This window comes from Streptomyces sp. 130 (assembly GCF_007096885.1).
Classification (GTDB): domain Bacteria; phylum Actinomycetota; class Actinomycetes; order Streptomycetales; family Streptomycetaceae; genus Streptomyces.
The window spans coordinates 1-87,357 of the sequence record NZ_VJNO01000030.1; the positions used below are offsets into that span (position 1 = coordinate 1).

Here is an 87,357-nt window from a genome sequence, read left to right on the forward strand (position 1 = left end):
CCTTCGGTCTTGCGTTTCCGACTCTATCAGACTCTTTCGTGTCCGATTCCCGGTCGAAGCGGGTCAAGCAGTTTTCGCTTTCCAGTTCTTCGCTTTCGCGTTTCCCTTTCCGGCGAGTCCGACACTATCAAACCTTTCCGGTCCCCCTGACCGGCCCCCCGCAGGCATGCGGGTGCCCGATTTCGGGTTAGGGTTTGGGCTCAATAGCCGCCGCCGACCCCCGACTCAAAGTCGCGTTGGGGCCAGGCAGGAGTACGACAGTACAGGCTGCCGGGAGTCGAGGCAAATCGTTTCCGGTGCCCCCCTAGGTCCTTGAACCACCAGGACTCGGGCGGAACCGGGACTTCTTATGACTTACTCTGCTGAGCAGTACGCCGTCCTCCTATCAAGCCGTGGCGGCACCTTCGAAGCTCCACTGGGAGGCCCCCCATGACCACCGTGACGTCCCCTCTTGCCGGACGTGCCATTGGGCTCGCTGCCGTACCCGACCCCGTCTTCTCCGGCGCGATGGTCGGTCCGGGCACCGCTATCGACCCTGTGCGCGAGCCCGCCGAGGCGGTCTCGCCCGTCGACGGCATCGTCGTCTCCCTCCACCCGCACGCCTTCGTAGTGGTCGACAGCGAGGGGCACGGGGTGCTCACGCACCTGGGCATCGACACGGTCCAGCTCAATGGAGAAGGCTTCGAGCTGCTCGTGAGCAAGGGCGACACCGTCACCCGCGGCCAGGGCATCGTCCGGTGGAACCCCGCCGAGGTGGAGAAGGCCGGCAAGTCGCCGGTCTGCCCGGTCGTGGCTCTGGAGGCGACCGCCGAATCCCTCTCCGACGTGGCCGAGACCGGCGACGTGCGAGTCGGCGACTCCCTGTTCGGCTGGCAGTAACGCGATCGGCGCAGTGACAGCCGACTGGATATCCACCATCGCGGAGGCAACGGCCGCCGCACGACCGGAGACGGGTGAAATGGAGACAACGCTGCGAGGCGTAGGCGTGAGCCACGGTGTGGCGATCGGCGAGGTACGGCACATGGGCACCGCGGTGCTCGAACCGCCGGCCAAGCAGATCCCGGCCGAGGAGGCGGAGCGCGAGCAGGGGCGGGCCCGGCAGGCCGTGGAGGCCGTGGCCGCCGACCTCATCGCGCGCGGCAACCTGGCCGGTGGTGAGGCCCAGCACGTGCTGGAGGCCCAGGCCATGATGGCCCAGGACCCCGAGCTCATGGCCGATGTCGAACGCCGCATCGCCGTCGGAAGCACCGCCGAGCGCGGCGTGTACGACGCGTTCGCCTCGTACCGGGCGCTCCTCGCGGGTGCCGGCGAGTACCTGGCGGGCCGGGTCGCCGACCTCGACGACGTCCGCAACCGCATCGTGGCGCGGCTGCTCGGTGTGCCGATGCCCGGCGTGCCGGACAGCGACGAGCCGTACGTCCTGATCGCCCGGGACCTCGCCCCCGCCGACACGGCGCTGCTGGACCCCGCGCTGGTCCTCGGCTTCGTCACCGAGGAGGGCGGGCCGACCAGCCACAGCGCCATCCTGGCCCGGGCGCTCGGTGTCCCCGCCGTGGTGGCCCTGCCCGGGGCCGGCGAGCTGGCCGAAGGCACGCTCATCGCCGTGGACGGCAGCACCGGCGAGATCTTCGTCGACCCGAGCGACGCGAAGCGGGCGGAGCTGGAGAGCGCCGCCGCCGCGCGCAAGGCCGCGCTCACCGCCGCGACCGGTCCCGGCGCCACGTCGGACGGTCACAAGGTGCCGCTGCTCGCCAACGTCGGCGGTCCCGGTGACGTGCCGGCGGCCGTGGAGGCGGGTGCGGAGGGCGTCGGCCTGTTCCGGACGGAGTTCCTCTTCCTGGACGACAGCAAGCAGGCGCCGTCCGAGGAGAAGCAGGTCGCCGCGTACCGTGCGGTTCTCGAGGCGTTCCCCGAGGGCCGCGTCGTGGTGCGCGTGCTGGACGCGGGCGCGGACAAGCCGCTCGACTTCCTGACCCCGGCGGACGAACCGAACCCGGCGCTGGGCGTGCGCGGGCTGCGAAGCCTGCTGGACCACCCGGACGTGCTGCGTACCCAGCTGACCGCCCTGTCGAAGGCCGCGGAGGGGCTGCCCGTCTACCTCGAGGTCATGGCGCCCATGGTGGCCGACCGCGCGGACGCCAAGGCGTTCGCCGACGCCTGCCGGGAGGCCGGGCTGAACGCGAAGTTCGGTGCGATGGTCGAGATCCCGTCCGCCGCGCTGCGGGCGCGCTCGGTGCTGCAGGAGGTGGAGTTCCTGTCGCTGGGCACCAACGACCTGGCGCAGTACACCTTCGCCGCCGACCGTCAGGTCGGTGCCGTCTCCCGGCTCCAGGACCCGTGGCAGCCGGCCCTGCTCGATCTGGTCGCGCTGTCCGCCGAGGCGGCGAAGGCCGAGGGCAAGAGCTGTGGTGTCTGCGGTGAGGCGGCCTCCGATCCGCTGCTCGCCTGTGTGCTGACGGGTCTGGGTGTGACGTCCCTGTCGATGGGTGCGGCCTCCATCCCCTATGTCCGCGCCACACTGGCCAAGTACACGCTCGCGCAGTGCGAGCGGGCGGCGTCGGCCGCGCGCGCGGCGGACTCCGCCGAGGACGCGCGCCGGGCGGCGCAGGCGGTGCTGTCGGGCGAGTAGTCCGGGACCGGACGACGCGACGATCAGTGAAGGGGCTTCCCGCCGGGGACCGGCGGGAAGCCCCTTCGTCATGTCAGCGGTGCTCCTCCGGTTCGTCGGCGCCGATGTCGAAGCCCGCGCAGTACTCCACGCCGGACTCGGGGGCTACCGGCTCACCCGTGTCGGCGTCGGTGCAGTAGGCGCTGAAGACCTCGCCGGCGGTGAGCGGGTCGAGATTGCCCCGGCTCAGCCGCCAGCCGTGCACGCGGTCCGGGGCACCGGGTGTGCTCGTACGCAGGACGACGCCGCCGTGGCTCTCCAGGGCAATGGCGACGGCGAGGACGCTCACGAACTCGGCGCCCTCGGAGGTGTCGAGCAGGACGGAGCCCGAGGCGGGCAGCTCGGTGTGCAGGGCGGCGAGCAGCTGGTCGTTCTCCGTGGGGGTGCTGCACACGAGGTGATGGGTGCCGGGTCCGGCCGCTTCCAGGATGCGCTCCAAGAGGTGGGAGGCGCGGTCGAAAGCGGCGCCTCCGATGTCCCGGCCGCAGTCCGCGCACTCCCCGAGGCCGGCCAGGAGCAGGGTGGCGTACTCCCAGGTGGCCCGGCGGACCGCGCGGCCGACGAGCACCTGGATCAGGGCCTCCAGGGGCTGCCCTTCGTAGGTGACGGTGGCTCCGCAGGCGGCGATCTCCGCGGTGAAGCGGCTGCGGCCTGCCGGGGTGTCGGGGGCGATGCCGGCCTCCGCGCAGTAGCGCACGTACTCCAGCGGGTCGAAGAGGGCGACCGTGGTGTGCACGCCCTGCGCGGTGAGGGCCTTGAGCAGGGCCTCCACCTGTTCCAGGTAGACGCCGTGGTCCTTGAAGGTGAAGGTGCGGAAGCGGCGCATCGCCGCGAAGTCCTCCTCATCGGCCAGCAGGCCGATGGTGGTGGGTGCTTCGCGGCGCAGCGTGCGTCGCATGGTGGTGGTCACGGCCCGTCCGTGGACGGTGGTCCGCTTCTTCCTTGTCTGCGCCATGATGTCCCCCAGTGCGCTGTCGATCATTGCTCACTCAGCGTAACCACGGGCACTGACAATGGTGCGGTCACCGGCGTTCGCGGGCCAGCTTCTCGTAGAAGTGGAGGAGTTCCAGGTTGTCGATCGAGCCCGGGTTGACGGCCTTCTCCAGGGCCGTTCCCTGGAGCAGGCGCTTGACCGGAACCTCGATGCGTTTGCCGGTGAGGGTGTGCGGGATGCCGGGGACCTCGATGACCTCGTCGGGGACGTGGCGGGGCGAGAGGTTTTCGCGGATGGTCCGCTTGATGCTGTCGCGGAGGGCGTCGTCCAGGGTGGCGCCTTCGGCGAGGTGGACGAAGAGCGGCATCCAGTAGCCGCCGTCCGGTTCCTCCAGGCCGATGACGAGGGATTCGCGGATCTCGGGCAGCCGTTCGACGGCCTCGTAGATGTCGGCGGACCCCATGCGGACGCCCTGCCGGTTGAGGGTGGAGTCGGAGCGGCCGTGGATGACGACGGAGCCGCGGTCGGTGAGGGTGATCCAGTCGCCGTGGCGCCAGACGCCGGGGTACACGTCGAAGTAGCTGTCGTGGTAGCGGCTGCCGTCGGGGTCGTTCCAGAAGCGGACCGGCATGGAGGGCATCGGCTTGGTGACGACGAGCTCGCCGACCTCGCCGGTCAGCGGCTGCCCCGCGGGGTCCCAGGACTGGAGGTCCGTGCCGAGGGACGGGGCCTGGAGTTCGCCGATGTGGACGGGCAGGGTGGGCACCGCGCCGGCGAAGCAGCTGCACACGTCGGTGCCGCCGCTGACGGAGGCGATCCACAGGTCGTCGGCGACCTCGTCGTGGAGCCAGCGGAAGCCGTCCGGGGGGAGCGGGGAGCCGGTGGTGGCGACGCACTGGACGCGGGAGAGGTCGAAGTCGCGTCCCGGGTGGATGCCGGCCTTGCGGCAGGCCATGACGTAGGCGGCGGAGGTGCCGAAGAGGGTGGCGCCGGTCTGTTCGGCGACGCGCCACTGGGCGCTGACGTCCGGGTAGCCCGGGCTTCCGTCGTACAGCACGAGGGTGGTGCCGGTGAGGAGACCGGAGACGAGGAAGTTCCACATCATCCAGCCGGTGGAGGTGTACCAGAAGAAGCGGTCCTCGGGGCCGAGGTCGCAGTGGAGGCCGAGTTGCTTGAGGTGTTCGACCAGGATGCCGCCCTGGGACTGGACGATGGCCTTGGGCAGTCCTGTGGTGCCCGAGGAGTAGAGCACCCAGAGCGGGTGGCCGAAGGGGACCTGCTCGAAGACCGGTTCCGTGTCGGCGGCCGTGAGGGAGGCCCAGTCGAGGGCGCCCTCGGGGGCGTCGGTGCCGAGCAGCGGGATGTGCACGACGGCGCGCAGGGTGGGGAGTTCGCGGCGGAGCTCGGCGACGGTGTCGGCGCGGTGGTGTTCCTTGCCGCCGTAGCGGTAGCCGTCGACGGTGAACAGGACGACGGGTTCGACCTGCTGGAAGCGGTCGAGGACGCTGCGGGCGCCGAAGTCGGGGGCGCAGGAGGTCCAGATCCCGCCGACGGCCGCGGTGGCGAGGAAGGCGACGACGGCCTGCGGGATGTTGGGGAGGTAGCCGCTGACGCGGTCGCCGGGGGTGACGCCGAGGGCGCGGAGCTCGGCGGCGAGCGAGCCGACCTGGCGGCGGAGCTCGGACCAGGACGTCGGGACCTGCGTGTGGCTCTCGTCCACGTGGAGCAGGGCGGGCACATCGGCGCGCAGGGGGTCCTCGGCCGCGCGCAGGGCGTGCTCGGCGTAGTTGAGCGTGGCGCCGGGGAACCAGGTGGCGCCGGGCATCGAACGGTCGCCGACGACCTGCTCGTACGGGGTGGAGAAGCGCACGTCGAACCATTCGGCGACGGCCTTCCAGAAGGTGTCGAGCTCGTCGACGGACCAGCGGTGCAGACTGGCGTAGCCGCCCTCGGCGGGGGCTTTGTGGTGTTCGGCCGCCCAGCTCTGGAATCGGGTGACTGCGGCGGCCGCGACGCGGTCGGGGCCGGGCTGCCACAGGGGGGCTTCGTCGGCTGCTGAGGTCATGGGGGCGGCTCCCTGGCTGTAGCGGGTACGCGGAGTGTGCGCAGGTCGCGCGCACGTGCGGGGGTGTGCGCGTGAGGCGACGTCACGGACGATGCCATGTGATCGTCTTTCGCACCAGGGTTGTCCGGACATGGTTCCCTGTCCGGTTATGTGCTCCCGCCGCGTCCGGTGCCGGGTGAACGGAAGTTGAACGGCCCTTGCTCGCGGCCGGGCGGGTGGCAGGCTGAGCTGCATGAACGGTCGTGACCTGGTGGGCTCGGTGAAGCTGGTGGGTTCGAGGCGGGGGCTTCGCGCGGTGGGCTCGGCCTGGCGCCGGGCACGCGAGGACGCGCGGGCGCTGCCGGGGCGCGGGCCGGAGCGGGCGCGGGTGCCGGGTCCGGTGACGGGGGCGGAGCCGGGGCCCGGGGGCGGGGTGGTGCGGTTCGCCCGTTCGGAGCTGCGGATTCGGGTGGCGGTCGGCGGGGCGGTGTTCTGGGGGTGGGACGGGGCGGAGCCGGGGCATTCGTCCGCGCTGGAAGGGGAGGCGCCCGCCGCGGATTCGCGGGTGGTGCTGGAGCCGGGTACGGATGGGGGCTGGCAGGTGGTGGCGGAGCGGCTGACCGTCACGGTGTCGCGCCACGGGGCGGTGGAGCTGCGGACGCCGGGCGGGGTGGTGCTGCGCCGGGAGCTGCCGCCGCGCTGGTGGGAGCCGGTGGCGGGCGGGGACGCGCGGTGGGTGCAGCGTTCGGAGGTTCCGGCGGACGCGCGGTTCTTCGGGCTGGGCGGTCCGGCGGCGGGGCCTCGGCTGCGGGACGGGGTGTACGCGCTGGGGAACACGGTCCCGGGCGGGCGCTCCGGACCGGTGGACGGTCCGCCGTATCCGACGATGCCGGTGCAGCTGGTGGTGGCGGACGCGGGGACGCACCTGGTCTTCTACGACAACTGCCGGCCGGGCCGGGTCTCGTTGCGGGAGGGGCAGGAGGGCGCGGGGTCCGGGCACGACCGGCGGGGCGCTTCGGAGGTGCGGGTGGACGGCGGGCCGCTGCGCTGCTGGGCGGTGGCCGGTACGCCGGCCCGGGTGCTGGCCGGGTGGTCGTCGCTGACGGGGGCGGCCCCTGCGCCGGCCTGGGCCCGGGGTGTCCGGGGCGGGAGGGGCCCGGCGGCGACGGGCTGGCCGGGGCTGCGGGCGTCGTTGGCGCGGGTACTGGGGCTCGGGCTGTGCGGGGTGCCGTACTCGGGGTCCGACGTGGGCGGGTTCGACGGGTCGCCGTCGCCCGAGCTGTATCTGCGGTGGTTGCAGCTGGGGGCGTATCTGCCGCTGTTCCGTACGCACGCGGCGATCGACGCCGGGCGCCGTGAGCCGTGGGAGTCCGGGGCCGAGGTGCTGGCGGCCGCGCGTGAGGTGTTGCTGGAGCGGGAGCGGTTGCGGCCGTACTGGGTGACCCTGGAGCGGCTGGCGGCTCTGACCGGCGCGCCGTGCGTACGGCCCCTGTGGTGGGCCTGGCCCGGGGACCGGGCGCTGCGGGACTGCGAGGACGCCTTCCTGCTCGGTGACGCCTTGCTGGTGGCGCCCGTGCTGGAGCCTGGGGTGGTGCGGCGGGCGGTGCGGCTGCCGCCGGGGCGCTGGTACGACACGGTGAGCGGGGCGGTGTACCAGGGACCGGGGCGGGTGGTGGTGGAGGCGCCGCTGTCCCGGGTGCCGGTGCTGGCCCGGGCGGGGGCGGTGATTCCGGTGCGGGGTGCGGGCGGCGGCCCGGAGCTGGAGGTGTGGGCGCCGGTGGCGGGGCGCCCGGGTGGCGGGACGGTGGTCCGGGAGGCGGGGGACGGCCGGGCGCCGGTGGAGGTCGAGCGGTACACGTCCCGGCTGGAGGACGGGCGCGTCGTGGTGGAGCGGGACGGCGGGGCGGTGAACTGCCCGGTCCGGGTACGGGGTGCGCACGATCAGCGATAGCGGCCGGCGAACCAGCGGTGAACGGCCTCGGTGCGGAGGGGGAAGGCGAGCGTGGCCGGGGCCGTGAGCAGGGTGTGGCCGGACGTCACACCGGTGAGGGCCGACAGCGAGGCCGTGAACAGCCCGGTCCGGGTACGGGGCGCGCACGATCAGCGATAGCGGCCGACGAACCAGCGGTGAACGGCCTCGGTGCGGAGGGGGAAGGCGAGCGTGACCGGAGCCGTGAGCAAGGTGTGGCCGGACGTCACACCGGTGAGGGCCGACAGCGAGGCCGTGGACGGCCCGGTCCGGGTGCGGGGTGCGCACGATCAGCAGTAGCGGCCGGCGAACCAGCGGTGAACGGCCTCGGTATGACCGGACGTCTCGTCGGTGGGAGCCGACAGCGGGGCGGCGAACTGCCCGGCCCTGGTATGGGGTACGCAGGATCAGCGGTAGCGGCCGGCGAACCAGCGGTGGACGGCCTCGGTGTGGAGGGGGAAGGCGAGCGTGGCGGGGGACGTGAGCAGGGTGTGGCCGGACGTCTCGGCGGTGGGGGCGGACGGGGGGAGCGCGGCGGCCGGGCGGGCGGGGAGCAGTCCGAAGAGGAGCAGGTGTCCGGCGGGTGAGCTGAGGGCGTCGGCGAGGCGGACGTCCTCGGGGCGTGCCTCGATGCGGGTCTCCTCGCGCAGTTCGCGTACGACGGCGTGCCGCCAGTCCTCGGCGTGGTCGATGAAGCCGCCGGGGAGGGCGAGGCCGCCGCGTGCGGGTTCGATGGTGCGGGTGGTGACGACGAGGCCGGTGGGGCCGTCGTCGGTGACGGGGAGCAGGGCGACGGCGACCGGGAGCGGATTGCGGTAGGCGGTCTCGCCGCAGGCGGCGCAGGTGCGGGGCCAGGTGTCGGGGGCCGGGAGGCCGGTGTAGGCGGCTCCGCAGGCGGGGCAGTGGGAGAACGTCACGGGCTGCTCCGTTTCTCGCGGGGCCGGGCCGGCGCTCGTGGTGACCGGGCGTGGAACCGGTGGCGGACCCGCGCGGACTGTACCGGATCGCCTTCGCGGCGGGCACGGACCATGGAGGATGTGCTCATGACAGCCCTCGCGACCGCTTTCCGTGCCCTGGCGTCCACCGCCGCCGCCCTGCTCGCCGTGACCCTGACCGCCCCGGTGGCGCGGGCGGAGTCCGAGCCCAAGGCGCCCCGGGAGTTCGTCTCGCTGCGTTCGGTTGATCCCACGATCATCCAGGAGATGCGCTACGCCACCGCCCACGACTTCATGGGTGAGCCCGTGGACGGCTACCGGCAGCCCCTGTGCATCCTGACCCGGCTGGCCGCCGAGGCCCTGCACCGCGCGCAGCTCCGGCTGCTGCGGCTGGGTTACTCGCTGAAGGTGTACGACTGCTACCGCCCGCAGCGGGCCGTCGACCACTTCGTGCGGTGGGCGAAGGATCCGGACGACGAGGCGATGAAGGGCGAGTTCTATCCCCGGGTCGACAAGTCCCGCCTCTTCGCCGACGGTTACATCGCGGAGAAGTCCGGGCACAGCCGGGGAAGCACCGTGGACCTGACGCTCGTGCGGCTGCCTGCCCTGCCGGCCAGGCCGTACCGCCCGGGCGAGGAACTGGTGCCGTGCTACGCGCCGCAGGGCGACCGTTTCCCCGACAACTCGGTGGACATGGGCACGGGTTTCGACTGCTTCGACACGCTCTCGCACACCGATGACCCCCGTATCCAGGGGGTGCAGCGCGCCAACCGGCAGTTCCTGAAGAAGACGCTCACCGAGGCCGGTTTCGTGAACCTGGCCGAGGAATGGTGGCACTACACCTTCCGGCCCGAGGCGTTCCCGGACACCTACTTCGACTTCCCGGTGGCCCGCAGGTCGGTCGCCGGGCACTGAGCCGGCCGGCGCGGCGTAACGGGCGACCGGGAGCACCCCCGTGGCTCCCGGCCGCCCGTCCTCCTCTACGGACGCGGCGCAGCCGTTCCCGGTTGCGGGATCAGCCGTTACGGTGCCCGTATGCCACAGCAGACGTTCGATTCGTATGAAGAGTTCTGGCCGTACTACGTCGCGATGCACTCCCGGGCGGCGACCCGCTGGGTGCATCTCACCGGCACCCTGACGGGCCTCGCCATCAGCGCGTACGGACTGGCGCGCGGCCGGAAGCGGTATCTGGCGGCCCTGCCGCTCATCGGCTACGGCACGGCCTGGCCCGCGCACTTCCTGATCGAGAAGAACAACCCGGCCACCTTCGGCCACCCGGCCTGGTCGCTGCGCGGTGACGCGCAGATGATCCGCATGATGCTGGCCGGGCGCGACCACGAGCTGGCGCGGACCGCCGAGAAGTGGCTGGCGGAGAACGGCCGGCACATCTAGCTAGGTCGACACCGGCTCGCGCGGGCGGTCCGTGTGGGCCAGGGCGTGTTCGACCACGGCCACCAGCACATCACGTGCCGAGGCCCGGTCCCGCGCGTCGCACATCAGGAGCGGCACCCGCGGGTCCAGGTCGAGCGCCGCGCGTACCGTCGCCTCCGGGAAGACTTCCGCGCCCTCGAAGCAGTTGACGGCGACGGCGAACGGGATCTCGCGGCGCTCGAAGTAGTCGACGGCCGCGAAGCAGTCGGCCAGGCGGCGGGTGTCCGCGAGCACGACCGCGCCCAGGGCGCCCTGTGCCAGCTCGTCCCAGAGGAACCAGAACCGGTCCTGCCCCGGTGTGCCGAAGAGGTACAGCACCAGGTCCTCGCGGAGCGTGATCCGCCCGAAGTCCATGGCCACGGTCGTCGTCGTCTTCGCCTCGACGCCCTCCAGATCGTCCACCGGGCGGCCGGCCTCGGTCAGCCGTTCCTCCGTGCGCAGCGGCCGGATCTCGCTGACCGCGCCCACGAGCGTCGTCTTGCCCACTCCGAAGCCGCCCGCCACCAGGATCTTGAGGGTGACGGGCTCCACGGGCCGCCTGCTGCGGCTAGAGCGCCCGAAGGCCATTGATCACCTCACGGAGAATGTTCACGTCCGGCAGCTCGGCCGGCGGAACGGGTCGGGTCACGTGTACCAGCTCGTCGTCCACGAGGTCGCCCACCAGCACCCGTACCACGCCCACGGGCAGGTCCAGGGACGAGGCGAGCTCGGCGATCGACTGGGGCAGCTCACCGCAGAGTTCGAGGATCTCGACGTGTTCCGGGGAGAGCGTCTGGTCGCTGTCCAGATCGTCGGCCGCGGGCTCGGGCACGACGATCGCGATCAGGTCGAGGCGGTGGCGGGACGCGCTGCCGGTGCGTCCGCGCGTCATCGCGTAGGGGCGGACGACGGGTCCCGCTTCGTCGTCGTACCAGCGTGGGGTCCGCGGTCCTTCCGGGGTCTCCGGGGAGGCGGGCGATACGGCGCTCATGGCGTCCGCTCACCCCCCGGAGGGCCGGCCGGCCGTCCGGGGCGCGTTGGCCAGGTGGCTCCCCACGCGCTTGACCATGAGCGTCATCTCGTACGCCACCTGCCCCACGTCCGAGTCGGATTCGGCGAGGACGGCGAGGCAGCTGCCGTCGCCGGCCGCCGTGACGAAGAGGAACGCCTCGTCGAGCTCCACGACGGTCTGGCGGACCCCGCCCGCGTCGAAGTGGCGGCCGACGCCCTTGGCCAGGCTGTGGAAGCCGGAGGCGACGGCGGCCAGGTGCTCGCCGTCCTCCCGCGTCAGGTCCTTGGACGCGCCGGTGGGCAGCCCGTCGCTGGAGAGCACCAGCGCCTTGCGGATGCTGGCGACGCGCGCGACGAGTTCGTCGAGGAGCCAGTTGAGTTCGCCGGACCCCTGGCCTGCGGAGTCGATCGCGGCGGCGTTCGGTGCGGTCATGGACCGTCCCCTCCCGGAGTGGTTCCTGGTGCGATGTCGCCGGGGCCCGTCGGGTCCTCGGCGTTCTCCCGGCGGCCGCGCTGCCAGCCGCGCTGGAGCGAAGCCATACGGCTGCGTACCTCTTCGGCGTCCCGCTCGGTGTCGTCACCGCTCTCCACCGGGGCGGGCCTCGTCGTGCGGCTGTCCGGTGCCTCGCGCAGCCGCGGCGCGAGGCTGGCCTGCCGGACGCGGCGGGGCAGTCCGCCCACGGTGTCGGGGGCCGGTTCGGGCGTACGCGGCGCGGGCACGGCGGGGGTGTCCACGAGACCGAACGGGTCGCGGTCCTCGGACCCGGGGTGGGCGCGGCCTCCCGCCCCGTTCTCCGCGCGGCCCGCCGCGTCGGTCCGGCGGCCCAGGTCGGTGACCGGCCTGGGCGGGCGGCGCCGGCGGGGCAGTGGCCGGACGCCCTCGGGGTGCAGCGCCCGCACGCCGTCGTCGGGGGCCTGCTGGTGCTGTTCGCGGTCGCCGTCGCGGCGCAGGGCGCGGGCGCGGAAGATGCCGCCGCGTTCGCTCTCGGTGTCCTCCAGGTCGCGTACGCCGTCGAGCACGGCGTCGAGCCCGGGCCCGGCCACCGCTTCGAGGACCGGGTCGCGGGTGAAGTCCAGCGGTTCGTCGCCCTCCAGCTCGACGGGGCCGTTCCGCAGGACCGGGCCGGCCAGACCGGTGGGGACCGGTGAGAGGCCGCCCGGCCGGCCGGTCGCCGGGTCGTCGGACCCGGGCCGCCGGGTGTCGCCGTCCGGCGTGCTGCCGTCGATGGCCTTCTCGGCCCTGCGGTCGAGGCGGAAGCCGGTGCCGTGCGACTCGGGGGCGTCGGTGAGGAGGGCTGCCGGGATGAACACGACGGCGGTGGTGCCGCCGTACGGGGAGGTCTGGAGGGAGACCCGGACGTTCTGCCGCTGGGCGAGCCGGCTGACCACGAAGAGGCCGAGGCGGTCGGTGTCGGACAGCTCGAACTCGGGGGTCTCGGCGAGCCGGAGGTTGGCGTCGAGCAGGGCGTCCGGGGGCATGCCGAGGCCCCGGTCGTGGATCTCCAGGGTGAAGCCGTTGACGACGCGCTCGCCGTGCACCTGGACCGCGGTGTGCGGCGGCGAGAACACCGTGGCGTTCTCCAGGAGCTCGGCGATCAGGTGGGTGAGGTCGGCGACGGCCGGGCCGCCCACCCCGATCCGGGGCAGCCGGCGGACCTCGATGCGTTCGTAGTCCTCGACCTCGGCGACGGCGGCCCGGACCACGTCCATCAGCTGGATCGGCTTGCGCCACTGCCGGGAGGGGGCCGCCCCGGAGAGGATCACCAGGCCCTCGGCGTGCCGGCGCATGCGGGTGGTGAGGTGGTCGAGGCGGAAGAGGTCGGCGAGTTCGTCGGTGTTCTCGGTGCGGCGCTCCATGGTGTCCAGGAGCGTGAGCTGGCGGTGGAGCAGGACCTGGTTGCGGCGGGCGAGGTTGACGAAGACCTCGGAGACGCCGCGGCGCATGTCGGCCTGTTTCACGGCGGCCTCGACGGCGGCGCGTTGAAGGGTGTTGAGGGCCTGGCCGACCTGGCCGATCTCGTCGCGCTCGTACTGGAGGTGCGGGGACTCGGTCTCCACGTCGACCGGTTCGCCGGCGGCGAGGCGGCGCATCACGCTCGGCAGGCGGACGCCGGCGACCTCGTGGGCGTCCTTGCGGAGCTGGGTGAGGTCGCGGACGAGTTCGCGGCCGATGCGCACGGAGACGAAGACGGAGACGACGAGGGCGAGGAAGCCGAGGACGCCGGCGATGCCCGCCTTGATCAGGATGCCGTAGCCGGCGGGTTTGCCGCGGTCCTTGAAGCGGTTGTTCATCTCCGTCGAGTCGTTGGCCAGCCGTTCCAGGGCGGCCGGGGCGACCTCCTGCCAGCGGGCGGCGTCGGCGGTGCGCGGGCCGGTGGTGGGGCCCCGGGCGATGATCCGGTCCTCGGCGGAGCGCAGGGGTTCGCTGTCCGGGCCCTGCCAGTACTCCTGGACGCGGCGGCGTTCGGCGGCGGGGAGGAGGTCGAGATTGGTCTCGTAGAGGAGGCCGCGCTGGGCGACGAGGTCGGATATCTGGCGGAGTTCGGGGGCGGTGAGGCGGCCGGCCAGGAGTCCGGAGGCGAGCAGGGCGTCTTCCCGGGAGAGCATTTCGCGGGCGCGGGACAGGCCGGTCAGCGCGCGGACCTGGCGGTCCATGGAGACGTTCTCCATGGTGTGCAGGCCGGCCAGGAATCGGTAGCAGGGGTCGATCAGGCGGTTGTAGTAGGCCATCGCCTTGAGCCGCCCGATGGTGCGCTTGTCGACGGACTCGCGCAGGGCGTCGAGTCCGTCGACGGCGCCGAGTATCGAACCGAGCTGGGTTTCCGCGGTCGCGCCGAGGGCGTCGCGGATGTCCTTCTGCCCGGCGTTCTCGCGGACCCGGGCCACGACGCGGTCGGTGACGGCACGCTGCCGGCGCAGTATGGGCAGGGCGTCGGACGCGCGTGGATCGGCGAGGAAGACGAGGGTCTGACGGCGTTCGTCCTGGATGACCCGGACGGTGTCCTCCAGGGGATGGCCCACCTTTTCCACCACGGTGCTCGCACCGAGCAGTTTCCCGGCTTCGCGCCCGGTGAGATAGGTGGCGAATCCCCAGAGGGCGGTGAGCGATACGAGGGGCACCACGAGCAAGGCCACGATCTTCCTGCGGATGGACTTTCCGCGAAAGCGCATGGCCTCCCCCAGGTCATCCCCGCGGGACCGGGGACGGGTTTCGTCAACAAACGGCGCGAGCCTACTACCGACAGACAGGCAACTCGAAGGGGTGTCCGGACGATTTTCGGCCGCCTTGCCGGTAGTTGACGATGTCATGTTCCGGTATTCCGGGAGATGGAATTCACGAAAGTGACAGAAGAGGCCCTGGGGCGTGGCAGGTTCCTTCACGTCCCGGTTGGCTGGAATTCTTCGTTTCGTGACGGCTGTGAGGAATCTTCACCCCTGACCACTCGTCTGTCTGTACGGGGGTATGAGGGCTGGCGGGACACGCTCGGGCGGACGGGACGGACCGGCCGTGTGGAAAGGGTGTATGCCGGGCAGCAACCCTGAAGTCGGACAGCGGTGGGAGTGAACGGCCTTGGACACACAGGAGCGTGGGGGCGCGGTGGAGCCGACGGGGGAAGCGGGCGCGCCGGGGCGGCCGCCACTGTGGGTGGAGGAGCCGGCCACGCGCCGGCGCATGCCCGATCCGGTGCGCACGGCGGCGGTGCGGGCGGTGCTGGTCATGTCGTTGACGATGATTCTGGCGATGGTGGCGTTCCTCACCGCGCTGGCCGGGTCCTGGCTCTCGTTCCCGATGGTGCTGAGCGGGGTGGCGAGCACGGTGGTCGCGACCTGGGCGGTGCTGGACGTCTGGATCACCCGTCAGGTGTGGAACCAGCGCAACGGTGTGGTCTCCGAGCCCAGCAGCTCGGCGCGGCAGCTGCGCCGCGAGCGGCGCAGGGCACGGCGTGAGGCCCGCGCCGCGCGACGCGACGCGGCGCGGATAGGCCGCCGGGGCGCCGACCGCCTGTCCCGGGCCTGACGGCGCCCGGCGGCCTCAGCGGCTGCGCGTCTCCTCGGCCGTCTCGGACGCGTCCGGCGTCCGGGGCGCCGGGGCGCCGCGCTTGAACATGCGGGTCGCGGTGATCTCGCCGTGCACCGTCTCGCTGCCGGGGTCCTGCTGGGGCAGCCCGGGGCGCAGGTGCTCCTCGACGCTGATGTACTTCAGCCCGGCGCGCAGGTCCGCGTCGTTGCGCAGTCGGATGACGAGCGGGAACTCCGCGAGGGCCGTCGTGTCGAACAGGCCGGTGGTGTACAGCAGTTGTACGCCGAGCGCGTCGGCCACCGCCCGCTGGAGCTCCAGCAGATACGTGGCGTTGGCGCGGCCGATCGGGTTGTCCAGGAAGAGCGTGCCCGCGTGCCGGTGCTGTGCGCGGTCGCGCCCCCGGTCGTTGCTGCGCAGGGCGGCCATCGTGCAGTACAGGGCGATGGCGGCGGTGAGCAGCTGTCCGCCGGAGAAGACGTCGCCCATCTGTCCGACCGGCACGCGCTCGGCGCGCAGCACGGCGTCCGGCTTGAGGATCTCGACGGCGACGCCCTTGGGTTCCAGGGCCGCCCGGACCCCGCGCAGGAGCAGGGACATGCCGTCGCGTCGCAGGTCGGAGTTCTTCCGGAGGGCCGCTCTCGTCGCCTCGTCGATGACCTCGCCGAGCCGTTCGGTGAGGGTGGTCTGGTCGGGCTCTTCGAAGCGGATGCGGAGGAATTCCTGCCCGGACCACTCCCCCAGGCCCTCGGGGAGCCGGGAGAGCCGCTGGGCCGAGCGGAGGGTGGTGAGCGCTGACTCGACCAGGCCGCGCAGCCGGTCCACGATGGAGTCGCGGTTGCGTTCCAGCTGGGCCAGCTCGTCGGTGAGGACGCGCAGCCGGGGCGCGAAGGCCGCGGCCCACTTCTCGGCGTGCTCGGGGAGCGCGGCGGCGGGCAGCTCACGGATCTGCTGCCGGGCCGGGGTGCGGACCTGTTCGTAGCGGGTGGAGTTGGCGTGCCGTACGAGGACGTCGCTCGCCTCCCGGACGGCGGCTTCGGCGGCGGAGAGGTCGGCGGCGCAGCCGCGCAGGGAGCGGCGCGCCTCGGCGGCGGACTGCCGGGCCTCCTCCAGGCTGCCCGGGTACGGCTCGGGGGCCTCCGGGTCGTCCTCGGCGCCGTGGTCCCTGAGCAGGTCGCGCAGCAGGGCGGCCGTCTCGTCGAATCCGCCGGCCGCGTCCTCGGCGGCGCGGTGGGCGTGCAGCAGCTCGGCGTGGGCGGCCCGGGCGGTGTCCAGCGCGGCGGTGGCCGCGGCCAGCTCGGCGGTGGCGGTACGCAGCAGGGCCTGGGCCTGCTCGGCGTCGGCGGGCACCTGGTCGTCGGGCAGTTCGGTGTGCAGGCTCTCGCCGTCGGCGGGTGCCAGGCGTTCGGCCTCGCCGCGCAGCCGGCCCAGCTGCTCGCTGGCGGCGGAGGCCCGGGTCTCCAGGAGCTGGACGAGTGATTCGGCGCGGGCGGCCGCGGCCTGCCGGGACGGGCCGTCGGCGCCGTCGGTGCCCTCCAGGAGCTGGGCGGCCCGGGTGCGGACCTTGTTGGTGAGGCGGTCCAGTTCGGCGAGGGCGGCGCTCTCGTCGCTCTCGGCGCGGGCCTGCTCGGCGCGCAGGTCGGCGCCGACGCCCACCTTCTCGTACAGCTGGGACGCCGCCCGGTACGCCTCGCGCAGGGCGGGCAGCGCCTGGCGGGGGGCGTCCTCGCCGAGGTCGGGGAGGTGTTCGGGGGCGCCGGCGATCTCGGCGCGTTCGGCGCGCAGGGCTCGGGCGGTGCGGCGGGCGTCGTCGGCGGCGCGCTGGGCGGCGCGGCGGTCCTCGTCGGCGGCCCGGGCGCGCTCCAGGTAAACGGTGGCGCGGGCCTCGCTCTCCGCCGCCTCGTCGGTCAGTTCGCGCAGCTTGGCCTGCCAGCCGGCCCGTTCGCGCAGCCGGAAGGCGAGTCCGGCGAGCGCGTCGGCGGCCCGGCGGGCGCGCTGGGCGGCCTCCTGGCGCTCCTCGCGGACGCGGGCGGTGTCGGCGGCGGCCTCGTCGGCCTCGGCGCGGACCGTGCGGGCCTCGGCGAGGACGGCCTCGGCGGTCTCGGCGGCGGCGCGGGCGGTGCCGGCCGCTTCGGCGAGCTCGGCGAGCATGCCGGGCGGGCAGTCGGCGCGCCAGGAGCCGATGCGGGCGGCGAGGGCGCGGTCGGCGCCGAGGCGGGCGGCGAGCACCCGGATGTCCTCGTCGCGGGCGGCGGCGCGGCTGCGCAGGGCCTGGCGCTCCTCGTCGGCGGCGTGTTCGTCGTGCATGGCCGGGTTCGGCGGTACGAGGAAGACGTCTTCGGTGGCGCCGGGCGCACCGGGGCCGGGCACGGGGGCGAGGAGGGCGGCGGCGGTGCCGACGGCGACGGCGGACCGGGGCAGCAGGGCGGCGGCGCCGAGGACGTCGCGGGCGCGGGCGTGCGCGTCGGGGTCGGTGATGACGACGCCGTCGACGAGCTCGGGCCGGGCGGCGAGGACGGCGGCGTGGTCGGCGGGGTCGACGGCCTGGGCGAGGTAGCGCCAGCCGGGGAGGGCGGGGATGCCCTGTTCGCCGAGGTATTCCACGGTGGCCAGGACGTCCGGGCTCGGCGGGAGGAGGCCGCCGTCGCCGAGGGCGCCCAGGATGCGGGCGTCGTCGGCGGCGGCGGTGCGCAGTTCGAACAGGCGGCGTTCGGCGGTGGCGACGTTCCGGTCGAGCAGGTCGCGCAGTTCGTCGGCGCCGCGGTCGAACTCGTCGGCGGTGAGGGGCTGTCCGCCGGGGTGGGCGGTGGGGTCCGGGCCGGTGCTGTCGTCGGGCCGCTGCCGGTCGTCGGACGCGGGCTCCGGGTCGGGCGCGGCGGACTGGCGGGGCCGGGGGACGGCGCCGGTCCGGGCGCCGGGCAGCCCCAGCAGCTCGGCGAGGCGCGGTTCGGCGGCGATCGCCTCGGCGGCCCTCAGCTCCGCCTCGTACGCCTGCTCGGCGGCGCGGGCGGCGTCGGCGGCGCGGGCGGCGGCCAGTTCGGCGCGGGACTCGTCGGCGGTGGCCTGGCGGGCCCGGTCGGCGGCGGCCCCGGCGGCCTCGCGCGCGGTGTCCCAGGCGGCCACGGCGGCCTGTTCGGCGTCGTTGGCGGCGAGGGCGGCCCTGGCGGGGTCGGCGTGCGGCGCGGTGTCGTCCAGCCAGCCGGCCCGGACGGCTTCGGCGGTCTCCTGCTCGACCTCGGCCAGGCGCTGGCGCAGGTGGCCGGCCTCGCTGCGGGCGCGCTGGGCCTCGGTGGCGGCGGTGGTGGCGTCCCGGTGCGCGGCCTCTCCGGCGCTCTGCAGGGCGACGGAGCGCTCCTCCTCCTCGTTGGCCCGGCTCTCGCCCGCCTCGGCGGCGGTGTGCAGGGCGCGTACGAGGTCGGCGGCGGCGCTCGCGCGGGCGGCGAGGGCGGGGGCGGCGTCGCGCTCGGCCTCCCGGATCGCGGCGGCGACGCGGGCGGAGCGGTCGGCGGCCGCGCGGTGGCGCAGGACGGCCTCGGCGGCCTGCCAGGCGGCGTGCAGGGTGCGGGCGTCGGCCAGTTCGCGGCGCTGGGCGGCGGCGCTCTTCTCGGCGGCGGTGAGCGCCAGCGAGGCGTGCCGGTAGGCGAGTTCGGCGGCGATGAGGGCGCGGCGCCCGCGGGTCTCCTCGGCGCCGGTGACGGTGTGGGCGGCGGCGGTGACCTGGTGGGCGAGCTCGGCGGCCCGGCCGCGCTCCTCGCCTGCGCGGGCGGAGAGGCGGCGGGCGAGGGTGCGGGTGCGGCGCTCGGAGCCGGCGTGGATGTCGCGGGCGCGGGCGCGGGCCTGGGCGGCCTCGACGATGCGGCCGAGGAGGTCCGCGGAGCCGGCGGTGAAGTCGCGTTCGGCGGTGAGCTCGGCGCGGCGGCCGAGCTTGTTGCCGAAGCCGCTGACGAGGTCGGCGAGGCCGTCCGTGTCGCGGGTGTCGGTGACGGCGCGCAGCAGCAGGTCGGTGAAGTCGGAGTCCTTCTTGACCGCGAAGAGGCCGGCCGCCTCGCCCTCGTCGGCGTTCATCTCGCGCTGGTAGCGGAAGAGTTCGGGGTCGAGGCCCAGGTCGCCCAGGTGCTCGTTCCAGCGGTCGTGGATCTCCTCCCAGTGCACGTCGAGGTGCTGGTAGAACTTCCCGGCCTCGGTGAGCGCGTCGCGGAAGCCCTTCATGGTGCGGCGGCGGCCGCGGGCGCCGGAGACCCCTTCGGCCGGGCGGCCGACCGCGGTGGACTCGGCGACGGGCAGCGAGTCGAGGCCGAGTCCGGGGCCGGGCCGGAACGAATACCACGCCTCGGCGAACTTGCGGGGGTCGTTGGAGACCTGGCGTCCGCGCCACTCGCTGACCTTGCCGACGACCACGCACTCGCCGGTCAGTGTGTGCTGCCACTCCAGGGCGACGTGGCCGCAGTCGTCGGCGAGCAGGAACTTGCGCAGCACCCCGGAGCTGGCGCCGCCGAGGGTGTTGCGGTGGCCGGGGAGCATCACCGAGAAGATCAGCTTGAGCAGGACGGACTTGCCGCCGCCGTTCTCCAGGAAGAGGACACCGGCGGGGGCGGGCCGGCGCGGCGGGCCGACCGGCTCCTCCTCGAAGAACTCCGCCTGCGCCGGGGCGGGGCGGGGCACGGGCTCGCCGACTCCGCGCAGGTCGAGCACGGTGTCGGCGTAGCGTGCGCCGGCCGGTCCGATGGAGTAGAGGCGGACCCGGGACAGCTCGTACATGGCGGCGGACTCTCGTCGTTCTGGGAGCGGGGGGGAGGCGGCGGTGGCGGGCGGCGGTCAGCCGTGGAACGGCAGGCCGGCGTCGGCCACGAGTTCCAGGTCGTCGGGGTCCGGGGGCGGCAGCAGCGTGGCGCTTCCGTCGGTGACGGGGACGACGCCCAGCTCCAGGAGCTCCGCCATGGCGGCGCTGCCGGCCATGTCGCGGACCTGGAGCTGGTAGCGGGCGGTGGTGCGGTACGTGCCCCCGGCGTCGTCGCCGGTGCGCTGGAGGAAGCCGGAGTCGGTGAGGAAGGCGACGGCCTTGCCGATGATGCCGGTGGTGGATCCGGCGAGTCGGCGGGCGTCCTTGGTGGCCCCGGTGGCGCTGCGCCGGGCGTAGACGCGCCAGCCGGCCTCCAGGCCCGGGGCGTCGCTGGCCGGGTCGGTGTTGTCGCCCTGCTCCTCGGCGCGCTCCTCCAGGCGGTCGCACGCCTGGCGTACGAAGGCGTCGACGCCGTTGACCGTGATCCGGCCGATGTAGGCGTCGTCGGCGAGGTCCTCGGGGCGCGGGAAGGCCATGGCGGCGACGGCGAGGTGGGCGAGGCCGTGCAGGAAGCGGTCGGCGCTGTCCGAGGAGGCGCGGCGCGCGTAGTCGCCCATGCGGACGGCGAAGACGGAGTCCTCGCCCGCCGTGACGGCCATGCCGGCCCGGGGGGACACCTCCAGGACGATGAGGCCGAGCCCGGTGGCGACGGCGTCGGCGAGCCGGGCGAAGGCGGGGTCCTCCCGGTAGCGGCGCAGCAGTTCGGCGTACTCCGCGTCGCGGGCGGGGAGCAGCTTGGGCTGGAGGCCGAAGGCGACGAGCCGGGCGGCGTCGGCCGCGTCGGCCGGGGTGACGGCGGCGGGTGCGGGCGCCGGGCGGTCGGGCTCGTAGGCGGGGGCGGGCCGGTCGGCGGGCTCGCTCCACGCGTCGGCGTGCTCTGCGCGGGGGTCGCTCACGACACTGGCTCCTCGGTGCGGAAGGTGCTGCGGAAGATACGGAAGGGGGCTGCGGGCGGCCGGGCTGTCACGGCGCCTCCGTGCGGTCGGCCGCCATGCCGGCCGCGTCGAGGAGGGCGGTGCCGACGATGAGGTCGGCGCCGCCGAACTCCTCGTCGTCGAGCGGGGTGCCGTCGTCCACGGAGAAGAGCAGGCGGCGTTCGCCCTGGCGGTAGGCGGTGCCGACCGGGGGGCTCGCGGCGTGCACGGCGAGCAGGGCGACCAGGTAGGGGAGGTCGGGGTCGCGGCGGCGGGCGTCGGCGAGGAGGCCGGAGAGCCGGCGCGGCGCGTCGTGCTCCAGGTCGAGCAGCTCCATGGCGGCGGCCAGCTGCTCCTCGCTGAAGCGGCTGTCGTCCGGTGTGGCGATCAGGTCCGGCTCGGGCATCTCGGCGCCGAGGTGTTCGCGGGCCGGGGGCGGGCTCAGGAGCAGGTCGACCAGGTCGCCCACGCGGACGGAGACCGGGGTGCGCAGGCCGGTGCCGTGGGCGAAGAAGGCGTCGGTGGCGCGGCTCGCCTGCTCGACCGGGAGCGGCAGCAGCGGGCCGAGGAGCTGCCCGTAGAGGTCGAGTCCGGTGCGGGCGGCGGGCGCGGCGAAGGCCTGGCGGTCCTGCTCGGCGCGGAAGAGCGGGCCGGCCTCCAGGAGCCGGGACTGGAGCTGGGTGTGGCGGCGGATGCAGTCCTTGACGATGTCGACCAGCTCGGCGGCGCGGCGCTTGTGCTCGGGGTCCTCGGCCTCGTCGCGGGCCTTGCGGATGTTGGTGAGGATCGCGTTCTCGTGGCGGTAGCGGTCGGCGACGTGGTCCAGGGCCTCGGCGATCATGTCGGGCACGGCGTTGAGCCAGTCGACCGCGCGGACGTTGCGCCGGGTGGCGTCGAGGGTCTTGCGCAGCGTCTCCGCGTACTGCACGGTCCGGTAGCGGGCCTGTTCGGCGGCGAGCTGGGCGTCGGCGAGGCGGCCCCGGCTGATCAGGACCTCCAGCTTGACCTCGGCGGCGATCTGGGCGCTGGTGACGTCCGTGTCGAGGGCGCCGACCAGGACGTTGACCGCTTCGTCGGTGGCCCTGAGGTAGACGGTGCCGCCGTGCCCGGGGACCTCCTCGATCAGCTTGAAGTCGTAGTCGCGGCGGACGTAGACGCCGTCGGGCCCGAAGGTCCCGTAGACCGCGCGGAAGCCTCGGTCCACGCTGCCGACGTTGATCAGGTTCTCCAGGACCCAGCGGGCGACCCGTTCGTGCTCGGCGGCGGGGCGGGAGGGGGCCTGGGCGGCGACGCGCGGGAGGAGCCTGGTCACTATCTGGTCGTGGTCCGCGCCGGTGTCGAAGTCCATGTTGAGCGTGACGTGGTCGATCGCGGCGAGCGCGACCTCGGCCATCGCGTAGCCGCCGTACTCACCGGCGAGGTTCGCCTTGCGCACGTCCAGGTCGTGCAGCGGCGCCGTGCAGGCGAGCGCGCGCAGCCGCCGCGACAGCCCCTCGTCGGCGGCCGGGCCCGGTGCGGGCCGCGGCCCCGCGCTGAGCTGGGGCGCGGCGTTGTCCGTGTAGGCAGGCGAAGTCACGGTGCACAGATTAGGTCCTCGCACTGACAACGGTCGAAACGGCGCAGAAGGGCCGCTCCCGGCGGACCGGTCAGGCCCCCGCGCTCCCCCCGCCCGGCGCCCCGTGGCCGCCGCCCCCGGGCGTACGCAGCACCAGCACGTCGCCCGCTCCGGCGTCCGCGCTGTCGCAGGCGGCCAGCTCGGTGCGGCCACCGCCGGCGCGTTCGATGTGCTGGCTGCCGAGGGCGCCCGGTTCACCGCCCGCCATGCCGTACGGGGGCACCCGGCGGTGTCCGGTGAGCAGGGCGAGGGTGACCGGTTCGAGGAAGCGGATGCGGCGCTCGACTCCGCAGCCGCCCCGGTGCCGGCCCGCTCCCCCGCTGCCCTCGCGCACCCGGAAGCTCTCCAGCAGGACCGGGTAGCGCCATTCCAGGATCTCGGGGTCGGTGAGCCGGGAGTTGGTCATGTGGGTCTGGACGGCGTCGGTGCCGTCGAAGTCCTCGCCCGCGCCGGAGCCGCTGGCGACGGTCTCGTAGTACTGCACCCGGTCGTTGCCGAAGGTCAGGTTGTTCATGGTGCCGGACCCCTCGGCCTGGATTCCGAGGGCCGCGTACAGCGCGCCGGTCACCGCCTGCGAGGTCTCGACGTTGCCGGCGACGGTGGCGGCGGGCGGGACGGGCGCCAGCATGGAGCCCTCCGGGACCCGGATCTCCAGCGGTTTCAGGCAGCCGCTGTTGAGCGGGATGTCGTCGGCGACCAGGGTCCGGAAGACGTACAGCACGGCGGCCATGACCACGGACTTCGGGGCGTTGAGATTGCCCTCCTGCTGCGGGGACGTACCGGTGAAGTCGATGACGGCGCCGCGGGCCTCGCGGTCGACGGTGACGGTCACCTCGATGACGGCGCCGTTGTCCGTCTCGTAGCGGTAGTGGCCGTCACCGAGTCCGGCGACGATGCGGCGCACCGACTCCTCGGCGTTGTCCTGCACGTGGCCCATGTAGGCGTCCACGACCTCGGTGCCGAACTGTGCCGTCACGGCGCGCAGTTCGGCGATCCCCTTCTCGTTGGCGGCGATCTGGGCGCGCAGGTCGGCGAGGTTGGTGTCCGGGTCGCGGGAGGGGTACGGGGCGGCGGTGAGGTGCTCGCGGGTGGCGTCCTCGCGGAAGGCGCCGTCCCGGACCAGGAGCCAGTTGTCGAAGAGGACGCCCTCCTCGTCCACGGTCCGGCTGAAGGCGGGCATGGAGCCGGGGGTGATGCCGCCGATCTCGGCGTGGTGGCCGCGCGAGGCCACCAGGAACCGCAGCTCGGGCCCGTCCTCGGTCTCGTCGAACACGGGTGTCACGACGGTGACGTCGGGCAGGTGGGTGCCGCCGTGGTACGGGTCGTTGACGGCGTAGACGTCGCCGGGGCGCAGGGTGCCGGCGTTGCGGCGGAGCACTTCCTTGATCGACTCGCCCATGGAGCCGAGGTGGACGGGGATGTGGGGGGCGTTGGCGATCAGGTTGCCGGCGGCGTCGAACAGGGCGCAGGAGAAGTCGAGGCGTTCCTTGATGTTGACGGAGCGGGCGGTGTTCTCCAGGGTCACGCCCATCTGCTCGGCGATGGACATGAAGAGGTTGTTGAAGACCTCCAGCATCACCGGGTCGACCCGGGTGCCGACGGCCTGCCGGGCGGGGCGCGGGCGGGCGCGGGTGAGGACGAGGTGCCCGGTGGCGGCGAGTTCGGCCTGCCATCCGGGGTCCACGACGGTGGTGGCGTCGGCCTCCGCGACGACGGCGGGGCCGGTGACGACGTCGGTGGCCCGCAGGTCGTCCCGGCGGTGGAGCGGGGCGTCCTGCCAGTGCCCCTCCGCGAACATGCGGGCGGTGTCGTGCGGGCGGGGTGCGGTGGGGGCGCCCCCGTCGCGGGCGGCCGGCCGGATCGCGGCGTGGCCGCCGGCGGTCCCGGTGGCCTCGACGGAGACGGTCTCCACGACGAGCCCCCGGTCGGCCGTGAATCCGTAGCGGGCGCGGTGTTCGCGGGTGAAGGCGTCGGCCATGGCGGCGGCCGTGTCCAGGGCGACGGGCAGGCTCGCGTCGGTGCCCTCGTAGCGCAGCAGGACCCGGGCGCGGGTGGTGATGGCGTCGGCGGGCACTCCGTCCGCGCGCAGGTCGGCCCGCGTGCGGGCGGCGAGTTCGTCGCACAGTTCGCGCACCCTGGCCTCGGAGTCCGTGTCCAGGGCGGCTTCGAAGGACTGCTCGCGCATGGCGGTGGCGTCGGCGAGCCCGATGCCGTACGCGGACAGCACACCGGCCAGCGGCGGGACGAGGACGGTGTCGATGCCTAGGGCGTCGGCGACGGCGCAGACGGCCTGTCCGCCGGCGCCCCCGAAGCCGGTGAGGGCGTAGCGGGTGATGTCGTGGCCGCGCTGTACGGAGATCTTCTTGACGGCGCCGGCCATGGCGAGGACCGCGATCTCCAGGAAGCCGGCCGCGGTCTCGGCCGCCGTCCGCTTGGTGCCGGTGGCCCGGGCGACCTCCTCGGCCAGCTCCTCGAAGCGCTCGCGCACGATGTCCGCGTCGAGGGGCTGGTCGCCGTCCGGCCCGAAGACGGCGGGGAAGTGGGCGGGGCGGATGCGGCCCAGCATGACCTGGGCGTCGGTGACGGTCAGCGGGCCGCCCCGGCGGTAGCAGGCGGGGCCCGGGTCCGCGCCGGCGGAGTCGGGGCCGACCCGGTAGCGCCGGCCGTCGAAGTGGAGGACGGAGCCGCCGCCGGCCGCGACGGTGTGGATGTTCATCATGGGGACGCGCATCCGGGCGCCGGCGACCTCGGTGCCCAGTTCGCGTTCGAACTCGCCCGCGTAGTGGGAGACGTCGGTGGAGGTGCCGCCCATGTCGAAGCCGATGACCCGGTCGTGACCGGCCTGGGCGGAGGTGCGGACCATACCGACGACGCCGCCGGCGGGTCCGGAGAGCACGGCGTCCTTGCCCCGGAAGTGGGCGGCCTCCCGCAGGCCGCCGTTGGACTGCATGAACATCAGCCGGATGCCGGGGAGTTCGGCGGCGACCGAGTCGACGTACCGGCGCAGGATCGGTGAGAGGTAGGCGTCCACGACGGTGGTGTCGCCGCGCGGGACGAGCTTGATCAGCGGGCTGACCTCGTGGGAGCAGCTGATCTGGGTGAAGCCAGCGGCCCGGGCCTCGGCGGCGACCGCCTGCTCGTGGGCCGGGTGGCGGTAGCCGTGCATCAGGACGACGGCCGCGCTGTTCAGCCCGTCGGCGCGGGCTTCGCGCAGGAGGCGGGCGACGGCCTCGCGGTCGAGCGGGGTGACGGTGCGGCCGTGGGCGTCGATGCGCTCGGGGACCTCGATGACCCGGTCGTAGACCGCTTCGGGGAGCAGGATGCGGCGGTCGAAGAGGCGTGGGCGGTTCTGGTACGCGATGCGCAGGGCGTCCCGGAAGCCTTCGGTGATGACCAGGACGGTGGGTTCGCCGCGCCGTTCCAGCAGGGCGTTGGTGGCGACGGTGGTGCCCATCTTGACGGCGGCGACCCGGTCGGCGGGGACCGGCTCGCCGGGTCCGAGCCCGAGCATCAGCCGGATGCCGGCGACGGCGGCGTCGCGGTAGCGGTCCGGGTCGTGCGAGAGGAGTTTGCGGGTGACGAGCCGTCCGTCGGGGCGCCTGCCCACCACGTCGGTGAAGGTGCCGCCACGGTCGATCCAGAACTCCCAGCGCCCGGTCATGCCCCCATACTGGCCCGCCGTCGGGTGATCGCGGAACAGGGCGGGGAGCGGCGCGCCCCCGACGCGCTGTGCTCCCGGGGTGTCCGGCGGTTCAGACCGCCGGGTCCGGGCCGATCCTGCTGCGTACCGCCGACTGGACCTCGGCCTCCTCGGCGGGGTCGGCGGCGAGGCGGCGCAACCGCTCGGCGACGCGCAGGTCACCGGTCTCGGCGTGGCGGGCCGCGACCTCGCGGGTCGTCTCCTCGCAGTCCCACAGGCACTCGACGGCGAACCCGGTGGCGAAGGAGGGGTCGGTGGCGGCGAGGGCCCGGGCGGTCCTGCCGCGCAGGTGCGAGGAGGAGGTCTCCCGGTAGACGTGGCGCAGTACGGGTGCGGCGCAGGTGATGCCGAGCCGCCCGGCGCCGTCCACGAGTGCCCGGAGCCGTGGCGCGTCCGGTCCGTCGCCGCGTACGGCGTCGCGCAGCGCGCCGAGCACCGCGGGGGCGTCCTGCGGGCCGCCGCGTCCGGCCAGCACGCCGGCGGCGGACGCTCCGAGGGCGTCGGGCCGGCGGGCCCAGCGCCGGGCGCGCTCCACGGCGTCCTCGCCGCACATGCGCTCGAAGGCGGCGACGGCGGCGTCGGCGACGGTGCCCCGGGGTTCGGTGGCCGCGGTCTCGATCAGGTCGAGCACGGCGGGGTCGCGGACCTCGGCGGCCAGATAGTGGAGGGCGGCGCAGCGGGCGGCGTCGGGTCCGCTGCGGGCGGCCTCGACGATCTCGGCCCGGTCCTCGGGGCCCGCGACGGCGGCGAGGCAGCGGGCGGCGGGCACGTGGAGGAGGCTGCCGCGCTCAAGACCCTGCCGGGCCCAGTCGAAGACCGCCTGGACGCTCCAGCCGGGCCGGGGGCCGCCGGGGCGCATCTGGCGCTGCCAGCGGTCGAAGGAGCCCTGCTCGGAGGCGGCCCGGACGCGGGCGCCGACCGCCTCGCGCGGGTCGTCGGCCCACAGGCGCCAGGGGCGGGGCTCGTAGGCGTCCCGTACGGTCGCGGCCAGCTCGGCGCGGCCTTCGGGGTCGTCGGGGAAACGGGCGAGCACGGGCTCGGCGAGGGAGCGGAGTCCGGCGTCGTCGTCGCGCAGGGCCAGCTCGTCCAGGGCCCAGGCCCAGTTGGAGCCGGTCGCGGCGTAGCGCCGCAGCAGGGCGAGGGCGTCGCCGCGCCCGTAGGAGGCGAGGTGGCCGAGGACGGACAGGGCGAGGCCGGTCCGCGAGTCCTCGGTGTCGAGGTGGTCCTCGGGGTCGGTCAGGTGCCGCTCGATCTCCTCGACACCGCCGTCGAGGTCGAGGTAGAGGCGCGCGTAGTAGAGGGAGCGGTTCTCCACCTGCCAGTCGTGGCGGGGGTCGCTCAGGACGCAGTGGTTGAGCGCGGCCAGGGCCTCGGGGCGCGGTGCGGCGAGCGCGTGGAGCGTGCCGTCGCCGCGGCCTCTCTGGAGCAGGCCGAGCAGGGTGCCGCTCGGCGCTATGAACGGATCGAACATGGGGAAAGCCTCACATCAAGCTGTCGACGCGACCGGACTGTGCAGTTCCATGTGCTCCGGGGCGAGCACTGGGGCGAGCCCTGGGGGCTGTCTCAGGCCGCGCAGCAACATGACGCGCCGATCGCCGTCTTCTGCCTGGTGTAGAGCATCTTCCTCTGCCTCTCGTCGGTTGGCCCGGATCGGGCCCGCGACGTCATGATGACCCAGCCATTTCGCCACCGCGACCACATTTACGGCGTACCCGTTCAACGGGCTCCGAAGAGTTCCAGCAGGTCGTCCTTGCCGAACATGCGGGCGGTGTCGATCGCGGAGGGCGTTCCGGCGGCCGGATCGGCGCCCGCGTCGAGGAGGGCGCGGATCACCGTTTCCTCGCCCTTGAAGACGGCTCCGGCGAGGGGGGTCTGGCCGCGGTCGTTGGCCCGGCCCGGGTCGGCGCCGCGGGCGGCGAGCGCGGCGACCGCGGGGGCGTGACCGTGGTAGGCGGCGAGCATCAGCAGCGAGTCGCCCCGGTCGTTGGTGAGGTTGGCGGGCACTCCGGCGTCCACGTAGGCGGCCAGCGCGTCGGCGTCGCCGGCGCGTGCCAGGTCGAACACCTTGGAGGCCAGCTCCACGACCTCGGGATCGGGGACGTCGCTCATCGGGGTTCCGCCTTCCTTGACCGTTCGGGCCGCGTCGGCGGCCGGGACGTGCACGGCGGGGGCCGTGCGAGTGAACCGACAGGGTACTGCCCCTACGGGCGCATGATCAGGCCCGGGCTTCGCCTCGGCCGATCGAGTGGATAATCACCCTTTTCACCCGGTTGCGCCTTTTATCCTACGGATACTTGGGGTGAGCCTGGAAGGACTCATGGTGACCGTCCCCTCCAACCAGGAGAACACTCATGATCCTTTCCATGTCCGGCGTCGTCATCCTCGGCATCATCGTCTTCCTGTTCTTCAGGAAGGACGGCCTCAAGGCGTCGCACGCCCTCGTCACCGCCCTGTTCGGCTTCTACCTGGCCGGGACCGCCATCGCACCGAGCATCACCGCGGGCGGAGCGAGCCTGGCCGGACTGCTGGGCGGGATCAAGTTCTGACCCTCCGCCTCCGCACCGACCCCTTCAGGAGACAGACGTGGCCAGGCGACCACTCCCCCGCATTCTGAGCAGCGGCAGCGCTTCGATCACTCGCAGTCGAGAGTTCGCGCGCACGGCCGCCGACAGCGCCACCGATGTGCTTCATCCGCTGATCACGCTCACACGTGGTCTGCGGCTGCTGGCCGGCGCAGGACGGCAGAGGTGGGCCGCGACGCCCAAGGACCGGCGTGGACCCACGCTGTTCCTCGTCGCGGCCTGCGTACTCGTGGTCGCGCTCATCCCGTACGGGCCGCTGCTGGCCCTCGTCACGGTGATGGGCGCAGCCGCGTGGAAGGGACGGGACCGCACCCCCGTCAGGACCGGCCCGGACGAGGCGGAGACCGCCCGGCTGCGGGCCCTGTACGAGGCCCTCGTGCCGTACTTCGCGACGGCCGACGACCCCAGCCCGCTGTACAGCCACGGCGGCGAGTGGGAGAAGGCCTTCAGCGGCTACGAGTTCGACGGCGACGGCCGCGTCTCGCGCCTCCAGGTCGCCTATCCGGCGTACTTCACCGACAGCGAGCCCGAGTCCCGGGCCCGGATCGAACAGCTGCTGCACGCCAAGTCGGGGCGTGGCCGGGAGTACCGGTTCAGCTGGGACGAGGAGGGCAACCGGCTCGGGATGAGCGTCCTCGACGCCCTGCCGACCTCGCTCACCGCCCAGCGCTTCGTCACCGCCCCCGGGGAGACCGTCCTCGGCTTCACGGACGAGGACGCCGTCCGGCGCACCCTCCCGGTGAGCGACGACGCCGGCACCCGGGACGCGCCCGGCGTCGTCTGGCGCACCGGCCCCCGCTCCACCGAACCGCACCTGCTCGTCGCCGGGCAGCCCGGCAGCGGCACCACCACCCTGCTGCGGTCCATCGCCCTCCAGGCGCTCCAGCAGGGCGACATCCTCATCGTGGAGGGCAGCGGGACCGGCGAGTACGCCTGCTTCACCGGGCGCGAGGGCGTCCTGGCCGTCGAGTGCGGCCCCGCCGGCGCGCTCTCCACCCTGGAGTGGGCGGCCAACGAGACGGAGCGCCGGCTGATCGAGGCGAACCGCGCCCGGCAGGCCGGGGACCCGGTCCCCGAGGACCTGACGCGCCCGCTCTGGATTCTGCTGGACCGGCCGAGCGCGCTCGCCCGGCCGGCCGGCGACGGGACGCCCGACGCGCGTGAACTGCTCCAGATCCCGCTGCGGCACGGCCGCGCCGCGGGCGTCGTCGTGGTGCTGGCCGAGGCGTTCGACCACCTCGACGGCCTCGGCGACACCGTCCGGACCCACACCAGGGCCCGGGTGGTGCTCGGCGACTGCACGGCCGGGCAGATCGAGTCGGTGCTCGGCACCGGACCGCACACCACCCCGCCGCCGGATGTGCCGGCCGGCCGCGGCTACGCCCGGTTCGGCGCCGGTCCGGTCCTGCGCATCCAGGTCCCGGCCACCCCCGACCCGTACGACGACGCCACCAGCGAGGCGCAGCGCGCGGCGGTGCTGAGCCTGCTGCCGGAGCGGCGCACCGCGGTGGAGGCGGGGGCACCGCAGCCGGCGCCGGTGGAGGCGGTGGCGGCGCCGGCCGGGCTGGAGGCCGTGGCCGTCGGCGACTGAACGCGTGGCGGCGGCAGAGGCGGGCCCGGCAGCGCGCCGGGCCCGCTCGGGTGCCGGGCCCCCGCGCCGTTCACGCCACGAAGGTGCGCGGCGCCTCCGAGCCCGCCCCCGCGCCCGCGCCGACCAGCCGCGCGGCCCGGGCCAGCCGCTGGGCCGCCTCGTCCGCGACCGGGCCGCCGACCGTGAACGGCAGCCGTACGTAGCCCTCGAAGGCGCCGTCCACCCCGAAGCGGGGCCCGGACGGCACGCGCACCCCGACACCTTCCCCGGCGACCGCGAGCCGGGAGCCGGAGAGGCCGCCGGTGCGCACCCAGAGCGTGAGCCCGCCGCCGGGCACGGAGAACTCCCACTCCGGCAGCTCCCGGCGCACGGCGGCGACGAGCGCGTCGCGGTTCTCCCGGGCCTGTTCCCGCCGCAGCCGCACGGCCTCCTCCCAGCCGCCGGTGCGCATCAGCCAGTTCACCGCGAGCTGTTCGAGGACGGGGGTGCCCATGTCGGCGTACGCGCGGGCGGCCACCAGACTGCGGATCACGTCGGGCGCCGCCCGCACCCAGCCGATCCGCATACCGGCCCAGAACGCCTTGCTGGCCGAGCCCACGGTCAGGACCGTGCTGCCGGCCGGGTCGAACGCGCAGACCGGGCGCGGCATCACCACGTCCTCGTCGAGGTGCAGTTCCCGCATCGTCTCGTCGACCACCAGGACCGTGCCGGCCGAGCGGGCGGCGTCCACCAGCGCGCGGCGGCGCCCCTCGTCGGCCAGCGCCCCGGTCGGGTTGTGGAAGTCCGCGACGACGTATCCCAGCCGGGGCGCGGCGTCCCGCAGGACCTGGCGCCACCGGTTCAGGTCCCAGCCGCCGAGCCCCTCCTCCATGGCCACCGGCACCAGCCGGGCGCCCGCCTCGCGCATCAGCTGGAGGATGTTGGCGTAGCTCGGGGACTCCACCGCGATGCGTTCGCCGCGTCCGGCGAAGAGGTGGCAGATGGCGTCGATGGCGCCCATCGCGCCGGTGGTGACCATGATCTGCTCGGGCATGGTCGGGATGCCGTCGGCGGTGTAGCGGTCGGCGATCATCCGGCGGAGCGCGGGCAGCCCGGCGGGGTAGTCGCCGTGCGTGTGGGCGTACGGGGGCAGCTCCTCCAGGGCGCCCTGGACGGCCTTGGTCAGCCAGGGCTCGGGGGCCGGCAGCGAGGCGCAGCCCAGGTCGATCATGGAGCCCAGGGCCTCGGGCGGCAGGGGTTCCAGGCCCCGGGCGGGCAGCGGGTTGCCCGCCGGGACCGCCGTCCAGCTGCCCGCGCCGCGCCGGGACTCCAGGAAGCCCTCGGACCGCAGCGCCTCGTAGGCGGCGGCGACCGTGGTGCGGCTGACGGCGAGGGCGAGGGCGAGCTCGCGTTCGGCGGGGAGGCGGGCGGCGACCGCGACCCGGCCCTCCAGGACGAGCAGCCGGATGCCGTCGGCGAGGGCGCGGTAGGCGGGCGGGCGGCGGGTGCCCGGGCCGGCCGGCCGGCGCTGCTGGGCCTGGAGCTGCCGGGCCAGCTGGGCCGCGCCGACCGCCGAAGTCCACTGCGCCATGAAAATCAGTCCACCTTCCTCGGATTGGCCATGGTTGGCGGCCGATCCCCTGCCACAGGGTGACACGGAGCGGTCCAACACCACCACCTCAGGGGGCACCCCTTGTCCAAGACCCTCACGCGCCGGCTGGTCCAGCTGTACGCGGGTCTCGCGCTGTACGGGGCGAGCTCGGCCCTGCTGGTCGTCGCCGGCCTCGGCCTGGAGCCGTGGGGAGTGCTGCACCAGGGCCTCGCCGAGCGCACCGGGATCAGCATCGGCGTGGTCTCGATCATCGTCGGCGCGATCGTGCTGCTGCTGTGGATTCCGCTGCGGCAGCGGCCGGGGCTGGGCACGGTGTCCAACGTGTTCGCCGTGGGCATCGCGATGGACGGCACGCTCGCCGTGGTCCCCGAGGCGCACGGCCCGGTGGCACGGGCCGGGCTGATGGCGGCGGGGATCGTGCTGAACGGCGTGGCGACGGGGCTCTACATCAGCGCCCGGTTCGGCCCGGGGCCCCGGGACGGCCTGATGACCGGGCTGCACGGGCGGACCGGCTGGTCGATCCGGCTGGTGCGCACGGCGATCGAGATCGCCGTCGTGGTCACCGGGTTCCTGCTGGGCGGTTCCCTCGGCGCGGGCACGGTCCTGTACGCCCTGGCCATCGGTCCGCTGGCCCAGGTCTTCCTGCGGGTCTTCGCGATCCCCGGGGAAGGGGCCCCCGCGGCCGGGACGTCCGCGTCCCGGCGGTCCATACTGCGGCGGTGACTTCCGAACGCCACCCCTATCTGGACCATCCCGCTCCGCTCGCGTTCGCCCACCGGGGCGGGGCGGCGGACGGCACCGAGAACACGACGGCCGCCTTCCGCCGCGCCGCCGACGCCGGGTACCGCTACTTCGAGACCGATGTGCACGCGTCGGCGGACGGCCGGCTCATCGCCTTCCACGACGCCACGCTGGACCGGGTGACGGACGCCCGGGGCCGCCTGGCGGAGCTGCCGTGGAGCGAGATACGCCGGGCCCGGGTCGCCGGGCGCGAGCCGCTGCCGCTCTTCGAGGAGCTGCTGGAGACGTTCCCCGAGGCCCGGTGGAACGTGGACGTCAAGGCGGAGGCCGCACTCGGACCGCTCCTGGAGCTGATCCGGGCGACGGGCGCCTGGGACCGGGTGTGCGTCGGCTCGTTCTCCGAGGCCCGGGTCGCCAGGGCGCACCGGCTGGCCGGCCCGCGCCTGGCGACCTCGTACGGCGTGCGCGGGGTGCTCGGCCTGCGGCTGCGCTCGTACGGCATCCCGGCCGCGCTGCGCGCCGGAGCGGTGTGCGCGCAGGTGCCGGAGAGCCGGAACGGCATCAGGGTCGTCGACCGCCGCTTCGTGCGCGAGGCCCACGCGCGGGGGCTCCAGGTGCATGTGTGGACGGTGAACGAACCGGAGCGGATGGCCGCTCTGCTGGACCTCGGGGTGGATGGCATCATGACCGATCACATCGAGACGCTGCGCACGGTGCTGAGCGAGCGGGGGGCCTGGGCCTGACCCGCCACCGGCCGGACGGGCGTCTTCACGGGGAGATTTCCAGGGGGCGCCATGACGGCCGGGACCACAGACACCGCCGGGCCGGCCGAGGACGCGGCCGGGCCGGCCGCGCGGCGCAGGGAGCAGCGCGGCTGGTATTTCTACGACTTCGCGTGCTCCGTCTACTCGACGAGCGTCGTCACGGTCTTCCTCGGCCCGTATCTGACCTCGGTCGCCAAGGCCGCCGCGGACCCCGACGGCTTCGTCCACCCGCTCGGCATCCCGGTGCGCGCCGGATCGCTGTTCGCGTACGCGGTGTCGGCCTCGCTCGTGCTGGCGATCGTCCTGATGCCCGTGGTGGGCGCGGCGGCCGACCGTCCGGGCCGCAAGACGCCGCTCCTCGCGGCGACGGCGTACCCCGGCGCCGCGGCGACGACCGCCATGTTCTTCCTGGACGGGCACCGCTATCTGCTCGGCGCCTTCCTGCTCATCGTGGCGAACGCCGCCACGGCGGTCGCGATGATGGTCTACAACTCCTACCTGCCGCAGATCGCGGAGCCCGGGGAGCGCGACGACGTCTCCTCGCGGGGGTGGGCCTTCGGCTACACCTCCGGGGCGCTGGTCCTCGTGCTGAATCTGGTCCTGTACTCGGGCCACGACTCCTTCGGGCTCTCCGAGTCCGAGGCGGTACGGATCTGCCTGGCGTCGGCGGGCGTGTGGTGGGGCGTCTTCACCGTCATCCCGCTGCGCCGGCTGCGCGACCGCCGGGTGGCGCCGGGCGTCCGGGGTGCCGCGCCGGGCTCGGGGTGGCGGCAGCTGCGGGCGACGCTGGCGGACATGCGGCGCCATCCGCTGACCCTGTCCTTCCTGCTCGCCTACCTCGTCTACAACGACGGCGTGCAGACCGTGATCTCGCAGGCTTCGGTGTACGGCTCCGAGGAGCTGGGCCTCGGCCAGTCGACGCTGATCACGGCCGTGCTGCTGGTGCAGGTGCTCGCGGTGGCCGGGGCGCTGGCGATGGGCCGCACGGCGCGGGTGTACGGCGCGAAGCGCACGATCCTGGGCTCGCTGGCGGTGTGGACGCTGATCCTGGTCGCCGGGTACTTCCTGCCGGCCGGGTCGCCCGTCTTCTTCTATGTGCTGGCGGCGGCGATCGGCCTGGTGCTGGGCGGCAGCCAGGCGCTGTCGCGCTCCCTGTTCTCGCACCTGGTGCCGCGCGGCAAGGAGGCCGAGTACTTCTCGGCGTACGAGATGAGCGACCGCGGCCTGAGCTGGCTGGGGCCCCTGGTGTTCGGTCTCGCCTACCAGCTGACCGGCAGCTACCGGGACGCGATCATCTCGCTGGTGGTCTTCTTCGTCGTGGGTTCGGTGCTGCTCGCGCGCGTCCCGCTCAGGCGGGCGGTGGCTGCGGCGGGAAACCCCGTGCCCGAGCGGATTTAGACGTTGAAGTAAAAGGCCGGTAGTGTACGCCTTTGGCCTGCCCCGGGTGACCGTAACGGCGAGTGGAACTTGGCGAACCGTTGGGTGACAACTTCCGTCAAAGGTGACAAACCGGGTATGGGCGGGTACTTGAACCCTGGGAAACCTGAAAATCAGCGGTTCGACGGGCGACGCATGACCGGCAACGGGAATCTTTGCCGCCGACCGGACGTTGACCGATTGACGACGACAGCGACACCTGTCCTGTGGGCGACAAGCCCGGGAGGCACGATTCATGAGTGAGCGAGCTCTCCGCGGCACGCGACTCGTGGTTACCAGCTACGAGACGGACCGCGGCATCGATCTGGCCCCGCGCCAGGCGGTGGAGTACGCATGCCAGAACGGACATCGATTCGAGATGCCGTTCTCGGTAGAGGCGGAAATTCCGCCGGAGTGGGAGTGCAAGGCGTGCGGCGCCCAGGCACTCCTGGTGGACGGGGACGGCCCCGAGGAGAAGAAGGGCAAGCCCGCGCGTACGCACTGGGACATGCTCATGGAGCGGCGCACGCGGGAGGAGCTGGAGGAGGTGCTGGCCGAGCGGCTGGCCGTCCTGCGCTCCGGGGCGATGAACATCGCCGTGCATCCTCGGGACAGCAGGAAGTCCGCGTGACCCGCTAGTACGGCTTTGCGACAGGCCGCGGGTCCGGTGCGCGATGCGTGCCGGGCCCGCGGCTTCGTCGTGTCGCGACGGCCCGTCCGGGCCGGGGGCCGGAGATGCCCTCGGTGGCCGGTCGGGCCCGAAAGGGTCACCGCGTCAGCGGGGGGCGGGGCTCGTCGTCCGGGCCCGGGCCGTCGCGGGGCGGCTCGTCGCGGATGACCTCGCCCTGGACGACCTTGCCGTCGGGGCGGTGGATGCGGGCCTGCTGGAAGGCGTCCGAGAAGCCGCCGGGGGCGGCCGTCCGCATGCGCCGGTCGAGCGAGCGCTCCGCGTAACGGCTGAGTGCCGTGCGCACCGGCGGGACCAGGAGCAGCAGCCCGGCCACGTCCGAGATCAGGCCGGGGATCATGATCAGCAGCCCGCCGAGCATCAGGAAGCCGTTGCCCCGGCCGCTCTCGGGGGCGGCCGGCGAGGAGCCGTCCGCGCCCGGCTGCCCCGGCATCCGCTGGAGCGTCTCGGTGAGATTGCGGAAGGCCCGGCGGCCCGCGCTCTTGATCACCGCGGCGCCGAGCACGATCCCGGCGGCCAGCAGGATCACGACGGCCAGCCCGCCCGCGGCGTCCGCCACCAGGATCAGCAGCCAGATCTCCAGCACCGCCCACGCGGCGACGGCGAGCGGTACGAAGGTCCGGGCGCGCGAGCGCCTTCGGGCGGTCGGGGGCGGGGTGCCGGTCGTCATGCCACCAGTGTGCCTGGCCGCCCGTCCGTACGCCGTAAGGGGGTGACGGACGGGCTCAGGGGGTGCGGCGGCCGAGCGCCTTGTTCGTCCGGCTGGTGACGCCCCAGGCGGTCACCCGCCACAGCGCCTCGACCAGGATGTCCTTGCTCATCTTGGAGTCGCCGACCTCGCGGTCCACGAAGGTGATCGGCACCTCGACCACGTGGAAGCCGGCCTCGACCGCGCGGCGGGCCAGGTCGACCTGGAAGCAGTAGCCCTGCGAGGCGACCGCGTCGAGCCCGATGCCCTTCAGGGTCTCGGCGCGGAAGGCGCGGTAGCCGCCGGTGACGTCCCGGGTGCGCAGGCCCAGCATCAGGCGGGAGTACGTGCTGCCGCCGCGCGAGATGAACTCGCGGGACTTGGGCCAGTTCACCACCCGGCCGCCGGGCACCCAGCGGGAGCCCAGGACCAGGTCCGCGCCCTTGAGCGCGGTGAGCAGCCGGGGCAGCTCCTCGGGCTGGTGGGAGCCGTCGGCGTCCATCTCGACCAGGACGCCGTAGTCGTGGTCCATGCCCCAGCGGAAGCCGGCGAGATAGGCCGCGCCGAGCCCTTCCTTGCCCTTGCGGTGCAGGACGTGGACGTGGTCGTCGTCCGCCGCGAGCTCGTCGGCCAGCTTGCCGGTCCCGTCGGGGCTGTTGTCGTCGGCGACGAGGATGTGGGCCTCCGGCACGGCGGCGCGCACCCGGCTCACGATCGGCTTGATGTTCTCGGCCTCGTTGTAGGTCGGGATGATCACCAGGACACTGCCGAGCGGGCCGAATCGCCGCTGACCGCCGTCGTTCACTTACTGCCCCTCACGTCCGTACGCAGGTGCACACCATATCGAGCGCGGCGGCGCGCGACGCCGACCCGGTCGGGGTGGCGCCGGAGCCGCGGCGGACAGAAGAGCGGAATCGGGGACAGAAGTGCGGATCGGGGCCCGGTGTCCTTCGGGCCGACCTGGGACCCGCTGGCTGCGGGTCGACCTAGAGCCGTTGTCTACTGAACGTCCGGGCCCCACCCGGGTCGCACCCTCCGTCCGGCTGAAGCCTTCCCTCGCCCCCGAGGCGCGGGCGCTGAACCTGGCTGTCAGTGGTGGTGCGCCGGTGCGGCACACCACCCCGTGACCCAGCGGCGTTCGACGACTGCGTGGAGGTTTCACCGGTCGGACGTCCTGTGGTGGACTCGGCCGAACCTACCGGCCGATGGCCGCATTCTGTCAATACTCGTCTGACCTGCAACGATTACCGAAATCGCCTGGTCAGTCCCGAAGATCCCCAGGTAGCGGAAGAGCCGGCCCGCCTCCGGTCGGCGGGCCGGAACGTCCGCACGTCACTCGTTCGGCCTTACGTAGACAGTTTGTCCGAGGACCACGGTGCGCAGGCAGACCGGCAGGTCGGCGCCGGGCCGGAGGTCGGGCAGCCCCGGCGTCCCGGACCGGGGGTCGGTCGACCAGCGCGCCACCCGGTCGTCCGGCGCCTGGACCACCAGCTCGTCGGTGCGCCAGACCGCGTAGTCGGCCGGGGCGCCGGGCACCAGGGTCCCCGCGTCGTCCCGCCCGAGGGCCCGCCAGCCGCCCCGGGTGTGCGCGGTGAAGGCCGCCCGGACCGAGACGCGGTGCTCCAGGGTCCGGTGGAACGCGGCGGCCCGTACGGTCCCCCAGGGGTCCAGCGGGGTCACCGGGCTGTCCGAGCCGAAGGCGAGCGGCACGCCGGCCCGCAGGAGCGCCGCGTACGGGTTGAGGGTGGCGGCCCGTCCGGCGCCGAGGCGCTGGGCGTACATGCCCTCCTCGCCGCCCCACGCCGCGTCGAAGGCGGGCTGGACGGAGGCGGTGAGGCCCAGCTCCGCGAAGGCCGCGACGGTCTGGGGGGTGAGCATCTCCGCGTGCTCGACGCGGTGCCGGGCGGCACGGATGCGGGCGAGGCCCACCTTCCCGGCCGCGGCCCTGACGCCCTCGACGACCGCCGAGAGCGCGGCGTCCCCGATGGCGTGGAAGCCCGCCTGGAGCCCCGCCTCGGTGCAGGCGGCGACGTGGGCGGCGATCCGGGCGGCGTCCAGGTGGGCGGTGCCGGTGTGCGGGGCGTCGGCGTACGGCTCGTGCAGGCAGGCGGTGTGCGAGCCGAGCGAGCCGTCCACGAAGAGGTCGCCGGCCGCGCCGACGGCGCCGAGCTCGCGCACGCGCCGGGCGTCCTTCTCGTCGGCCACCTCCTGGGCCCAGTAGCCGAAGACCCGGGGCCCGGGCTCCTCGGCGGCCACCTTCAGCAGCCCGGTGAAGTCGTCCTCGTCGGAGATGTCGGGGCCGCCGCACTCGTGGACGGAGCCGATGCCGAGGGAGGCGGCGTGGCGCAGGGCGGCCCGCTGGGCCCCGGCGCGCTGGGCGGGCGTGACGGCGTCGTGGGCGGCCGCGCGCACGGCGTGGTGGGCGGCGGCGGTCAGCGGGCCGTCCGGGTGGTATCCGGCCATCGCGGTGACGCCGGGGACGAGGTCGAGCAGGGCGGTGCTGACGGCCGCCGAGTGCACGTCGACCCGGGGCAGGTAGACGGGCCGGCCGGCCGCCGCCTCGTCCAGCTCGGCGCGGGAGGGCGGGCGCTGCTCGGGCCAGCGGGTGGCGTCCCAGCCGTGTCCGAGGACGACCCGGTCGGCGGGGTGGGCGGCGACGTGGGCGCGGACGCGGCCGAGGGCGTCGCCGAGGGTGCGGGCGCCGGAGAGGTCGAGCCCGGTGAGGGCCAGGCCGGTCGAGGTGGTGTGGACGTGGGCGTCGGTGAACGCGGGGGTGACCAGCGCCCCGTCGAGGTCGATCACCTCGTCGACGCCGCTCGCGAAGGCGTCGGCGGCGCCTTCGGAGCCCACCCAGGCGACATGGCCCCGTTCGACCACCATGGCGGTGGCGAAGGGGTCGGCGGGGCTGTGGACGTCTCCACCGCGCAGCAGCACGGTGCGGTGTTCGCTCTGGGGGGCGGTGCTCTCGGTCATGGGCACCAGTCTCCCGCCTGCCGGGACCTGCGTGGTTCGCGCCCCCTCAGATCTGCGGCGGGCGCGCCTCGTACGGGGTCGACAGGACGACCGTGGTGCGGGTGGACACTCCGGCGAGGGAGCGGATGCGGGTGAGCAGGTTCTCCAGCTCCAGCGGGGTCGCCACGCGGACCTTGAGGATGTAGTTCTCGTCGCCGGCGACGCTGTGGCACGCCTCCAGTTCGGGGACTCCGGCGAGCCGTTCGGCGATGTCGTCCGGGGCGCTGGGGTCGAACGGCTTGACCGAGATGAACGCGGTCAGGGGCAGGCCGACCGCCTCCGGGTCCACGACCGCGGCGTAGCCGCGGATCACCCCGCGCTGCTCCAGCCTGCGGACGCGCTGATGAACGGCCGAGGTGGACAGGCCAGTGGCCTTGCCCAGGTCGGTGTAGCTCATCCGCCCGTCCTTGACGAGCAACTCCACGATGTGACGGTCCAGCTCCTCCATATGGATCAATCTATGGCCATGAGTCGTTCCCGGCACAGCCGCCCGGCCCTTGGGACGTCACCTGCGCCGGGCATGTGACCAACGCCACATGTTTACGCGGCAGTAGTGGGACACGAAACGGTTACGGCCGATCGGCGGCGGGAAGTGCTTGCTGTGGCCGAGGCCACAGCGTCATGCCGGCCCATCCGAGGGGGGATTTCCCATGTCACACCTGAAGCTCACCGGACGTACCGAACCGGAGCCCGTTGATCCGTTCGAGGACACCGCTCCCGACGCGTACGACACCTTCGAGATGTACCGGGTCGTCTGCCCGGACTGCGCGCAGCCCATCGCGCTCCTGGCGGACGAGGACGTGCTCCCGGAGCACGCGCTGTGCCCGTCCCCGTGGAATCCGTTCGTGCTGACCGTGTGCCCCGGGACGGGGCGTGCCGCCGGGGCCCGGCCCGCCGAGGCGGAGGGGGTGCAGGAGCAGGAGACGGCGCTGCTGCTGACGCTCCCCCAGGGGCTCGACTGGCGGACGCAGCCCTTCTCGCACGCCGGCGGTGCCGGCTCCCGCCCGATCCGGGTGGCCCGCCCGCTCCGGCGCGAGGCCGCCTGAGCCTCCCCTCTCCCGAACGCGCGGCCGGGGTGCGTGAGCAACCCGGCGGCCGGGGAGAACCGGGTGAACATTCGCCCGAATCGAACAGCCAGTGACCCCGCCGCGTCCCACGGCGTTGCCCCGGTATGACCCCGCTGCATTCCACGGCCGGCCCCGGGCGCCGCAGGCTCGCCGCTCCACCCACCGAAGAATCGGTTCCGCAGCCCGGTTCCGTACCGGCGTCCCAGTCCGAACCGCCCCGGTCGGCGCCGCGCGCGGTGCCCCATTCGAGCGATCCGCCGATCTACCGGGCACTGCTGCGGCACTGGGAGAGCACGGGCCGGACCCTGCCGGGCCGTCATGACCAGGACTGGAACCGGATCATGACGACGCCCGTGTGGTCGGAGCGGCCGCTGCGGGTCAGCGGGACTCAGGGCCCGCTAGGTGGCGCGCGATGACCATCCGCTGAATCTGGTTGGTGCCCTCGACGATCTGGAGCACCTTGGCCTCGCGCATGAGGCGTTCGACGGGGAAGTCCTGCGTGTAGCCGTAGCCGCCGAGCACCTGGACGGCGTCGGTGGTCACCTGCATCGCGGCGTCCGTGCAGAAGAGCTTCGCCATGGCGGCCTGGCGCGAGAAGGGGCGGCCGGCGTCCCGCAGCCGGGCGGCCTCCAGATAGAGCGCGCGGCCGGCCTCGATGCGGGTCGCCATGTCGGCCAGCATGAACCGCAGGCCCTGGAAGTCCGCGATGGGGCGGCCGAACTGCTTGCGGCCGGTGGCGTAGCCGAGGGCCCCGTCCAGTGCGGCCTGGGCGACGCCGATGGCGCAGGCGGCGATGCCGAGACGGCCGGAGTCGAGGGCGGAGAGGGCGATCGCGAAGCCCTGGCCCTCCTCGCCGATCCGGCGTGCGTCGGGGATGCGGACGCCGTCGAAGTGGAGCTGGGCGGTGGGCGAGCCCTTCATGCCCATCTTCTTCTCGGGGACGGCCGCGCTCAGTCCGGCGGCGTCACCGGGAACGAGGAAGGCGGTGATGCCCCGGGAGCCTTCGACGCCGGTGCGGGCCAGCACGGTGTAGAAGTCGGCGATGCCGCCGTGCGTGATCCATGCCTTGGTACCGGTGATCACCCAGTCGTCGCCGTCCCGTACGGCCTTGGTGCGCAGCGAGGCGGCGTCGGAGCCGGAGGCGGGTTCGGAGAGGCAGTAGGCGCCGAGCAGGCCGCCGGAGAGCATCGACGGGAGGTGTTCGGCGCGCTGTTCCTTGGTGCCGTAGCCGGCGAGGCCGTGGCAGGCGAGGGAGTGGACGCTGACACCGAGGCCGACGGTGAGCCGCGCCGCGCTGAGCTCTTCGAGGACCTGGAGGTAGACCTCGTACGGCTGGTCGCCGCCGCCGTGTTCGGAGTCGTAGGGCAGGCCGAGCAGGCCTGACTCGGAGAGCAGGGTGAAGACCTCGCGGGGGAAGCGGCCCGCTTCCTCCTCCTCGGCCGCCTTCGGCGCGATCTCCCGCTGGGCGATGTCCCGTACGAGGTCGATCAACTGGCCTGCTTCCTCGGTGGGCAGACGGCGTTCGACCCACTGCGGGGATCGGTCGGACATGACGGCGCTCTCCTCCCTGTCGGGCGTTGCGGCGGTCACGCGCGCGGGGTGTGAGCGGCGCCGCCGGGGATCTCCGGGCGATGCCCGAAGTCACTGCTGCCCAGCCGATGTTGCCCTCCCGGATTACGAGAGGCGCAGGCAGGTGGCTGTGGCGGGACGAGTATGCCCGATCGGATGGCATCCGTCACCGGTTGACCGAACATACGAATGAACGGACTCGGAGGCCCGGCCCCGGCCCGCCCCGGAGATCATCGGTGTCGGTCCGAAGCGGGGGCGCGGCCCGGCCGGCCCGGTCCGTCCGGCGTTCCCGGCACTTCAGCCTTACGCGTTCATGTCAAGCTCGTGAGGCGGTGCACGCCGGGGGCGGGGAGCCGGTCGGGCGCCCCGCCCCTTCCGCGTACGTGCTAGAGCAGGCCGAGCTGCGTGACGAGCATGGCGACCACGACCACGAGGGTCCAGCCCAGGACGTGCTCCAGCAGCTTGGGGCCGTCGTCGGGGCCGCCGGTGCGGGCACGGTGGCGGGCGGCGGTGAAGGAGGCGGCGGTCGCGGTCATGGCATCTCGTTCGGTCGGCCGGCAGGGGGAGCCCAGCACCCGGCCGGGACCCGACCACAGTGCCACCCCGGCGGGCCCGGGGGTAGAGACGTCCGTCACTGCCCCCGGGCGGCCGGCCCGGCCACCGCCCCCACGACGTGCGGAAACCGTGCGCGGGGCGGCGCCGGGTGTGCCGCAGACCACACGGGGCGGTCAGCGCACCTCGTAGGCCCTGATCATGGTCTGGCTGACCCGGGCGCCCTCCTCGTCCGTGAGCGTGACCTTCAGGTGGACGAACGTTCCGGCGGGCGCGTCGCCCGGGAGGCGGACCTGCCATCCCTCACGGGTGGACGTGGCACGCGCCTGGTGCCAGCCGGTGACCGCGTCCACGGTGGCCTCGGTCCCGTACGCGTACTCCAGGCTCACCTTCCGCAGCGTGGCCGGCCGGGGCGAGTCGTCGGTGACGGCGCTCAGGCCGATCGTGGTCGGCTCCCCCGCCGGGCGGGAGTTGCGCAGGTCGGACGGTACGTCGAGGACCGGGACCAGCAGGTGCTGGGCGCCCTGGCGCGAGGCGTCGGTGGTGAAGACCCACTCGGTGGCGTAGGCGAGGCCCGTGCGGTCCACGGCGCCGGCCCGGCGCTGCCACTGCTGCCGGAACGTCACTTCGGCCTTCTCCCGCGGAAGGTCGTAGGTGCCGGAGACCAGGTTCCGCGGCTCGCCGTCGAGCAGCAGTTGGCGGGTGCCGTAGTCGTTCATCGCGAGGGTGGAGTCGTGCCCGCCCGCGTCGCCGAACGGGGCGATCGTGAAGGCGAGCCGGTTGCTCTCGCGGTTCATCAGCGCCGGGCCGTAGGTGTTCCGGACCGGCCCGTAGGGCGACTTGTACCACTGGGACGTCGTGCGGCCCTTGTCCCTCTCGCGCGGCCCGTCGTAGGAGGTGCTGCCGTACGGACTCAGATCGCGGCGCATCAGCGTGGTCCACGTCAGCCCGTCGCGGCCGGCGGGGGTGAAGTACTCGGTGCGCTGCTGGGGCGCGTGCAGCGGCAGGGTGGTGCCGCCCGCCCAGACGGCGGGGATGCCCGGCAGGCCGACCTTGACGTCGGACCAGTAGGTGGTGTCGTCGGGGCCCTGTACGTGGTAGCGGGCCTCGTCGGCCGCGAGGTCGCGGTCGCGGACGCGCCGCGTTCCGGTGGGGATCGAACCGTGGCCGGTGAGGGCGAGGTTGTAGACGTACGGGCTGCGGTCGGTCGCGGTGCCGGACCAGGACAGGCGGACGTCGCCCTTGTCCAGGGCCGCCTGGACCGCCAGGGAGTCGGCCGCGGTGACGGTGGCCTGCGGGACGCCTTCCGGACCGGTGGTCTGGAACCGGCCCCCGCTGTCCGGGTTGGCCGCCAGCACGCCCACGGCACCCGCCCGCTCGGCGGCGGCGTCCCAGGTGTAGGGGTTGCCGCCGCCGGTGCCCGCGTCCACGAGGGCGATACGGCCCTTGAGGTCGTGGGCGGCGAAGTTCGCGTCGGTGCCCTTGCCGATGTACGTCACCGGCGCCGAGCCCTTGCCGTCGAACTCGGTCCCCTTCTGCACCGGGAGCGAGTCCAGGACCCGGCCGCCGGTGATCGTGAGCGCGGCGCGCGGCGCGGTCTGCCGGGCCGAGGCGAGGAAGGTCAGCCGGTCGTCACCGCGCACCGGCTGGGCGTAGACCGCCTTGGCGTACGACGGGACGGTGGTGAGGTAACCGGCCTGGAGGCGGCGCGAGTCGTCCAGGCCCAGGGCGAGGCCGATCGCGAAGCCGGCGCTCTGGCTGGGGCGTTCGGTGTCCCAGGCGATGCGCCGTGCGTCGCGGGCGTCGAGGGTGACCTCGGTGTCGCCGGAGACCGTCAGCTTCTCGCGGTACAGCTGGCTGACCGACTCCACGCTGCCGATGTCGCCGGGTTCGTCGCGGGTCATGACGAGGCCGCTCAGCGCGTACGTGCCGAGGGGCACCCGGATCGTGGTGCTGCCGGGCGCGGAGTAGCCGAGGGTGTAGCGCTTCGCCGTGTCGCGGTGGTCGTCGAAGAGCTGGAAGGCGGACGGGGAGGACGCGGGGTCGCCGTGGCGGTCGAGGCCCTTGACGGTGAGGTCGGCCGACGGGACCTCCATGTGCACGCCGAACGGGACGGTGACGCGGACCCCGTGCGACCCGGTCGCGACGAGGCGGCCCGTGACCGTGCCGTACGCCCCGGCGGAGAGCCGGGCGCCCGGGTCGACGCGGACCGGCACATCCGCGGTCCCGCGCGCCGGGACGGTGACCGTGGTGCGCCCGGGGCGCGCGAAGCCGGAGACGCGGCTGCCGTCGTCGCCCCGGACGTCCTCGACGCGCAGGCTGAGGCGGACGTCCTTGCCGGTGAGGTTGGTCAGGGTGACCGTCCTGTCGACCGGGTCGAGGCCGCGCTGCGGATACGCGAAGTCGCCCAGGAGCGGCACGGGCGGGGCGGTGACCGGCTGGGAGACCGCGCGGGCCACGTCCATCGGGCCGGCGCCCTGCTCCAGGACGGGCGCGTCGGTGGACCGGGCCGACGAGGTGAGCAGCGCCTTGAGCCCGGCCGGGGTCAGCTCTGGGTGCTGCTGGAGGAGCAGCGCGGCGCCGCCCGCGACGTGCGGGGTGGCCATCGAGGTGCCGGACATCTCCTGGTACGCCTGGGCGCCCCGGCCACCGGAGTTGGCGGCGACGACGCCGACGCCCTGGGAGGCGATGTCCGGCTTGGCGCTCACGCCGTCGACCGAGGGGCCCCGGCTGGAGAAGGAGGCGGTGGCGTTCTTGCGGTCCACCGCGCCGACGGTGAGGGCGCTGGGCGCGCAGCCGGGCGTGGAGACGGTGCCGTGCAGCGAGGCGTTGCCGGCGGCTATGACGAACAGGGCCTTGTCGCTGAGGCGTTCCACCGCGTCGACGCCGGGTCCGGCGCAGGCGGTGTCGCCGTCGGAGCCGAGCGACATGGAGACGACCCGGGCGCCCTGGTCGACCGCCCATTCCATGCCGTTGACGATGCCGCTGATCGAGCCGGAGCCGTCGTCGTCGAGCACCTTGCCGATGAGCAGGTCCGCCTCGGGCGCCATGCCCGCGTAGGTGCCGTGGGAGGCGGCCCCGGTGCCGGCGACGGTGGACGCGGTGTGGGTGCCGTGGCCGGTGCGGTCGCTGGTGGCCGGGGTGGAGACGAAGGTCTCGCTCGCGGCGACGCGTCCGGCGAGGTCGGGGTGGCCGGCGTCGACCCCGGTGTCGAGGACGGCGACCTTGACGCCGGAGCCGTCGAGGCCGGCCCGGTGCGCGGTGGCCGCACCGGTGAGGGGCACGGTCGGGGTGCCGAGACCGCTGACGGCGGTGCCCCTGACCTTGGCGTCGAGCCAGATCCTGCTGACGCCCGCGGCCGTGGCGGCGCGGGCGGCGGTGCGCGTGGTGCTCGGTGCGAGCTTCTGCCAGGCGTCGGCGGCGGATTCCTTGCTGACCGCCAGTCCGGCGCCGCCGATGGACTCCAGGGTGGCGGTGGTCCGGGTGCCGGGGACGGCGGCGCCGCGCAGGCCCCGGGCGGCGCCGTCGGCGTACTCCACGACGACGGGCAGGGTGTCCGTGTGCGCGTCGTCGTAGCCGTCCGCGACGAGCCGGCCGATGTCGAAGAGCGCGGCGTCCACGAGACCGGCGTCCACCAGGCGCTCGACGCCCTGCGGGAACACGTAGGTCCGCCTGCCGTCCTGCCAGGTCGCGGCGGCGTGGTCGGTGCCCTGTCCGGCGTCGCCGCGCAGTGCGGCCGAGAGGACCCGGCCGGCGCCGTCCACGCGGGCCTCGACCACGTCACCGGTGATCAGGGTGACGGTGACCGCGCGGCCGGGTTCGGCGGCGAGCGGCCGGGCGGCGTCCGCCGGGGTGCCGGCCGACGCGGCGGGGGCTGCCGCCGCGAGCAGGGCGGCGGCGGCGAGCCCGGCGGCTGTCCGGCGCCATGGCCTCGTACTTCTCATCGTGCGTCTCCAGGAGGGAAGGTGTCCGGCGGCCTCGGGGGGAGGGACCCGGTGGTCAGCAGATTGGCCAATTCCGTTGCCCGATGGGGGGCTTGGGGCTGGCGAGAGGCTGCCATGGCGCATTCCCGTCAGGCCGGGCGCCGCCGCGGAACGGGGGTCCGTTGCCAGGACGATCCGCAGGTGGCGACACTTGGGCCATGTCGTCCCACCCGGAAGTGCCCTGGTCCCCGCCTGCCGAGCCGTCCCCCGGCCCGCCCGCCTCCGTGCGCTCCTCCCTGATCCGGCTGCAGGAGGACCTGCGCCGGGCCGATGACTCACTGGTGCGGCTGCTGGGGGCGTGGCGGTCCGACGGCCGTGCTGAGCCGGGGCAGTTCGTGGAGTTCTGGGAGGGGCGCGAGGCCCAGGCCCGCCGCCTGTACGAGCTGGAGTACGGGGCCCGGTCGTCGCTGCAGGGGTTCCAGTCGGGGGCCAACACGGTCGCTCCGGTCCCGTCCACGCTGGCGGGCCCGGCCGGCGTGGAGCCGCAGGATGAAGAGGTGGACGAGGAGGAGACGCGGGACGCCGGCGAGGAGCCCGCGCTGCGCAAGGACGGCAACCCCCACGCCGCGTACCGCGTCGTCGTGGACCGGGCCTTCCTCACCGAGCCGGAGGCGTTGCGCGCGCTGGACGAACGGCTGGCGGCCGGTCATCAGGTGCGGGTGGTGGACCAGCCCCTGATCAAGCTCCTCATCGCGGACGAGGAGACCGCCATGGTCCAGCTGGAGGCGGGCCGTTCGGTGATTCTCGGGCCGCCCCTGGTCCGGCTGGCGGTCGAGCTGTTCGAGTCCGTGTGGCAGCGCTCGCGGCCGTATCTGCGGGAGGACGGCGACCTGGACCCGGCCGACCGGCGGCTGCTCCAGCTCATGCTGTCCGGGCTGACGGACGCGGCGACGGCCCACCAGCTCGGCACGTCGCCCCGTACGGTCCAGCGCAGGCTGCGCGCCCTGATGGACGCGGCCTCGGTCTCCTCGCGCGTCCAGCTCGGCTGGTACGCGATGCGCAACAACTGGGTGTGAGCGGCCCGCCGCCCGGGCGCGTAGGGCACCCGGACGGCGGACCGTCGCATCCCGGTCGTCACATCCGGGCGGTGTAGTACTCCAGCGTCCGGCCGCGCAGGCGCTTCACCGGGTCGGTGACGCGGTCGGACATGGTGTTCTGCCGGAGGTAGTTGGTCACCACCCAGGTCAGGTCCTTCCCGTCGACCGTTCCGTCGTGGTTGATGTCGGCGGAGCGCTTCGCGGTGCCCCGGGCGTCGTACACGGCGGCGGCGTCGCGTACGTCGATGACGTCGTCCCCGTTGACGTCGCCCGCGACCAGGGAGGCCACGGACGAACCGCTCGTCCCGGCGACGGCCCCGTAGCCGTCCAGGCCGAGGTCGATGTCCTCGGTCCAGGCGAAGTGGCCGGGCACCCGGATCTCCAGGCGGTACGGCTTCTCGGCGGGCTTCAGTCCGGCGGCGGAGATCCGGGCGGTCGCGTCGGCGGTCATCGGGGTCCGGGTGCCGTCCGGGGCGGTCAGCTCGGCCCGGAAGCCGTCGAGGCTGTAGTCACGCCCGGTGTCGTAGCCGTAGTCCTTGGTCAGCAGCGCCTCGGCGGCGGGCCGGGCGCCGAAGGTGGACTCCGGGTTGAGCATCCGGACCGCGCCGTAGAACTGGATGTTCAGCGGCACCTTGGTGCCGGTGGTGTCCGTGGCGCTGGTGGTGCCCGTGGTGAGCCCCGCCACCGAGGTCCAGTGCTCGCCCGTCACCTCGTACGTCACCTTGAGCAGCGGCATCGCGTCACCGCTCAGGCCCTCCGGGTCCGAAACGTCGAAGCCGAGGGTGGTGTACGAGGAAGCGCCGGCCGACACGTCCGTGGTGGTGATCTTCGACGGGCCGTGGGCGGCCAGTTCGGCGGTCGGCTCGACGGAGGTGATCCGCACGTTGCGGTCGTCGTAGCGGATCTGGGAGCTGAAGGACTTCCAGTGCTTCAGGTCGTGGGCCGTCAGGGTGTACGTGACGCTGTCTCCGGCCCGCGCCACGGGGGCGCCGGCGGCTCCGACGACGTACGGGACGCCCTCCCTGATGAGGTTGAGGGAGCGCACGTCACCGATGTTCCCGGCGGCGTCCGCGGGCCACATCTTCACGTAGGCGGTCGGCGGCCCGACGGACAGCGGCACCTGGGCGGTCACCTGGCCGTCGGCGTCGGCGTTGACGTGGCCGGTGGGCGCGTTGGGGCTGTACGTCGAGTAGTACAGCGCGTTGTCCTGCTGGCCGATGTCGAGCCCGGCCGCGTGGATCGCGTCGGTCTCGCCGTCGCGCAGCCGGCCCGAGAAGGAGAACGACTTGGCGCCGGCGGGGATCTCGACGACCGTGGGGCGGGAGGGGTCCCAGGCGCCGTACGTGTCCTCGTAGGCCGGGGCGTGCGAGTCGACGTAGATGTCGCGCAGCACCGAGTCGGTGCCGCCGAAACCGTCGGTGCCCACGATGCGCAGCTTGTAGTGGCCCTCGTCGATCCAGCGGCCCCGCGGGTCGAAGGGGGTGGCCGCGCGCCCGGTCACCGGGTGGTACCAGCCGCCGACCGTCGCCGGGCCGTACAGGACGCCCTCGGTGAGGCCGGTCGTGTTGATCCCGCCGATGTAGCCGAGGTCCTTGCCCCGGGCGTCGGCGAGGAAGATGTCGACGCTCGTCAGCTGCCCGGCCATGCGCAGGTCGAACGTGGCGGCCCCGCCGCCGACGGACCCGGCGTCGGAGAACTGGTTGGTCGAGATGACCGGCTTCGTCATGTCGACCTCGGCGAAGCCGGACTCGGCGACGCGCAGCCCGAACGGCATCCGCAGCGCGTGAAGTCCCTTGCCCTGTACGGGGGTCAGGGTGACGAAGCCCTCGTAGTAGCCGGCCGGCGCGTCGGCCGGGACCCGCAGGGCGACGCTGACGGGCGTGCTGCCGTGGGGCTTGCTGGTGACGTGGTCGTCGGCGGTCAGGGTGATGCCGGCGGCGCGGGCGTCGCCGGAGGCCCCGTTGCCCCGGGTGAATGCGGCGGCCACCTCGTAACGGGCCTTGCGGCCGGTGTCGTTGACCAGGTCCAGCCGCTTCTCGACGCGGGTGGACCGGCCGACCGGGAGCACCCCGAGATCGAGGGCGCCGGTCAGGTGGCCGAGCTCGGAGCGGGTGCCGTCCAGGGCGGTGTACGGGGTCTTCGCGGACACCTGGAGGGAGGTCTCGGTGTGCACGGCGGCGTACGGGTCGATCGCGCCGGCGCCCGAGTCGAAGACGCTCGCCTCGCCGGGCATCGGGCGGGCGGTGTTCATGAGGGACACCTTGACGGCCGCCGGGGTGAGCCGGGGGTCGTGCTGGAGGAGCAGCGCGGCGGCGCCCGCGACGTACGGCGAGGCCATCGAGGTGCCGCTGAGCCGGGCGTACGCGGCGGAGTAGTCGCCGGTCCCCGGGGCGACGGTGTCGGCCGGGACGGACGACAGGACGCTGACGCCGGGCGCGGTGATCTCGGGCTTGATGGCGCCGGTGCCGTACACCGGGCCGCGCGAGCTGAAGTCCGCGAGGGCGCCGTTACCGAGCACGAAGGTGCCGGCCTGCGTGAACGTGACGCGTGCGGTGCCGCCCGCGGTACCGGCGGCCAGTGCGGCGCCCTCGGCGGCGGTGAGCGAGAAGGCCGGGACGTAGGCGGGGCTCTCGCCGATGTAGTTCGGGATGTGCCCCTCGGCCGCGTTGTCGTTGACGAGGAGGACGGCGACGGCGCCCATGGACGCGGCGCGGCGCACCTTCTCGTCCAGGGGGATGCCACCGCGCTTCACCAGGACGGCCTTGCCCTTGACGTCCTTGCCGCTGTAGCCGGCCGCGGTGCCGGTGGCGACGTCGGCGACGGGGTGGGTCCCGGAGGTGAGGCGGGAGAGCGCGTCGCCGAACGGGCGGGCCAGCAGCCGGCCGGTGGCGGTGGTGGCGCCCGCGCCGATGCGGTACTGCGGCAGGGTCATCGGTTCGTCGTGCGCGCCCACGGTGAGCGGCAGCGCGGCGGCGCCCGGGGTGCCGAGGGTGCCCGCGCCCGGGCCGCTGTTGCCGGCGGCGATGACGGTGGTGATGCCGGCGAGCACCAGGTTGTCCGCGGCTATCGCCTGCGGGCTCATCGGGTCGTTGACGGACGCGCCGAGCGACATGTTGACGACGTCCATGCCGTCGTCGGCCGCCCGGTCCATCGCGGCCATGATGTCGCTGGTGCGCCCGCGCCCGTACGGGCCGAGCACCCGGTAGGCGTACACGGAGGCGCCGGGGGCCACGCCGTGGGCGGCGCGCTCCTCGGACTCGGCGCCCCGTCCGGCGACGATCCCGGCGACGTGGGTGCCGTGCTCGGTGTAATAGGTCGAGCCCTGGCTGGTCTCGACCTGCCCGGACGCCTTCCACTCGGCGTACGTCGTCTCCATCGGGTCGGAGTCCTCGTCGATGAAGTCGTAGCCGCCCTTGTAGGCGCCCTTGAGGTCGGGGTGGCGGTAGTCGATCCCGGTGTCGATGATGCCGACCTTGACGCCCTTGCCGGTGAGGCCCTCGGCGTGCAGCCGGGCCACCCCGTCGTCGCCTCCCCCGGTGGCGCCGGAGGTACCGCCGCCGTCGGCGGGGGCGGGGCGGTCGAGCGCCTTCACGGTGGTGTCCGGCCAGACGGCGGCGACCTCGTCGTTGTCGAGGAGTCCGGCGACGCGGTCGCCGGGGAGCCGGAGGCTGACCCCGTCGAAGCCGTGGGTGTAGGTGCGCCCGGGCTTCGGGGCCGCCGCCTTCTTCCCCTTGCTCCCGTCCGCGGCGGGCTGCGCGAACATGTCGTCCAGCGCGGTGCGGAAGCGCTGGTGCGCCTTCGTCACGGCGTCCTCGGCCGCCGCCTCGCTGACCGTGCGGCCCTCGGCGGCGGCGATCAGGCGGGCGGTGCGGGCGGGCGGGGTCTTCAGCTGGACGATGACGTCGACGGGCTTGCTGCTGCGGAGCGCGGCCTCGTCGGTGAGGTGGAGGCCGCCGATGTCGAGGGAGGCCATGCGGTGCAGGGCCGCCAGCTCCTGGTCGTCCAGGGAGGCGAGCAGGCCGGCGGCGTCCGACGTGCCGGACGGGGAGGGTGCGGCGAAGGCGGCGGGGGCGGTGGCCGCGAGGGTGGCGAGCACGGTTGCCGCCGCGGCCAGGGCCAGGTGTCTGCGCCCCGGGGCTTGCGTCATGATTCGTGGGCTCCGCTCTGGGCAGGGACGGACGGGGTCCCCCTCGTCTCATGAGCTGGGGGGACGGGCATCGCATGATCGTGGGTGCGTGGGCCTCCGGTTGGAAAGGGCAGCCGGTGGCGAGATCCCGCCTGTCGTCAAGTCGCCATTGCGGCCCGGTGAGTTCGGGAACTGGCGACAACACGTCGTGTCATAGACCCGCCACCCCGGTGTGCTGCGGCGCCCCGGCAGGGCTCGGTAGACCCGTGCCACGACCTTCCGCCCGGCGCCCGGCGCTCCGGCGGGAGATCCCCGACGTGGTCCCGGTCCTGCCGAGGCCCCCGCCATGCGAAAGGGCACTCATGTCCCGCCCCACCACCACGCGCCGCAGACGCCGGTTCACCGCCGCCGTCCTCGCGGCCGGGCTGACCGGCTCGCTGATGAGCCTGTCGGCGCTGCCCGCGCAAGCCGCCGACGTGCCGCACCCCTTGGGCACGGCCGTCCCGGACGCGCCCAAGAAGGCCCTGGCCTCCCAGCGCGACAAGCTGGGCGCCCACGACCGTACGCTGCTCCAGAAGGCCGAGAGCAAGAAGGCCAGGACGGTCACCGTCCTGCTGGCCACCGGCGAGGGCGACACCGAGGCGCTGCGCGAGAAGGTCGCGGACCTCGGCGGCCAGGTCGCCAGGGCCGACGACAAGCTGGGCTATGTCCGCGCGACCGTGCCCACCGGCAAGGTCACCGCGCTCGCCGCGCTCGCCTCGGTCCGGGCCGTCGACCTCAACGAGACGTACAAGATCCCCGACCCGTCGCCGGTCACCACCGAGGACCGGAAGAAGGGCGGGAAGGGCGGCGGCCACGACGGTCCCACCCCGCCGGAGGGTCCCGGCCGCACCACCCCGGCCGACAACCCGTACCTGCCGGTGGCCGAGACGGGGGCGACCGGCTTCACCGCCGACCACCGCACCTGGGACGGGCGGGGCGTCACCGTCGGCATCCTGGACACCGGTGTCGACCTGGCCCACCCGGCGCTGCGCACCACCACGACCGGGCAGCCGAAGATCAAGGACTGGGTCACCGCGACCGACCCGGTGACCGACAGCGACCCGACGTGGCTGGAGATGCGGCTGAAGGTCACCGCGAAGGACGGCACCTTCCGCTACGGCGGGGTCGACTACAAGGCGCCCGACGGCGACTACGAGTTCCAGCTCTTCTCCGAGGCGGACACCTGGGGCGGCGAGCTGGGCGGGGACCTCAACCGGGACGGTGACACCAGGGACAAGTTCGGTGTCCTGTACCGCGAGGCGGACCACCGGGTGTGGGTCGACGCGAACCTCGACCAGGCCTTCGGCGACGCCGACGTGGTGGAGCCGTACGCGAAGTCCGGCACGTGGGCCGCGTTCGGCGAGGACGACCCCGCGACGGCCGTCGCCGAGTCCATGCCGTTCACCGTGGAGTACCGCGACGACGTGGACCTGTCCGCGCGGGGCGGCACGAGCGCCGGCAAGAAGGCCGACTTCGTCAGCATCGGCATCGTCTCCGGCGCCCACGCCACCCATGTCGCCGGCATCACCGCCGGCCACGGGCTGTTCGGCGGGAAGATGGACGGCGCCGCCCCCGGCGCCCGCATCGTCTCCGAGCGCGTCTGCCTCTTCGCCGCCGGCTGCACCTCGTACGCCCTCACCGAGGGCATGATCGACGTCGTCGTGGACAAGGGCGCCGACGTCGTCAACCTCTCGATCGGCGGGCTGCCCGCGCTCAACGACGGCGCCAGCGTCCGCTCGGTCCTCTACAACCGGCTGATCGACGAGTACGGCGTGCACATCGTCTCGTCGGCCGGCAACGACGGTCCGGGCATGAACACCGTCTCCGACCCGGCGGTCGCCGACCAGGTCATCGCGGTGGGCGCCTCCGTCAGCAAGGACACCTGGTGGGCGGATTACGGCTCCGAGGTGAAGGACCGGCAGTCGCTGTTCCCGTTCTCCGCGCGCGGTCCGCGTGAGGACGGCGGGATGAAGCCGGAGATCGTCGCCCCGGGCGCCGCCGTCTCCTCCATCCCGACCTGGATGCCCGGCGAGGGCGTCCCCCAGGCCGGTTACGAACTCCCCCCGGGCTACGGCATGTTCAACGGTACGTCGATGGCCTCGCCGCAGGCCGCCGGTGCCGTCGCCGTCCTGCTCTCCGCCGCGTCCGCCTCGCACGTGAAGGTGTCGCCGGCCGGGATGCGGTCCGCGCTGACCAGCTCGGCGACGTACCTGCCGGAGCAGCCCGCGTACGCGCAGGGCGCCGGCCTCGTCTCCGTACCGGCGGCGTGGAAGCTGCTGGCGAAGGGCATGAAGCCGACGGCGTACTCCGCGAAGGCGCCGGTCTGCGGTGCCCTCGCCGGGATGCTGGCCGCGCCCGGGTCGGGCACCGGCATCTACAACCGCTGCTCCCCCGAGGACGGCGGGCAGCCGCTCCACCGCCCGAAGAACTACACGGTGGAGCTCACCCGGACCGGCTCCGGCAGCCGTGAGGCCCGCCTCTCCTGGCTCGGGAACGACGGTACGTTCAGCGCCCCGCGCTCGGTGAAGCTGGACCGGGGCAAGGCGACCGGCATCACCGTCCGCGCCCAGGCCAAGTCCGCCGGCGCCCACTCGGCGCTGCTGCGGGTGGACGACCCGGCCACGCCCGGCGTCGACCGGCTGGTCCCGGTCACCGTCGTGGCCGCCGCCGACCCGGCGAAGCCGTCGTACGCGGTGTCCACCGCGGGCACCGTCGACCGCAACGCCACCCGCTCCTTCTTCGTCTCCGTGCCCAAGGGCGCGGCGGCGCTGAAGGTGGACCTGTCCGGCGTAGCCGAGGACAGCCAGACCCGGTTCCTGGCGGTCGACCCGCAGGGCATGCCGGTCGAGGACACCGCCGTGAGCCGCTGCTACACCCACTTCTCGGACGAGAAGGACTGCGCCTCCGGCTCGCGCACGTACGAGCAGCCGATGCCCGGCGTCTGGGAGTTCGAGGTGGAGGCGCGCCGCACCTCGCCCGCGCTCGGCAACCCGTACCGGCTGACCGCCACCGTGCAGGGCGCCACGCTCGACCCGGCGTCCTCGGTGATCGACCAGGCGGGGCTGCACGCGGCGTCCGAGAAGAGCTTCACGGCCGTCAACCGGTTCGCGCCGGTGACCGCGCACGCGGTGGGCGGCGCCCTCGGCGCGCTCTCCGAGGCGCACCCGACCGTCGCCGACCAGGACATGACCGGCAAGCAGGTCACGGTCCCCCGGGACGCGACGCGCTTCGAGGTGTCGATGGGCAACGCCTCCGACCCGGACGCGGACCTGGACCTGTACCTGGTCGCGCAGTCGGGGGCGCTCGTCGCCTCCTCCACCAACGGCGGCTCCCGCGAGTCGATCGTGGTGGACGAGCCGGATCCCGGCTACTACCTGCTGTTCATCGCGGGTACGGACGTGCCGTCGGGCAGCACCGAGTTCGACATCCAGGACACGATGTTCTCCTCGTCGCTCGGCTCGGTGACCGTGGACCAGGACGAGCCGGTGCGGCTCGCCTCGGGCCGGTCGACGAAGGTCAGCGGGCGTCTGGTCGCCGACACCCGGCCGCCCGCGGGCCGCCGTCTGGTGGGCCGGTTCTCGCTGGCGAGCGACACCGGCGCCACGCTGGGCAGCGCCGACGTGCTGATCGGCGAGGTGTCCACCCCGCACGCGGAGATCACCTCCTCGTTCGGTCCGGTCCTCGCCTTCAGCCTGGACGACCAGGGCCGCGTGGCCGGGTCGAAGCAGGTCTCCGGCCACGGCCGGCCGATGCGCTGGGACGCGGAGAACGGCATGACCCTGCTCGACGACGCCGGCGCCCGCGACGGCCACGTCCTCAGCCAGAGCCGGTCCAAGGGGTACGCCACCGGTCAGCTGACGCTCGCCGAGGGCACCCGGGCGGGGCTCTGGGACGCGGACGGCAAGCTCACCACGCTGCCGCTGCCCGACTGGGAGTCCTACCGCTTCGCGCGCGGCTTCGCCGTCAACGACTCGGGTACGGTCGTCGGCAACGCCACGGGCAACGTCACCGACCCGGCCACGGGACGCTCCGTCGAGGTGAACGAGGGCTTCGTGTGGAGCGCCGAGGACGGCATGCGCAAGCTGCCGCATCTCACGGACGCCCGCGGCCTGACCGAGCCGGTCGCCATCAACGACGCCGGTGTGGTGGTCGGCCACTCCGCCAAGGACGGCCGGCGCCGCGCCGTCGAGTGGGACGCCGACGGGAAGATCACCGACCTCGGCACCCTGCCGGGCATGGCCGACAGCTACGCCCAGGGCATCAACGCCTCCGGCACGGTGGTCGGCTCCAGCGGTGACGACGCGTTCGTCCTGAAGCCCGGCGGCACGATGACCCGGCTGCCCGACTTCGGCTTCGACGCGCAGGCGCTCGCGGTGAACGACGCCGGCTGGATCGTGGGCACGGCGGAGACCGCGCCGGACTCGGAGACCGCGGTCGTCTGGGACCCCCAGGGGCGTATGTACGAGCTGTCGGCGATGACCGGCTCCTCGCGCTTCGTTCCGCTGGAGGGCATCAGCGTCAACAACCGCGGCGAGGTGGCGTACTACGCCATGGACCGGGAGGGCGGGGGCTCGACGAAGGTGGTCGTGGCCCAGCTGCCTTCCTGATCGCGTGACCGGCCCCTCCCCGCCGCCGGAAGCCCGGTGGCGGGGAGGGGCCGGCCCGCGCTCGGGCCTGTCCGGCGGATCTTCGCGGACCGGCGACGCCCGGCACGCACCGGACAGGCCCTACCCGGAGACCGGCGCGTCCTGGCCGGGTAGGCGGTCCGGTTCGCCCGCCGCCTCCCAGCGCAGCAGGTCCCCCGGCTGGCAGTCGAGCGCTTCGCAGAGCGCGGCGAGCGTCGCGAAGCGCACGGCCTTCGCCCGGCCGTTCTTGAGGACCGCCAGGTTGGCCGGGGTGATGCCGACCCGTTCGGCGAGCTCGCCCACGGACATCTTCCGCCGGGCGAGCATCACGTCGATGTCCACGACGATCGGCATCAGATCACCTCGTCCAGCTCGGCCTGCATCCGCGTCGCCTGGACGTCGCGGGCGACCGCCTGGGCGAGCAGCGTGCGCAGCACGAGCACGACGAGCGCGACGCCGAACACCGCCAGGCCGACCACGCCGATCAACAGGACGACGCCCGGCGCGACGGCCTCGCCCGGCGCCAGGACTGCCCCGAGCGTCCAGAGCAGGAGCGCGGCACCGGCGAAGGCGCCGGTCACCACGTCCACGTACCGGAAGGCGGGGCTGGAGAACACCGTTCCCCGGCGGGCCATCGCGGCCAGTCGCCAGACGCACACCAGCACGGTCTCGGCGCAGCCGATGCCCAGGACGACAATCAGCGCGACCGGGACCCGGGGCAGTTCCCCGTCGCCTGTGCTCCCCGGGTCGCGGAAGAGCAGGACCAGCATCAGCACCTGCAGGAACAGGGCCCCGGCGAGCAGCGCCACGATCACGCAACGCAGCGCGACGTCGGTCAGTTTTCCCATCAACGCCTCCCTCAACCTATCGAGAAGCGATCCTAATCTATCGTTTCTCGATAGCCAAGCGGGGGCACGGCGGGCGTTCGTGAAAGGCGGAACGGCGGCCGTACGGGTAGACAGGTCGCATGCAGACCTTCCTCCCCTTTCCCGGCTTCACCGAGTCGGCCGCCGTCCTGGACGCCAGGCGGCTCGGCAAGCAGCGGGTGGAGGCCCTGCAGGTGTTCCGCGGCCTGACCGTGCCGGGTTACGGCTGGCGCAGGCACCCGGCGGTCCGGATGTGGGCGGGGTACGAGGAAGCGCTCGTCCGGTACGGCCTCGACATGTGCGCGCTCTGGACGGCCGGGGGGCGCGCCGACACCTGCGCCGGCACCCTCGTCCACGACTTCCGGGCCCACACGGGCGGCGCGCCGGTCCGCCCGCAGCCCGAACTGGCGGCGGAGGGTGAGCTGCCGCCGTGGCTGGGCGACCCGGAATTCCACCGGAGCCACCAGTCGGCGCTGCTCCGCAAGGACCCGGAGCACTACCGGGACCGGTTCCCCGGCGTGCCGGACGACCTGCCGTACGTGTGGCCGGCGTCGGACCGGCCCCGGATGCACTGATCACGAACGTCCTGGACCCGCGGCGCGCGGCCTCAGCCGGTCGGGCCGAAGCGGCGCAGGTAGCCGTCGAGCCCGTCCGGCGTGGTCCCGGCCCATCCGATGTACCCGTCCGGCCGTACGAGGAAGAGCCCGGTGCCGTACGCGCCGGGGGCGCTCCCGCTCACCACCCGTGCCACGGGTCCGCCCGCGCCGCCGGGTGCGCCGGTCCCCAGCGCGAGCAGCGTCCAGTGCGGGCCCCGGAAGGCGTCGAAGAGCCGCACGCCGTCCACGGTCGCGTCCGGGGCGCGGTCGCCGGCCCGGGGCGCGCCCTCCGGCACCGCGTCCCGGGTCTCCTCGGTGAGCGACGACTCCCGGTATCCGAGGCCCAGCTGGCGGGTCGCGCCGCCTCGGCGGACCTCGCCCCGGTGGACGCCGGTGGACAGGTCGAGCATCTGGGCGGCGACCGGGCGCCGTTCCTCCTCGTAGCTGTCCAGGAGCGCGGCCGGGGCGCCGCCGGCCAGCACCGCGGCCAGCTTCCAGCCCAGGTTGTAGGCGTCCTGGACGCTGGTGTTCAGGCCCTGCCCGCCCGCCGGGGAGTGCACGTGCGCGGCGTCCCCGGCGAGCAGGACCCGGCCCGACCGGAAGCGGTCGGCCAGGGCGGCGCGGGGGCGGAAGTCGGAGGCCCAGCGCACCTCGGTCACGGCCTCGGCGGGGATGTGCGAGCGCGCGGCGAGGACCTCGCGGACGCCGTCCGGGGTGAGGTCGACGTCGGTCCCTTCCGGGAAGCGGGCGGTCAGCTGGAAGTCCTCGGTGCCGGCCAGCGGGCAGACGGCGAGGAAGTCGGCGCCGTCGCGCGGCGGGAAGATGTGCCAGTTGTCGCGGTCCAGGCCGGTGATGCGGACGTCCGCGACGAGGGTCGGATTCGGGTCGACGGTCTCGCCGGTCATCCCGATGCCCAGCGCGCGCCGCACCGCGGACCGGCCGCCGTCGGCGGCGACCAGATACCGGCCGCGCACCGCAGTGCCGTCGGCGAGGCGGGCGGTGACGCCCTCGGCGTCCTGCGTGAGACCGGCGGCCTCGCGGCCGAAGGCGATCTCGCCGCCCAGCTCCGCCAGCCGCTCCGCCAGGATCTCCTGGGTGCGCCACTGCGGCACCATCCAGGGCTTGTCGTACGGCGAGTCCTCGCTCGGCTCGACCGGGTCGAACATGTGGTGCTCGCCGAGCCGTTCACCGTCGCGCCAGACCATGCCGACCGGGTAGGTGCCGCCCGCCGCGTGGATCGCGTCGATGACCCCGAGGTCGTCGAAGACCTCCATGGTGCGGGGCTGGAGGCCCTTGCCCCGGGAGCCCGGGAACAGCGCCTGCCCGCGTTCCAGGACGAGCGCGTCCACGCCGCGCCGGGCCAGGTCCACCGCGAGGGCGAGACCGGTGGGGCCGGCGCCGACGATCAGGACATCCGTGTCCATGACGATTCTCCTTAACGCTGTTAAGTGCTCGGTGGGTCCGAGGATGTCCTTAACGGCGTTAAACTGTCAAGCGTGGATACCGGACGACGCGCCCCCCTCGACCGCCGACGGGTCGCGGACACGGCGTTGACGCTGCTGAACGAGGTGGGCCTGGACGGGCTGACCCTGCGCGCCATCGCGAGGGAGCTCGACGTCAAGGCGCCCGCCCTGTACTGGCACTTCAAGGACAAGCAGGCGCTGCTGGACGAGATGGCGACCGAGATGTACCGGCGGATGGTCGCCGATGCCCCCCTCGACCCCGCCGACACCTGGCGGGAGCGGCTGCGGAAGACCAACCACGCCCTGCGGACCTCGCTGCTCGGCTACCGGGACGGCGCCAAGGTGTTCAGCGGTTCACGCTTCACGGGCGGGGTGCACGCCGAGCAGATGGAGGAGAGCCTGCGACTGCTCACCGCCGCCGGCTTCACCCTGGCCCAGGCGGTGCGGGCGGCCACGGCGACGTACATGTTCACGCTCGGCTCGGTCATCGAGCAGCAGGGCGCCGAACCCCTGCCCGGGCAGCGCCGGGAGGGGTTCGACGTCGCCGAGCGGGCACGGATGCTGGCCGCCTACCCGCTGACCGCCGCGGCGGGCGCGGAGATCTTCGCGGACTACGAGCGGCATTACGCGGAAGCGCTCGACCTGGTGATCGCGGGCGTCGCGGCGGCCTACGGCGTCGAGTGACGGGGCGCGCCGCGCCCCGGGTCGTCAGCCGTCGAGATCGATGACGACCTTGATGTCGTCCTCCCGCGCGGTGAACGCCTCGGCGGCGTTCCGCAGCGGCACCCGCCGGGTGATCATCCGCTCCAGCCAGTCCGGATCGGCGCGCCGGAGGGCGTCGGCGCCCGCGCGGTAGTGGCGCAGATTGGCGTTGACCGACCCCACCACTGCGACGTTCCCCCGCACCAGCGCGTTGTTGAGCGTGCCCGCCTCCACCGGCAGCCGGCGGGCCCCGGGCGACACACCGATCAGGCAGACGATCCCGTAGCTCGCGGTCCCCCGCATCGCCCCGAGGACCACGTCTCCGACGCCCGTCGCCTCGATCACCACGTCGGGCCGGAGGGCGGATGCCACCTCGTCGACGGGGCCGCTGTGGTACGTGGCGCCCAGGCCGGCCACCAGAGCGGGCTTCGGCCCCGAGGGCACCCGGTCCAGCACGTGGACGTCCAGCCCGCGCTGGTGGCCGAGCAGCGCCGCGAGCAGGCCGATCGGCCCGGCGCCGGTGACCAGGACCCGCTCCGGCGCGAACCAGGACCGCGCGCCGATCCGTTCGACCTGCTCCCACGCCTTGGCCACCACGGTGGTCGGTTCGAGCAGGACGCCGACGCGCTCCAGGGACGGGTCGAGCCGGACCGCGTAGTCGCTCTCGACGGTCCAGGACTGGCTGGCGTAACCGTGCCGTTCCTTGATCCCGCGCTCCGTGTAACGCCCGTTGCGGCACATGTCGAACTCGCCCCGGACGCAGGCGCCGCACGGTTCCGGATCGGGCCGACGCACCACGCCCACGACCAGGTCCCCGGCCCCGAAGCCGCTCGCCGGCGGCGCCTGCCGCACCCGGCCCAGCGACTCGTGACCGATGATCAGCCGGTCCTCGCCGCCCGGCGCCCGGCCGTAGTCGCCGGCCGCGATCTCCTTGTCCGTGCCGCAGACCCCCACGCCGAGCCCGTCCACCAGGAGCTCGCCCGGGCCCGGCACCGGGTCGGGCACCTCGCACACCTCAAGGCTCTTGCCGGCCGAAGGCCGCACGGTAACGGCACGCATCGGTACCCCTTTCGAACACGCGGGCAGCGGCGTCGGCCTCTCCCGGCCGCTCACCCGCTGCCCGTTTACCCGATCGCCCGCCGATCCCGCGCCCCGGCGGCGGGTACGCCCGCGGATTGCGCCGACCGGCGGACCCGGCGGCTCACACCAGCCCGAACGACCGCAGCGCCGACCGCTGCGCCGGCGTCGGAAGGGCCGGCCAGTAGACGTAGCAGACCCCGCCGGTCCCGCTCCTGACCTTGCCGTTCGCGTCGTACCGCTTCGTGCGCAGCCAGATGTTCTCCCACTCGCGGCGCCGGTAGACGTGGCGGACCGCGTCGTCGTCCGGGGAGGCGGGGTCGTTGGCGATCACGTCGCCGTCGGCGGTGAAGCCGATCACCGTCATCAGGTGGCCCGACGTGCCGTAGCCCGCGCCGGTCAGCTCCTCCTTGAGGAAGGACTGCGAGGTGATGACGGGAATGCCCGCGCGGACCAGGGTCTCCACGTCGTTCAGCGAGCCGAGGCGGGTCACGGCGGCGCTCATGCCGTCGTACGTGGCCGCGTAGGCGGCGTTGAACGGCCAGTTGCCGCAGCCCTCGTACTGGTAGTCGTAGGTGAAGCGGGCGGCGTGGCAGACCGAGGGGTCCGGGATGCCGGGCTCCACCCACGCCAGGTCCTCGGCGGAGGGCTCGCGGCCCCAGTACTCGATGATCATCTGCGAGGAGGTCGGGCTGCACCACGCCTCGCCGCCGTTGTCGTACTCCGGGTACTGGCCCACGTGCACGTTCTGCGAGTAGCGCGGCACCGGCAGCTCGCGGACCAGGCCCGGGGTGCTCGCGGGCACCGTGAAGCGGTCCGGGATGTCCGAGGCCATCGCGCCCACCCGCCACACCGTCGGGGTGAGGCGGCTGCCCGGGGTGCGGTACAGGGTCAGCCGGAGGCGGTACGTGAGCAGGCGCAGGCCGCTCGCCGCGTCGTCCACCGAGAAGGTGTCGGTCCAGATGGAGCTCTTGCCGTCGCTCTGGTCGTCCACCGAGGTGCGGCGGATGTCCGCGTCGCCGGCGGCCCAGCGCCCCATCACGTACCACGGGGTCTCGGTGCCGTCCGAGTAGCGGCCGGACAGCTCGATCCCGATCCAGGTGCCGGCCGGGGTGTCCGCGTTCCAGGAGGCGATCACCTCGGTGGCGGGGACGCGGGAGCGGTGCACCGGCGAGGTCCAGGTCGCGTACTCCCAGGCGGCGGTGGTGCCGGTGTGCGGGTCGGTGTAGTCCGTACGGCCCTGCGGGTGGGCGATGACGAGTCCGGCACGGCGGCCGGCGACCGCGCGGGTTCCGGCGCGGTCGCCGCAGCGCCAGTCGGTGTACGTGGTCCAGGCGTGGTTGTCCACCGAGGGCGGCTCGGTCCGGCCGGGGCGGCGCGGGGCGGCTGCCGCCGAGGCGGCGGACGACAGCGTTCCGGCACCGGCCGCCACGACGGCGGCGGCGGCGAGCACGGTGCGGCGTGAGGTGGGACTGGGCATGGGCGAGACCCCCGGTCGTCGTCTGCGGAATGGGGCTGCGGTGCACGACAGTGCGCCAACTATCGCGGGTCGCGTGCCGGTTCGGCCAGCGATTCGACCCGCGCCGAACAACCAATATTGGTCTCCACCACTGGCGTGACCTGCGGCTGGGCCGAACGGCCTACGGCCACCCCGGCTCGTAGGCTGGGCGCATGAACGATCTCGCGCTCCGGGCCGCGCGGCTCACCGCCCTCCCGCCGTCCTGCGGGCCGGTACGGCTGGTCGCCGTCGACGGGCACGCCGGATCGGGCAAGAGCACCTTCACCGGCCGGCTCGCGGCGGCGCTCGGCGGGGCGCCCGTGCTGCACCTGGACGATCTGGCCAGCCACGAGGAGCTGTTCGCCTGGACGGACCGGCTGCGGGAGCAGGTCACGGGGCCGCTCTCGCGCGGCGAGCCCGCGCGCTACGCCCCGTACGACTGGACGGCACGGGCTTTCGGGCCCGCCAGGACCCTGGAGCCCGCCCCCGTCGTCCTGGTCGAGGGCGTCGGCGCCGGCCGGCGCGCCCTGCGGCCGCTGCTGGCGCGGCTGTTGTGGATGGACCTGCCCGCCGAGGAGTCCTGGGCGCGCGGCCGGCGGCGCGACGGGCCGGCGCTGCGCTCCTTCTGGGACGGCTGGACGGCGGCCGAGACGGCGCACTTCGCGGCCGACCCCTCGCGCCCCTGGGCGGACGTTCTGGTAAGGCAGTTGCCTGTGGGGTACGAGTGGCTGGAAGGACCCGTGCGGGAGCGGTGCTGAACCGTTCCGTCACCCGTTGTGACCGGGTCTCACCGTCCTCTCGCGCCGCCGGAAAACGGCTCGGAAGTACCTCAACTCGGCTTGACCGGGGGGCGGTACAGGTCTTACGTTCTCAATGTGAGGCTTTCAGGAGCCCCCACAGACGCGAAGCCCCCGGTTGTTCCCCCGTGACCGGGGGCTTCGTCCTGTGCTCCCGGCGCACTCCGGCGCCCTCTTTCTCACCCTGGGTCACGGCGCCTCTTCGGCCTGCGGCACCCTTCGTCGGATACGCACCGCACAGGTACGATGCCTCTCGGTGCGGTCAATTCCCGTCCACGGCACAGCGATACGGCGCGCCTCGGCCCGGCGGGCTCGCGGGCGGCGGGACATCCTGGGGGCACGTTTGTGGGGGACCTGATGGACTTCGGTACGCAGGGCGCGCAGGCCCCGGCCGACCTCGCCTGGCTGCGGGGCGTGGACGCCTACACGATGGGCGCGTATCCGCAGGCCGAGGAGGAGTTCCGGGCGGCCGTGGGCCTGGACCCCGGCATGGCGGACGCCTGGCTCGGACTGCACGCGCTGCGCGTCGACACCGCCTCGGCGCTGCTGCACATGCACCGCCACCGCGACCGCTTCGGCGAGCAGCGGACCCGCTACCGGCGCACCCTCAATTCCTGGTACTGGCTGGGCTGGTGGGTGCAGCCGGTCCTGGAGAGCCCGCGCGATCTGCTGCTCGCGCACGCCTCGCACTGGCTGGACGGCCGCCATGTCGCGGAGCTCGACCGGGCGCTGGCCGCCCTGCCGCCGGTGGAGACCGACCCCCAGGTCCGCTTCCTGCACGCCTGCCGTTCCTACCTGGTCAAGGACTGGGAACAGCTCGTGCGCCACACCGAGCAGCTGATCGACGACCCCCTGCTGGGCATCGAGGCGGGGCTGTTCGGCGGGATGGCCCGGGTGCGGCTGGAGATGTACGGGCAGGCGGAGCCGATGCTCGCGACGGCACTGATGCGGTGCCGCAGCGAGCAGCCGCAGCGCAAGGAGCTCCGCTACTGGCTGGCCCGCGCCCACGAGGGCACCGGCCGCAGCGCCGCCGCCCTCCCCCTCTACCGCGCCGTGCACCGCATCGACCCGGCCTTCATGGACACCTCCGCCCGGCTCGCGGCCATCGCGGACTACGACGGACTCGACGGCCCCGACGACGTGGCCGGCCTCGCGACCGTGTCCCTGACCGGCATGGAGGCGGACGCGTTCTACGCGGAGGGCGCCCCGCCGCCGGGAGCCGACCAGGCGGACGGCCGGGAGCTGCCGCCCGGCGGTGAACCGCCGGACGTGTCCGGTGCCGGGGGCGTCCCGTCGCCCGGCGGGGTGCGGGCGAAGGCTCCGGCGCCGCAGCCGTTCCCGGCCGGGCCCAGCGACCCGGCGCTGCTGGCCGAGGCACTGGCCGAGCTGGAGCGGATGGTCGGCCTGGAACCGGTCAAGCGCCAGGTCAGGGCCCTCTCGGCGCAGCTCAACATGGCGCGCCTCCGGGCGGGCCAGGGGCTGCCCGTACAGCCGCCGAAGCGGCACTTCGTGTTCTCCGGGCCGTCCGGCACCGGCAAGACGACCGTGGCCCGCATCCTGGGCCGCGTCTTCTACGCGCTGGGCCTGCTCGGCGGCGACCACCTCGTGGAGGCGCAACGGGCGGATCTGGTCGGCGAGTTCCTGGGCCAGACCGCCGTGAAGGCGAACGAGCTGATCGATTCGGCGCTGGGCGGGGTGCTGTTCGTGGACGAGGCGTACAGCCTGTCCAACACCGGCTACAGCAAGGGCGACGCGTACGGCGACGAGGCCCTTCAGGTGCTGCTCAAGCGCGCCGAGGACAACCGCGACCACCTCGTCGTCATCCTGGCCGGCTATCCGGAGGGCATGGACCGGCTGCTGTCCGCCAACCCCGGGCTCTCCTCCCGCTTCACCACCCGGGTGGACTTCCCCAGCTACCGCCCGCTGGAACTCACCGCGATCGGCGAGGTGCTGGCCGCCGAGAACGGCGATGTGTGGGACGAGGAGTCACTGGAGGAGCTGCGCTCGATCAGCGGTCATGTGGTGGACCAGGGCTGGCTGGACGAGCTGGGCAACGGCCGCTTCCTGCGGACGCTGTACGAGAAGAGCTGCGCCTACCGCGATCTGCGGCTCTCCGGCTGTACGACGCTGCCGACCCGGGAGGACCTGGCGACGCTGCGGCTGCCGGACCTGATGCAGGCCTACGGCGAGGTCCTGTCGGGGCGCGGCGCGGTGGGCCGGGGGCAGCAGGAGCCGCCGGCGCTGTGAGCCGGGAGGGCCGGCCACCGGGGCGTTCCCCGGTGGCCGGCCCCGGCTGCTCCGTCCTGGGAGGTCGTGTGCGTGCCGGGCGTCGCGGGCCCGCGAAGACGCCCTAGCCCACCAGGGCCCCGTCCGGGTCCGTCGTCCGCTCCTCGGTGCGGCGCGGCTCCGCCACCCGGTGCGCCGGGTCGCGGACCTCGCCGACCAGCGTCTCCAGGACGTCCTCCATCGCGACCAGGCCGAGCACCCGGCCGGAGGCGTCCGCGACCTGGGCGAGGTGCGTGGCGGCGCGGCGCATCACGGTGAGGGCGTCGTCCAGCGGGAGTTCGGCCCGTACGGTGGCCATCGGCCGCCAGAGCTGCTGCGGCACCGCGCGCTCCCGGTCCTCCAGGTCCAGGACGTCCTTGACGTGCAGGTAGCCCATGAACGGGCCGCCGCCCTCGGCGCAGACCGGGAAGCGCGAGAAGCCCGTGCGGACCGTCAGCTCCTCGATGCGGCGCGGAGTGACCGAGGGGTCCACGGTCACCAGGGTGGCCCGGCGCAGCAGGACGTCGGTGACCGGGCGGCTGCCCAGCTCCAGGGCGTCCTCCAGGCGTTCCTGGGCCTCGGGCTCGATGAGACCGGCCTGCCCGGAGTCCTCCACGAGGCGGTTGAGCTGCTCGCTGGTGAAGACGGCCTCCACCTCGTCCTTCGGTTCGACGCCGAAGAGGCGGAGCACCAGCCGGGCGCAGGCGCCGAGCGCCGCGGTGACCGGGCGGCAGAGCCGGGCGAAGCCGACGAGGCCGGGGCTGAGCCAGAGCGCGGTCTTCTCGGGCGCGGCCATCGCCAGGTTCTTCGGGACCATCTCGCCGATGACGAGGTGGAGGAAGACGACGAGGACGAGCGCGAGGACGTATCCGAGCGGGTGGATCAGCCCCTCGGGCAGGTGCACGGCGGTGAACACCGGTTCCAGGAGGTGGGCGACGGTGGGTTCGGCGACGGCTCCGAGGGTCAGGGAGCAGACGGTGATGCCGAACTGGGCCGCCGCCATCATCTGCGGCAGGTTCTCCAGGCCGTACAGCACCTGGCGGGCGCGGCCGGAACCGGCCGCGGCGAGGGGTTCGACCTGGCTGCGGCGCACGGAGACGAGGGAGAACTCCGCGCCGACGAAGAAGCCGTTCGCGAGGACCAGGAGTCCGGCGAAGACCAGCTGGACGAGGCTCATCGCGCCGCCTCCAGGACCGCCGGCTGCGAGGCGTCCGCGGCGGTGGCATCGGCCACGCGGACGAAGCGGACCTTCTCGGCCCGGTAGTGGCCGACCTGGCGGACCGCGAGCCGCCAGCCGGGGAGTTCGGCCCGGTCGCCGGGGGCGGGGATGCGGCCCAGCAGATCGGCGACGAGCCCGGCGACCGTCTCGTACGGGCCGTCGGGCACGTCGAGCCCTATGCGGCGCAGGGTGAGGACCCGGCAGCTGCCCTCGGCGTCCCAGGCGGGGCTGCCGTCCTCGGGCGGGGCGGGGGCCAGCTCGGGGCGGTCGGCACCCTCGGCGTCGTGCTCGTCGCGGACCTCGCCGACCAGCTCCTCGATGATGTCCTCCAGGGTGACGACGCCGGCGGTGCCGCCGTACTCGTCCACCACGACGGCGATCGGCTGCTCCTTGCGCAGCCGCTGGAGGAGCTGCTCGACGGGCAGCGTCTCGGGCACCAGGAGCGGCGGTACGGCGATCCGGCCGGCCGTGGTGCGCAGCCGTTCGGGGGCCGGGACGGCCAGGGCGTCCTTGAGGTGGATCATGCCGACGACCTCGTCGATGCGCTCCCGGTAGACGGGGAAGCGGGACAGGCCGGTGGCGCGGGTGAGGTTGAGGACGTCCTCCGCGGTGGCGGAGGTCTGCAGGGCGCTGACCTTCACGCGCGGGGTCATGACGTGCTGGGCGGTGAGCCCGGCGAGCGACAGGGTCCGTACGAAGAGGTCGGCGGTGTCCTGTTCGAGGGTGCCCGCCTCGGCGGAGTGCCGGGCGAGGGAGACCAGCTCGCCGGGGGTGCGGGCGGAGGCCAGCTCCTCGGTGGGCTCGACGCCGAGGAGGCGTACGAGCCGGTTGGCCGCGGTGTTCAGGGCGCCGATGACCGGCCGGAAGAGGCGGGTGAAGCGGGCCTGCGGTCCGGCGACGAACCGGGCGACGGTGAGCGGGCGGGAGACCGCCCAGTTCTTCGGGACGAGTTCGCCGATGACCATCTGGACGGCCGCCGCGAGCAGCATGCCGGTCACCACGCTGATGGTGGGCACGGCGCCGTCGGGCAGTCCGGTCAGGGCGAGGGGGCCGTCCAGCAGCTGGGCGAGCGCCGGCTCGGCGAGCATGCCGACCACCAGGGAGGTGATGGTGATGCCGAGCTGGGTGCCGGACAGCTGGAAGGAGAGCTCGCGCAGGGCGTCGGTGACCGAGCGGGCCCGCCGGTCGCCCTCGGCGGCGGCGCGCTCGGCGTCCGCGCGTTCCACGGTGACGAGACCGAATTCGGCCGCCACGAAGAATCCGTTGGCGAGGATGAGAAGGAATGCCGCGCAGAGCAGCAGCAGGGGGGTTGTCATGCCGCCGCCTCCACAGAGAAGGCGGCGCGGGTACTACCGGACGATCCGTCCATTGCTGGAGGGAGTCACTCCTCGGGTCGCAGGAAAATCCCCGCCGGCCGCGTGGGCCTTCGGGCGGGGCGGGGCGCGCACGGGGCGCCGCCGCCCTCCAGAGTAATCAACGAGGGGCCGTACGGGGCAGGGGGCTCAGCGCTCGTCCGTACCGGTGCCGCGGCTCTCGGCGAGCGCCCGCAGGGCCCGGGCGTCCTGGATGGCCCGCTGCTTGGCGATCCCGGGCTGGATGCCGAGGGCGGGCATGCTGGTGCCGTCGCTGAGGTCGAGGAAGACCCACGGGTCGCCCACCCGCAGGTTGACGCGGACGATCTGGGCCCAGGAGAGACGGCGGCTGCGCGTGAGGTTGACCACCGTCACGCCCTCCTCGTCCGCGACGACCTTGGGGCGGCTGAGCAGCGCCAGGACACCGAAGAAGAGCAGCGCGGTGAAGACAAAGCTGACCCGCTCCCCTCCGCTGAGCTGTTCGAGTGTGAAGGCGACGACGGTGATGACGGCGAACATCACCGCGCCGACGGTCAGCAGGACCACCCGGGTGCGGGTCGGCCGGAAGGTGACCGGCAGGGCCGGCGGGCCGGGCGGGGGTGCGGGGGCTGACATCGTGCTCTTCTTCCGTCTCCCGCCGTCAGAGACGGCAGGCGTGGATCGCGGTGGTGAGGATGGCGCGGGCGCCGAGGTCGTACAGGTCGTCCATGATCCGCTGCGCCTCGGCGGCGGCGACCATGGAGCGGACGGCGACCCAGCCCTCGTGGTGCAGCGGGGAGATGGTCGGCGACTCCAGGCCCGGGGTGAGGGCCACGGCGCGCTCCAGGTGCTCGACGCGGCAGTCGTAGTCCATCATCACGTAGCTGCGGGCCACCAGGACGCCCTGGAGGCGGCGCAGGAACTGCTGGACCTTGGGCTCGTCGGCGGGGGCGCCGGTGCGCCGGATGACGACGGCCTCGGAGGTCATGATGGGCTCGCCGATGACGTCGAGGCCGGCGTTGCGCAGGCTGGTGCCGGTCTCCACGACGTCCGCGATGACCTGGGCGACGCCGAGTTCGATGGCGGTCTCGACGGCGCCGTCGAGGTGGACGACGGAGGCGTTGACACCGGCCTCGGCGAGGTGCTTGGCGACGATGCCCTCGTAGGAGGTGGCGATGGTCAGGCCGTCGAAGTCCTCGGGTCCGGCGACGGTCCCGGGCTTGGTGGCGTAGCGGAAGGTGGAGCGGGCGAAGCCGAGCTGGAGGATCTCCTCGGCCTCGGCGCCGGAGTCCAGCAGCAGGTCGCGGCCGGTGATGCCGATGTCGAGGCGGCCCGAGCTGACGTAGATCGCGATGTCGCGGGGGCGCAGGTAGAAGAACTCGACCTCGTTGGCGGGGTCCACCAGGACGAGTTCCTTGGACTCCTTGCGCTGCTTGTAGCCCGCCTCATGGAGCATCGCCATCGCAGGCCCGGAGATAGCACCCTTGTTGGGGACGGCGATGCGCAGCATGAGGTCGGGTTTCCTTTGCGACAGGTGTGGCGGGATGACGTACGGGAGGGTGCGGGGCCTGGCTCAGAGGTGGGCGTAGACGTCGTCCAGGGAGATCCCGCGCGCGACCATCATCACCTGGACGTGGTACAGCAGCTGCGAGATCTCCTCGGCGGCGGCGTCCTTGCTCTCGTGCTCGGCGGCCATCCAGACTTCGGCGGCCTCCTCGACGACCTTCTTGCCGATGGCATGGACCCCCTTCTCCACCAGTTCGGCGGTGCGGGAGGTGGAGGGGTCGCCGTTGGCGGCCTTGAGCTGCAGCTCGGCGAAGAGCTCTTCGAAGGTTTTGTTCGCCATGATGTGCTCAGAATACGGGGTGCCCGGCCCGCACTCAGCGCCAGGGTTCGCTGACCGAGCGCAGTGTGGCGGCGGTGGCGACCGCGGCGGTGACCGCTTCGTGCCCCTTGTCCTCGTTGGACCCTTCGAGACCGGCGCGGTCGAGCGCCTGCTCCTCGTTGTCGCACGTGAGTACGCCGAAGCCGACCGGGACGCCGGTGTCGACGGCGACCTGGGTCAGGCCGTTGGTGACGCCGTGGGACACGTATTCGAAGTGCGGGGTGCCGCCGCGGATGATCACGCCGAGGGCGACGATCGCGTCGTACCCGCGGCCGGCCAGCACCTTCGCGACGACGGGGAGCTCGAAGCTGCCCGGGACCCGCAGCAGGGTCGGCTCGTCGATGCCCAGCTCGTGCAGGGCGCGCAGGGCGCCGTCGACGAGCCCGTCCATGACCTTCTCGTGCCACTGCGCGGCGACGACCGCCACACGGAGGTCACCGCAGTTGCGTACGGACAGTTCGGGTGCGCCCTTGCCGCTCATGTCTCTCCTGTGCTTTCTGTACGGGTGTCTGCAGGTCGTGCTACTGGTTGCCGCAGGCCGACGCGGGGACCGCGTCGAGCCAGGGCAGGTCGTGTCCCATGCGGTCGCGCTTGGTGCGCAGGTAGCGCAGATTGTGCTCGCCGGCCTGGACGGGCATCGGCTCGCGCCCGGTGACGGTCAGGCCGTGCCGGCCGAGCGCGGCGGTCTTGTCCGGGTTGTTCGTCATCAGGCGCAGGCTGCGCACGCCGAGGTCGGCGAGGATGCGCGCGCCCGCCGCGTAGTCCCGCGCGTCGGCGGGCAGGCCGAGCTCCAGGTTGGCGTCGAGCGTGTCGACGCCGCGCTCCTGGAGTTCGTACGCGCGGAGCTTGGAGAGCAGGCCGATGCCCCGGCCCTCGTGGCCGCGGAGATAGACGACGACGCCGCGCCCCTCGTCCGTGATGCGCTCCATGGAGGCGTGCAGCTGGGGCCCGCAGTCGCAGCGCTCGGACGCGAAGATGTCGCCGGTCAGGCACTCGGAGTGGACCCGTACGAGGACGTCGTCGCCGTCCCCGAGGTCGCCGTGGACCAGCGCGACGTGTTCGACGCCGTCCACGGTGGAGCGGTAGCCGTACGCGGTGAACGCGCCGAAGCGGGTGGGGAGCCGGACCTCGGCCTCGCGGCGGACGGTCGGCTCGCTGGTGCGCCGGTAGGCGATCAGGTCCTCGATGGAGATGATCGTGAGCCCGTGCTTGCGGGCGAAGGGCACCAGCTGGGGCAGCCGCAGCATGACGCCGTCCTCACCGGCGATCTCGACGATCGCCCCGGCGGGCCGGAGTCCGGCGAGCCGGGCGAGGTCCACGGCGGCCTCGGTGTGGCCGTTGCGCACGAGGACCCCGCCGGAGCGGGCGCGCAGCGGGAAGACGTGGCCGGGGCGCACGAAGTCGCCGGGGCCGGCCGCGCCGCCCGCGAGCAGGCGGAGCGTGGTGGCGCGGTCGGCGGCGGAGATGCCGGTGGAGACGCCGTGGGCGGCCGTGGCGTCGACGGAGACGGTGAAGGCGGTCTTCATCGACTCGGTGTTGCGGTCCACCATCTGGGGCAGTTCGAGCCGTTCCAGCTCGTCGCTCTCCATGGGCGCGCAGATCAGTCCGCGGCACTCGCTCATCATGAACGCGACGATCTCGGGCGTGGCCTTCTCGGCGGCGACGACGAGGTCGCCCTCGTTCTCGCGGTCCTCGTCGTCCACGACCACGACGGGCCGGCCCGCCGCGATGTCGCGGATGGCCTGCTCGACGGGGTCGAGGGCCAGGTCGTCGAGGGGCACGTCGTGTTCCCGGTGCAACCAGGCGGGCTGGGCAGTCATGCCGTGGCTCCTTCCAGAGCGGGTGTCCGCGTACGCAGCCACCAGTCGCGCATGCCCCACAGGACGAGGGCGCCGTAGACGACGTAGATGAGACCGGAGAAGGCGAGCCCGCTGTGGAAGTTCAGCGGGACGCCGACGAGGTCGACCAGGAGCCAGGCGAACCAGAACTCGACCATGCCGCGCGCCTGGGCGAGCATCGCGGCCAGCGTGCCGGCGAAGATGTAGGCGTCCGCCCACGGGCTCCAGGAGAGCGAGGGGAAGGCGGTGAACAGGCCGCCGACCGCGAGGGTGCCGAGGGCCGCCCCGCCGACCAGGTAGCCGCGTTCGCGCCAGGTGGCGAACCGGACCGCTATGGAGCCGTCCTGGGCCTGCTGCCGGCCCCGGGTCCACTGCTGCCAGCCCCAGACGGCGACCGCGATGACGATGACCTGCTTGCCGACGCTGCCCGCCTGCTGGACGGAGACGTTGGCGGCGACCAGCACGACGCCGGACAGGAGCTGGGCGGGCCAGGTCCAGATGGAGCGCAGCCAGCCGAGCGCGAGGGCGATCAGGCCGACGGTGTTGCCGATCATGTCGGACCAGATGATGTGCTGGTCGAGGACGGTGAACGCCTCGGAGTTCAGCCAGTGCAGGGCGCTCACTTCGGGTCCTCCCCGGTCTCCGGCGCCTCGTGGCCGAGCAGCCGCTCGACGTACTTCGCGATGACGTCCACTTCGAGGTTGACCGGGTCGCCGGGCCCCTTGATGCCGAGCGTGGTCAGCGCCAGGGTGGTGGGGATGAGGCTGATGGTGAAGTAGTCCGGTCCGGCGTCCACCACGGTCAGGCTGACGCCGTCGACGGTGATCGAGCCCTTCTCGACCACGTACCGGGTGAGGGCGGCCGGGAGCGAGATCTTGACGATCTCCCAGTGCTCGGAGGGCCGGCGCTCCAGGATGCGGCCGGTGCCGTCGACGTGCCCCTGGACGATGTGGCCGCCGAGCCGTCCGCCGAGCGCCATGGGGCGTTCGAGGTTGACGCGGGAGCCGGTCGTCAGGGCGCCGAGGCTGGAGCGGTTCAGCGTCTCGGCCATGACGTCGGCGGTGAACTCGTGCTCGCCGAGTTCCACGACGGTCAGGCAGACGCCGTTCACGGCGATCGAGTCCCCGTGCTTGGCGCCCTCGGTGACGACGGGTCCGCGCAGGCGGAAGCGGGAGGCGTCGGCCAGTTGCTCGACGGCGGTGACCTCGCCCAGTTCTTCGACGATTCCGGTGAACATTCAGTTCTCCTTCCGGGCGGGGCCGGGGACGGCGGTGACGCGCAGATCGGGGCCGATGCGGACGGTCTCCGTCACGTCGAGGCGCAACGCCTCGGTGATCGTGGAGATTCCGGCGTCGGCGAGGGCGGCGGGGCCCGCGCCGATGAGGACGGGGGCGAGATAGCCGACGACCTTGTCGACGAGTCCCGCGGCGACGAAGGCGCCGGCCAGGACCGGGCCGCCTTCGAGGAGTACGGAGCGCACACCGCGCTCGTGGAGGGCGGCGAGCAGGGCTGCCGGGTCGAGGCCGGGCCCGTCGGCCGTGCGGGGCAGCCGCAGGACCGCCTCGTCGGGCAGGTGGCCGGCGTCCGCGTCCTCGGCGACCGCGATCAGGGTGGGCGCGGTGGCGTCGAGGACCCGGGCGCCGGGCCGTACGGCGGTGGCGCGGGTGTCCATGACGACGCGCAGGGGCTGGACGGCGCCGTCGATGCCGCGCGCCCCGAGCTGGGGGTCGTCGGCGCGGGCGGTGCCGGAGCCGACGAGGACCGCGTCGGCCTCGGCGCGCAGCCGGTGCACGTCGGCGCGGGACTCGGCGGAGCTGATCCAGCGGCTGGTGCCGTCGGCCGCGGCGACCCGGCCGTCCAGGCTCGCCGCGTACTTCCAGGTGACGTGCGGGCGGCCCCGGCGCACGGAGGTGAGCCAGGCGGCGTTGCCCGCCTCGGCCTCGTCGGCGAGGAGGCCCGCCTCGGCCCGGACCCCGGCGGCGCGGAGCGTTTCGGCGCCGCCGGTGGCCTGCGGGTCCGGGTCGCCCACCGCGTAGACGACACGGGCGATCCCTGCCTCGACGAGCGCCTGGGCGCAGGGGCCGGTGCGGCCGGTGTGGTTGCACGGTTCGAGGGTGACGTAGGCGGTCCCGCCCCGGGCCCGCCCGCCCGCCGCGCGCAGGGCGTGGATCTCGGCGTGCGGGCCGCCGGCGCGCTGGTGGAAGCCCTCGCCCGCGGTCTCGCCGGCGGCGTCGAGGACGACGCATCCGACGACCGGGTTGGGGCTGGTGGAGCCGAGGCCGCGGGCGGCGAGCGCGATGGCTCGGCGCATGGCGGCGGTGTCGGCTGCGGTGTCCACCGGGTCCTCCTGCCTCTTCGGGCACGGACTCCGGGGCCTGTCGATGACGACAGAAGAAGCGGAACGCACGACAGGGACGCCTGATGCCGGAAAAGCACGGAGGGGTCCGGTGATCCGGAACCTCCGCCAACGGCGGCGTACCCGCGAAACGGCCCGCCGCGCACTGCCTCCCATCCGGACTTTAACCGTCGGTCCAGGAATTTCACCTGGTCAACCGGCCGCTGGATGCGGACGGGTCGCGGACTGTAACCGCCGGTTCGGAATTGCACCGACCCCGGAGTGCGCTGCTGCTGGTACACGATCAGTGTGCCACGACCCGGCGGGGGCCAACCGGGTGAACGCTGTGGGGTGGCTCACAGACAGCATGTGACAAGACCTCTTTCGGACATCCGTGCAGGAATGAACCGCGATTGGTCCAGACCTATTGACGCACTGGTCTAGTCCTCTTAATCTCTGCGTCACCTCCGAGGAGCGGTTCCGCGGTGTGCGCACGCCCGGGACCAGGCACGACCCACCCCCCTTTGTTCAGTTGTGTTCTGCCGACCTCCCCAGGAGGAACCGAACGTGCTGTCCCCCACCCGTGCGAGAGCCTCGCTCCTCGCCGCCGGCGCGGGCGTCGCCGCGCTGCTGATCGGCTCGCTCTCCGCGGCCCCCTCGCAAGCCGCCGACCAGGAGTCCTGCCGCCCCGACGGGCTCTACGAGACGCCCGGCGTCTCCGTCCCCTACTGCTCCGTGTACGACTCCGAGGGCCGCGAGAAGATGGGCGCCGACCACCCCCGGCGCGTCATCGGCTACTTCACCAACTGGCGGACCGGCAAGGACGGCAAGCCCGCCTACCTGGCCTCCGACATCCCCTGGGACAAGGTCACCCACCTCAACTACGCCTTCGCCCACGTCGACGGGGCCAACAAGCTCTCGGTCGGCGCGGATGGGCCGGAAAACGCCTCCACCGGCATGACCTGGCCGGGCGTCAAGGGCGCCGAGATGGACCCGGACCTCCCCTACAAGGGCCATTTCAACCTGCTGAACAAGTTCAAGAAGCAGTACCCGAACGTGAAGACGATGGTCTCCGTCGGCGGCTGGGCCGAGACCGGCGGCTACTTCGGCGACGACGGCGAGCGGGTCGCGTCGGGCGGCTTCTACTCGATGGCCACCAACGCCGACGGCTCGGTCAACCAGGCCGGGATCGACACCTTCGCCGACTCGGCGGTCGACTTCGTCCGGAAGTACGGATTCAACGGCGTCGACATCGACTACGAGTACCCGACGACGATGAAGGACGCGGGCAACCCGCTGGACTGGACGCTGTCCAACGCCCGCCGCGCCGGCCTGGTCAAGGGCTACGCCGCGCTGATGAAGACCCTGCGCGAGAAGCTGGACCGGGCCTCCGCCGCCGACGGCCACCACTACCTGCTCAGCGTCGCCGCCCCCTCGTCGGGCTACCTGCTGCGCGGCATGGAGACGTTCCAGGTCCAGAAGTACCTGGACTACGTCAACATCATGTCGTACGACCTGCACGGCGCCTGGAACGAGTACGTCGGCCCCAACGCCGCGCTCTTCGACGACGGCAAGGACGCGGAGCTCGCCCAGGCGAGCGTCTACTCCACCTCGCAGTACGGCGGCACCGGCTACCTCAACACGGACTGGGCCTACCACTACTTCCGCGGCTCGATGCCGTCCGGCCGTATCAACATCGGCCTGCCGTACTACACCCGCGGCTTCAAGAACGTGCAGGGCGGCACCAACGGCCTGTGGGGCAGGGCGGCCTCGACCGACTGCCCGGCCGGCGCGGGGCTGACCAAGTGCGGTGACGGTGCCGTCGGCATCGACAACCTCTGGCACGACCTGGACACCAACGGCAAGGAGTCGCCGGCCGGGTCCAACCCGATGTGGCACGCCAAGAACCTGGAGAAGGGCGTCGTCGGTGACTACGTCACGGACTACGGGTTCCCCGCGGACACGAAGCTGACCGGCACCTACGTCCGCAACTACGACTCGACGCTGGTCGCGCCGTGGCTCTGGAACGCCGAGAAGAAGGTCTTCCTCTCCACCGAGGACGAGCAGTCCGTGCGGGCCAAGGCCGACTACGTGGCCGACAAGGGCATCGGCGGCACGATGATCTGGGAGCTGGCCGGCGACTACGGCTGGAACGCGGAGAAGGGCCAGTACGAGCCCGGCTCCACGCTCACCTCGACCATGTACGACACCTTCAGGAAGGCCGCGCCGTACGGGGCGAAGCGCTCCACGATCGACCTGCCGACGCAGGCGCTGGACATCGACGTCTCCTTCGGCCAGTTCCCGCTGGGCGACTCCAACTACCCGATCAGCCCGAAGCTGACGATCACCAACCACACGAAGGCGACGCTGCCCGGCGGCACGGAGTTCCAGTTCGACTACTCCACCTCGGCGCCCGCCAACGCCAAGGACCAGTCGGGCTTCGGCACGACGATCGTGCGCAGTGACCACACCGCCGCGAACAACGTCGGCGGGCTGAAGGGCGACTACAACCGCGTCTCGCTGAAGCTGCCGTCCTGGCAGACCCTGGCGCCGGGCGCGTCGGTCCAGGTCGACTTCGTGTACTACCTGCCGACGTCCACGCCGTCCAACTGGACCGTGACGTTCGGCGGCAGGTCCTACGCGCTGGCGGCGGACCTGGCCCGGGGCACGACGGTGGTCGAGCCGGACACCGGCTCGACGCCGACGCCCGGCCCGTCCGGCTCCACCGGCCCGAGCCCCGACCCGTCGGGCGGCACCTGCACGGCCGCGGCGTGGAGCGCGAGCACCGAGTACGGCGCCGGTACGACGGTGAGCCAGGACGGCCACCAGTGGAAGGCGAAGTGGTGGACGAAGGGCGAGAAGCCCGGCTCCACCGGTCAGTGGGGCGTCTGGCAGGACCTGGGCGCCTGCTGAACCCCTCCGGGGCGGGCCCGCGCGCGGGTTCCGCCCCGGCCGCGGGCCCGGTCGCCGGCCCGCCCCGGTCCGGGGTCAGGCGCCGGCCCGCCCCGGTCCGGGATCAGGCGCCGGGCGCGAACAGCGCGTCCTGCGCCGCGTCCCGCGCCGCGAGCAGCGCCCCCCGGCGGACCGCCGTGCCGCCCAGCAGACCCGCCCGCACCCCGGTGCGCAGCGGGGACATCGCGGCCAGCCGCTCCTCGACCAGCGCGGCCAGCGCGCCGCCCCCCGCGTGGCCCACCTCGCCGGAGAGCAGGACGAGCCCGGGGTCGAGGACCGAGGCCACCGCGGCGGCGCCCAGCGCGATCCGGTCGGCCAGGGCGCCGAGGAAGCCCTCGCCGTCGCCCTCCCCCGCGAGCGCCGCCCGGACGGCCGCCGCCGCACCGGGTTCCTGCCCCTCCCCCGTGACGGCGATCCCGTGCTCGGCGGCCAGTTCGCACAGCGGCGCCGAGGCGGCCAGCGAGTGCAGACCCCCCTCGCAGTTGACGGCCGAGGGCGTGCCGGCCGTGCCCGGGACCGGCAGGAAACCGAGTTCGCCCGCGCCGCCCGAGGCCCCCCGGCGCACCTTTCCGTCGAGCATGACCGCCGCCCCCACCCCGTGGCCGAGCCAGATCAGGACGAACGTGTCGTGGTCGCGGGCCGCGCCGGCGCGGTGCTCGGCGACGGCGGCGAGGTTCGTCTCGTTCTCGACCAGCACCGTCGCCGGCAGCCGCTCCTGGAGCGCCCGGACCAGGCTGCGGTGCCACGACGGCAGCCCGTTGCTGTCCCGCAGCTCCCCCGTGACGGGGTCGATCAGCCCGGGCGCGCCGATGCCCACGCTGTGCAGGGGTGCGCTCCCCGCGTTGCGGACGGTGTCCGCCAGGAGCGCGACGGCCCGCTCCACGGCGTCGTCCCCCTCCGCCTCGCCGACCGGCAACGTCGCCTCGGCCAGGGTCGCGCCCAGCAGATCGGCGACGACGACGGCGACGCCGGCGGTGCGCACGTCGAGCCCGGCCAGCAGCGCGCGGTCCGCGACGATGCCGTAGAGCCGGGCGTTGGGGCCCCGGCGGTCGGCCCCGGTCTCGCCGACGACGTGGATCAGACCCGCGCCCCGGAGGCGCTCCACGAGGTCCGCGACGGTGGGCCGGGAGAGCCCGGTCAGGGTCTTCAACTGCGTGGCCGTGAGGGGACCGTCCTGCTGGAGGAGCCGCAGGGCGAGCCGGTCGTTGATGGCCCGGGCGGTGCTCGGTGATGCGGGCATGCCGGAATCCTTCCAGATCACCGCCGAACCGGAGGCGTGCGGTCGGTCTATTTATCAGGCAGGGTTCCTGATAGTTTAACGCCCGCATCATCACCCGCATCGTGGAACAGGACTTCAGGGGAGGGCACGGCGGTATGACAACCACATCCACGGCTACGGTCTTCGGCACCAAGGAGGTGCGGCGGGCCAGGTACGCCATCGCGGCGGTCTTCACCGTGCACGGGTCGGTGACCGGCAGTTTCGCCACCCGGGTGCCCTGGATCCAGGACCACGCGGGCGTGAGCGCGGGCCAGCTGGGCCTCGCGCTGGCCTTCCCCGCGATCGGCGCCTCGGTCGCGATGCCGCTGGCCGGCGCGGTGAGCCACCGCTTCGGCGCGCGGACCGCGCTGCGCGGGCTGCTGGCCCTGTGGACGCTGTCGCTGGCCCTGCCCGCCCTGGCCCCCAACCTGCTCACGCTGTGCGCGGGGCTGTTCGTGTACGGGGCCTCGTCCGGCATGTCCGACGTGGCGATGAACGCGCTCGGGGTCGAGGTGGAGAACCGGCTCGACAAGTCGATCATGTCCGGGCTGCACGGCATGTGGAGCGTGGGCGCCCTGCTGGGGTCGGCGGCGGGCACGGTCGCCGCCCACGCGGGCACGGACGCCCGGCTGCACCACGTGACAGCCGCCGTGGTGCTGACCCTGCTCGGCCTGGCCGCCTGCCAGTGGGTGTTCGACCTGCGCAGCGAGCCGGACGAGGAGCCGCCGCCGCGCTTCGCGCTGCCGCCCAGGTCGGCCCTGATCATCGGTGCGGTGGGCTTCTGCGCGGTGTTCGCCGAAGGGGCCAGCCTCGACTGGTCGGCGGTCTACCTCCAGGACACGCTGGACAGCTCGGCCGGTGTCGCGGCGGTGGCCACCACCGCGTTCGCGCTGACGATGGCGGTCGCCCGGATCGCCGGGGACCGGGTGGTCGACCGCTTCGGCGCGGTGCGCACCGTACGGGCCGGAGGCGTCCTGGCCACGGCCGGCGGGGTCCTGGTGGTCACCGCCCCGCACGTGGCGCTCGCGATGTGCGGGTTCGGGCTGATGGGGCTCGGCATCGCCGTGGTGGTCCCGCTCGCCTTCGCGGCGGCCGGGCGCAGCGGGCCCAAGCCGGCCCAGGCGATCGCGGGCGTCGCGACGATCACGTACACCTCCGGCCTCATCGCCCCGTCGGCGATCGGTTCGCTGGCCGAGGCGACCTCGCTGGTGGCGTCGTTCGGCCTGGTGACGGTGCTGGCGTTCGGCCTGGTGCGGGGGGCCGGGGGGCGGCGGGCCGGGGACCGCAAGCCGGCGGCCGGGGGCGCGGTGCGGGACGCGGCGGCGGCCGAGCCCCGCGTCTGACCCCGCTCCCGGGCGCCGCGGAACCGGCGAACCGGAACGGGTGGGTCCGGCCGGGGCGCGCGGGCCGGGCGGCACTACCATGGCGCTGATCTTTTCCGCGACGAGCGCCGTGCCCGGCGGGCACGGGCTCACGCACCTACACACAGGGAGCAACCATGGGCCTCGGCGTGCGCTGGACCTTGCACGGCGACGGGAAGACGCCCGCACCGGGAGCGGTGGTCCGCCCCGACGAGCGGCTCTCCTGGCCCCGCACCTTCGGGCTCGGCGCCCAGCACGTGGTCGCCATGTTCGGCGCGTCGTTCGTCTCGCCGGTCCTGATGGGGCTCGACCCCAACCTGGCGATCATGATGTCGGGCATCGCGACGGCCGTCTTCCTGCTGGCCACGCGCGGCCAGGTGCCGAGCTATCTGGGCTGCTCGCTCTCGTTCGTCGGGGTCGCCGCGACGATCCGGGCGAGCGGCGGCGACAGCGCGGTGGTGACCGGCGCGGTCTTCGTGGTCGGCGTGGTGCTCTTCCTGGCCGGTCTCGCGGTGCAGCGGTTCGGCGCGCGGATCATCCACGCGGCGATGCCGCCGGTGGTGACCGGCGCGGTGGTCATGCTCATCGGGTTCAACCTGGCGCCGGTGACCGCTTCGACGTACTGGCCGCAGGACCAGTGGACGGCCCTGCTCGTGATGCTGTTCACCGGTCTGGCCGTGGTGTGCCTGCGCGGCTTCTTCTCGCGGATCGCGATCTTCCTGGGGCTGGTCTTCGGTTACGTCCTGTCCTGGCTGCTCGACCGGGTCTTCGGCAAGATCCACTCCCCCGCCGGCGGCACCGAGTCGGTCGACCACTGGCGCCTGGACCTCTCGGGTGTCGGGAAGGCGGACTGGATCGGGCTGCCCTCGTTCCACGCGCCGAGCTTCGAGTGGTCGGCGATCCTGGTCGCCCTGCCCGTCGTGATCGCCCTGATCGCGGAGAACGCCGGCCATGTGAAGGCGGTCGGCGAGATGACCGGCCGCTCGCTGGACGGCAAGCTGGGCACGGCGATCGCCGCGGACGGCGCCGCCTCGATGCTGTCGACGGCGGTGGGCGGCCCGCCCAACACCACGTACTCCGAGAACATCGGCGTGATGGCCGCGACCCGGGTGTACTCCACCGCCGCCTACTGGGCCGCCGCCTGCTTCGCCCTGCTCTTCGGCCTCTGCCCGAAGTTCGGCGCGGTCGTGGCGGCGATCCCGGGCGGGGTGCTCGGCGGCATCACGGTCATCCTGTACGGCATGATCGGGCTGCTCGGCGCCCAGATCTGGCTGAACGCCGAGGTGGACCTGCGCAACCCGCTGAACCTGGTGCCGGCGGCGGCGGGCATCATCATCGGCGTCGGCGGGGTCAGCCTGAAGATCACGGACAACTTCGAACTGAGCGGGATCGCCCTCGGCACCATCGTCGTGATCACCGGCTACCACGTGCTGCGCGCCTTCGCCCCGGCGCACCTCAAGACCCAGGAGCCGCTGCTCGACTCGGGCACGTCGGCCTACGACAAGGAGCCCCCGGCCACGGACGCGTGACCGGGGCCCCCGCCCGCTCAGTCCTCCGGGAGCTCGACCGGGGCCAGCTCGTCGAAGAGGTCGCCGGGCCCGGGATTGGTCGCGTCGGTCGCGCCGCCGAAGTGGGTCATCACGCCCCACACGGCGTTCAGCGCGGTCTGCACGGCGCCCTCGGCCCAGCCGGCCGTCCAGGAGATGTCGTCACCGGCCAGGAACAGGCCCCGCTTGTCGGCGGGCAGCCGGTCCTGCATGAAGTGGGTGAACAGGCGCCGCTGGTAGCGGTAGTGGCCGGGCAGGTTGGCCTTGAAGGCGCCCATGAACCACGGCTCGTTCTCCCAGGAGACGGTGACCGGGTTGCCGATGATGTGGCCGCGGATGTCGACGTTCGGGTAGATCTCGCCGAGCGACTTCAGCATGACGTCCATCCGCTCGGCCGCCGAGAGCGGCAGCCACTTCAGGCTGTCGTCGCACCAGGTGTAGGAGAGGCAGATGCTCGCGGGCCGGTCCGGCCCGTCGTCCAGGAGGTACGTGCCCCGGGTCATCCGGTCGGTCAGCGTCATCGACATGGTGTCGCGGCCGGTGGCCTCGTCCTCGTCCAGCCAGAACGGCCGGTCGACGGGCACGAACAGCTTGGACGACTCCATGTAGTGGGTGCGCTCCATCGCCGTCCAGTGGTCGATCGGGAAGAGCGCGTCGTCGCAGTCGATCTTGGAGAGCAGCAGCCAGGACTGCCCGGTGAAGACGGCCGCCCGGAAGGTGCGGATGTCCCCGGAGGCGTCGGTGACGGTGATCCGGTTGCCGGCCGTACGGTTCAGCCGGGTGACGGCCCCGCGCGGCTCGCCGCCGTGCAGCGAGGACAGCGAGGTCCCCAGCGGCCAGTGCGTGATCTTCCGCGGCTCGCGCTCCCACAGGCGCAGCGGAAGCTGCTGGCTGCCCCCGACGATGGAGCGGTGGTGGTCGTCCGCCTCGGTGTAGACGACGCGCAGGATCTCCAGGATGGAGTTGGGGAAGTCGGTGTCCCAGCCGCCGGTGCCGAAGCCGACCTGGCCGAAGATCTCGCGGTGCCGGAAGGACCTGAAGGCGTCGGAGTCGCAGAGGAAGCCGTAGAAGGTCTGGTTGTCCAGCTTCTCGACCAGCCGGGACCAGATCTCCCTGATCCGGTGCACATCGCGCTCGCGCATCGCCCGGTTCATGTCGGAGAAGTCGGCGCCCTCCTCCAGACACCGGTTCCAGGCGTCCATCACATCGCGGTAGACCTGCGGGAGTTCATCAATGGTCCTGGCGTAGTGCGACTCGCCCTTGAGGTCGACCACGGTCGACGGGGTGGCCGGGCAGAGCGGGTTGGGGAACGGCTTCGTCTCCAGGCCCACCAGATCGATGTAGTGCTGGAGGGCGGTCGAGGAGGGCGGGAAGCGCATCGCGCCCATCTCGGCGGTGAGCGGTTCGCCGTCGGTGGCGCAGCCCTCGAACTCGACGGTGCGCAGCCGTCCGCCGATGCGGTCGGCCTCGTAGACGACGGGCCTCAGGCCCATCTTCATCAGCTCGTACGCGGTGATGATGCCGGAGAGCCCGCCGCCGATGACGGCCACCTCCGTGCCGTGCTCGGTCGCCGGTATCTGGCCGAGCCCCGCCGGGTGGGCGAGGAAGTCGTCGTACGCGTACGGGAAGTCCGGCCCGAACATGGTGATCGGCGGGGCCGCTTCCTCGGTGTGCTGGACGGCGGGGGGCACGGCGGTCATGGGGCGGGGACTCCTCGGACGGAAGGGCGGAGACGAAGGAAGGGGTGTGCGGGCTCAGACGAGGGAGCCGTACAGGCCGGGGCGGCGGTCGCGGAGATACGGGTTGGCGGCCCGGGAGTCCGCGAGCAGGCCGGGGTCGACATCGGCGGTGACCAGTTCCTCGCCGCGCCCCGCACGGGCGCGGACCGTGCCGTCGGGACCGGCCAGACAGCTCAGCCCGGTGAAGTCGAACGCGCCTTCCGGGCCGGTGCGGTTGACGTACGCGATGTACAGCTGGCTCTCGAAGGCACGGACCGGGACGAGGGATTCGGCGACGAAGGAGAAGGGGTGCATCAGCGCGGTCGGGACCAGCAGCAGGTCGGTGCCGGCCAGGGCGTGCGCCCGTACGTTCTCCGGGAACTCGACGTCGTAGCAGGTCAGCAGGCCGATGCGGACGCCGCCCAGCTCGGCCTGGACCACGGGCTGCCCGCCGGGGGTGAACCAGCGCTGCTCGAAGTCCCCGAAGAGGTGGGTCTTGCGGTAGTTGGCGAGCGCGGTGCCGTCCGGGCCGATGAGCTGCGCGGAGTTGTACAGGGTGTCGCCCTCGCGCTCGGGGTAGCCGTAGTGCACGGCGATCCCGTGCCGTGCGGCGATCCCGGCGACGGCGCGGGCGGCGGGCCCGTCGGCGGTCTCGGCGAGCCGGGGGACGTCGTCGCCGATCGCGTACCCGGTGAGGTACAGCTCGGGGCAGACCAGGAGCCGGGCCCCGGTGGCGGCGGCGCGCCGGGCGGCGTCCGCCAGCAGCTCGACGGAGCCGGCGACCGAGCCGGGACGCCCGGAGCTCTGGAGCAGGGCGGTGCGCAACGGCGGCATGGCTGACCTCGGGCGATACGGGCGGAGCGGGGACGTGGAAACGGTACGTTCAGCCGTTCGGCCCGGACAAGGCGCGACCGTTGCGCACCGACCGCCGATCCGTTGCGCGGTCCGGGCGGTACGCGGCGATTCGTTGCGCGGCCGAGGCCCGGCCCGTGCCGCCGCCCCGGTCCGCCCGGCGGACGGCCGCTACCCCGGGGGCCCCGGAGCGAACCGCCGCAACAGCGGCGAGAGGACCAGCACGGACTTCGTCCTCTCCACGTAGGGCTCCCCCGCGATCCGCTCGAGCACCTGCTCGAAATGGCGCATGTCCGCCGCGAAGACCTGGACCAGCGCGTCCGCGTCACCGGTGACCGTGGAGGCGGAGGCGACCTCGGGGTAGCGGGCGAGGCCCTGCTTGATGGAGTCCGGGGAGGTGTTGCGGCGGCAGTAGATCTCGATGTACCCCTCGGTCTCCCAGCCGACCGCGGCCGGGTCGACCCGTACGGTGAAGCCGGTGATCGCCCCCTCGGCGCGCAGCCGGTCCACCCGGCGCTTCACGGCGGGCGCGGACAGGCCGATGATCGCGCCGATGTCGGCGTAGGAGCGGCGGGCGTCCTCGGCCAGGGCGTGGACGATGCGTTCGTCGAGGTCGTTCAGTCGCACGTCGTACGGGTCACTTCTCTGCGGGGCACGGACGGAGCCGGGCATGACTGTGCCGGGGGGCGGCACCGGCCGCCCCCCGGCAGTAGACCACGGGTCAGCTCCAGCTGGCGTGCAGCGGCTTGCCCTCCGCGTAGCCGGCGGCGCTCTGGACTCCGACGACGGCCTTCTCGGCGAACTCGGCGAGGGAGGCCGCGCCGGCGTACGTGCAGGAGGAGCGGACGCCCGCGATGATCGAGTCGATCAGGTCCTCGACGCCGGGGCGCGCCGGGTCCAGGAACATCCGCGAGGTGGAGATGCCCTCCTCGAAGAGCGCCTTGCGGGCGCGGTCGTACGCGGACTCGTCGGAGGTCCGGTTCTTCACGGCGCGCGCGGACGCCATGCCGAAGGACTCCTTGTAGAAGCGCCCGTCGGCGGTCTGCTGGAGGTCGCCCGGGGACTCGTACGTACCGGCGAACCAGGAGCCGATCATCACGTTGGACGCGCCGGCCGCGAGCGCCATGGCCACGTCGCGCGGGTGGCGGACCCCGCCGTCGGCCCAGACGTGCTTGCCGTACTTCTTCGCCTCGGCGGCGCACTCCAGCACGGCCGAGAACTGGGGGCGGCCCACGCCGGTCATCATGCGGGTGGTGCACATGGCGCCGGGTCCGACGCCGACCTTGATGATGTCCGCGCCGGCCTCGATGAGGTCGCGCACGCCCTCGGCGGCGACGATGTTGCCCGCCACGATCGGCACCCGCGGGTCCAGCGCCCGGACCGCGCGAACCGCGTTGATCATGGACTCCTGGTGGCCGTGCGCGGTGTCCACGACGAGGGTGTCCACACCGGCGTCGAGGAGCTGCTTCGCCTTGCCGGCCACGTCGCCGTTGATGCCGACGGCGGCGGCGATGCGCAGCTTGCCGGCCGCGTCGGTGGCCGGGGTGTAGAGGGTGGCGCGCAGGGCGGCCTTGCGGGTGAGGATGCCGACGAGACGGCCGTCCGCGTCCACGGCGGGGGCCAGCTTGCGGTTGGCGCCGTCCAGCTTGTTGAAGGCGTCGCGCGGGTCGATGTCCGCGTCCAGGACGACCAGGTCCTTGGACATGACCTCGGAGAGCTGGGTGAAGCGGTCCACGCCGGACAGGTCGTGGTCGGTGACCACGCCGACGGGCCGGCGGTCGGCGTCCACGACGATTCCGGCGCCGTGCGCGCGCTTGTGCAGCAGGGAGAGCGCGTCGGCGACGGTCTGGCCCGGCGACAGCTCGATCGGCGTGTCGAGCACCAGGTGGCGCGTCTTGACCCAGGAGATGACGTCGGTGACGACCTCGATCGGGATGTCCTGCGGGATGACCACGAGTCCGCCGCGGCGGGCGACGGTCTCGGCCATCCGGCGCCCCGCGATCGCGGTCATGTTCGCGACGACCAGGGGGATGGTGGTGCCGCTGCCGTCGGGCGAGGCCAGGTCGACACCCTGGCGCGATCCGACCGCCGACCGGCCCGGGACCATGAAGACGTCGTCGTACGTGAGGTCGTACGGGACCGAGGGGGACTCTGTATAGCGACCGGTGCCGGGCTCAAGAAAACGCATAACACTCATTTTTTCATACGAAATGGCGCAGGTCGCTTCCACGAAGACACAGCAAATGACTCCCGTGCTCGTATGTTCCTACGAAGGAACCGCTGCGGGAGTCCCGGGCAAGTGCCACCTGCCTTACCCGGAGACCTTACCCGAACGGCTTTCAACCATTCCCGATCATCTGCCCTGGACCTGGTGACAGGGGGTCAGGTAGCTTCAAACCCGCAGGTCCCGTGGGTCACCACAACGCCCCGGAGGAACGGACGGATCATGCTCAACTTCCGTCACCCGTACGACCGGAGAGGATCACGACCCGCCCGTGGAGAACGAACTGCCGGACATTTACTGCCCGTTCCCCCAGCGGACGAACCCGCACGTCGGCCACGTACGGAAGCATCTGGACACCTGGACCCGCAACACCGGCCTGGTGCAGCGGGATTCGGCCAGGGAGCGCTTCGAGCAGGCCGACTTCGGCGCGTTCGTCGGCATGGTCTACCCGACCGCCGACAGTGAGAATCTGGACCTGGTCGCCGACTGGTTCGTCTGGCTCTTCCTCGTCGACGACCAGCTCGACGACGGCCACCTCGGCCGCAGCCCGGAGCGGGTGCGGGACGTCGTCGCCGTGATGCTGGCGGTGATCGAGGGCACCCGCACCGGCGTCCTGGAGAACGAGGAGCTGCCCGCCGCCGTGGTCGCCCTCATCGACCTGTGGCAACGTACGACGCCGACCGCGGCGGTGCACTGGCGGCGCAGGTTCGCCTGGCACCTGAAGAAGTACCTCACCACCGCCACCACCTGGGAGGCCGGGAACCGGGCGGCGGGCGTGGTGCCGTCGGAGGAGCTGTACATAGAAAAGCGCCGTCACACCGGCGCGATCATCGTCTGCATGGACCTGATAGAGATCGTCGCGGGCATCGAGGCGCCCTCCTCGATCCACAACGACCGCCGGTTCATCACCGCCCTCGAAGCGTCCTGCAACCACGTCTGCTGGGCCAATGACGTGTACTCGTACGAGAAGGAGCAGGTGCTCGGCGAGATCCACAACCTCGTCCACCTGGTCCGCCACCACCGCGGCTACGGCAAGCAGCGGGCGCTGGAGCACGTCTGCGCGCAGATCGCCGTCGAGACGGAGCGCTTCCTGGCGGCGGAGCGCGAGCTGCTGGAGGCGTATCCGCAGCTGGCGCCGATGCTGGAGCCGTATCTCGACGGCATGCGCAGCTGGATGCGCGGCAATCTCGACTGGTCCCGGCAGACGCCCCGCTACAACCCGGCCGCCGTCAGCCAGTACGAGCAGCCGGAGCAGTATCTGGAGGCCAGGGTCCTGGGCCTGCCGCGGGACTGAGCGCGCGCCGGACGTACGAGGAGGGGCGGGGGGCCCCCGGCCCCCCCCCCCCCCGCGGGTGCGCCGCCCCAGGCGCCCGCCCGGGGCCCCCCCGCCCCGGCGGGCCCGCGCGGGGGCGGCCCCGCCGGGGGCCGGGTGTCGGCGGCG

Annotated in this window: 65 protein-coding genes and 1 riboswitch; of the genes, 23 read left to right on the forward strand and 42 right to left on the reverse strand. The window is 73.5% G+C overall.

From position 1 onward, the window contains the following. The first annotated feature begins 429 nt into the window (after nucleotides 1–429). Nucleotides 430–879, forward strand: coding sequence for a PTS glucose transporter subunit IIA (locus FKN01_RS23045; RefSeq protein WP_143623625.1), 450 nt, complete (start codon nucleotides 430–432; stop codon nucleotides 877–879). Between the two features lie 79 nt (nucleotides 880–958). Next, nucleotides 959–2,629, forward strand: a complete 1,671-nt coding sequence (ptsP, locus tag FKN01_RS23050) for a phosphoenolpyruvate--protein phosphotransferase (RefSeq protein WP_143623627.1) — start codon at nucleotides 959–961, stop codon at nucleotides 2,627–2,629. Between the two features lie 73 nt (nucleotides 2,630–2,702). Here the strand turns inward: ptsP and FKN01_RS23055 are convergent, their stop codons facing one another. Both FKN01_RS23055 and FKN01_RS23060 read right to left on the reverse strand, forming a co-directional pair. Continuing rightward, nucleotides 2,703–3,650 (reverse strand): hypothetical protein, encoded by a 948-nt coding sequence (locus FKN01_RS23055; RefSeq protein ID WP_143623629.1) that lies wholly within the window; start codon nucleotides 3,648–3,650, stop codon nucleotides 2,703–2,705. A 40-nt stretch (nucleotides 3,651–3,690) separates the two neighbouring features. After that, nucleotides 3,691–5,667, reverse strand: coding sequence for an acetoacetate--CoA ligase (locus FKN01_RS23060; protein WP_143623631.1), 1,977 nt, complete (start codon nucleotides 5,665–5,667; stop codon nucleotides 3,691–3,693). 232 nt (nucleotides 5,668–5,899) lie between these two features. Between FKN01_RS23060 and FKN01_RS23065 the strand changes: the two genes are divergently transcribed. After that, complete coding sequence (locus FKN01_RS23065; protein ID WP_143623633.1) at nucleotides 5,900–7,597, forward strand: glycoside hydrolase family 31 protein; 1,698 nt, start codon at nucleotides 5,900–5,902, stop codon at nucleotides 7,595–7,597. Nucleotides 7,598–8,022: 425 nt separating this feature from the next. Here the strand turns inward: FKN01_RS23065 and FKN01_RS23080 are convergent, their stop codons facing one another. Continuing rightward, complete coding sequence (locus tag FKN01_RS23080; protein ID WP_143623635.1) at nucleotides 8,023–8,532, reverse strand: NUDIX domain-containing protein; 510 nt, start codon at nucleotides 8,530–8,532, stop codon at nucleotides 8,023–8,025. A gap of 126 nt (nucleotides 8,533–8,658) precedes the next feature. Here FKN01_RS23080 and FKN01_RS23085 point away from each other — a divergent pair, with 126 nt between their 5' ends. Beyond that, nucleotides 8,659–9,465 carry a M15 family metallopeptidase gene (locus FKN01_RS23085; RefSeq protein WP_143623637.1) on the forward strand — a complete coding sequence of 269 codons (807 nt, stop codon included), beginning with the start codon at nucleotides 8,659–8,661 and terminating at the stop codon, nucleotides 9,463–9,465. 120 nt (nucleotides 9,466–9,585) lie between these two features. Beyond that, complete coding sequence (locus FKN01_RS23090) at nucleotides 9,586–9,942, forward strand: DUF962 domain-containing protein (RefSeq protein WP_143623639.1); 357 nt, start codon at nucleotides 9,586–9,588, stop codon at nucleotides 9,940–9,942. Here the strand turns inward: FKN01_RS23090 and FKN01_RS23095 are convergent, their stop codons facing one another. Genes FKN01_RS23095 through FKN01_RS23110 form a run of 4 tightly spaced genes read right to left on the reverse strand, consistent with a single transcriptional unit; the run spans nucleotide 9,943 to nucleotide 14,142 of the window. Then, nucleotides 9,943–10,548 (reverse strand): ATP/GTP-binding protein, encoded by a 606-nt coding sequence (locus tag FKN01_RS23095; RefSeq protein ID WP_143623641.1) that lies wholly within the window; start codon nucleotides 10,546–10,548, stop codon nucleotides 9,943–9,945. Then, nucleotides 10,529–10,951 (reverse strand): DUF742 domain-containing protein, encoded by a 423-nt coding sequence (locus FKN01_RS23100; protein WP_143623643.1) that lies wholly within the window; start codon nucleotides 10,949–10,951, stop codon nucleotides 10,529–10,531. The genes FKN01_RS23095 and FKN01_RS23100 overlap by 20 nt, the downstream gene beginning before the upstream one ends. 9 nt (nucleotides 10,952–10,960) lie before the next feature. Further along, nucleotides 10,961–11,404 carry a roadblock/LC7 domain-containing protein gene (locus tag FKN01_RS23105; RefSeq protein WP_143623645.1) on the reverse strand — a complete coding sequence of 148 codons (444 nt, stop codon included), beginning with the start codon at nucleotides 11,402–11,404 and terminating at the stop codon, nucleotides 10,961–10,963. Continuing rightward, a complete protein-coding gene (locus FKN01_RS23110; protein WP_185992955.1) occupies nucleotides 11,401–14,142 on the reverse strand; it encodes a nitrate- and nitrite sensing domain-containing protein in 2,742 nt (913 codons plus the stop codon). The genes FKN01_RS23105 and FKN01_RS23110 overlap by 4 nt, the downstream gene beginning before the upstream one ends. A 400-nt stretch (nucleotides 14,143–14,542) precedes the next feature. Between FKN01_RS23110 and FKN01_RS23115 the strand changes: the two genes are divergently transcribed. Then, nucleotides 14,543–14,989 carry a hypothetical protein gene (locus FKN01_RS23115; RefSeq protein ID WP_398933004.1) on the forward strand — a complete coding sequence of 149 codons (447 nt, stop codon included), beginning with the start codon at nucleotides 14,543–14,545 and terminating at the stop codon, nucleotides 14,987–14,989. 15 nt (nucleotides 14,990–15,004) lie between these two features. Here the strand turns inward: FKN01_RS23115 and FKN01_RS23120 are convergent, their stop codons facing one another. The 6 genes from FKN01_RS23120 to FKN01_RS23145 form a co-directional block, all read right to left on the reverse strand. Further along, nucleotides 15,005–19,747: a hypothetical protein gene (locus FKN01_RS23120; protein WP_143623649.1), complete on the reverse strand. Its 4,743-nt coding sequence runs from the start codon at nucleotides 19,745–19,747 to the stop codon at nucleotides 15,005–15,007. A gap of 57 nt (nucleotides 19,748–19,804) precedes the next feature. Further along, a complete protein-coding gene (locus FKN01_RS23125; RefSeq protein ID WP_143623651.1) occupies nucleotides 19,805–20,725 on the reverse strand; it encodes a hypothetical protein in 921 nt (306 codons plus the stop codon). A 67-nt stretch (nucleotides 20,726–20,792) separates the two neighbouring features. Then, complete coding sequence (locus tag FKN01_RS23130; RefSeq protein WP_143623653.1) at nucleotides 20,793–22,319, reverse strand: hypothetical protein; 1,527 nt, start codon at nucleotides 22,317–22,319, stop codon at nucleotides 20,793–20,795. A gap of 70 nt (nucleotides 22,320–22,389) precedes the next feature. Next, nucleotides 22,390–26,019 (reverse strand): hydantoinase B/oxoprolinase family protein, encoded by a 3,630-nt coding sequence (locus FKN01_RS23135; RefSeq protein ID WP_143623655.1) that lies wholly within the window; start codon nucleotides 26,017–26,019, stop codon nucleotides 22,390–22,392. Between the two features lie 91 nt (nucleotides 26,020–26,110). Next, on the reverse strand, nucleotides 26,111–27,529 hold the full coding sequence (locus FKN01_RS23140; protein WP_143623657.1) for a HEAT repeat domain-containing protein: 1,419 nt from the start codon (nucleotides 27,527–27,529) through the stop codon (nucleotides 26,111–26,113). Nucleotides 27,530–27,774: 245 nt separating this feature from the next. Next, nucleotides 27,775–28,167 (reverse strand): ankyrin repeat domain-containing protein, encoded by a 393-nt coding sequence (locus tag FKN01_RS23145; RefSeq protein ID WP_143623659.1) that lies wholly within the window; start codon nucleotides 28,165–28,167, stop codon nucleotides 27,775–27,777. 242 nt (nucleotides 28,168–28,409) lie between these two features. On the opposite strand from FKN01_RS23145, the gene FKN01_RS23150 reads away from it, so the two are divergent. Together FKN01_RS23150 and FKN01_RS23155 are read left to right on the forward strand one after the other, a co-directional pair. Next, complete coding sequence (locus tag FKN01_RS23150; RefSeq protein WP_018103962.1) at nucleotides 28,410–28,604, forward strand: hypothetical protein; 195 nt, start codon at nucleotides 28,410–28,412, stop codon at nucleotides 28,602–28,604. Nucleotides 28,605–28,641: 37 nt separating this feature from the next. Next, a complete protein-coding gene (locus tag FKN01_RS23155) occupies nucleotides 28,642–30,231 on the forward strand; it encodes a hypothetical protein (RefSeq protein WP_143623661.1) in 1,590 nt (529 codons plus the stop codon). 70 nt (nucleotides 30,232–30,301) lie between these two features. Here FKN01_RS23155 and FKN01_RS23160 read toward each other — a convergent pair whose 3' ends face one another. Next, on the reverse strand, nucleotides 30,302–31,801 hold the full coding sequence (locus tag FKN01_RS23160) for a PLP-dependent aminotransferase family protein (protein WP_143623663.1): 1,500 nt from the start codon (nucleotides 31,799–31,801) through the stop codon (nucleotides 30,302–30,304). A 102-nt stretch (nucleotides 31,802–31,903) separates the two neighbouring features. Here FKN01_RS23160 and FKN01_RS23165 point away from each other — a divergent pair, with 102 nt between their 5' ends. The 4 genes from FKN01_RS23165 to FKN01_RS23180 all read left to right on the forward strand — a co-directional run bounded on the left by FKN01_RS23165 (nucleotide 31,904) and on the right by FKN01_RS23180 (nucleotide 35,374). Continuing rightward, on the forward strand, nucleotides 31,904–32,545 hold the full coding sequence (locus FKN01_RS23165) for a YitT family protein (protein WP_143623665.1): 642 nt from the start codon (nucleotides 31,904–31,906) through the stop codon (nucleotides 32,543–32,545). Beyond that, a complete protein-coding gene (locus FKN01_RS23170; RefSeq protein WP_143623667.1) occupies nucleotides 32,542–33,306 on the forward strand; it encodes a glycerophosphodiester phosphodiesterase in 765 nt (254 codons plus the stop codon). Before FKN01_RS23165 ends, FKN01_RS23170 begins: the two co-directional genes overlap by 4 nt. Before the next feature lie 51 nt (nucleotides 33,307–33,357). Next, nucleotides 33,358–34,725, forward strand: coding sequence for an MFS transporter (locus FKN01_RS23175; protein WP_143623669.1), 1,368 nt, complete (start codon nucleotides 33,358–33,360; stop codon nucleotides 34,723–34,725). 274 nt (nucleotides 34,726–34,999) lie between these two features. Beyond that, nucleotides 35,000–35,374, forward strand: a complete 375-nt coding sequence (locus tag FKN01_RS23180; protein WP_003959706.1) for an RNA polymerase-binding protein RbpA — start codon at nucleotides 35,000–35,002, stop codon at nucleotides 35,372–35,374. A 136-nt stretch (nucleotides 35,375–35,510) separates the two neighbouring features. On the opposite strand, the gene fxsA is transcribed toward FKN01_RS23180, so the two are convergent. The 4 genes from fxsA to FKN01_RS23200 form a co-directional block, all read right to left on the reverse strand. Next, nucleotides 35,511–36,101 (reverse strand): FxsA family membrane protein, encoded by a 591-nt coding sequence (fxsA, locus tag FKN01_RS23185; protein WP_143623671.1) that lies wholly within the window; start codon nucleotides 36,099–36,101, stop codon nucleotides 35,511–35,513. A 55-nt stretch (nucleotides 36,102–36,156) separates the two neighbouring features. Further along, nucleotides 36,157–36,924: a polyprenol monophosphomannose synthase gene (locus tag FKN01_RS23190; RefSeq protein ID WP_143623674.1), complete on the reverse strand. Its 768-nt coding sequence runs from the start codon at nucleotides 36,922–36,924 to the stop codon at nucleotides 36,157–36,159. A gap of 527 nt (nucleotides 36,925–37,451) precedes the next feature. Further along, complete coding sequence (locus FKN01_RS23195) at nucleotides 37,452–39,092, reverse strand: amidohydrolase (protein WP_143623676.1); 1,641 nt, start codon at nucleotides 39,090–39,092, stop codon at nucleotides 37,452–37,454. A 46-nt stretch (nucleotides 39,093–39,138) separates the two neighbouring features. Next, nucleotides 39,139–39,579 carry an Lrp/AsnC family transcriptional regulator gene (locus FKN01_RS23200; RefSeq protein WP_018103953.1) on the reverse strand — a complete coding sequence of 147 codons (441 nt, stop codon included), beginning with the start codon at nucleotides 39,577–39,579 and terminating at the stop codon, nucleotides 39,139–39,141. A gap of 202 nt (nucleotides 39,580–39,781) precedes the next feature. Here FKN01_RS23200 and FKN01_RS23205 point away from each other — a divergent pair, with 202 nt between their 5' ends. Beyond that, nucleotides 39,782–40,177 carry a hypothetical protein gene (locus FKN01_RS23205; protein ID WP_143623678.1) on the forward strand — a complete coding sequence of 132 codons (396 nt, stop codon included), beginning with the start codon at nucleotides 39,782–39,784 and terminating at the stop codon, nucleotides 40,175–40,177. A gap of 399 nt (nucleotides 40,178–40,576) precedes the next feature. On the opposite strand, the gene FKN01_RS23215 is transcribed toward FKN01_RS23205, so the two are convergent. The 3 genes from FKN01_RS23215 to FKN01_RS23225 form a co-directional block, all read right to left on the reverse strand. Beyond that, nucleotides 40,577–41,749, reverse strand: coding sequence for an acyl-CoA dehydrogenase family protein (locus FKN01_RS23215; protein WP_143623680.1), 1,173 nt, complete (start codon nucleotides 41,747–41,749; stop codon nucleotides 40,577–40,579). A 404-nt stretch (nucleotides 41,750–42,153) separates the two neighbouring features. Then, on the reverse strand, nucleotides 42,154–42,303 hold the full coding sequence (locus FKN01_RS23220) for an SCO1431 family membrane protein (RefSeq protein ID WP_143623682.1): 150 nt from the start codon (nucleotides 42,301–42,303) through the stop codon (nucleotides 42,154–42,156). A gap of 192 nt (nucleotides 42,304–42,495) precedes the next feature. Further along, nucleotides 42,496–46,263 carry a S8 family serine peptidase gene (locus FKN01_RS23225; RefSeq protein WP_143623684.1) on the reverse strand — a complete coding sequence of 1,256 codons (3,768 nt, stop codon included), beginning with the start codon at nucleotides 46,261–46,263 and terminating at the stop codon, nucleotides 42,496–42,498. Nucleotides 46,264–46,460: 197 nt separating this feature from the next. Here FKN01_RS23225 and FKN01_RS23230 point away from each other — a divergent pair, with 197 nt between their 5' ends. Beyond that, on the forward strand, nucleotides 46,461–47,318 hold the full coding sequence (locus FKN01_RS23230) for a helix-turn-helix transcriptional regulator (protein WP_260696991.1): 858 nt from the start codon (nucleotides 46,461–46,463) through the stop codon (nucleotides 47,316–47,318). A gap of 58 nt (nucleotides 47,319–47,376) precedes the next feature. Here FKN01_RS23230 and FKN01_RS33610 read toward each other — a convergent pair whose 3' ends face one another. After that, on the reverse strand, nucleotides 47,377–51,486 hold the full coding sequence (locus FKN01_RS33610; protein ID WP_143623686.1) for a S8 family serine peptidase: 4,110 nt from the start codon (nucleotides 51,484–51,486) through the stop codon (nucleotides 47,377–47,379). Nucleotides 51,487–51,827: 341 nt separating this feature from the next. Here FKN01_RS33610 and FKN01_RS33615 point away from each other — a divergent pair, with 341 nt between their 5' ends. Further along, nucleotides 51,828–56,114, forward strand: coding sequence for a S8 family serine peptidase (locus FKN01_RS33615; RefSeq protein WP_221939376.1), 4,287 nt, complete (start codon nucleotides 51,828–51,830; stop codon nucleotides 56,112–56,114). Nucleotides 56,115–56,234: 120 nt separating this feature from the next. On the opposite strand, the gene FKN01_RS23245 is transcribed toward FKN01_RS33615, so the two are convergent. Both FKN01_RS23245 and FKN01_RS23250 read right to left on the reverse strand, forming a co-directional pair. Beyond that, nucleotides 56,235–56,486, reverse strand: coding sequence for a helix-turn-helix transcriptional regulator (locus tag FKN01_RS23245; protein WP_143623688.1), 252 nt, complete (start codon nucleotides 56,484–56,486; stop codon nucleotides 56,235–56,237). Further along, complete coding sequence (locus FKN01_RS23250; protein WP_143623690.1) at nucleotides 56,486–56,980, reverse strand: DUF2975 domain-containing protein; 495 nt, start codon at nucleotides 56,978–56,980, stop codon at nucleotides 56,486–56,488. Before FKN01_RS23250 ends, FKN01_RS23245 begins: the two co-directional genes overlap by 1 nt. A gap of 119 nt (nucleotides 56,981–57,099) precedes the next feature. Between FKN01_RS23250 and FKN01_RS23255 the strand changes: the two genes are divergently transcribed. Continuing rightward, nucleotides 57,100–57,573, forward strand: a complete 474-nt coding sequence (locus FKN01_RS23255) for an MSMEG_6728 family protein (RefSeq protein WP_143623692.1) — start codon at nucleotides 57,100–57,102, stop codon at nucleotides 57,571–57,573. Between the two features lie 32 nt (nucleotides 57,574–57,605). Here the strand turns inward: FKN01_RS23255 and FKN01_RS23260 are convergent, their stop codons facing one another. Beyond that, nucleotides 57,606–59,018 (reverse strand): FAD-dependent oxidoreductase, encoded by a 1,413-nt coding sequence (locus tag FKN01_RS23260; RefSeq protein WP_143623694.1) that lies wholly within the window; start codon nucleotides 59,016–59,018, stop codon nucleotides 57,606–57,608. Nucleotides 59,019–59,090: 72 nt separating this feature from the next. Between FKN01_RS23260 and FKN01_RS23265 the strand changes: the two genes are divergently transcribed. After that, on the forward strand, nucleotides 59,091–59,741 hold the full coding sequence (locus tag FKN01_RS23265) for a TetR/AcrR family transcriptional regulator C-terminal domain-containing protein (protein WP_143623696.1): 651 nt from the start codon (nucleotides 59,091–59,093) through the stop codon (nucleotides 59,739–59,741). A gap of 24 nt (nucleotides 59,742–59,765) precedes the next feature. On the opposite strand, the gene FKN01_RS23270 is transcribed toward FKN01_RS23265, so the two are convergent. Both FKN01_RS23270 and FKN01_RS23275 read right to left on the reverse strand, forming a co-directional pair. Then, nucleotides 59,766–60,818 carry a glucose 1-dehydrogenase gene (locus tag FKN01_RS23270; RefSeq protein ID WP_143623698.1) on the reverse strand — a complete coding sequence of 351 codons (1,053 nt, stop codon included), beginning with the start codon at nucleotides 60,816–60,818 and terminating at the stop codon, nucleotides 59,766–59,768. A gap of 142 nt (nucleotides 60,819–60,960) precedes the next feature. Then, a complete protein-coding gene (locus FKN01_RS23275) occupies nucleotides 60,961–62,316 on the reverse strand; it encodes a peptidase C39 family protein (RefSeq protein ID WP_143623700.1) in 1,356 nt (451 codons plus the stop codon). Between the two features lie 191 nt (nucleotides 62,317–62,507). On the opposite strand from FKN01_RS23275, the gene FKN01_RS23280 reads away from it, so the two are divergent. Beyond that, nucleotides 62,508–63,092, forward strand: a complete 585-nt coding sequence (locus FKN01_RS23280; protein WP_143623702.1) for a uridine kinase — start codon at nucleotides 62,508–62,510, stop codon at nucleotides 63,090–63,092. Nucleotides 63,093–63,488: 396 nt separating this feature from the next. Next, the gene (locus FKN01_RS23285; RefSeq protein ID WP_185992956.1) at nucleotides 63,489–65,378 is read left to right on the forward strand and encodes an AAA family ATPase; all 1,890 of its coding nucleotides are present in this window, start codon (nucleotides 63,489–63,491) and stop codon (nucleotides 65,376–65,378) included. A gap of 103 nt (nucleotides 65,379–65,481) precedes the next feature. Here the strand turns inward: FKN01_RS23285 and FKN01_RS23290 are convergent, their stop codons facing one another. From FKN01_RS23290 to ribD, 10 genes are all read right to left on the reverse strand, one after another. Continuing rightward, the gene (locus tag FKN01_RS23290; protein ID WP_143623706.1) at nucleotides 65,482–66,573 is read right to left on the reverse strand and encodes a hemolysin family protein; all 1,092 of its coding nucleotides are present in this window, start codon (nucleotides 66,571–66,573) and stop codon (nucleotides 65,482–65,484) included. Further along, nucleotides 66,570–67,931 carry a hemolysin family protein gene (locus FKN01_RS23295; protein WP_143623708.1) on the reverse strand — a complete coding sequence of 454 codons (1,362 nt, stop codon included), beginning with the start codon at nucleotides 67,929–67,931 and terminating at the stop codon, nucleotides 66,570–66,572. The genes FKN01_RS23290 and FKN01_RS23295 overlap by 4 nt, the downstream gene beginning before the upstream one ends. 186 nt (nucleotides 67,932–68,117) lie before the next feature. Beyond that, complete coding sequence (locus tag FKN01_RS23300) at nucleotides 68,118–68,582, reverse strand: PH domain-containing protein (RefSeq protein WP_143623710.1); 465 nt, start codon at nucleotides 68,580–68,582, stop codon at nucleotides 68,118–68,120. Nucleotides 68,583–68,607: 25 nt separating this feature from the next. Next, a complete protein-coding gene (hisG, locus tag FKN01_RS23305) occupies nucleotides 68,608–69,456 on the reverse strand; it encodes an ATP phosphoribosyltransferase (RefSeq protein ID WP_018103938.1) in 849 nt (282 codons plus the stop codon). A 63-nt stretch (nucleotides 69,457–69,519) separates the two neighbouring features. Further along, a complete protein-coding gene (locus FKN01_RS23310; RefSeq protein WP_018103937.1) occupies nucleotides 69,520–69,792 on the reverse strand; it encodes a phosphoribosyl-ATP diphosphatase in 273 nt (90 codons plus the stop codon). A gap of 34 nt (nucleotides 69,793–69,826) precedes the next feature. After that, nucleotides 69,827–70,312: a 6,7-dimethyl-8-ribityllumazine synthase gene (gene ribH / locus FKN01_RS23315; RefSeq protein ID WP_073967749.1), complete on the reverse strand. Its 486-nt coding sequence runs from the start codon at nucleotides 70,310–70,312 to the stop codon at nucleotides 69,827–69,829. A 40-nt stretch (nucleotides 70,313–70,352) separates the two neighbouring features. Next, entirely contained in the window at nucleotides 70,353–71,651 is a 1,299-nt protein-coding gene (locus tag FKN01_RS23320) for a bifunctional 3,4-dihydroxy-2-butanone-4-phosphate synthase/GTP cyclohydrolase II (protein WP_143623712.1), read from the reverse strand. After that, on the reverse strand, nucleotides 71,648–72,292 hold the full coding sequence (locus FKN01_RS23325; RefSeq protein WP_143623713.1) for a nicotinamide mononucleotide transporter family protein: 645 nt from the start codon (nucleotides 72,290–72,292) through the stop codon (nucleotides 71,648–71,650). Before FKN01_RS23325 ends, FKN01_RS23320 begins: the two co-directional genes overlap by 4 nt. Further along, entirely contained in the window at nucleotides 72,289–72,906 is a 618-nt protein-coding gene (locus FKN01_RS23330) for a riboflavin synthase (protein ID WP_143623715.1), read from the reverse strand. Before FKN01_RS23330 ends, FKN01_RS23325 begins: the two co-directional genes overlap by 4 nt. After that, on the reverse strand, nucleotides 72,907–74,007 hold the full coding sequence (gene ribD / locus FKN01_RS23335; RefSeq protein ID WP_143623717.1) for a bifunctional diaminohydroxyphosphoribosylaminopyrimidine deaminase/5-amino-6-(5-phosphoribosylamino)uracil reductase RibD: 1,101 nt from the start codon (nucleotides 74,005–74,007) through the stop codon (nucleotides 72,907–72,909). It lies immediately after the preceding gene. A gap of 156 nt (nucleotides 74,008–74,163) precedes the next feature. Then, nucleotides 74,164–74,294: riboswitch (FMN riboswitch) on the reverse strand. A 277-nt stretch (nucleotides 74,295–74,571) separates the two neighbouring features. On the opposite strand from ribD, the gene FKN01_RS23340 reads away from it, so the two are divergent. Beyond that, on the forward strand, nucleotides 74,572–76,917 hold the full coding sequence (locus tag FKN01_RS23340; protein ID WP_143623719.1) for a chitinase C-terminal domain-containing protein: 2,346 nt from the start codon (nucleotides 74,572–74,574) through the stop codon (nucleotides 76,915–76,917). A gap of 103 nt (nucleotides 76,918–77,020) precedes the next feature. On the opposite strand, the gene FKN01_RS23345 is transcribed toward FKN01_RS23340, so the two are convergent. Then, nucleotides 77,021–78,196 (reverse strand): ROK family transcriptional regulator, encoded by a 1,176-nt coding sequence (locus tag FKN01_RS23345; protein ID WP_143623721.1) that lies wholly within the window; start codon nucleotides 78,194–78,196, stop codon nucleotides 77,021–77,023. A gap of 134 nt (nucleotides 78,197–78,330) precedes the next feature. Here FKN01_RS23345 and FKN01_RS23350 point away from each other — a divergent pair, with 134 nt between their 5' ends. Then, a complete protein-coding gene (locus FKN01_RS23350) occupies nucleotides 78,331–79,557 on the forward strand; it encodes an MFS transporter (protein WP_143623723.1) in 1,227 nt (408 codons plus the stop codon). 155 nt (nucleotides 79,558–79,712) lie between these two features. Then, nucleotides 79,713–81,104, forward strand: a complete 1,392-nt coding sequence (locus FKN01_RS23355; RefSeq protein ID WP_143623725.1) for a uracil-xanthine permease family protein — start codon at nucleotides 79,713–79,715, stop codon at nucleotides 81,102–81,104. A 17-nt stretch (nucleotides 81,105–81,121) separates the two neighbouring features. Here the strand turns inward: FKN01_RS23355 and FKN01_RS23360 are convergent, their stop codons facing one another. The 4 genes from FKN01_RS23360 to FKN01_RS23375 all read right to left on the reverse strand — a co-directional run bounded on the left by FKN01_RS23360 (nucleotide 81,122) and on the right by FKN01_RS23375 (nucleotide 85,880). Further along, on the reverse strand, nucleotides 81,122–82,822 hold the full coding sequence (locus tag FKN01_RS23360) for an NAD(P)/FAD-dependent oxidoreductase (RefSeq protein ID WP_143623727.1): 1,701 nt from the start codon (nucleotides 82,820–82,822) through the stop codon (nucleotides 81,122–81,124). Nucleotides 82,823–82,876: 54 nt separating this feature from the next. Then, nucleotides 82,877–83,674 (reverse strand): carbon-nitrogen hydrolase family protein, encoded by a 798-nt coding sequence (locus FKN01_RS23365; protein ID WP_143623729.1) that lies wholly within the window; start codon nucleotides 83,672–83,674, stop codon nucleotides 82,877–82,879. A gap of 189 nt (nucleotides 83,675–83,863) precedes the next feature. Beyond that, nucleotides 83,864–84,319, reverse strand: a complete 456-nt coding sequence (locus FKN01_RS23370) for an Lrp/AsnC family transcriptional regulator (RefSeq protein ID WP_143623730.1) — start codon at nucleotides 84,317–84,319, stop codon at nucleotides 83,864–83,866. 94 nt (nucleotides 84,320–84,413) lie between these two features. Then, nucleotides 84,414–85,880 (reverse strand): GuaB1 family IMP dehydrogenase-related protein, encoded by a 1,467-nt coding sequence (locus FKN01_RS23375; protein WP_143623732.1) that lies wholly within the window; start codon nucleotides 85,878–85,880, stop codon nucleotides 84,414–84,416. Between the two features lie 307 nt (nucleotides 85,881–86,187). On the opposite strand from FKN01_RS23375, the gene FKN01_RS23380 reads away from it, so the two are divergent. Continuing rightward, nucleotides 86,188–87,210: a terpene synthase family protein gene (locus FKN01_RS23380; protein WP_143623733.1), complete on the forward strand. Its 1,023-nt coding sequence runs from the start codon at nucleotides 86,188–86,190 to the stop codon at nucleotides 87,208–87,210. The last annotated feature ends 147 nt before the right edge of the window (nucleotides 87,211–87,357 follow it).

Bases quoted from the DNA above. Each gene is read 5' to 3' on its own strand.
- FKN01_RS23145 (WP_143623659.1), bottom strand. From the start codon at position 28,167: ATGAGCGACGTCCCCGATCCCGAGGTCGTGGAGCTGGCCTCCAAGGTG.
- FKN01_RS23230 (WP_260696991.1), top strand. From the start codon at position 46,461: ATGTCGTCCCACCCGGAAGTGCCCTGGTCCCCGCCTGCCGAGCCGTCC.
- hisG (WP_018103938.1), bottom strand. From the start codon at position 69,456: ATGCTGCGCATCGCCGTCCCCAACAAGGGTGCTATCTCCGGGCCTGCG.
- FKN01_RS23280 (WP_143623702.1), top strand. From the start codon at position 62,508: ATGAACGATCTCGCGCTCCGGGCCGCGCGGCTCACCGCCCTCCCGCCG.
- FKN01_RS33610 (WP_143623686.1), bottom strand. From the start codon at position 51,486: ATGACGCAAGCCCCGGGGCGCAGACACCTGGCCCTGGCCGCGGCGGCA.
- FKN01_RS23225 (WP_143623684.1), bottom strand. From the start codon at position 46,263: ATGAGAAGTACGAGGCCATGGCGCCGGACAGCCGCCGGGCTCGCCGCC.
- FKN01_RS23270 (WP_143623698.1), bottom strand. From the start codon at position 60,818: ATGCGTGCCGTTACCGTGCGGCCTTCGGCCGGCAAGAGCCTTGAGGTG.
- FKN01_RS23110 (WP_185992955.1), bottom strand. From the start codon at position 14,142: ATGCGCTTTCGCGGAAAGTCCATCCGCAGGAAGATCGTGGCCTTGCTC.
- FKN01_RS23195 (WP_143623676.1), bottom strand. From the start codon at position 39,092: ATGACCGAGAGCACCGCCCCCCAGAGCGAACACCGCACCGTGCTGCTG.
- FKN01_RS23180 (WP_003959706.1), top strand. From the start codon at position 35,000: ATGAGTGAGCGAGCTCTCCGCGGCACGCGACTCGTGGTTACCAGCTAC.
- ribH (WP_073967749.1), bottom strand. From the start codon at position 70,312: ATGAGCGGCAAGGGCGCACCCGAACTGTCCGTACGCAACTGCGGTGAC.
- ptsP (WP_143623627.1), top strand. From the start codon at position 959: ATGGAGACAACGCTGCGAGGCGTAGGCGTGAGCCACGGTGTGGCGATC.
- FKN01_RS23160 (WP_143623663.1), bottom strand. From the start codon at position 31,801: ATGGCGCAGTGGACTTCGGCGGTCGGCGCGGCCCAGCTGGCCCGGCAG.
- FKN01_RS33615 (WP_221939376.1), top strand. From the start codon at position 51,828: ATGTCCCGCCCCACCACCACGCGCCGCAGACGCCGGTTCACCGCCGCC.
- FKN01_RS23295 (WP_143623708.1), bottom strand. From the start codon at position 67,931: ATGACAACCCCCCTGCTGCTGCTCTGCGCGGCATTCCTTCTCATCCTC.
- FKN01_RS23150 (WP_018103962.1), top strand. From the start codon at position 28,410: ATGATCCTTTCCATGTCCGGCGTCGTCATCCTCGGCATCATCGTCTTC.
- FKN01_RS23205 (WP_143623678.1), top strand. From the start codon at position 39,782: ATGTCACACCTGAAGCTCACCGGACGTACCGAACCGGAGCCCGTTGAT.
- FKN01_RS23220 (WP_143623682.1), bottom strand. From the start codon at position 42,303: ATGACCGCGACCGCCGCCTCCTTCACCGCCGCCCGCCACCGTGCCCGC.
- FKN01_RS23090 (WP_143623639.1), top strand. From the start codon at position 9,586: ATGCCACAGCAGACGTTCGATTCGTATGAAGAGTTCTGGCCGTACTAC.
- FKN01_RS23375 (WP_143623732.1), bottom strand. From the start codon at position 85,880: ATGCGTTTTCTTGAGCCCGGCACCGGTCGCTATACAGAGTCCCCCTCG.
- FKN01_RS23255 (WP_143623692.1), top strand. From the start codon at position 57,100: ATGCAGACCTTCCTCCCCTTTCCCGGCTTCACCGAGTCGGCCGCCGTC.
- FKN01_RS23120 (WP_143623649.1), bottom strand. From the start codon at position 19,747: ATGTACGAGCTGTCCCGGGTCCGCCTCTACTCCATCGGACCGGCCGGC.
- FKN01_RS23085 (WP_143623637.1), top strand. From the start codon at position 8,659: ATGACAGCCCTCGCGACCGCTTTCCGTGCCCTGGCGTCCACCGCCGCC.
- FKN01_RS23045 (WP_143623625.1), top strand. From the start codon at position 430: ATGACCACCGTGACGTCCCCTCTTGCCGGACGTGCCATTGGGCTCGCT.
- FKN01_RS23285 (WP_185992956.1), top strand. From the start codon at position 63,489: ATGGACTTCGGTACGCAGGGCGCGCAGGCCCCGGCCGACCTCGCCTGG.
- FKN01_RS23065 (WP_143623633.1), top strand. From the start codon at position 5,900: ATGAACGGTCGTGACCTGGTGGGCTCGGTGAAGCTGGTGGGTTCGAGG.
- FKN01_RS23300 (WP_143623710.1), bottom strand. From the start codon at position 68,582: ATGTCAGCCCCCGCACCCCCGCCCGGCCCGCCGGCCCTGCCGGTCACC.
- FKN01_RS23105 (WP_143623645.1), bottom strand. From the start codon at position 11,404: ATGACCGCACCGAACGCCGCCGCGATCGACTCCGCAGGCCAGGGGTCC.
- FKN01_RS23345 (WP_143623721.1), bottom strand. From the start codon at position 78,196: ATGCCCGCATCACCGAGCACCGCCCGGGCCATCAACGACCGGCTCGCC.
- FKN01_RS23275 (WP_143623700.1), bottom strand. From the start codon at position 62,316: ATGCCCAGTCCCACCTCACGCCGCACCGTGCTCGCCGCCGCCGCCGTC.
- FKN01_RS23355 (WP_143623725.1), top strand. From the start codon at position 79,713: ATGGGCCTCGGCGTGCGCTGGACCTTGCACGGCGACGGGAAGACGCCC.
- FKN01_RS23135 (WP_143623655.1), bottom strand. From the start codon at position 26,019: ATGACCGGGCGCTGGGAGTTCTGGATCGACCGTGGCGGCACCTTCACC.
- FKN01_RS23175 (WP_143623669.1), top strand. From the start codon at position 33,358: ATGACGGCCGGGACCACAGACACCGCCGGGCCGGCCGAGGACGCGGCC.
- FKN01_RS23310 (WP_018103937.1), bottom strand. From the start codon at position 69,792: ATGGCGAACAAAACCTTCGAAGAGCTCTTCGCCGAGCTGCAGCTCAAG.
- FKN01_RS23140 (WP_143623657.1), bottom strand. From the start codon at position 27,529: ATGTTCGATCCGTTCATAGCGCCGAGCGGCACCCTGCTCGGCCTGCTC.
- FKN01_RS23320 (WP_143623712.1), bottom strand. From the start codon at position 71,651: ATGACTGCCCAGCCCGCCTGGTTGCACCGGGAACACGACGTGCCCCTC.
- FKN01_RS23360 (WP_143623727.1), bottom strand. From the start codon at position 82,822: ATGACCGCCGTGCCCCCCGCCGTCCAGCACACCGAGGAAGCGGCCCCG.
- FKN01_RS23250 (WP_143623690.1), bottom strand. From the start codon at position 56,980: ATGGGAAAACTGACCGACGTCGCGCTGCGTTGCGTGATCGTGGCGCTG.
- FKN01_RS23215 (WP_143623680.1), bottom strand. From the start codon at position 41,749: ATGTCCGACCGATCCCCGCAGTGGGTCGAACGCCGTCTGCCCACCGAG.
- FKN01_RS23060 (WP_143623631.1), bottom strand. From the start codon at position 5,667: ATGACCTCAGCAGCCGACGAAGCCCCCCTGTGGCAGCCCGGCCCCGAC.
- FKN01_RS23350 (WP_143623723.1), top strand. From the start codon at position 78,331: ATGACAACCACATCCACGGCTACGGTCTTCGGCACCAAGGAGGTGCGG.
- FKN01_RS23330 (WP_143623715.1), bottom strand. From the start codon at position 72,906: ATGTTCACCGGAATCGTCGAAGAACTGGGCGAGGTCACCGCCGTCGAG.
- FKN01_RS23095 (WP_143623641.1), bottom strand. From the start codon at position 10,548: ATGGCCTTCGGGCGCTCTAGCCGCAGCAGGCGGCCCGTGGAGCCCGTC.
- fxsA (WP_143623671.1), bottom strand. From the start codon at position 36,101: ATGACGACCGGCACCCCGCCCCCGACCGCCCGAAGGCGCTCGCGCGCC.
- FKN01_RS23245 (WP_143623688.1), bottom strand. From the start codon at position 56,486: ATGCCGATCGTCGTGGACATCGACGTGATGCTCGCCCGGCGGAAGATG.
- FKN01_RS23100 (WP_143623643.1), bottom strand. From the start codon at position 10,951: ATGAGCGCCGTATCGCCCGCCTCCCCGGAGACCCCGGAAGGACCGCGG.
- FKN01_RS23200 (WP_018103953.1), bottom strand. From the start codon at position 39,579: ATGGAGGAGCTGGACCGTCACATCGTGGAGTTGCTCGTCAAGGACGGG.
- FKN01_RS23365 (WP_143623729.1), bottom strand. From the start codon at position 83,674: ATGCCGCCGTTGCGCACCGCCCTGCTCCAGAGCTCCGGGCGTCCCGGC.
- FKN01_RS23290 (WP_143623706.1), bottom strand. From the start codon at position 66,573: ATGAGCCTCGTCCAGCTGGTCTTCGCCGGACTCCTGGTCCTCGCGAAC.
- FKN01_RS23055 (WP_143623629.1), bottom strand. From the start codon at position 3,650: ATGATCGACAGCGCACTGGGGGACATCATGGCGCAGACAAGGAAGAAG.
- FKN01_RS23260 (WP_143623694.1), bottom strand. From the start codon at position 59,018: ATGGACACGGATGTCCTGATCGTCGGCGCCGGCCCCACCGGTCTCGCC.